This window comes from Streptomyces sp. NBC_00057 (genome assembly GCF_045041165.1).
Lineage (GTDB): Bacteria > Actinomycetota > Actinomycetes > Streptomycetales > Streptomycetaceae > Streptomyces.
In genome coordinates this window covers 1-111,980 of sequence record NZ_CP108257.1, presented here as the reverse complement: position 1 = coordinate 111,980, position 111,980 = coordinate 1, and the positions used below count along the sequence as shown (strand labels likewise).

The window sequence follows — 111,980 nt, the reverse complement described above, 5'->3', positions numbered from 1 at the left end:
ACCGACGACGGACGCTTCCGACGCCTCACCGTCCGTCTCCCCGCGACGTACGCGCAGCGCCTGTTCGACGCCCGCGACGCGGGGGAGAGCGACCAGAAGATGCGTGAAATCATCGCCGAAGGATTTAAGGACGTGTATTTCCAGGACAGTGGTGGCCGCGCTATGGGACTGTCGGAGGTCGAAATCAACAACATCGACTACCTGGATCTCGACTACTGAATTCGGAGCCCTTGTATGGCGAGCATCAATTACCCGTGAGCCGAAGCACGATAGTTGTCACTGAGGCAGGAGGTCTGTCACCTGTGGTCGGGTAGCCGGAGACCATTGCTGATCTCCGGCCCCCTCAGAACCGGACGTGCGACGTTAACCGCATCCGGCTCAAGCAAGCCACGAGGGCTTCGCAGGTCAGCAGGGTTACGTGGTCCGTTTGCCGTCGCCAGCGTGGTGCTGGCGACGGCATTCGGAGTGCACGAGACGAAGGTTGCTCCGCTCGTCCCCGCCGCCGTCTCGCCGGTAGGTGAAGTGATGCTTGTGGAGCATCTTCTTCGAGGCCGCGAACCAGTTGATCCACTCGCGTGGGCTGTCCGGTTCGTACTCGGCTCCGGCGATCAGCGCCTGTTTGCAGAGAGGACAAAGTCCCTGCTGCCGGACCGCCAGGAGAAGACTCGTCTTGTCCATCGGCGGTGGCGCTTTCTTTCGGCGGCGGTTCCGCCAGTACTCGGTCAGAGCGGGGTTGTCCGGGGACGCTCCGCCCTTGACGAGCTGGTGGCGGACGATGCCGGTCCAGGCGAATTTGATGAGGAAGGCGCCACTGTCGCGGTCGCCGAACACCCACCGGTCTCGCCGGGACGGGTGGAACCTGCCGAAGTACCGGTCCACGACCCAGTGCCTCGACTTGTTGCGGTGGCGACGTCTGGCCCATTTGAAGGTCAGCCGCCACATGTAGTGATCCAGCGACGAGAACGTCGTCGTGGATGCCACCCCCCGGTAGTAGGCCGCCCAACCTTGAACGATCGGAATCAGCCTGCGCAACACGGCCTCGGCATTGGCCCCGTGGAGGGCCTTCACCTCGGTCCGTAGTCGCGCCCGGAGCCTCGCGCAAGCCGCTGCGCTTGGTTTAATGATCAGCTTTCCGCCCGTGCGGCGGACGGTGAAGCCGAGGAAGTCGAACCCCTCATCCAGGTGGACGACCTGGGTCTTCTCCTCGTTGAAGCGAAGCCCCCTCGGCTCCAGCCAGTCCTCCAACCGGGCCCTGACCTGGTTCATCTGGGCTTCGTCGTGACAGAGCACGACTGTCCTGTCTCAGATGAGTCCGGGTAGTGCAGGCTCCTGACCTGGGGCGCCCGGATTTATCTGATACGTCTGGGGTGCGATTGTCTCGGACGAGTCCGGGTATTTCGGCGCGAGGCGCCGCCTGGGTTGGGGCCAGGGTCAGTCCCACCAGAGCACGACGAGCAGGTGGCGCTTTGCCGCGTCGAGGTAGAAGTCACGCAGGGCGTTGAAGTGCTTCCGCAGGTACTCGCGCGGGCCGTCGATGATGTGTTCGGCCCCGTGGCTAGGTATCCGGCTTCGCGGTCGTCGGTGGGCAGGGCAGCCAGGAGGGAGGGCATATCGATCTGGTCGAGCAACTCGGAGACACGCACCACTTGAGTGCTGGACAGAGCCGTAGGGGCAGGCCCGAACGGGCCGATGGCGTGCGGGTGCGTATTGAGGAAGCCGAGGTCGAGAGCGGTGTCGCCATCGATGGCCCGACGGAGAGCGTCGAGGCGAACCTCATCGAGTCTGGACACCTCGCCCAGGTGCGCAAGCATGACCGGCGCCCAGTCCAAGTCCAGCATGTCCGATACCGGCGGATCCCAGCGAGGATCACCGTCCGGTGACGCGCTGGCTGACTGGCGGCAGGCGGCAGGCGGCAGGCGGCAGGCGGCAGGCGGCAGGCGGCAGGCGGCAGGCGGCAGGCGGCAGGCGGCAGGCGGCAGGCGGCAGGCGGCAGGCGGCAAGATACTCCGCCGGAATGCGGGCGAGCTGCTGGGTGACGGCCATGATGGCAGTATCTCGGCGATGTCCACCGGATTCTCTGTCGCTCGCTTGGGGCCAAGCACGATCAGCGGGACCACCCACGGTCACCGCCCCCACGGGGATCTGTGACTGCCAGGGTGGGGAATTCGTGACCGTCGACAGCACCTTCGCCGCGTGGAAGGAGCAAGGTGCTCAGTCCTCGCCGACTTGCAGGAGTGCGACAACGAATCCGCCTCCCCGGCCGACGACTACGCCGTCGAAGGTGTGCCTGGTGACCGGATTCCAAGCACGTCCGTCCGCCCAGGGGCCGTCGATGTTGGAGAACCATTCCGACCCCGGCCCCAGAATCGACATCGCCTTCGTCGCAGCCCGCCTTGCGTGGGCGAGGTCGCGCCGCGGGTGTCCGGGGAATACCAGGCTGTCGGTGGAGAGGTTGACCATCAACTCGGTTGCTGTGGCACACGTGACCGGACGGAGTGCCGCCTCGATCTCCTTGATCGTGGTCGGTCCGGTGGCGCCCCTTACCGCCTCGTGAACCCAGTCGGCTTCAGCGGCCTTCGCGAGGTCGTGGACATGGTGCGCGAGGTCACCTCCCGAACTCCAGCACCAGCGCGAGTAGACAGTCTCCTCGCTGGCCAGGGAGGAGACGAGCGCTTCGAGGAGGTCTGCATCGTCCATGGCTGCATCCTCGCAGGACCGGTTCGAGTGAGAGCTTGCGGATGCCCCACGTCAACTTCTGCGGGATCCCCGGGTTCAAGGACGGCGACTCATGGCTGCTTCGATGTCTCGTGCGGTCTCGCCCAGTTCCTTGAAGAACCACGGTTTGCTGGTCCTGCGGAGGATCTTCTCCTGGGGCAGCCGTCGGATGAACTCCGCCCTGAACTCCAAGTACTCGCTGCCTTCGGAGAGCGCGAGGCGGCGCCAGTGAGGGGAGGCGTAGAGCGATATGGCTTCCACGACCTCGGGGTAGACAGCGACGTATCGGCGGGGGTCCCAGACCTGAGCGTAGGAGTCGGCGCCCATGGTTTCGAGTCGTCGGTGCCGGTCGCTGAGGCGGTAGCCGCGTGCGAGGACAGCCGCCCAGAGTGCGGAGCAGTGCTCGTAGCAGGCGTCGAGCACGACGTGTCCATGTCTGCGTAGGAGCCGGTAGTGGCGGCGTTGGGCGTGGACCACGTCGGTGAGTCCGGAGAGATCGATTTGTTGGTGGTAGTAGTCGACGGCTTTGCCGATCCAGAGTTTGTGGCGGAGACAGACGTGATCGTGGAGGTGGGACTTCCAGGGGCACTGTCACGTTGGCTGGCCGGGTGGGATGGTCTTCTGGTTGGTCGTGCCGGGGAGGGATTCGTTCGTGTCGTCCGCGTCGCCGTCGTACAAGGGCCACCGGTACCCGGTGGAGGTTCGCGCACGCGGTATGGCTGTACTTCCGCTTCCCGCTGTCCTTCCGCGAGGTCGAGGAGCTGATGCTCGAGCGCGGCGTCATCGTCTCCTACGAGACCATCCGCCGCTGGTCCGCCAAGTTCGGCCAGGCCTACGCGGACGGACTGCGCCGCCGTCGGCCACGGCCCGGGGACAAGTGGCACCTGGACGAGGTCTTCGTGAAGATCAACGGAGAGCAGAAGTACCTGTGGCGGGCCGTCGACCAGGACGGCAACGTGCTCGACATCCTCCTGCAGAGCCGCCGGGACAAGGCCGCGGCAGGACGCTTCTTCCGCCGCCTGATGAAGAAGACCCGTACGGTGCCGCGGGTGGTCGTCACCGACAAGCTCCGCTCCTACGGCGCGGCGCACCGCGAGGTCATGCCCTCGGTGGAACACCGCTCCCACAAGGGCCTGAACAACCGGGCCGAGAACAGTCATCAGCCCACCCGGCAGCGCGAACGCGCCATGAAGGGATTCCGCTCCGTCGGCGGGGCCCAGCGGTTCCTGTCCGCGTTCAGCGGCATCTCACCCCACTTCCGCCCTCACCGCCACCTGATGAAAGCCTCCGACCACCGAGCCGAGATGACCGTCCGCTTCGCGATCCGGGACCAGATCACCGGCACTGCCGGCCGGCCCACCACGGCCTGACCACAGGCCCGGACCGCAGGCCCCACCAGGCCACGACGCACCGTCAGGCACCTGCAACCCAACAACGTGACAGCACCCTGCGTCGGTCACGGTGACTGTCCAGCGAGTCCACCCGCCGCAGCATGCCCTCGTGCCGGCGTCCACTGTGGGGCACCGGGACAGCACGTGGTCCCGGTCCCCTCGCGGAGACGGGCGCCGTCCCTGGGACGGCCAGCAGACATAGGTCTCTTCGGCCGGCCGGGATCCGGACGAGGATAGCTGCGTCAAGACGGCACTATCTCGTTTCTGCGCTTCCCCTGCGAACGGGGGGTCTTCTCCCCCACCCGTCGCGGCTCGATCGTCCGCGGGTCGACCGCCTCGCCCGGGGCGCCCTCCTTGTAGAGGCCCTCGGGCTCGTTCGGCCTGTCGTGGGGCAGCAGGAAGAACGTGCGGCGCTGGAAGAGGCCGCTGTCGGGGTTGGCCTCGGCGTCCTTGTCGAGCTCCGCGTAGCCGACCATGCGTCCGTCACGGGCGTAGCGGGGCTTCCCGCCGCGGCGGGCGCTCTTGTCGAGCGCCTGACGGACGTAGTCGAGTTCGTCGAGGTCCTCCAGCCACACCACGTTCGCTTCGTGTGCGAGCTGGCTTTTATGCAGCAGCGAGCTCATGGACGCAGCTCCTTGTCGGTGATGTGGTGGTGCTTGCGGATACTCGGTACGTACCGGGCAGTGCGGTGATCTGGAACGTTCCCATAGTAAGACGATGCCCGGATCCTGGGCAGAAAGCCGTAGCGCCTCATGAGCGCCCACCTGCCGGGCCGTCAGGACGGACGATGTCGTCCTTCAGCAACGCCAGGGCGGGGTAGTATTTCTTGCCGCTGGATTTCAGCATCTCGGCGGGGGACGCGAGGCCGACCTCCTGCCGGATGCGGCCGGCGAAGGCCCGGGCGGTGTCGGCCCGGATCCCCTCCGAGCTGCACCAGCCGGTGTACGTCCCGTAGAGAAGACCCTGTTCGACGCGCAGGTCCCCGGTGTCCGGTCCCTGGCGCAGGCAGCACTCCCCCAGAAAGCGTCCGATGTGGTCCTCGGTGGTCTCGTACGCGGCCGTGGCCAGACGTACGGAGGACGGACCGCTCAGCGGATCGCGGGTGGTGAGGTAGCGGATCGCGCCCTGGATGAGCCAGTGCAGGATGCCCGGGCCTTCTTCCTGGACGAGTTCGCCGGCCAGGTTGTCGATCTTCCGGTCGGCTGCGACGACGCGTTCGAAGGGGATGAGTCGGATACGGCGCCAGAACGCGTGCCCGCCCGTTCCGACCTCGGGCTGGTGGTTGCCCAGCAACCAGAGCTTGTGGGTCGGGGTGAAACTGAAGTAGTCCTGCCGCATGCGGCGGGCCTTGATCTTGTCGCCGCCGGTAAGGAGCTTGACCCGGGCCTCGTCGAACTTGTCGTTGGGCTTGAGCTCGCTGCAGACGAAGATGCGGCGACCGTGCAGCTCCGTCAGTTCCGTCGAGTGCTCGGCGAAGTTGCCCTTGTCCATCAGGAAGCCGGGCGGGGCCGCGTCGGCGTAGTCCCCCATGACCTGGATCATGACGTCCAGAAGGACGGACTTGCCGTTGGCGCCCTTGCCCCAGAGGAAAGGCAGGACCTGCGCGCCGACATCGCCGGTGATGGAGTACCCGAGCAGCAGGTGCAGGAAGTCGATCATCTCCTGGCCCTTGGCGTCGTCGCCGAAGGTGTCGTCCAGGAAGGCGTGCCAGCGCGGGGTCGGCATCGCCTGGGGGGCAACCTGCGTAGCTCGCGAGTGGAGGTCCCGCATCGGATCGGGCTTGCGCAGGCGGCCGTTACGCAGATCGACGACACCCGCGGGCGTACACAGGGAATAGGCGTCGCCGTCGAGGACATCGGGGTCGAGGCTGAGTACGGGCGCGGCCTTCGCCTGGTGGAGCAGCGCCTTCATACCGCTCGTGGACATGGTCCGCCGCCGGTGCTGGGCGATCTCACGGTCGCTGAAGATGTTTCGGGGGTCGGTGGGCGACATCTGCTCGGCCATGTCGCCCGCGGCCCACAGTGCGGCCTTCTCCCCGCCCACCCGCTTCCACCGGAACTGATCCCAGCAGTACCAGCCAAGGCCTTCGACATGACGGAACTGGTCGCTGTAGAGCTGGGCGAAGAGCTTCGCGTTACCGCGGTCGGTGAGCATGGGCGGCAGCAGAGCCGGAGGCTCGGTCGCGGCAGGCGCCTGCGCCTGCTGGGGAGGAACCCATGCGGGGACTGCGCCCTCGAGGTCGAGCATCTGCTGAGCGGCGGCAGCTGCATCGAAGCGGCTGCTCTCGGCGCTACTCATGCGAGTCCTTTGGGGTGGAACGGGCGGCTGGCGCCTGCGGAAAGGGCTGCGTCGATGATCGTCTCATTACGGCGGTTCTGGTGGGGACGAGCATAGTGAGCGGCTTCTGCCAGCTCTTGGCGGGCTTCGGCCTGATTCAGGTGTCCTGCTGCGGCTAGCCCTCCCGCCGTGAACGCCGCTCGGTTGAGTTTCTCCGTGAAGCCGGTTCCCTCGGCGTGGGCCGCACATTCACGAACGGTCTCGATGAGCGGCTGCAAGAGCGCCTGAGCGCCGCCGGTTCGAGGGCCCCGGGCATATCCGCGCGACCGCGGAACGGGAACTGGGGATTCCTGTGTGGCATGCCCTGCGACATGCCCCGTACGCGTCAGTTCGGCAGTCAGCCATGCAGGCAGGGGGGCAGGGTCCCGTACTGCCCCCACAGGCGTGTAGACGCCCGCAGAGGTACGGGTGGTGGGGGCCACGATGTATCCACCGTGGGCTCGTACGTCGACCTGCCACGCGAGCGCGGTCCTGGGGCTGGAACCAGTGGACGAGCGGAAGCGGACATCGGGTTCCGGATTGACGTACCAGATGTGCAACCCCCCGGACGGGGTGCGGACGCGCAGAGTGCTCTCGTCCTCAGCCGGGTTCGGTTCCTGACGGTAGGCGGCGAGAAGGGCCAGAGTATCGAAGCCTGAGGCCAGCCCAGCCAGATTGACCTGTTCCGGGATCCGGATGCCCGGCAGGAGCCGGTTGCGGTCAGGGACCTGCGCAGCATGGGCGTCGACGTCCAGGACGACAAGATGAGCCGGCCCACATGACACACCCACGCCGGCACGGGGCTCCCGGCTCCACCAGACATCGATCAGGGCGAGGTCGGTTGTTGCGCTGTGGAAGCCGTGACACCACCGGCCTTGTTCATGGCAGGGACAGCGCGAGGGTTCGTGACTGCGGACACGGCACTGCTGGCAGTTGGCGGCCGGCGTCTTGCGTCCTGGCGCGAGCGGGTGAACAGGCCACTGATGGCCTGCCAGCCACCGGGCCACCTCCACGGGTCCCGGCTGCGGCGCGACTCCGAACGAGGCGCTGTCGGCGGGGCGCTGCACTGTTCGTCGGTCCGTTCCTCTTGTGTGGCCAGGATTGGGTTCCTCAGCTGAGCCTCGGGCGTTTTCCCTGGTCAGGGATGACCGCTCGAGGGACTGAGGGACTGAAGGGACTGACTTTCCCTTATAGCGGGCCGAGCCTAGCGCACCGGCCCGTCCCCCGTGGGAGGCATGAGCACTTATTGCAGAATCGGTCCCTTCGGTCCCTCGCATCAAGATTCCGGATCGGGTGCGGAAGTGACCTGCCCGTCGGACGGAAGCTGAGGGACTGAAAGCCTGCGAGGCGCGAGGGACTCATCGGCCCCTATTCAGTCCCCATGATGTTTCCGCAGGTCAGAGCACCTACCTGCCGGAAAGGAGGGACTGAAGGGACTCATTTCTCTAGTTATGAGCTCACCAGGATATGTAAGGGTCAGTCTTACGTACGCGCGCATACACGCGCCTGCACGCAGGTGGAACAGGGAGTTTCGGTCCCTTCAGTCCCTTCGGTCCCGAGCAGATCGCTCTGACCTGGTCTTTTAGGGAGGGACTGAAGGAGAGAGGGACTGAAAAAGCCCGGTCCCCGCTGGAACTTCACAGCGCAGAGCACGCGTTGCGAGGGGAAACGAGCCGGATAACTGCTCCCCGGCAGGTTCCTGCGTATCCACTGTCGCTAGTCTGCCCGGATGCGTGATGGGGGAAGCAAGGACGACAGCCAGGGCTCGCGCGCTGACGAAGACGGCGGCCCGGCGCCCGGAGGCAGGCTACGCAGTTTGAGGGAGCACCGGCTGGCCGTCTCCGCGGTGGCATTCGTGGTCCTGGGGGGCGGGGTGACGATTCCCCTTGTCCTGACCGGTTCGGATGGCCCCGAGCAGGCCTGCCACCGCCTGGCGGCCTCGACCCGCGCTCTGGTGGATGACCCCCGGGCAGCGACCGAGGCTCTTGACCCTGGGGACGATCTCGCCCGCATCGGATCGGCACGGAAGCTCCTGGCACACAACAGTGTGTGCGGTGACGGTGCACAGGTCCTCGGGCGCATCGTGGACGGTGCCACAGGCTCCCCAGCCCCCGGCAGGCCGCACACCGTGGCCCAAGCGCGGGCAGCCTATGCGGTGGTTGCCGCCGTGCACGACGTCGAGCTCCCCGAGGGCCTAGCGCCGGGTCTGGCCCGCATGGTGGCGGAGTACGTGGTGGACGCGGGAGAGAACAGAGGATGGGGCGGAGACGAGCTCCCCGGGCCGGCCATCCCGCCCGAGAAGGCGCGGCCCGATGCCGAGGGCTGGTCGAAGTTCGGCCGTTTCCTTGCCCCTGATGAGGCGCACTCCGTCTTCGGTTACGCCGACAGCAGCCGTGACGCGGATGCGGACATTGAGTCCCTGGTCGCAGAGCTCAGCAAGGATCCGGAGGCGTTCGCGATTCTCTACGACGCCGAGCGGGCCAATTTCGCGCACTACCTCGAGCGGCTCACCGACGACGGCGCCGACCCGGACTTCCGTCCCCCGTCGCGCCCGGACAGCCTCTCCACCACGACGGCCGGGCCCGACAACGACCTTCAAGACGTCGCCGGCCGCATAGGCACGCTCATGAAACACCGTGCCGGATACGCAAGGGACGGGACCATCCCCGATCTCGCCGCGTTCGACAAAGCCGTACGTCGGCACACCCGCGGCGCTTTTCGTCCCGACGAGAAGCGGCTGGATTCGCGCCCGGTCATGGGCGACATAGCGGACCGTCCGGTGTCAGGGGCGGTGGACGGCGATCTCATGGACGGCCGGCACCAGCTGATCACTGTGCTGGACGCCTGGGCGAAGGACCGCGGTGTGCCTGCGCGGCGGGCCGCCGCGATGAAGCAGTTGATGGATGAGTCCTATGTCCGCGGACTGTGGCTGCGGTTCTGAGTCCGTCCCAGTCCACTTTCAGGCCGATGGCCCGTCAGAAGTGGAATCGGAGGCCGGTGCAGCCTCGCCGGTGCACCTCGTCCTGAGCGAACAGCTTCAGCATCCGCTGTCTGGCCGCGACATCGACCCCTGGAATGCTCTGTGTCCCCACGAGCGCGTAGTTGGCGGCCTCGCCCTCACACTGCGCGGTGGCGGTCATCGACCGGGGCGTACCGTGGTTCTCGTTGGCTGTCAGGCGGTTGCTCCAGTCGCCGTACCAGGAGGCGAAGGCGAGCCTGGAGGGATCCTGCGTGTTCTCTCCGTCCCCGGCGGAGATCAGGTCGCAACGGCCGCTGGGTGCTGCATCGTTGGCCCCCACGGAGACCTGCCAGTTACCGCCGGCAGGCAGTCCCGCTCCGGTCACCCACCCGCAGGGCGTCCCCTCGGCCTGCGCCATCGGCACCCTCTTCGGATCGTCCAACGGGGTGGCCAGCGGCGCTCTCCGCTCCGGAGCCTTCAGGGGCTCCGCGCCGCAGCCGAGCTTGTCCGAAGCCATGCCGGTGAGGGCCACCGCCATCCGATGGGCGGCTCCGGGGACTCCAGTGAGGGTGTTCCGACCCATGTGGATGTCGACTAGGAGCTTGCGCTTCCTGCCGTCGTCGTCCGCAGTCAGGTCCGGGCAGGGCACGAGCAGACGAATGGCTCCGTACTGGTCCACGAACCCGGGCAGCCCGTCCGGCAGCGGGCTCTGCTGGTCGAATCCGTTCTCGGTGAAGACGGACATCAACTCCCGGTCCTGATCATCACGCCGGGTGTACGCGGCCACCGAGACGAACCGCTTTCCGTCCGCGTCCCCGCCCGCGAGGGTGACCTCACAGGTGTAGGAGCCGAGCCCTTCCGTGGTCCTGGACTCCTGGGAGTCCAGGAGGGAATCCTCCGGCGTCAACTGCTTCACGGCGTCCCGGGGAAGCCCTTCGCCGCAGGCGTTCCGGATCAACGCCCACTCCTTCACGTAGGGCTGCGCCACATAGCCGCCCACGCCCAGGACGACAGCTGCCGCCACAGATACCTTCACCCAGCGCCGCATCGTCCCCGCCCCCGTCGCACCGACCACGCTTCGGCCCCCACTGGGGCCGTAGGTACCCTACTGGCCGAGAGGCCGCGCCCTGTCCCCGGGACGGGGAAAGGGCGCGAGCCCCCTTTTATAGGCAACACTCTGGGCGGCGTTGTCACGTTGTCGGGGGGCGGTGCGTCAGGGCGTGGTCGAGGCGGCTGTCGGCTGTCGGTCAGGCCGTGGCGCGCAGGCCGGCGGCGCTGGTGGCGAGTGGTTCTCGCCGGGCACCGTCGAGGAACTGCTGCCCGACCCGCACCTACGCGCCCGCTTCTGCGCAGAGCTTCCCAACGTTCCCCTGGCCTACTTCGAGGAGCGCGCCCCGACACATCCAGGCCCCTCCCCCTCCCGGAGTGCCTACCTGCAGTTGAGCGATGCCTACGAGGCCGAAGCTCTCCAGGCCAAGCGGGAAGGCTGGCGCGTCAATCATCGAACCGCACACCATCTGACCATGCTCACCGAACCGCAGGAGATCAGCACAGCGCTGGAGGAACTGATCGACGGTCTTGTGCACTGACGGGGTCCGGATGCCGGATGCGCGGGCGTACCGGCATCTCGCGGATGGCCCCGGAGCTGCTGGCCAGGACCTCGCGCAGCGCGCAGAGTGCCGCCCGTGAAAAGCCCTCGGCGACGTCGAGTTGGCCACAGCCGAGTGAGTCGACTGGTACAACCACACCCGACTCCACGGTGAGATAGGCCACGTCCCGCCCGCCGAATACGAAGCCGTCCACTACCAGCAGCAGCAAAATCCGCAGGTCACAGCCACAATCTAGAGTCTCCATCAAACCCGGAACGATTCAGTCTTGGCACGGGTGCCATTGCGTGAGTTGCCGCCGTTCTTCCCGGCGGGATCGTGCTTGCCATAGCCGAGGTGATCGGTGATCTCGCCCTCGAGGGCCGACTCCAGGAGCCGCTTGGTCAGCTGCTGGAGCAGCCCGCCCTCGCCGGTCAGCTGAAGGCCCTCGGCCTGAGCCCGGCCCACCAGCTCGTCAATCAGCCGGTCGTCCACAGACTTCGCCGACACCGCCTCAGACGGCTCGACGGTCTCGACCTCGGTCACGTTATTGCTGGTCATCGATGCATCTTCCATGATCGGGAGTTACACCGAACGTAACGTTTTACAGTCCCTATGACGGTCGGCGTCCTTCGCGGCAGGATCGTTCTCTGGGAAGCGCATAACGTGTGTTTAGAGTCCGGTCGCGAAACGGGCCGATCCTTAGGATCGTTCCTGACGAAGAATCGAACGCCTCGAACACGTGCTGGCGCCGGAGGGGCGTCGCGCCTGGTCCACGACAAGCTCACTTCTGAGTCGCCAAGAGGTCAGTTGAGCTCGTCCGACCTGGCCACCGAACTGCGCGGTACGTGCTCGTGCGGCTGGCGCGGCAGCACCCGCTACCCGCTCGACTGGGACACCCACATCACCGAAGTACAGGCCCGCACCGGGTGCTGTCACGTTGTTGGGTTGGAGGTGCCTGACGGTGCGTCGTGGCCTGGTGGGGCCCGCGGTCCGGGCCTGTGGTCAGGCCGTGGTGGGCCGGCCGGCAGCGCCGGTGATCTGGTCCCAGATCGCGAAGCGGACGGTCATCTCGGCTCGGTGGTCGGAGGCTGTCATCAGGTGGCGGTGAGGGCGGAAGTGGGGTGAGATGCCGCTGAACGCGGACAGGAACCGCTGGGCCCCGCCGACGGAGCGGAATCCCTTCATGGCGCGTTCGCGCTGCCGGGTGGGCTGATGACTGTTCTCGGCCCGGTTGTTCAGGCCCTTGTGGGAACGGTGTTCCACCGAGGGCATGACCTCGCGGTGCGCCGCGCCGTAGGAACGGATCTTGTCGGTGACGACCACCCGCGGCACCGTACGGGTCTTCTTCATCAGGCGGCGGAAGAAGCGTCCTGCCGCGGCCTTGTCCCGGCGGCTCTGCAGGAGGATGTCGAACACGTTGCCGTCCTGGTCGACGGCCCGCCACAGGTACTTCTGCTCTCCGTTGATCTCCACGAAGACCTCGTCCAGGTGCCACTTGTCCCCGGGCCGTGGCCGACGGCGGCGCAGTCCGTCCGCGTAGGCCTGGCCGAACTTGGCGGACCAGCGGCGGATGGTCTCGTAGGAGACGATGACACCGCGCTCGAGCATCAGCTCCTCGACCTCGCGGAAGGACAGCGGGAAGCGGAAGTACAGCCATACCGCGTGCGCGATCACCTCCACCGGGTACCGGTGGCCCTTGTACGACGGCGACGCGGACGACACGAACGAATCCCTCCCCGGCACGACCAACCAGAAGATCATCCCACCCGGCCAGCCAACGTGACAGTGCCCCAGGTAGTACTCGGTGCGGGGTTCCTCCTGGGCGCGGGCGACCGCGCCGTCGACCATGGCGACGGCTTCGGCCCGGGAGCGGCTGTCGAAGCTCAGCCAGCTGGTGACCTTGTCGTCGCCGATGATGCTCAGGACGTCGTCTACGTCCGTCGGAGCGAACTCCCGGAGCGCGACCTGTTCGCCAGCGATACGGATCGGGTACGTCAACGGAGGGCTCCTAGCGGGGCAGCGACTTGAGCTGGGTACGGGTGAACGCCTCGATCTGCTCCTGCAGGCTCGACGCGTCCTCGGCGAGCGGGGAGTCGCGCAGAGCGCGGTGCACGCGCTGGGTCGCGTTCACGATCCCGTTGATGCGCTGCTCGGGAGCGAGGTCGAGGACCGGCGCCACGGCCTCGGTGGCGCGGACCAGGAGCCCGGCGTCGAGCAGCCCCGCGACGGTGGCCGCGGTCGGTTCCTCGGGATCGGTGGAGACGGAGCCCTCGTAGGACGCCTGGAACAGCACCGCCGCATCCTGACTGGTGACACCAGCGCCTCAATGATCAAGGAATAGGCGTCAGTCGATTACGCGAGGTCGCCAGTTCTGAACCCCTATATGTCACGTGGGGTTGCAATCAGTAGGGAAAGTTGCGACATGCCACAGCGGTTCGGCGGGGCGGGCATAGGATGAATTCGGGTCCGAGCGGGTCGGCCACGACTCCCCCGCGAGGCCTGGAACGTGCCGAATGGTCGGGGGCGTGGAGCGGGGGCTGCGAAGTGGATGCACAGGTGCGTCTGGTTGACGGTGACGCGGCGGACGTCGCCGCGTTGTGGCAGTGGCTCAACGACGAGCGGGACCTGCGCGGCCGGGTGGTTCGGGCACCTGCCCCGGTCGGCGCGACCGAACTCGGCGGGGTCGCCGATCTTCTCACGGTTGCGGTCGGCGCCGGAGGCGGCGGCACGGTGTTGGCGGCATCGTTGATCGCCTGGGTCCGTACGCGTCGCACGACCGCGACCATGACTGTCGAGGCCCACGGCAGACGCGTCACCCTCAACATCGCGACCGTCGGCGACGTCTCGCCGCTTCTACACGAAATCCTCGCCCAGACCACCGACAACGCCGGTGCCCCCGATGGGAATTGAGTCCACTGCGGGAGTCGACAGTCATGCGATCCTGATCGGTGTCTCTGAGTATTCCGACACCCAGTTTCCCCGAATCCCCGCCGCGCGCAACAACCTCGACGCGATCCTGCACATCCTGACGAATCCGCTGTTGTGCGCCTGGCCCGGACGCATCACCACAATCCCCGACCCCACGTCACGCGACGCGCTGTCCATGACAATCGCCGAAATCGCCGAACGCACCACCGGTGTTCTCCTCGTGTACTACGCCGGCCACGGCGCACTCTCCCCCCGCGGCGACCTGTGCCTCACCGTCGGCACCACCCACTTCGACCGACCCGCCCTCACCGGCGTGCCGTGGGACGACGTCGCCGGGGCTCTGCGCACCAGCCCCGCCCGCACCCGGATCGCGATCCTCGACTGCTGCTTTGCCGGGCAGGCCATTGAGGCCCTGGCCACGACGCGAACGGACACCACCGTCGCCGACATCGCGCATGTCGAGGGCGTCTACACCCTCACCGCCACAACCCGAAACCACACCGCGCACGTCCCACCCCTCGAACAACAGGCCCACGCCCGCACGTCCTTCACCGGTCAACTCGTCGACCTCATCACCGAGGGCATCCCCCACGGCCCCGAAACACTCACCCTCGGCGCCATCTACCCGGTCCTGCGCCACCGCCTGGCCACGAAGGCGCTACCCCTTCCCAACCAACGCGGAACCGACCTCGCAGACCGCTTCGTCCTCACCCGCAACGCCTGGTGTCGGGGTACGGGTTTATCCACCCCACCGCGTGTCGAAGCCGGGCGGCCAGACACGGGGCCCGGTACGGACCGGGCCCAATCCGCCCGGCGCCGTCGTCCACGACGCAAGGTTCTCGTGGCCGCCGCCACCGTCGTCGCGGTACTCGCGGGCGGAATCGCGGCGATCCGGTACATGCCGTCGCCGCCCACGTCGAAAGCGGAGGACGGAGTACACGGTGACTGCTTTCCTAAGGAAGACCCCGTCATGTGTGTCTACACCTCCCACGTCGGCCGGTACGTCAAGGACATCACCGTCAGGAGCAAGGACGAGCTCAAGGGGGACATGCACAGCTGGTGGGGGGACTACGACTCAGACAAGGACAGCCCCCGGAAAGAAGCCGCTGGCAGCGTGAGATGGACGCTGAACCGCGAGCAGACCGGCCCAGACGCCCGGTTGGTGTGCGGTTCTATGCAGCGCGAGGGCGCGGACGTCGCCAGCGGGTGCGTCGATCTCGACAACCCGCCGACGTGAAGGCTGATCATGTCCGGGAAGAGTTCCGCGTACAGGTCGCGGGCGGGCGGCAGGGTCGCCGGCCTTGCCGGTCCGGTACGCGTGTGGCCCTATTCACCATGGTCGGGGCGGGTCTGTGTGCGCTCATGGTCGCCGTGAGCATCGGCACCGCCGTATTCCGGGCCGAACCCGTCGGCCAGTCGGGGTGGCTCTGGTTCGCGACGGCCGGAACACTGCTCGCGTTCGCCTTTCTCGCCATGGCAACGCGTCTGTGGGTCGCGGCGAACAACGAACGCGTCCGCGCGATGTACGCCGACGGCCAGGAGTCCGTGGGCACCGTCATCAAGGTCGTCGAGGACGACGATCGCGACCCGGACACCGGGCCCTACCACGACATCACGATCACCGCCGCGGTGGCCGGGACCGGGAGCATCCGGCGCGTCATTTGCCAGGCCGCAGCGCCACGGATCGGGCAGCCCCTCCGCTTCCGTCACCACACGCTCGATCCCGAGGACCTGGAGGATGCTGTGGGGCTCGTAAAGTCATCGCTGCAGGTGAGCAGCGGTGTCCGTGGTTGTCGGTGGTGGCTGGGACGCTGTCCGGATGATCGTGTCGCTGTTGTACCGTGCTGCTCGCACGATGCTGTCCGTACCGGCTGTCCTGCTGCGCCGGGACACTGCCAAGGACGCCGAGTTGTTGGTGCTGAGGCATGAGAACACTGTCCTGCGCCGTCAGCTCAAGGGCCCGGTCCGCTACGAGTCGGCCGACCGGTTCTGGTTCTCCGCGCTGTCCTCGCTGATACCGCGGCGCCGCTGGGCCGGCGTCTTCCCCGTCACCCCCGGCACCGTGCTGGCCTGGCACCGCAAGCTGATCGCCAAGAAGTGGGACTACTCCGCCCGCCGCAGCCGTACCGGCCGACCCCCGACTGTGGCCGCGCTCAGGAAGCTGGTGCTGCGCCTGGCCGGCGAGAATCCCCGGTGGGGGCACCGAAGGATCCAGGGCGAACTGGCCCGGCTGGGCCATCCGATCGCACCGTCCACGGTCTGGGGGATCCTGAACGCCGCGGGCATCGACCCGGCTCCACGCCGGTCCGGCCCCAGCTGGCGCGAGTTCCTGACCACCCAAGCCCAAGGGATCATCGCGGCCGACTTCTTCCACGTGGACACCATGCTCGGAAAGCGCCTGTACGCCATGGCGTTCCTGGAACACGGCACCCGCCAACTGCACATCACCGGCGTCACCGCCCGCCCCACCCGGGCCTGGGCGACGCAGCAGGCCCGCAATCTCGCCGACCAACTCGACACGCGCATGGAGTCCCTGCGCTTCGTGCTGCGCGACCGCGACGCCAAGTACGACCAGTCCTTCGACGCCGTCTTCGAAGCCGAGGACATGGAGGTGCTGCTCAGCGCGCCACGGGCGCCTCGGATGAACGCGCACTGCGAGCGGGTGCTCGGCACCGTCCGCCGCGAGGCGCTCGACCACCTCTTGCTCATGAATGAGGCCCACGCCCGGCAAGTCCTTGCCGACTTCGAACGGCACTACAACACGCATCGACCTCACCGGGCCCGAGATCAACGGCCCCCTCACGCCTCCGGGCAGCCAGCCACCGTCCACGGCCTCGACGGCCGCAGACTCCTGCGCACCCGCATCCTCGGCGGTGCTATCAACGAGTACCGGTACGCCGCTTGACCTGCGCCGATGACTTTTCGAGCCCCACAGGCTCCGGCCTCTACACCCCGTCCCGCAACCACGGACCGAAGTGGGGGCCCACCACCGTGCTCATCGCGCAGGAACTGTCCGCGCTGACCGTGTGCCGGCCCGGAGTCGAGTACCTCGCCCGGAAGCTGAAGTGCTCGGCCCGCACGGTCAAGTACCACCTCGATATGCTCCGCGAAGCCGGACTCCTCGTGTACCGCACCAAGGGCACCCGCATCACCGGCAGCATCCGCCAGGCGTCCGTGTACGAGCGGGTTATCCCCGTTGAGTTCGACGAGGCCCTCGGCATCCGCACGGTGCAGCGCGACGAGACTGCCCCCGCGTACACCCGTGTCCCGGTCGGCATCGCCGAAGAGGGCCGGAAGCTGATCGGGAAGCTCGCGAAGAAGGCCGCCCGGAAGGTACGCCGCCGCCGATCCCGCACCGCTGTTTCGGGTAGGTCGCGTTGCACCCCAATGGAGGGTGGTACCTCAGCGTCTTCTACTGCCGGTACTTCCACATCTCCCTCTGAGACAAAGCTCGCTAGCGGGAGCCGCAGTCACCCCACCCAAAAGAAGGCCACCCGCGGACCGCAGAAGCTGAACAAGGTCGGCCGCCGCTACCAGCTCGGCCAGGAACTCGTGACGAACGTGCCGTGGCTGCAGCAGGCATCCACCCCCCGTATCTCGTGGATTGCCCGGCACTGCGCCGATGCCGGATGGACCTGGCGGGAAGTCCAGGCCGCTGCCGAGGAACACAGCCCGATCGACGCGGTTCAAGCCCGCCGCCCGTCCGGTCTCCTCGCACACCGCATCAAGGGCGCCCACCTGCTGTATGCCGACCCCACCAGCCGCCGACTGATGGTCACCGCGTGGGAAGACTCCCGCGCCCAGGAGCACTTCCGGCACACCGGATACGACCAGCCCACCCAGGCCGCTGCCAGCCGGACTGCCGACCAAGCCATGGCCGAGATCCGGGCCGTCCTCCAGCAGCCCGCATCCGTGGCCGACTGCACCGAGCACGAGGCGGGCGACCTCGACATCACCACGCTCACCCGCGACGAAGTCCTGGAACACCGGGCGTACGCCGCAGACCCCGAGTACGTCCGGGCCATGCTCGTGTCCCTCGGTGACCGCGACACCCGCCGCCTCCTGACCAACCGCATCGTCGACCAGGCACTCGTCCTCGCCCGCCACGACGACTACGCCCTCACCCCGGCCTTCTGAGGAGGACCCGATGCCCGACGCCGCACCCCAGCAGCCGGCATTCGGCCGGGACCTCGCCCGCCTTGCCCTCGCCCAGTACAAGGCCAGCACCAAGACCACCAAGGCCGCAGGCCCGGCTCGCCGACTTCGTCCTGCCGCACGCGTAGGCAGCCGCCGCGACCCCGCAGGGCTCGGCAGCGTCCTCGCCGACATGACCGGCGAACTCGGCTGGCAGCCCGGCTGCGAAGGCGGAGACATCCTCGCGAGGTGGCCGGAGCTATGCCCGCAGTACGTCGGGAAGGTCGAGCCAGTCCACTACGACCCCGAACGCCGCGTCCTCGAACTCCACCCCTGCTCCCCCGCCTACGCCGCCCAGCTGCGGCTCCTCGGCGGGCAGCTCGCCAAGCAGATCAACGACAAAGTCGGCTCCGAAGTCGTCCGCGCGATCCGGCCCCTGGCCGTGGGCCAGATCAGCGCCGCCGCCACGGACCGGCCAGCCACCGCTCCGCGACCTGCCGCCGCGGCGCCGGTGAAGACCCGTGACACCGCCTCCCCCAGCTACCAGACCGCGCTCTCCGCAATCTGGCCGAAGATCCCAAGCAGTGTCGACGCCCGAGTCGTTGAGGCGATGCAGCGGCAAGCCCAAGCCATGCTCCGTGAACCCGAGACCGCGTTCACCGACGCCGCCGTGGCCCGCCAGGAACTCGAGGAGGCAGCTGCCACCGACAACCCCGACTCGCTGCTGGCGAGCATTCAGGCCGCGACGGCCTACAAGCACCGCGGGGCGGACCAGCCTGTCCGCCGCGTCTTCGACGTCGCATGACCACCGCAACCTGAACGGAGACACACCATGCCCGAACTCCCCCAGCCCACCAGCAGGGCCAGCGCGATCCCCCAACAGCGCCCTCCGAAGCCGCCCTACGCAGGTCTGTTCCAGGAGCCAGCGCTCCCCGACCATGCCTTCGAAGACGACTTCGTCAACGCGGACCAGCCCGAGTTCAAAACCGGGTTTTGAACCACCCGATTCAGCGACCCGCCGAAGCCCACCCGCATCTCCTCCATGCCGCGCATGCCATGCTGTCCCGGTCCGCCAGTACCGGCCATCAGGCCGGGAAGCACACGGAATCTATGGAGCACCACACATGGCACGCATCACTGCGTTGATCAATCGCAAGGGCGGCGTCGGCAAGTCGACGCTGACCGTCAACACCGCCGCCATCACGGCGAACGTCCTCGGCCCCTCGCCCGATGGTGAACCCGACTACGTAGCCGCGGTATCCGCAGACCCCCAGGGGTCCGCCACCTGGTGGTCCGAGCGCGTCGGCGACGATCTGCCCTTCTCGTTCATCCAGACTAAGTCCCGCGCCGACCTCGAGTTCTTCCCCGAACTGAAGAAGTCCCGCAAGGTGAAGCACGCCTTCATCGACACCCCCGGATGGATGGACCTCCCCGAAGACGAGAAGCAGACCGCCGGCGACCCCTTCGGTATCAGTGCCGCAGCCGACGCCATGCGCGCGGTCCTGAGCAACGCCGACGACATCATCGTCCCCGTCGAACCCGAGCCCCTCGGCTTCATGCCCACCCGGGACACCATCGAGGAAGTCGTCAAGCCGCTGGGCCTGCCCTACCTGGTGGTCATCAACAACTGGGACCCGCGAGACGGCGAAGCCGACCTCGAGCAGACGAAGGGCTTCGTCCGATCACAGGGCTGGAAGCTCGCCAACACCGTCATCCGGCACTACAAGGTCCACACCCGCGCAGCACTCGAGGGCACGGTCGTCACCCAGTACAAGAAGAACCGAGTGGCCATGGAAGCCCGCGAGGACTTCTACCAGCTCGCCCTCGAGATTGGTGCCGGCAAGAAGGGCCAGCGCTGATGGCCGCCAAGAAGCCGGGGTGGGCCGCACTCCTCGGGACCGAGACAAGCGCGGGTGCTGACACCACCGCCGCGGAGGGCGGGCAGGAGGAACCCCCTGTCATCGTTCTGATGCACACCATCGTCGGCAACCCCGAGAACCCTCGAGATGAAAGCGACTACTCCGACGCAGACCCGGAGTTCGCCGAGCTAAAAAGCTCGATGAAGGAGATCGGGCAGCTCCAACCCCTCGCCGTCGTCTCGCGCGGCGTCTACGAGCGGACCAAGCCCGGTCACGGCAAAGCGCTGCGCGATGCGGAGTGGGTCGTCGTCACCGGCAACCGCCGCCTGGCAGCCGCCCGCCAGCTTGGGTGGACCCGCATCGACGTGAAGGTGCAGGACCGTCTCGGGGACGGAGACGGCAGCATGATCGACGAAGCCGTCATCATCGAGAACATCCACCGGAAGAACATTGCCCCCATCAGAGAGGCCGAGTTCCTCCAGCGGATGGTCGAGCGGCTGGGCTCGCAGGACAAGGCCGCGGCCCGGATCGGCAAGTCCCAGATGTACGTGTCTCACCGCCTGGCGCTCCTGCAGCTGGCGCCGGACGTTCAGCACGACGTCGACACGGGTGCAGTGAAGCTCAAGGACGTGCGGACCATCACCCGCAAGCCGCACGAGGAACAGCGCGCGGCAGTAGCAGAACTCAAGAAGAAAGCAGCCGTTCCGAAGGCGCCCAGGAAGGCTGCTGCGAAGCCCGTTCAAAACCCGGTTTTGAAGCCTGCTCCTGCACCGGTGGTCGTGCCTGTATCCCAGGGGGTTCAAAACCCGGTTTTGAACGAACCGAAGGTCACGGAGTCTGAGCCGGCGCCCCAAGCTCAACCGGACTCTGCTGAGGTACCCGAGCAACGCGCCGAAGGTGTCGTTGTTCGACTGCCCTCACAGGACCCGGACACGTTGTCGGGTCTGATCATCGCCGAGCTCGATGTGCCGACCAGGCGGAGGCTGACCGAGCTGCTGGTGGACTACAAGATCGAAGAGACGAAGAGGATGCGGGCTGCCGAGGCCGCAGCGTCCGGGCAGAAGTAACTCCCACATGCGGCCCCGTTCTTTCACCCGGTGGTGGGGGAGCGGGGCCGTTGTCGTGTGCGGTCAGTTCCGGTCGAAAAGTCTCGCTGTGCCAGGGTTTTTCAGTCACACGACCGAGTGATAACCGGTCCCAGCCCTTCCGGATGCACAGACCACCGACTTGGTTAGAAGAGCCGCCTCCCCGCACGGGCACCGGCCGCAGGGGCGGAGGTCTCCCCTCGCCGGGATCGCAGCGCCTCCGCCCCCGCACCCCCACCCACCACCGCGTTCACGCAACGTCCCCCACCACCCACACGCCCCGGACTACAATCACCGTCATCTGGCGGGTATGCCCGTGAGGTCTCAAGCCCCCGAGGCTCGGTGGGTCGTTGTCGGCAAAACTCCGCCCCCCGAACCGCGGGGGCTTCCTCATGGCACGCCGCAGCCCACGTACACCGCGTGGCAGAAGCAGCCCCGGTCCTCCGCACCGTGCGCAGTCCGGTGGATCGGCGAGCCGTAGAACGATTCCGCCGTCCTCATCTCTCACGCCACGCCCTTTCTCTCACGCCACGCCCTGCCAGGCATCAGGGCCAAAGGTGCCCTTGATGTCGGAGGCGATCGAGGTCGGGTCCACCAGGAAGCCCAACTCGTACAGGACAGTCTTCGCGGGCGTCTGAACTCGCATCCGTACCGGGCTCTCGCCCTTGTGCGCGGCGAGGATGCGCTTCAGCTCGGAAACCGTCGGCTCGTTGATCTTGTGAGCAGGGAAGGACAGCGTGACCGGCGGCCGGCCGCCGCTCTCTGCTGAGGACACGTCCAGTACCTGGATCTCCTGCCCGTAGATACTGACCGCGCCGTCACGGTCGTTGAGGCGTCCTTGGACGGAGACGACGGTGTCGGCGATCAGAGCATGCTGACCAGGTTGTAGGTGGCCGGGAAGAGAAGGATCTCCATCTCGCCGTCACGGTCCGCGAGGTTGATGATCGCCCAGGCATTGCCCTGTTTGGTCATCCGGCGGTCCACGCTGGTATTGAGGCCGGAGAGCTGGACGGTGCCTTCCGTGCGGCCTGAGCCGAGGAGGTCGCTGATCGTGGTGTCCCGGTTGCGGGACAGGATGTGCTCGGTGCCGTCCAGCGGGTGCGCGGAGACGTACAGGCCGAGCATGTCGCGCTCTGCGGCCAGCAACTGCTTGCGGGGCCACTCGCCGTCGTCGATGGGGAAGTCCAGGCCGAAGGCCGGCTCGTCGCTGTCGCTGCCAAAGTCGCCGAACAGATCGTCGGTGTGGGCATCTGGCCCGGTGATGATCTTCGGGCCCGCTTCGCCTGTGGGCCGCTGTCACGGTGGTGGGGTGTGAGAGCGGGGTTCTGTTCGCTGTCGCGAGCGGGGGATGTGCGGCTACGTGTGGATGTGAAGGCGAGGACTGCAGGTGTGGGGTTGGAAAAGGGTGGTGGTCCGGGGTGGGCTGGCTGATGATCTTTGGCTATGGATATGGCTTGGGCACGTGTGCGTGTGGTGGTTCCCGTTGCTCTGGTGGCGGGGGCTGTTCTGGGGGCTTTGGGCCCTGTGTTGACGCGGCAGAGGTCGGATGGCGGGAGGGAGGCTGTCGGCGGAGCGGCGGGGCATGTTGTGCACTTGGTGGCGAGCGCGGGGTGGTCCTGGGCGGCTTTCGCGTTCGCGATCGGGTTGGTGTGCCGGTCATGGAAGCGGGCGGTGTGGTTGGCACCGGCCTCGCTGGTGGTGGCGGTGGCTGCGTACTACCTGGTGAAGATGGGGCAGGGCGAGTTCCGGGTCTTCGACATGGCGGCAGGGAGCCAGCAGATGGAGTCGTTGCCCATCGACTGGGCCGGCTTCATCGGGAACGCGATGGCGTGGTGGGTGGCGGCCTGCATCTTCGGCCCGCTGCTGGGGTGGGCCGGAACCCTCGCGCGCCAGCCGCATCTGCGCGGACTCGCTTTCCGTCTGATGGTTCCGTTGATCGCGATCGTCGACATGAACCTGCGCCTGCCCGGGAACCCCGAACTCGACGGAGCCGTCGCCACCGGCACCTGGACCGCCGTACGGATCGCGGCCGTCGTCGCCTGTGTACTCCTGACGGCCTGGGCTCTCCACACCAGCATCCGCGCGCGCCGGATCACCCGCCCCTGAACGGGCAGTTCGTATGCACGCGGCCGCAGAACTTGCGATGACAGCGGGCTCCCGGGCCGGCCAGCCGTGCGGGCCAGAGACAGTCCCGGGGTGCTGTCCTCACCATCAACCTGACCGACAAGCTGCTGAACCCGCCAGACGACCCGACCCTCACCGACATCGTCGCCCACCAGACCGGACAGGACGCGGGCGTACGCGACTACGTGCTCAACACCCCCGGCGCGGTCCGTATCGTCACCGACGCCGTACACGAACTCACCGCGCTGCGCACCGCTGCGCACGGCCGCCCGGTCCAACTCCTGGTTAATTGCTGGTACGGACGTCATCGCGCACCCGCCATCGCCGACGCCATCGGTCACCGGGTGCGGGAGGCCGGCGCCGTCCAGGTCACCCACCACCACATCGACCGGCCGCCGGTCCCCCGCCAGCACCCGCGACCCGACTGCCCGTTCTGCCGGATCATCCACGACGGCGCACCCGCCGCCATCGTCCACGAGTGGCACGACGCCCCCGGCGTGCCGCAGCGGCCAATACACCGGGCCGAAGCTGACCGGCACGCCATCGGATCGGCGGGTTCTTCGTGCTGCCCTCACAGGATCACGACCGGTGGCACCACAACCGTGTCGCCTGTCACATCCGCTAGATCCCGTTGGGACTGAAAGCCCCCATCTCGCACCGTTGCCGGAAGATCAAAGTGCCCGTAGGAAGGTTCAGCGCGATAAATCCAACCGTTCAGTCCTGCCGGGGCAACAGCCCAACGGGCAGGGCCAGAAGGGAACCTTTCTTGTTAGGCAAGACTCGAAGAAGAAGCATCCTGTCTCGCATAGCCGTCGGCGCCGCAGCCGTCATGCTGCTGGGCTCCGGCACCATGACGCCCGCAGCAGCGGAGGACGCTCCGAGCGCCACGGATCCGAACTATGCTCCGTCGTCGCGACCCGCTGCGGGACCCGAGCGGAGCATGGGAATCGCGGCGAACACGCAGCGTCCCTCGTCAGGCAAGACGCCGTCGGCCGGACCGAAGTGGAAGCAGGTCGACGGGGGTCTCGGCACGTGGAGCGTGAACACGCGTCACGTCCAGTTGAAGAACTGGGTGTTCGACGAGGACAGTCCGACGGCGAACCTGACGTTCGAGGCGTGGACCACCACTGAGGGCGGCGCTCCTTTGGAGAGGGTGAAGCTGACCGACGCCAACTCGTACGGCGTGATCGTCTCTCCCTATGTGCCGTCCAATACTGCGGTGACCGTGACGGTGGCGCCTGGCCGTCTGAAGCCGAACGTCGACTACGTGTTCCGCACGTCTGCGTATGACGGGTCGCTGTACGAGACGGAGTGGTCGCCTTGGGCGCGGCTGCGTATCGAGCTTCCGGTGGACCTGGCGCTGCCTGCGCCGGACTACGACGCTCAGCGGCCGTCGTTCGTGACGGAGCCGAATAGCGAGCAGACGAGGCCGTTGAGGTCTGGGCCGTCGGCACTGTCCGCGTACGAGCCGCAGAAGCAGTGCGGTGAGGTCGATGCGGACAGCAGCCGGTTGTGCGTGATGAGGACGCCGGACAAGCCGGAGGGCGCGAAGGCGACGGAGTCGGAGAAGTCCGTGGGGATCACGGACGTGGGATGGTGCGGCCCGGGTTCCATGGGCACGTACGCGGACCGGTACAAGGAGTGTGACCAGCGGCCGGTCCGCTACTACCTCGGTCCGGACGACGACCCGACGGCCATCGCCGACTTCGTGTTCACACGTGAGCTGCACCTCGACGGTCCTGCCAGCTTCACGGAGAAGCTGACGATCGAGGGCGTGAGGATTCCGGCCGAGTTCGACGGCGGGATCAGCCTCTCTGCCTTCAACGGGCACATCTGTCAGGGATCATGCACGCCGATCGAGCCGCAGGGCGGCGACTGGACGGCCACGCCACATTGGAAGCCGGGCGAGACGCACTCGGCGTCGCTGACGACGAAGTACACGTGGGACAACTCGGTGGCCAACCAGGCGTACCTGTACAAGCCTGACGTCAAGATCGAGGGCACCGTCCACTCTCCCGGCGTGGGGCAGACGGTCGACTACCAGTGGAGCAAGGACTACCGTCCCGAGCAGGTCTACCTCGACCAGATCCGCTGCGACACGAACACCACGTGGGGCGAGAGCGGCTGTGTGTTCCTCAACTCGGCCCCGACGTATGCGTTCAACGCGAAGAAGTTCCCGCAGGCCGCTGCGCACGCGTGGCTGATCCAGAACGTGCTTCCGCCGACGACGGGTCTGGACAGCGCGGACAAGCCGCTGTACTACATGGGCGACAAGGGTCAGAACGAGACGAACCGTAATCGGATCTGCCCGTCCGGCTGGGCCGCGGCGAACGGTGACGCGAGCGCGCTCGACAGTGCGACGGACGCTCTGAACTGCGACGAGTTCGCCTTCGCGTCCTCCTACAACAGCGGAGGAATGAAGAAGATCGAAGGCGGCCTGAACGAGGCCGTCCCGTCCGGCAGTACCACCGGAGAGCCCGACGGCGCAGCGTGCGTGCAGACCTTCGCGAAGAAGGAGGACGGCCGCGTCCACCTGTACAACATCGACAGCCCGACGGTGCCCGTTCCGACGTTCCAGGAGGTGTGCGGACGCTCCTCGATCTCCGGAATCCACAACCAGGAGACGATGGGCGGCAACTTCACCAGCTTCATGAAGCAGATGCGCATCATGGACAAGGACGCCTACTGGCTCGACACCCGCATGACCGGGCGGTGCGACCACACCGACGCGTTCGGTACGCCGGTCAACCCGGTGATCTGCACAATGACCGCGAAGTAGCCGTCACCGGATAGCAGCCGGCGCGGGCTCCTCCTTGGGAGCCCGCGCCGTTTCGCGTCTCAGAGCTGCGGGACCGGCAGCAGGACGAGCGGAAGCGTTCCGGCTTCCACCGCGGCCCGGTCGATCGTGAGGCCACAGTAGTCGCCTACGCCGGCGAACACGCGGGCCGGGATGTCGCGATGGTGCTCCTCGAAGTACCGCGACGCCTCCTCCTGGGTGTGCACGCCGTCGTAGGCGGTGGGAAAGACGGCCCCGGCAGCATGCAGGGCGGTGTCGAGCTTCGAGTTCCGGCCGGTGCTCTCGGCGAACTCGGCCTGCCAGGTGCGGCCCTCGTCGCCCGGCGCGTGCAGGATCCGGGAGGGGCCCGGTCCGAGATTCAGGGTGAGACAGATGATCTCCTCGCCGACGAGGGGATCCATCTCCGGTACCTCGCGGTAGCCGAGGGACCAGGTGGCGGCCCACGTGTCCTCCAGGACGTACAGCCAGCCGCCGCAGGTGCCGTACATGGCGCGGCTGACGTCCCCCATGTCTGGGGGTATGGCGAGCTCGTGGCGCTCCTTGTACAGGTCCCCGCATTCGAGCTGCTCAGGATCTGCGCCGAGCCGGACGAGGAACTCTTCCGCGTCCACGCCGCGGGCCGTCGTCAGGGAAATGCCGCGGAGCATCCCCGGCATACGGCCTTTCGCGTCCTGGTAGGCGTGCTCGCCGATCCACCGTAGACCTGAACCGTGTTGATCGCTCATACGATCAATGTACAAGCGGTCGCGCACATCAGGTCTTGCGGTGCCGTCCCCGGCCCGGAGCCATCGGCGACCGGCCGGGAACAGGCGGGGAGGCCCTGGAGTTGGCGTTGTCACGTTGTCGGGGGTATAGGCGTCTGGCGGTGCGTCAGGGCGTGGTCGAGGCGGCTGTCGGCTGTCGGTCAGGCCGTGGCGGGCAGGCCGGCGGCGCCGGTGATCTGGTCCCAGATCGTGAAGCGGACGGTCATCTCGAGGCGGTGGTCGGGTGCGGTGCGGTGGTAACGGCCGGGTCGGAAGTGGGGCGAGATGCCGCTGAAGGCGGCCAGGAATCTTGGGGCGCCACCGACGCTGCGGAAGCCCTTCATCGCGCGCTCGCGCTGCCTGGTGGGCTGGTGCGAGTTCTCCGCCCGGTTGTTCAGTCCTTTGTGGGAGCGGTGCTCGACCGAGGGCATCACCTCGCGGTGGGCGGCGCTGTAGGAGCGGAGCTTGTCGGTGACGACCACCCGCGGCACCGTGCCGGTCTCTTTGAGGAGTCTGCGGAAGAAACGCCTGGCCGCGGCCTTGTCGCGGCGGTTCTGGATCAGGATGTCGAGCACGTTGCCGTCGACGTCGACGGCCCGCCACAGGTACTTCACCTCGCCGTTGACCTTGATGAAGACCTCGTCCAGGTGCCATTTATCGCCGGGCCGAGGACGGCGGCGCCGCAGGCTGTTCGTGTAGGCCTGGCCGAACTTCAGGCACCGCCGGCGCACCGTCTCGTAGGACACCATGACGCCGCGCTCGAGCATCAGCTCCTCGACCTCGCGGAAGCTGAGCGGGAACCGGAAGTACAGCCAGACGCAGTGGGAGATGATCTCCACCGGGTACCGGTGCCCCCTATACGACGGCAACGCACTCTCCACAGCAAGACCCTCCCGAGCATGATCACCCAGAAGATCATCCCATGCGGTCAGCCAACGTGACAGCGCCCCGTCCGCTATACCCGCTGCCCACGCCGATCACCGATCCGCACGGGATAACCCGCCTGGACATACGACGACGCGACCGCCTCGGCGGCACTCTCCACGAATACCAACATGCAGCCTGACCTCGGTGGATGAGGTTTTCGGCAGGGGCAGCGCTGGGCATTCGAGCGAGCCGAATATCCCGCGCCTCCTGTCCTATCGCAGTGGGCCAGCGAACAGTGGGGCGCTGCGCCAGTTGGCCGTGTGACGGAGAGCGCAGCAGCGGGCACGCTGTCGACCGCAAAGGTATAGGGGACGTGGGATTCGGTGGATGCTGTGCGAGTCTTCTTATGTGAGGGGCGGCTGGGGCTGCTGGGCAAGGTGGCGTTGCAGCTCGATGTGCCGGAACTGGTAGACAGTTCCGGTCTGCCGCAGCACACCGCGGTGTTCGTGCGCATCCTGGAGAAACGGCATGAGACGCCAGGGAACTTTGCGTCGTATCGCAAGGTGAGTCCTTGATACCGCGAGGTCTACCCAAGCTGTATGGAAAGCACCGAGCATCAGACCAATAACCATCCCCGATCCGACCCAGATTGCCAGTTCGGCCGCTTGCTCACTGAGTCTTTGCTCGGTTTTGATGTGCATGACGATAAGGCCGAGAAGCCCGGAGAAGAGGCCTCCCATCGGCACGAACATAAGGCAGACGCGGCGGTCCCGGGCAAGCAGTGGGGCTGCTCCGACCATGGTGGTCAGGTCGGAAGGCTCAGACCTCACTCCGCGCGAGGTCATGTGTACCAACGCGCTCAGAATGCCGAGGAAGAAGCCGATGACGAACCAAATATTCCCAATATATTGGATATCGTAATCGAAATCGACATTATCCATAAGTGCGTCGATGGCCAAGCCTGTGATAGTCAGGCCAGGTACCCAAAGCAACCCGAGAAGCATTGAGCCGAGATGCCAGCGGACTCGCGCCTTGGGCACCCCCGTACGTACGCGCCTGAAGAATGTCAACAACGCGGCACCAATCCCGAACAATAACCAGCCCATTGCCAATTCCCCCAACTTCTCCTGGGGGAGGGATAGCAAGATACTCAAGAGGAACTGGAGGGCAGCCCAAAGGAGGCTGAACGTGAGGCCGAAGGCAAGCGCGCGGAGCGCCAAGGTCAGGCGTGTGCCTGGGGTGCGCCGTACGGCAGGCAGTAGCAGGGACAGGACGGTGGAGGCGAGTACGAGGGAGACCACTTCTGCCAGGCTGTCGTTCCGCGGCGTACCGTCGAACATGGAAATGAGTGCATCCACGATCCCGAAGAACGCGCCATAGATGATGCGTTGGGTGCGGGCGGAGACAGCGTGGTGCAGTTCCCACCAGGCGAGGTCGGGGGTGCCGTCGCGGTGGTTTTCCAGGTGGTGGGCGAGAAAGGTGAGGGTGTGAAGGGCCTGGGGTGTGGTCCAGGGTGAGGGGTTGGGGTGGTGAGGGCTGTAGGCGGCAGGAATGTAGGCGTTGAGCAGGTGGGTGTCCAGAGCGGTGCGGGTGGGGTAGACGGCGGTGTCGCAGAGTTCGTTCGGGTGTGGGAGGGGTCCCGGTGTGACTTGGGGGCGGGGGTTGTAGATAGTGCGGGCCAGAAACAGTCCGAACGGTGTGCTCAGTGCTTGCCCGGCAGGGGTGTTGGTGCCCAGGTGGGTAATCACCTGGTTCCAGCGGTGGGCGGTGCCGCCTGCGTCGCGACGTAGGTAGTCGGCGGCTGCCTCGGGTGTGAGGGGGAGCAGGTGGATGCCGGCGGCGCCGTTGAGTCGGACCGTGGCGTCGGGCCGGGTCAGGGCTGCGCGGTAGGGGACTGCGCGGCTGGACAGGACCAAGGGCTGTCGGGCGGGCATGGTCCGGTTGAGGGTATCCAGTGCCACGGTGTGCAGGGTGGGGGGTAGTTCGTCGAAGCCGTCGAGCAGCGGGATGATGAGTCCGGTTGCCAGCAGGGCTTGTGCCAGATCGGTCGGGCGGGTGCCTCGTGTGGCGGTGCTGGTGGGTGCTGGGGCACGCAGGTCGGGGTGACTGCGTCGTAGCTGGTCAGTCAGCCAGGCTTCGAGGGAATCGTGGTTGGGGTCCCAGGAGGCGAGGGAGAAGAGGACGGGTACAGGTCCGCCGTCCTGCCGGCGTTCGATCAGGTCCTGGAGCAGCCGGATGAGCAGCACGGTCTTGCCGGAGCCGGGCTCGCCGAGCACGACCAGTCGACGGGTGGGCACACGGTGGGCGAAGACCTCGTGGATCTGCGCGTCGTGTCCCGCCAGTCCGGCCTCGTCCGCAGCCCACCCGGCGGGATCACCAGGCGGGCCACCTGGCCAGCTGCTGGCCAGGCCGGTCAGCCGGGTCCAGGGCTCGGTCAGGGCTGCATCGGCCGTACGCCAAGCGACGGGCATGGGATACGGATCGTTCACGCGCCGGGCCTCGGCCTCTTCGGCCCACTGCCGCTTCACCACCAACGCAAGCTGGTCGGCAACAACACCCAGCTCCACACCGGCATCCTGGCCCGGCCGGGCCAGGATCGTCAGCACAAGAGCCACCAGACCGCTCACCGCGCCGACCACACTGGCCTTCTGATCCGCTTTGTCCCACCCGTCAACGATGACGCTGACGACCAGCCACACCACAGCCGCCGCACACACACCCCACGGCACCACACGCAACCAACGACCCCTGTAGCCCATAACGGACCAGTCTGTCGTGACCACACGTGCCACGGGGCGGGAATGATCAGATTGACTCGATCGAGCCCGTACCTCCGTCAGCCAGCCCTGAGTCAAGTCACGAGAAAGGCTGTCGATGAGACACACGTCATCACTGGTGACGCCGAACCACCCCGGCAGAGATGCACGCTCCGTTCACCCGCCCCTGGTGACTACACGCCCGCCGCAGTGACAACTATCGTGCTTCGGTTCACGGGTAATTGATGCTCGCCATAAAAGGGCTCCGAATTCAGTAGTCGAGATCCAGGTAGTCGATGTCGTTGATTTCGACCTCCGAGAGTCCCATGGCGCGGCCACCGCCGTCCTGGAAATACACGTCCTTAAATCCTTCGGCGATGATTTCACGTGGCTTTGTTCATGAGAACGGACAGCAGATGTTCACGACTTCGGGAGGCACCGCTGTCTGGCACTGTTCGATTGCGGCAGCAGCACTCGCGCTTCAACCTCCGCGGGCGCCGCGCCGGCCATTGCCGCCCTTCCGTGCCATCGAACACGGTTGCGGGAGCTAGGTGCGATCCTGCGTGTATGAACCATCTCGGCGACGCACGCCTGAGCACCTGGACGCTGCGCTTTATGACCCTCCTCGCAGCCGACACCCAGGATCAGCTGGCCTGGCTGGACGAGCGTGAGCTGGAGACGGAGCCCGTCGTTGAAGAGGCGGAGCTCCTCTGCCGCGTCTCCGAAGGACTCGCGGAGCGCGGAGCCTTCGAGCCCAAGGATCTGCGCGATCTTCAGGCCATCGGCCGTCGCCTCGGCGAGATCGATGCCGCCTGCCGTGCCGGCCTCTGGGCCAACGCCCTGGTCACAGATCCGGCGTGGGACGACATACGTCTTCTCGCCCGCCAGTTCCTCCTCACGACGCTGGGCGACTGGCGCCAGCCACTCCCACGCCCCGCGCGCCCGCACACGGGTGACCACTGAGCACGTCCCGCCGCCTGTGCGACTTTGACGCAGTCGGCACCGCACACACGAAAACGCGGGAACGTCGTGGCTACGTTCGGATGGGTGTCGGCAGGTAGGCCGCCGCACACCGCCTGCCAGACCTCGGCAGCCGCCTCTCGGGTCGAAACTCAAGCAGCGTTCGAATTCTCGGTGTGCTCTGGTGCCTCCCGAAGGGCGCTGTCACGTTGGCTGACCGCATGGGATGATCTTCTGGGTGATCATGCTCGGGAGGGTCTTGCTGTGGAGAGTGCGTTGCCGTCGTATAGGGGGCACCGGTACCCGGTGGAGATCATCTCCCACTGCGTCTGGCTGTACTTCCGGTTCCCGCTCAGCTTCCGCGAGGTCGAGGAGCTGATGCTCGAGCGCGGCGTCATGGTGTCCTACGAGACGGTGCGCCGGCTGGTGCCTGAAGTTCGGCCAGGCCTACACGAACAGCCTGCGGCGCCGCCGTCCTCGGCCCGGCGATAAATGGCACCTGGACGAGGTCTTCATCAAGGTCAACGGCGAGGTGAAGTACCTGTGGCGGGCCGTCGACGTCGACGGCAACGTGCTCGACATCCTGATCCAGAACCGCCGCGACAAGGCCGCGGCCAGGCGTTTCTTCCGCAGACTCCTCAAAGAGACCGGCACGGTGCCGCGGGTGGTCGTCACCGACAAGCTCCGCTCCTACAGCGCCGCCCACCGCGAGGTGATGCCCTCGGTCGAGCACCGCTCCCACAAAGGACTGAACAACCGGGCGGAGAACTCGCACCAGCCCACCAGGCAGCGCGAGCGCGCGATGAAGGGCTTCCGCAGCGTCGGTGGCGCCCCAAGATTCCTGGCCGCCTTCAGCGGCATCTCGCCCCACTTCCGACCCGGCCGTTACCACCGCACCGCACCCGACCACCGCCTCGAGATGACCGTCCGCTTCACGATCTGGGACCAGATCACCGGCGCCGCCGGCCTGCCCGCCACGGCCTGACCGACAGCCGACAGCCGCCTCGACCACGCCCTGACGCACCGCCAGACGCCTATACCCCCGACAACGTGACAACGCCGCGTGGATGTCTTCACGCACTCGGTGCTGTGGCGTACTGCGGCGGTCCTCGTTCAGGATCTCGGGTCGGGCCATCAGGTAGTGCCTTTGTCGAGGGCGCGCCACAGGGGGGTGGGGTAGGACTGGGGTGGCTTCACTGTCCCACCACAAGCGACGCAACAGTGGAGCAGCCGAGTCGGACGACCTACGGGGCCGGAGTCTGCGTCGTTGCGCTGGGCAGGAAACGGTAGCCGTGCAGACCACGTGAGCTGCAGGCGATCAGGTCGTGCCCGTTTCCTGTCCAGGCACAGTCAAGTAGGGCGGCCTCCGTGCGGATGAGGGCCAGGATCTCGCTCGATGCGCGCTCCCAGATCTGCAGTGTCCGCGACGCGCTCACGACGGCGATCCAGCTTCCGTCCGGTGAGATAGCCGCTGAAGTCACGCGTCCAGAATGCCCGTTGAGCAAGCCCATATGAGAGCCGGTGGCGCTCTCCCAAATTCTCGTCGTCGCGTCCTCGCTCCCTGTGGCGAGCCATGTGCCGTCCGGTGCGATAGCGATGGCTGTCACCTCGCCGGTGTGGCCGGTCAGTGTGGTCGGACGGCGGGTCGTCATATCCCACAGCCTGACTTTTTTGTCCTGGCCGCCAGTCGCGATCCAGGAACCGTCGGGCGCCGCTGTTGCCGCAGTCACGCGCCCGGTGTGTCCGTGGCGAGTGTGCTCGGCGCCAGGGTTGTCGCCGGGCTCCCAGAACGTCACCGAACCCTTCATATCGCCCATGACCAGCGAGCCATTCGGGGTGACGGCCAGGGCGGTGATGGTGACCTCGTAGCGTGGGAATCGGCCGTGCCTGGTCCCTGCCGCGTCGAAGAGGTCCGCATACGAAGTGGCGTTGGCCAGTGCGGGCCGCCGTCCGTCGTCGCACACGGCGATGAAGGCGCCGTCCGGGGACAGCCCGAGGACGGGCTCGTCGTCGTCGCGGGTGCTGTCACGTTGTTGGGTTGGAGGTGCCTGACGGTGCGTCGTGGCCTGGTGGGGCCCGCGGTCCGGGCCTGTGGTCAGGCCGTGGTGGGCCGGCCGGCAGCGCCGGTGATCTGGTCCCAGATCGCGAAGCGGACGGTCATCTCGGCTCGGTGGTCGGAGGCTGTCATCAGGTGGCGGTGAGGGCGGAAGTGGGGTGAGATGCCGCTGAACGCGGACAGGAACCGCTGGGCCCCGCCGACGGAGCGGAATCCCTTCATGGCGCGTTCGCGCTGCCGGGTGGGCTGATGACTGTTCTCGGCCCGGTTGTTCAGGCCCTTGTGGGAACGGTGTTCCACCGAGGGCATGACCTCGCGGTGCGCCGCGCCGTAGGAACGGATCTTGTCGGTGACGACCACCCGCGGCACCGTACGGGTCTTCTTCACCAGGCGGCGGAAGAAGCGTCCTGCCGCGGCCTTGTCCCGGCGGCTCTGCAGGAGGATGTCGAACACGTTGCCGTCCTGGACGACGGCCCGCCACAGATACTTCAGCTCTCCGTTGATCTCCACGAAGACCTCGTCCAGGTGCCACTTGTCCCCGGGCCGTGGCCGACGGCGGCGCAGTCCGTCCGCGTAGGCCTGGCCGAACTTGGCGGACCAGCGGCGGATGGTCTCGTAGGAGACGATGACACCGCGCTCGAGCATCAGCTCCTCGACCTCGCGGAAGGACAGCGGGAAGCGGAAGTACAGCCATACCGCGTGCGCGATCACCTCCACCGGGTACCGGTGGCCCTTGTACGACGGCGACGCGGACGACACGAACGAATCCCTCCCCGGCACGACCAACCAGAAAATCATCCCACCCGGCCAGTCAACGTGACAGTGCCCTCCGTCGGCCAGCTCTCCCTCACCTACTGGGTGAACCGGCCCCTGCGCCGCCTGTCCGTCCTCACCATCACGTGGCTCGGATAGCCACCCGGTGACAACGCCCTGACCCCGGCATCGCAACTGCCGGGGTCAGGGCGTTTCGCATCGTAGCCACGGCCGTATCCACCGGTTGCCACCCAGGCGACAACGCGTATCAGCGCAATAGTTACCAGGGGACGTGCTGTGCAGGGCGCGGCGGTTGCCGTAATCCAGCAGACGTATGCCCCGCAATCCGGACGGATTGCGGGGCATAGATGAGCAGAAGGCATCCCTACCTCCTCCGGCGTGCTCCCCAACCACACGCAGCAAGGATCGCAACTACGAAGCCAGCCGCTTCGGTCGTCGTAGCTGCACTGGTGACTACGAGCGCAGCTCCTGCCGACAGTACGGCGATCACTGGAATCAACGAGATCAGCTCTCGCTTGAGGGTGTCGTGTTGGGGCATAGCTGTCTTACGCTTGCGTGACAAAGGACTGTTCCTCTCTCGGATATCCCCGAAGGGCACAGCGCCTTGGGCCTCCAGCCGCTCACTGCCAAGTAACGGGCTGGGGGCCCTTTTTGATGGGCGCTCACCAATGAACCCAAATCCTGGCAGCGGATACAACCCCTTGTGGAAAGTTTTTTTGATTCCTTGGTGTCAGGCGTCCCACAGCCGCACTTCCAAGGGCGAGACGGCACCGGAAACCTTCTAGATAAAGAATTTTAGCCCGGCCGACCAACGTAATCGAAAGTCAGCTTGCATTCACGCCTGTGAGTATCGTGCCCAGATGCGGAAACAAGGTGGCCTCTGTCCGTGAAAGAGGCTCCAACGCCTTCGAATGCAAGGTGATCCGGGGTATCAGACACCGACGCCGCGCCCGACGAGGCAACGGCGGCCGTAGTGGGCAGCGGGTGCCGCTGGCTTTCATCCCAGTCGATCCTGTGGGACCAGCGGCAGTAGAGTTCGCATCGCCTGCTCGGGGTCGGGGACGGAGATCGCCAGTCGGCTGAACGGTGCGCTCCGGCGCAGTTCCACACACAGCACCGGCGTGCCGGCCCGTACCAACGTGAAGTCCTGTCCCTCCTGGAGATGCCGGACACCTGCGCACAGCCGTCCGGGAATGCAGGTGCCCCGACCGCGCTCACCGCGCAGCGCACGCCACCAGTCGGGCTCGATATGGAGCCGGCGCAGCGCCGATACCGGAACCCGCACATCGCGGTGGTGTGCCGCCGCCTTCTCCCGCCAGGACAGGTGTACGACAATATCGGTGCCCTCGACTACTACCCGCGCCATGGCCTCTCCCTCATGGCGGTGGAGGCGGAGTGACGTGAAGGCTCGCGATGGTTCGGGCCCGTTCGAGGGCTGCGTCGCGCCATTGGATCTTCCTCAGCGCAACACTCCTGAGCCAGCCATCTCGATTCCTGAAGCGCCCCGGCAGGCAGCCGGGGCGCTTCGTCGGGCTCAGCCATGCACGGCCAGGAGGCAACGATCGGGCATCGAGGCTTTCTCTCCAGCTGCCGACTGCTCCGGGATCGCCGGTCCCACCGCCGTGATGTCCGACGACGGCTCCGATCCCGTCGTCCGCAGGGTCAGCCAGGCCATCAACGCCGGCCACGGCTGCACGGCCCCGTGCGCGAGCGAACCGACCTCAGCCATCACATTCCTGAAAATTCCGCACTGTCGCGCCCTTCCGACGAGGAAACGGGAGACCGCTTTGCCGTGCGCCTGTCCGGGACGGGAGTCTCGCATCGGTAAGGTCAAACGGGCTGGGTACGGTCATTTGTAGCCCGGTGGTCTCCTTGGCCCGGGGATTGACCAGTTCGTGGGCGAGGTGACGTACTCATCGGGCGAGGCCGGCACTCGGACCGGCAGCCCGCAGGATGCTGGGTGTGATGTCCTGCAAGTCCTGCCCCCTACTGCATGCTGCGAGTGCTGTCCCGGGGCGTAGCGGAGTCTGAAGCCTTCGGAGGGCACTGTCACGTTGACTGGCCGGGTGGGATGATCTTCTGGTTGGTCGTGCCGGGGAGGGATTCGTTCGTGTCGTCCGCGTCGCCGTCGTACAAGGGCCACCGGTACCCGGTGGAGGTTCGCGCACGCGGTATGGCTGTACTTCCGCTTCCTGCTGTCCTTCCGCGAGGTTGAGGAGCTGATGCTCGAGCGCGGCGTCATCGTCTCCTACGAGACCATCCGCCGCTGGTCCGCCAAGTTCGGCCAGGCCTACGCGGACGGACTGCGCCGCCGTCGGCCACGGCCCGGGGACAAGTGGCACCTGGACGAGGTCTTCGTGAAGATCAACGGAGAGCTGAAGTATCTGTGGCGGGCCGTCGTCCAGGACGGCAACGTGCTCGACATCCTCCTGCAGAGCCGCCGGGACAAGGCCGCGGCAGGACGCTTCTTCCGCCGCCTGGTGAAGAAGACCCGTACGGTGCCGCGGGTGGTCGTCACCGACAAGCTCCGTTCCTACGGCGCGGCGCACCGCGAGGTCATGCCCTCGGTGGAACACCGCTCCCACAAGGGCCTGAACAACCGGGCCGAGAACAGTCATCAGCCCACCCGGCAGCGCGAACGCGCCATGAAGGGATTCCGCTCCGTCGGCGGGGCCCAGCGGTTCCTGTCCGCGTTCAGCGGCATCTCACCCCACTTCCGCCCTCACCGCCACCTGATGAAAGCCTCCGACCACCGAGCCGAGATGACCGTCCGCTTCGCGATCCGGGACCAGATCACCGGCACTGCCGGCCGGCCCACCACGGCCTGACCACAGGCCCGGACCGCAGGCCCCACCATGCCCCAACGCGCCGTCAGGCACCTGCAACCCAACAACTTGACAGCGCCCTCATGACCACTGCGCCGTCTGCCTTTCCCTCCCGCCTAGCAGCCCACGGCGCTCAGTTACTCAGGTGCGCCAGCAGGGCAGGGTGGTCGGCGAGAGCGTTCTGGAGCAGCTGTTGGGCGAAGGGTGCGTACTGGCCGCTGTCGGCAGCTGTCCAGTCGATCGGGCCGAAGGGCGGCTCGGGGTCGTACTCGATGAACAGCTGGACCATGCGCGCGACCTCGTTGCCGGCGAGGCGGGCGACAAGGTGCAGTGCCATGTCGATGCCGGCCGAGACGCCGGCGGCGGTGATGAAGTGCCCGTCCTCGACCCAGCGCCGGGTGACCGGCGTTGCCCCGAAGCGGGCGAGCAAGTCGCGGTACATCCAGTGCGTGGTGGCCTGGCGGCCCTCCAGGAGCCCTGCCGCCGCGAGCAGTAGCGAGCCGGTGCACACCGATCCGACGATCTGGGACCGCGCCGCGGTCTCGCGTAGGTTCCCCAGCAGATTCTCGTCGGCCATCGCGGCAAGGGTGGGGACGAGGCCGCCGGGCACGATCGTTGCGTGCGGATCCGCTATTTCCTCGAAGGTGTGACTGGGTACCAGGGACAGCGGGGTGTCGCTTCCTATCGGCTCGATCCGCTCGCCGATCACGACGGTGCGGTAGCCGGGAACCAGATCAGCCAGCGCTGCGAAGACCTGCAGCGGGCCGACGATGTCCAGCGGCGTGAGGCCCGGGTACAGCACGAAGGCGATGGTTTTCACCGGGGCCGACGGCGCGGGCGAGGTTTCGGTCATGACAGGACTCCTGAATGTCGGTGGGTGGCCGGTGGCCGGTGGCCGGCCTGACCACCCTCACCCACCGCCGCAACCAGAGACAGGAGCCTCTGGACTCTATGTCCGAATTCCTTGGATACCTGTCCTACAGACGGATTCGGTAGGGTCGTAGGCATGACGACAGCTGTCCGCCACCGTGTGGTGGTCGTGGCCTACGACGACGTGGAACTTGTTGAGGTCGCCTGTGTGACCAGCGCCTTCGACGGGGCGAACCGCCTCGGTGCGAGTCCGCCCTACGACGTCCGCCTGGTCACCCCGGAGGGCCGCCCGGTGCGCTGCTCCTCAGGACTGGTCCTGGGCACGCAGGCGGCGCTGGAGCGTACCCGCGGCCCGGTCGACACGCTGCTGGTCGTCGGCGGGCCGGGCCACGCCGCGGCGGCGCAGAACACCTGGCTGGTCGAGCACGTGCGCCGCCTGGCCGGAATCGGCCGTCGGGTCGCATCGGTGTGCACGGGCGCCAGTGTTTTGGCGGCGACCGGGCTGCTCGACGGCCGGCGCGCCACGACCCACTGGGCGTACGCGCACGACCTCGCGCAGCGTCACCCGGCTGTCCAAGTCGACCCCGCGCCGCTGTACCTCCGCGACGAGCACGTCTGCACGTCGGCCGGGGTCACCGGGGCGCTCGACCTCACCCTCGCGTTCGTCGAGGAGGACCACAACCCGGCCCTCGCCCGGATGCTGGCCCGGATGATGGTGACCTACCTCCAGCGGCCCGGCAACCAGGCCCAGATCAGCATGTTCGTCGACGCACCGGCTCCGGAGCACTGGACCGTGCGACGGACCGTCGAGCACATCACCGGGCACCTCGACGGCGACCTCAGCGCCACCGCGCTCGCCGCGTACGCGGGAGTCAGCGGGCGTCATCTGGCCCGGCTGTTCCTCGACCACCTCGGACAGACACCGGCCCAGTTCGTACGGACCGCCCGAGCCGAGGCGGCCTCACAACTCCTCGTCTCCACAGCACTGCCGCTGGCTTCGATCGCGAGGCGCTGCGGGTTCAGCTCCGCCGAGACAATGAGGCAAGTGTTCCTGGACCACTACGGAACCACACCCAGCCAGCACCGCACAGTCCACAGCGCTCCCCGGGTTGTACCCACCGCGGGGCGGCCGTGATCAATCTCAGCGCTACTTCCTGTACCTCAACTACGACCGACGCCAATTGCATCTATGCGAACTCGCGACGGTATGCGCATCGTCGCCGTCCAGGGCATCGGGCCCGTGCGTCGGGCGGGAACTACCCCTTCCGTCGGCGCCGTGCGTCGCCGGCTGTGGTCTCGTGGTGGTCAGGCGGGCGGAGAAGCTGCTGAAGGGGGTGCCGTGCTCGCGGGCGTGCCGGACATCTCTCACGCGGATCCGTAACGGCGGCCGGGGGTCGGGGCGGCCGTGCGGGTCCTGCGGCGAGCCCGTTACGGCTGGGCGTGCGGATTCTGCGTACTGCGGACCGGCGTGCCGGCAGAAGGCCTACCGCCGCCGGATCGCGGCCCGGACGGCAGCAGACCCGGTCCCGGCGGGGGCAGTCCTTGGTGAAGTAGTGGCCTTCGTCCAGATCGGCGAGCAGGCCGGGGTGGACCGGCTCTCAGCCCAGCAGGTTTCCGGTGTCCGTGGTGGGCACCGGAAAGGTCGAGCGTCATGAAGGGGAAGCCGCAGAAGGGGTCGGCGGCCTGATCGGCCGGAACGCTCACGGCAGGGACGTTCAGGTGACGGCCCGTCGGCCCCGGGAGGGCAGCGCGCTCGCCGAAGCAGTCGGCGGGCCGGCCGTTGCGGCCCCCGCGTATCCCGTCCCGATCAGCGGGTCCTGTGTGCGCCCCCGTTCACGTGCAGCACCTGGCCCGTGATGTGGCGGGCCCCGGGGGAGGCGAGGAAGGCGACCGTGCTCGCGATGTCCGTGGGGGTACCGGCGCGGCCCGTCGCCGTGGCGGCGACGAGGGTGGTGCGGCGGGTGTCCGGGAGGCGGTCGCGGAAGAACTCCGTGTCGGCGATGTAGCCGGGCGAGACGACGTTCGCGGTGATGCCGCGTGGGCCGAGCTCGCGGGCCAGGTCCAGGTTCCAGGTGGCGAGCCCCGCCTTGGCGGCCCCGTAGGAGCCGGCGCCCTGGTCGGCGGCGATCGAGCCGATGTGGACGACCGCGCCGCCGGGGGCGAGCCGGTCGTCCAGCGCCTTCGTGGTCAGTGCGGCACTCACCAGGTTCGCGTCGAGGTTGGCGCGGAAGTCCCGGGCGTATGCGGCCAGGTCCGTGGCTCCGTCGCTGTCGAAGTCGGTGTTCCCGCCCGCGTTGTTCACGAGGACGTCGATCCGGTCCGGCAGCTCCGACAGGAGGGTGGTGAGCGCCCGCGGGTCGGTGTGGTCGCACACCAGCGCGCGTACGCCGGACTCCGCCGCCAGTTCATGGAGCGGACCGGGGCGGCGACCGGTGACGATCACCGTCTCGCCCTGCTCCGCGAAGAGCCGGGCAGTCGCCCGGCCGATGCCCGTTCCGCCACCGGTGACCACGATGGTGCGTGTCATATGCTGACTCCGATACTTTTTCATTGAGGTCTAAATTTAGATCTAAACGTACAGGCGGGAGTGGGACTGTGGCAAAGGAACCCCGGACGGCGAACGGCGAGGACGGTGCGGGGCGCGCTTCCGCGAAGGACATCGCCGCCGCATGGGAACGCGAACGCCCTGGCACTCCGGCCGACTCGATCGGGATCGTCACGCCCATCTGGCAGCTCGCCAAGCTCTTCGGCGACGACCGGCGCCGGGTGCTGGCACGCGCCGGGGTGGACTCCGCGACTCTCGACCTGCTCAGCGTTCTGCGCCGCAGCGGTCCTCCGTACACCCTGAGCACCCGCGAACTTGGGCAGCGTGCCCTGGTCACGGCGGGAGCCATTTCCCAACGGGTGGCCCGCGCCGAGCGGGAGGGGCTGGTGACCCGGCAGCCCGGCACCGGGCGCCCCCGTACTGTCCAGATCGCCCTGACCGCGGCCGGGCACGATCTTGTCGAGGTCACTGTGGACCAAGTGCTCCTGCGCGAGGCCGAGTTGATCGGAGGACTCACCCCCGACCAGCGGAACAGGTTGACGGAACTGCTCCACCTCCTGCTGACGGATGTGCAGCAGCGCATCGGCGACGACCGCATCACCCAGGTGGGCGGCGAGGAGTGACCAGTGCGGGGGCCACGGGGAAAGGCACCCGCACCCGTTCCTCCGTCCAGCCGCACCCGCTGGAGCCTGCCTACGAGGTGCGGAAGAAGACCTTCTTCCGCCGGCTCAGCGGGGTGACCGTTGCCGGCCAACCCGGCAGCGCTCCTGGCCCGGCGAGTGGGACGACCTGTGCGTGCCATGCGTGGATGAGGACGTCCGGGCCGAAGCCGAACGCGTCGCGCGGCGCCACGTTGTGAAGCCACGACGGGATGCCGGGCAGCACGCAAGGGTGGTCGGGGCGCGAAATCATCCGGTGAGAGTCCCAGTCCCACACGTCCACCCCCCCTTCCGGTGGCTTCCACTCCGTAGGCGCTCTCGGACCGCCTTGGTTCGGCCGGTCCGAGCCGCTGGGCGCACGGGCTGAGTATGAGCTCGGGCGGAGATGAGCATCTGGGCCCATGCCGGGGTGTTGTCGGCGCGGTGAGGATCGTTCGTACCGCGCAGGGAAGGAATCCGATGAACCCCAGCACCTACGCCCGCCTGTACGGCCCTCCGCAGCTGGCACCGCGCTCCAGGCGGACCGGCGGTGCTGGCCTGGAGGTGCTGTCACGTTGTTGGGTTGCAGGTGCCTGACGGTGCGTCGTGGCCTGGTGGGGCCCGCGGTCCGGGCCTGTGGTCAGGCCGTGGTGGGCCGGCCGGCAGTGCCGGTGATCTGGTCCCAGATCGCGAAGCGGACGGTCATCTCGGCTCGGTGGTCGGAGGCTTTCATCAGGTGGCGGTGAGGGCGGAAGTGGGGGTGCCGGTAAGAACGCTGTCACCAGCCGCAAACGGCGGTGATCTTGCGGGGATGTCACCCGTGTGGGTGAACGCGGAGCCGTACGGCTGCGGTGGGTGAAGCCTCGCGAGGACGATCGACGATCGTGGCCCGTACTCACCGTCAAGACCTACATCGGTCGGCTGCTGAGCAAGCTGCGTGCACGGGACCGCGCGCAGCTGGTGATCAGCGCCTACGAGTCAGGGCTCGTCAGCGCCGCTCATCAATCGACTGATTGATGAGCAAGATCGATAAGCGGCGGCGCGCGACCGGATCGACGCCGGATCATGCCCATAAAACGGTGTCAGAAAGTCGATGTGCTCAAGAACTTGAGGAGCACCCTTTTCTGTACGATCTGGCAGGTGCAACCACCCCAGGATGACGACGCCGCCGATCTCCTCGCCCCCGTCCCGGCCGTACGGACCGGCGGCCTCGTGGGATACGCACGCGTGTCCACCAAGGGGCAGTTGCTCGACCGGCAGATCCACGCACTCACCGAAGCGGGATGCATCCGGATCTTCGCCGACAAGAAGTCCGGCAAGAACGCCGAACGCGAGGAGCTGTGGAAGGCCCTCGACTTCTTGCGCGAGGGCGACACGCTCGTCGTCCCGTCGCTGGACCGGCTCGGCCGCTCCATCCAGGACCTCATCGCGATCGTGTCCGGCCTGCGTAAACGCGGCATCGGGTTCACCTCGCTGCACGAGGCGCTCGACACGACCACGCCCGGCGGGCGCCTGGTCTTCCACGTGTTCGCGGCCCTGGCGGAGTTCATCCGCGAACTCATTGTGCAGGGCACCAACGAGGGCCTGGATGCCGCCCGCGCCCGCGGCGCCAGGCTCGGCCGCCCGCCGGCGATGACCGAGGAGCAGGTACGTCACGCCCGCGACCTACTCGCCCGCCCGGAGAACACCGTCACCTCGATCGCCAAGCTCCTCGGCGTCTCCCGCAACACCATCTACAACTACGTGCCCGAACTCAAGGGTGGTCGCCTCGCGCTCGCTGAGGCGACCAAGACGGCGGAACTGCCCCGGCCCTCCAGGTCAGAGGACTGACCACCGCCGTTTGCGGCTGGTGACAGCGTTCTTACCGGCACCCCAACAACCAGCAGTTGCTCCGGCTCATGCGTACATCGTTCCCCTCCAGGGGAAACCGCAGGTCAACGGCGCGCGGAACGCCGGGACGGTACCACTAGGGGAACCGTCGTGTTCTGGTTCTCCAGAACAAACGGTGACTATCCCGGCGAGCGCGCACACCGTTCCCCCGGAGGGGAAAACCGCAGGTAGCAGTGCTAGCGAGCAGGACGGGCGCGGCGCTGTATGCAGCAGCTGTGCATGGATGTCGCGCGGGCGGGTCAAGCCTACCCGGTGAAAACCCCCGGATGCGCGTGACGCTCGGGCGGGCCGGGCCCGCGTCGCCGAACTCGGCCGGCGTCGTGCTCCTGGTGGTGCTCGCCGAAGTCGGCCGGTTCACGGTTTTGCCGGTTCGGCGGTTCCGGCGGCGGATCTGGTAGCCGTCACGCGGGCCCGGTGGGCGCGGCTTCGGCAGGCGTGGCGTACTGGCTGTACTCCGAAAAGGAGTGGCGGAAGATGGGCACCGGTCGCACCAACGTCGCGCCCGGCCAGACCGCCCGACCCACTCGAAAGCAGCTCCGCCCCGCGATCGGACCCGCGATCGGACCCGCGCGCGCGTGGTCCCACCACCGCCCACCCGCGCCGAGTGGGACCCGTACACCTGAAGGTGTGAGGTCCCCGCCTCGGATCCGGCGGGCGAAGTTGCCGGCGGAGCGGGTCGCGGCGTTGGACGCGCTCGGCATGCGGTGGACATGACGGCGGGGCAGCCCTGTTCGGCGTGGGCGGGCGCCGCCGCGTGTCGGTGTGTCGGCCTCCTTGTGGCGCGGTGGTCGTCTGGTTCGCCGGCTACCGCCGGGGTCTCATCGGCTCCATGAGGGACGATCCGATCGTTATCGGGTGTCTCCGTTGGCTGGCCGTGGAAGCTTCCACACCCAGACTTTGTGGTCGTCGCCGCCGCTGGCCAGGGCTTCGCCGCCGGGGCTGAACGCCACCGATTCCACCCACTCGGTGCTGGAAAGGGTGACGATGAGTTCCTTGGTCTCGACGTTCCACAACCGGATGGCGTTGTCGCGGCCGCAGCTGGCCAGGGTCTTGCTGTCGCCACTGAACGCCACCGAGTGCACAGGGCTCGAATGGCGTCTGAGGGGGGTGGGATCCTTCTTCAGGTCGGCGACCTCCCACAACAACACATCGTGGTTGCCGCCCGCGGCGGCCAGGTATTTGTTGTCGGGGCTGAACGCCACGCCTTTCAGCCCGTCGTCCTTCTCCCCGGCCTTGGGGCCGCCGGTGAGCTTGACGGGCTGCTTCTTCCGATCGGCGAGGTCCCACAACAGGATGGTGTTGTCGTTGCTGGCGCCGGCCAGGATTCGGCCGTCGCGGTCGAACGCCACCGAAGTCACCGCGTCGGTGTGGCCTTTGAGGGTGTCGATCCGTTTCCGGCTGGCGACGTCCCACAGTTGCACGGTGCGGTCGTAGTCGCCGCTGGCCAGGATTCGGCCGTCGTGGTTGAACGCCACCGACATCACCCAGGTGGTTTCGTCTTTGGCGGGACCCAGTTTGGCGCCGTCCGCTCTCCAGAAATACATGGTTTTGTCCAGGCCGCCGCTGACCAAGGTCTTGCCGTCGCGGCTGAACGCCACGGCATTCACCATTTTGCTGTGGCCTCCTTCGAGGAGGCGGGGATTCTGTCCCCGATCGGCGATGTTCCATAGACGCACGGTTGTATCGACGCTGCCGCTGGCCACGATGCCGTCGCGGCTGAACGCCACCGCCGTCACGTTGTCCGCATGTCCGGCCAGGGAATAGTCATCGGCGTCGGCGCTGCCACCGGTGCCGGGGCTGCCGGTGCCGGGGCTGCGACCGGCGTCGGAGCTGTCATCGGTGAGGCGCAGGGCGACGAGTGCGCTGGCCGCCGCGGCCAGGGTGGCGCCGCCGCCGAGCAGGACGGTGCGGCGGCTCGGTCCACCCGAGGTGGTCGACGTTTCCCCGGTCCCGGCTCCGATATGGATCGGTGTGGGGTGAGGGGCGAGACCGGGCCGCGGTAACGCGCCCGGGGGCTGTCCGGGGAGGTGTTCATCGGGGGGAGTGGGGTGGTGCCGGGGATCCCACAGGCGCCGGGCCTGCTCGAGGCCTTGCTCGTCGACGAGCTGAATGATGTTGATGTTGTGCTGGTCACGGCCGACGGTGGTCTGCTGGAGATTCCCGCCGACGGTGTTGTCGGCCGCGTCCTGCGCGGTCTCGGGGCGCCGCGCGGGGCGCCGACGGAACAGGCGTCGGGGTTCCTTCCGCGGCTCACCCATCCTGGCGCTGGCCGAAGTCGCCCGTGATGTCGTTCCGGCGCGCTTCCTGCTCCGCGGGCCCGGTGGACGTCTGGGTAAACGAGCCGCCGACCGTGTTGTCCTCGGCCGACTGGCTCCGACGCTGCGCGGGTGCCGCCGGGAGCCACCACTGCACCGCGACCCCCACCACGAGCAACACCGCCGCGGAGACCCACCACCGCGTCGACCGGTGATCGGTGAGGAACCCGGTGGCCACGTTCACCACCGCGGCGACCACCACCGCCCCCACCGCGCCCACGAAACGCTGCACGACCGGACTCATCCACGCCCCCCGGAAAGACCGAACACCCCGCCACGAACGTCGCGTCGGGAACCGACCCACGGGCGCGGGCCGACATCACGGGACCCCGGCATCCACCGGCCGCCGACACCGTTCTCGCACGGAAAGACTTCCGCCCACACGGGCCCCGTACCCACCGATCGTAGAACCGCAGCAGGACGAACGCCCGGGTGATCGGACATCCGACACCGGACGACCCGGCCTCCCCTCACCACGATCGGCCGGCCGGAGCGGCGGCGCAACGGCCCTGTCGGTGGGCGCGGTGGTCGAGGGGTATCCGGTCGGGCGGTGGCTGGAGAAGCGGCTGGCGCAGGCCCGCGCGGGCACCCCGCCGGCGGCGCACCTCCGCGTCGATTGCAACGCTTTCGCCTTCAAGTACCCGAGAACCTCACAATTTCGGCGGTGGGTCGGTCCGGCTGGCACGTGATCGGGCGGGCCGAGCCGCCCATTCGACCCGGCTTCGGAGTCGCCCGGTCAGCCGTCGACCGCGCGCCAGTCGCCCGTGATCGCGTACCGGCGCTGCGCCGGCAGTCGGTCGAGGCTTTCGCCGATGTCCTCGGCCGGGACGGCTGGCGGTACCGCGGCGACGTCGTCGGACTCGTAGGCCGGGGCGATCTCCAGGGCTGGCCGTCCCAGCTTCGGCCCTGCTGACACCGCGGGGCAGCAGGCGCCGGCTGGAGGCAGCGCGGCCCGAGCAGCGTGCAGCAGCTGGCCGTGCTGCACCGGCCGGGGCCGGCCTGCTACCCGTGCAGCACCCGTGTGCCGCCTGGCCCAGGCAAATGCTGCGCTGCCTTCACGACACCCACCTGCTGCACTCCGGAGGGTGCTGTCACGTTGTTGGGTTGCAGGTGCCTGACGGTGCGTCGTGGCCTGGTGGGGCCCGCGGTCCGGGCCTGTGGTCAGGCCGTGGTGGGCCGGCCGGCAGCGCCGGTGATCTGGTCCCGGATCGCGAAGCGGACGGTCATCTCGGCTCGGTGGTCGGAGGCTGTCATCAGGTGGCGGTGAGGGCGGAAGTGGGGTGAGATGCCGCTGAACGCGGACAGGAACCGCTGGGCCCCGCCGACGGAGCGGAATCCCTTCATGGCGCGTTCGCGCTGCCGGGTGGGCTGATGACTGTTCTCGGCCCGGTTGTTCAGGCCCTTGTGGGAACGGTGTTCCACCGAGGGCATGACCTCGCGGTGCGCCGCGCCGTAGGAGCGGAGCTTGTCGGTGACGACCACCCGCGGCACCGTACGGGTCTTCTTCATCAGGCGGCGGAAGAAGCGTCCTGCCGCGGCCTTGTCCCGGCGGCTCTGCAGGAGGATGTCGAGCACGTTGCCGTCCTGGTCGACGGCCCGCCACAGGTACTTCTGCTCTCCGTTGATCTTCACGAAGACCTCGTCCAGGTGCCACTTGTCCCCGGGCCGTGGCCGACGGCGGCGCAGTCCGTCCGCGTAGGCCTGGCCGAACTTGGCGGACCAGCGGCGGATGGTCTCGTAGGAGACGATGACACCGCGCTCGAGCATCAGCTCCTCGACCTCGCGGAAGGACAGCGGGAAGCGGAAGTACAGCCATACCGCGTGCGCGAACCTCCACCGGGTACCGGTGGCCCTTGTACGACGGCGACGCGGACGACACGAACGAATCCCTCCCCGGCACGACCAACCAGAAGACCATCCCACCCGGCCAGTCAACGTGACAGTGCCCCCCAAAGGCGTCCCGCTCCTGCGCATCACCCGCACCACCACCGGCCCCGACGGCACCGTGCTCGAGATCAACGACACCCGCATGTCAGCCGACACTTTCGACATCGGCTACACCCTCACCCGGCACCCCAGCGCCCAACACCCATGATGGTGGGCTTGCCCAGGTCAGGTCCGCCGGCGCCACAGGCCGCGGCGGGGCTTGCCCGGCTCCTGGTCGCGGTACTCCGGCTCGGGCTCCGGGGGAACGGAAGCCGGGAGCCTGGATCCGCAGAGCTGCATTCGAGGGAGTGCGGCTCTGCGGATCCAGGTTCAGCGGTCGCCGGTGGCCCGGCAGCCGGCGCACGAACGGGCAGGTCTCATTCGCCGGTCGGCTGGCGTCAGCCTCCGCCCTGGAAGCCCCACAACACGAAGGCCGCCGCGTAGAGCATGAAAGTTGTCAGGTGCGCGCAGACCAGGGCTGCGACGGCGCCGCCCGCTCCCAGGACCAGGCCGCGGACCCGCGTGTCCGGGCGGGACGACGACCGCCAGGAGGCCGCCACCAGGGCCAGCGGAAGGGCGAACGGCATGGCCAGCCATGCCGACCCGTGGACGATCGGAGAGGATCGATAGCCCCACGCACCGCCCAGTACCGCCGCAACGGTGAACAGGGCCGGGGCCAGCCACCACGGCCGAGCCAAGGCCCGGGAGACCGGAGATGTCAGGGAAGGAGTTGCGTTCACGACCCCATTGCACCGCCCGAACTGCAGCGTCCGCATGAGCGCACGTACTCAGACCGCCCGATCCGCCTACCCAGTGCAGTGCCTGTACGGGGCACTGTCACGTTGACTGGCCGGGTGGGTGCTGTCACGTTGTTGGGTTGCAGGTGCCTGACGGCGCGTCGTGGCCTGGTGGGGCCCGCGGTCCGGGCCTGTGGTCAGGCCGTGGTGGGCCTGCCGGCAGCGCCGGTGATCTGGTCCCGGATCGCGAAGCGGACGGTCATCTCGGCTCGGTGGTCGGAGGCTGTCATCAGGTGGCGGTGAGGGCGGAAGTGGGGTGAGATGCCGCTGAACGCGGACAGGAACCGCTGGGCCCCGCCGACGGAACGGAATCCCTTCATCGCGCGTTCACGCTGCCGCGTGGGCTGATGACTGTTCTCGGCCCGGTTGTTCAGGCCCTTGTGAGAACGGTGTTCCACCGAGGGCATGACCTCGCGGTGCGCCGCGCCGTAGGAACGGAGCTTGTCGGTGACGACCACCCGCGGCACCGTACGGGTCTTCTTCACCAGGCGGCGGAAGAAGCGTCCTGCCGCGGCCTTGTCCCGGCGGCTCTGCAGGAGGATGTCGAGCACGTTGCCGTCCTGGTCGACGGCCCGCCACAGGTACTTCTGCTCTCCGTTGATCTCCACGAAGACCTCGTCCAGGTGCCACTTGTCCCCGGGCCGTGGCCGACGGCGGCGCAGTCCGTCCGCGTAGGCCTGGCCGAACTTGGCGGACCAGCGGCGGATGGTCTCGTAGGAGACGATGACACCGCGCTCGAGCATCAGCTCCTCGACCTCGCGGAAGGACAGCGGGAAGCGGAAGTACAGCCATACCGCGTGCGCGATCACCTCCACCGGGTACCGGTGGCCCTTGTACGACGGCGACGCGGACGACACGAACGAATCCCTCCCCGGCACGACCAACCAGAAGATCATCCCACCCGGCCAGCCAACGTGACAGTGCCCTACCACTGCCTCCAGCAGGACCAGCGATTTGACGAGGCACTTGCCTTTCCAGCTCCGCCCGACGAGGTGGGCACAGCGGCCGCCTAACCAGAGGCCGCATCTCGCTGGCAGCGATCAGCAGCATGCCTAGCGGTCAGGCGGCCCGACACAGCACGGAACCTCTCCCGCCCTGCCGCGACGCTCGCGTCCCACAGACCTGAGGCGTCACCACGCAGCGAGAGGGACTGGAGCCGTTGTTCCTCGGCGAGAAAGCTGGCACCTGCCACGTTCTGGTCGAGCATTCCCATCGCGGTGAGCGCCGCATGGCCGCAGGACACCGCGTCGTCAGCGTTTCCCGAGCCGTGAGCCAGCAGGGCATACCGCAGGCAGAGGACAGCGAAGAAGGCATAGGTGTCGGCGACATCTGTGATCCCCTCCTCGTCCGGCTGAAGCTCCGGGAACCGCTCCAGCAGGCGTACGCGCTCGGCGGTGTCGGCGAGCGGCCGGTCGGCATACCAAAGATCGCGTACGGACTCCACATAGAAGTCCAGGTCGGCTTCCCGCCCCGGCGTGCCCGCCCGCAGGCCCACGAACAGTGGCGCCATACGTTCGGCGCAGGCGGCGACATACAGGCGGATCGCCTCGCCGCCCCCGTCACGAAGTGCCTCCGCTACGGCCCCCTCCACCAGCGTCTCCATGCCCCACCCTCATCCCGTTCGAACAGATCGACAGGCTACACAGCGGGCTGAGGGCCGCAGCTTGACGAGTTAGGACCCTGAGGTGTCTGACGGGCACCTGAGAAGAAAGTCGGGCCGCTGCTCCCGCCTGGCGGGACGTACCGCTGATCGGCCTTTTCTTGCAGGTCAGTTCCCCTGTTCCCTTCGGGTACGCCTTGCGGGCGTGAAAACATGGCTTCGGCGCCTGCCCGCCGATGCCGGTAGCTCGTTGGGACGTTGAGCCCGTAGGTCAGTCTGGTGCCGGGGCCGCAGAGGGGCCACGCACTGTTGCCATCGAGCACGACGGTCAGATTCTCGCTCCCCCCGCGGCCCCCTGGGCAGGCGTCATCCCGTACGGATCGAGACCTGGGAGTGGCGCATGACGGACACCGGCGACAGCGGTGGCGTCGAGGAGATCGAGCAGGCCGAAGAGCTCGTGGCGCGGGTCGCCGCGATCGACATCGCCAAGGCGTCCGGGATGGTCTGCGTGCGGGTGCCGCACGAGGACCAGCCCGGCAAGCGCGTGCAGCGGGTCTTCAACACCGTCGCGACCAGCGGCGCGATCCTGGACCTGGCCGACCACCTGATCTGCCAGGGCGTCACCCGTGTGGTGATGGAAGCCACCTCGACGTACTGGAAGCCGTACTTCATCCTGCTCGAATCACGCGGCCTGGAGCGCTGGCTGGTCAACGCCCGGGACGTCAAGAACGTCCCCGGCCGGCCCAAGACCGACCGCCTGGACGCGGTCTGGCTGGCCAAACTCACCGAACGCGGCATGCTCCGGCCCTCCTTCGTGCCCCCGAAACCGGTCCGTGAACTGCGTGACCTGACCCGGGCCCGGGCGGTCATGACGCACGAGCGCACCCGCCACAAGCAGCGCACCGAAAAGCTCCTGGAGGACGCCCAGATCAAGCTGTCCACCGTGATCTCCGACATCTTCGGCGTCTCAGGGCGCGCCATGCTCGAAGCGCTGATCGCCGGTGAGCGCAGCCCGAAAGCCCTCGCGGATCTGGCCCACGGCACGATCAAGGCCAGCCACGCCACCCTGGCCGAATCGTTGACCGGCCGTTTCGAGGAGCATCACGGGTTCATGTGCCGGATGCTGCTGGACACCGTCGACTACCTCACCGTGCAGATCGACAAGCTCACCGCCCGTATCACCGTGCGCCTGGCCGAGCTGTCCACCACCGAGGACGACCAGGGCCCCGGGCAGGGCACCCTGATACCAATCACCGACACCGAACGCCTCGACGAGATCCCCGGCGTAGGCCCGAACACCGCACAGGTGATCCTCGCCGAGATCGGCCTGGACATGACGGTGTTCCCCCACCGCCGGACTCGTCTCGTGGGCGAAGCTCTCCCCGCGCACCCTGCAGTCCGGCAACATGAACACCTCCGGGCCCACCGGCAAGGGCAACCCCTGGCTCCGCGGCGCGCTCGGTGAGGCGGCGATCTCCGCCGCCCGCACCGACACCTTCCTCGGCGCCCGCTACCGCCGGATCGTCAAACGCCGCGGCCACATGAAAGCCCTGGTCGCCGTAGCCCGCTCGATCCTGGTGTCCGTCTGGCACCTCATGAACGACCCGACCGCCCGCTACCGCGACCTCGGAGCCGATTTCCACACCCGCAACCTCGACCCCCACCAAAAGAGCCGCGACCTCGTCCGCCAGCTCAAGGCCCTCGGCCACGACGTCACCCTCACCCCGGCAACCGCCTGACCCCGCCCGCACCGCACCACGAGAGCCCCCCGGCCGTCACCGCCGAAGGGCTATCTCGCCGTACCCATCTGACCGTTGAGTTTTCCGGTCAGGAGCGGTGCCTGATGCGGTCTAGGTCTGCGCCGAAACGTCCTGGTGGACCGGGACGACGGCGGCCGCGCTCAGGCGCGGCGGGCCCGCCAGAGCCATACTGCCGTGCCGACCATCAGGGCGAGGCTTCCCAGGTTGCCCAGGAGGGCCGGGACTTCGCCCGCCGCCCAGCCGCTGATCAGGTTCCAGGTGACGATGACGGTGGTCGGCACGATGACGGTGAGCAGCACGCCGGTGGTCTTCTGGACGGCGGTCCAGTGCACTGAGGTGCAGAGAAGTACCGCGCCGGTGACACGGAACAGGAAGCCGAACACCGGGCCGGGGTCGAACGCCGCGTCGGGGCCGATGGAGAAGATCATCGTGAAAGGCAGCGAGAGGGTGAGCATCAGGAGCGGGACCAGGGGGTGCACCTTGCCGCGCCGGGCGGGTGCGGCCACGTCGCTCCGGGCCGGGGTGCCGGTGGTCCCGTTCCCCGCCTCGGCCAGTGCCATCGCCGCGATCGTGCGGGGGTCCCCCAGCTCCGCGAGTATCTCGCCGATCGCGGCGTCGGGACGCTCGGTGCGCGTCACCTCGATGTGTTCGGCGAGGTCGGCGAGGAGTTCCTGGCGACGGTCGGCGGGGAGTGCGGAGCTCTCGCGTTCGACGGCGGAGAGGTAGTCGCGTACGGGGTCGGCAGAGGTCTTCATGCGGGGTCTCCGGTGGAGGGGTGCGGGGTGGTGAGGAAGGCGTCGACGGCGTTGCGGAAGCCGGGCCAGACGCGGGTGAACTCGTCGAGTGCGGCCCGGCCGCTGTCGGTGAGCGCGTAGTAGCGACGGGGTGGTCCGGAGGCGGACTCCTGCCAGGTGGTGGTGACCAGGTCGTCGCGGCGGAGCCGGGAGAGCAGCGGGTAGACCGTGCCCTGGCTGGTGGCCAGGGCGCCGGAGTCCTCCAGGGCGTGGAGGAGTTCCACGCCGTAGCGGGGGCGGTCCCGCATCAGGGCGAGTACGCAGTACTCCAGGACGCCCTTGCGCAGCTGGGCGGCTGCCCGGGCCTGCTTGGTCGAATCACCTGGTTCCATGCGATGCAAGATACCTGGTGGGGCAAGCGGACAGGAAGGGGGGGTCCCCTTCCAGAGCTACGCGGTGGAGTACGGCAAACGGCGCTGTCACGTTGTTGGGTGTGTGAGTGCCTGATGGTGTGTCGGGTGTGGTGGGGCCGGGTTCCGGCTTCGTGCTCAGGCCGCGGCGGGCAGGTCGGCGATGCCGGTGACCTGGTCCCAGATGGCGAAGCGGGTGGTCATCTCGGTGCGGTATTCGGGGGCGGTCATCAGGTGGCGGCGTGGTCGGAAGTGGGGTGAGATGCCGCTGAACGCGGACAGGAACTGCTGGGCTCCGCCGACGCTACGGAAGCCTTTCATGGCGCGTTCGCGCTGCCGGGTGGGCTGGTGGCTGTTCTCTGCCCGGTTGTTGAGGCCCTTGTGGGAGCGGTGCTCGACGGAGGGCACGACCTCGCGGTGGGCCGCTCCGTAGGAGCGGAGCTTGTCGGTGACGATCACCCTCGGCACCGAGCAGGTTCTCTTGAGCAGTTTGCGGAAGAAGCGCCGGGCCGCGGCCTTGTCCCGGCGGGACTGGACCAGGATGTCGAGCACGTTGCCGTCGGCGTCGACGGCCCGCCACAGGTACTTCTGCTCTCCGTTGATCTTCACGAAGACCTCGTCCAGGTGCCACTTGTCGCCGGGCCGGGGCCGCCTCCGGCGCAGGCCGTTGGCGTAGGCCTGCCCGAACTTCGCACACCAGCGGCGGACCGTCTCGTGGGAGACGACCACGCCGCGCTCGAGCATCAGCTCCTCCACCTCGCGGAACGACAGCGGGAAGCGGTGGTACAGCCACACACAGTGGGCAATGACCTCGACCGGGTACCGGTGCCCCTTGTACGACGGCGATGCGCTGTCCACGGACGACCCCTCCCAGCATGACCAACCAGAAGATCATCCCACCCGGTCAGTCAACGTGACAGTGCCTTCACGCCCGCTACCTGAGCGCCATGGACCAGGCCGATCAGAACGAGGACCCCACCGGTGTAGCTGCCGTCCTCGCCTACGGTGCGCTCCAGACGGTGGAGCAGGCTGTGCCGGAGTTCCGCCACAGCGCCCTGAACCGGCTGGGCCGGACCGACGAGGCTGACGCGGAAGCCCGGCGGGGCCTACAAGACCGAGCGGGGGCGGCGCTGGTTCCGGCACAACCCGAACGGTGCGGACGCCGTCGCCGCTGCGACGAAGGCCGCCGACACCGCCAGGGAGCGCGCTGCCGAGTACCAACTGCGACGCGACTGAAGCAGCTGCGCGAGCAGGCCGCCGCCCGGACCGAGCAGGCCGCAGCCGCGCCGTGGACGGACTGGCTGCCCGAGCTCGCCGCCCGCCGACTGGGCGGCGACGCCGGGGCGGTGATCGCATGACCACCGAGTCGGAGCTGAGCGGCGTCGACCTCGCGCGCCAGGCCCTGCTCGCGGCCCGGGAGGCGGCGAAGAGGAACGGCGCCACCAGCAAGAAGCCGAAGCGGCGCACCACCACCGTCGTACGACGCGACGGCCGTGAGCCGCTGGGACTGGGCAGCGCGATCGGCCGCATGATGACGGAGCGCGGCATGGTCGCCCCGGCCGCCGGCGGAAGCGTCCTCGCCGACTTCGACGCCATCCTCGCTGCGGCCGTGCCCGAACTTGCCAGCCGTGTTCGAGCCGTGGCGTTCGACGCGGAGACCGGCCGTCTGGACGTCGTCCCCGATGCCCCGGCGGTCGGCACGAAGCTGCGCTGGAGCGCGCCGAAGCTGATCGCTGCGGCCAACGAGCGAGTGTCCGGTGCGAACGTCCGCGCCCTGCACGTTCTGGCGCCTGCACCCGTGAAGGCCAGCCCCGCCACGGCGGCCGCCGCCCCTGCCCCGCAGCCGACCGAATCCGTGGCGCCGGTGGAGCGCCGGACTCCGCCGGAGGGCTACCGCCGCGCGATCGAGGCGCACCGCCAGGCCGCAGTGCCGTCCCGGGTCGACCCGGGCATCGCGCAGGCGGTGGAGCGGCAGAATCGGGCGATGCGGGAGCTCAGCCACCGGGCGTTCCCCGAGCCGACTGCGGTGCCGGATGGCGCGCCGGCCCCGATCGACCGGGCCCGTGTCCAGCGTCGCCGCCAAGCTGCGGCGACCGAGGCCGCTGCGCTGCGCCGGGCCCGTGCCGAGCGCACCCAGTTGACTGGATCGAAGGCGACAATGCGCTGTGCCCGCACTGACGTGGTCGGCGAGAAGGAGGCATCCTGATGGGCGACAGTGAGATTCAGCAGCCCGACCTGGCCAGCCCCGATGGTTCGGTGACGTAGCGGCCTGGTGGGTTCCTGCGCTTCGTTCCAAAGGCTTCGCCGCACGAGTGGAGCCGCTGGGCGTCGATGCTCAGATGCGGCTGCACGTGCTGTGCGAAAGCCCGGCGTGGCGCACCCAGCTGCAGTTGATCGGGAAGCCTGTGCTGACGCGGATCAACGAGATCGTGCCAGAGGCGCGGCTGACCGGCCTGCTCGCCCACATGCGTCCCAGGATCCTGGTCCTGGTCGTCGCCACCGACAACTTCGCGGACGAGCAGCTGGTTTCTGACGTTCTGCTGGAGACCTGCTACGACGTCATCGAGGCGTTCGGTCCGGAGCACCAGGTCGCCCTGAAGGTGCTAGGTGAGTCCGCGTTCGACCACCACGTTGGGCGCTGGGCCGCTGCGCATACGTCCGCCACCGCCGGGGTCAGCGCCCCGCTGTACGGCATGGTCCATCTTCCCGACCATGCTGAACACGGCGAAGGCGCCACATGGGTCCGAGACCGATCGGTGATTGCGGAGGGCCCTCAGCTATGCCTCGCCTTCTGCGCTCCGGGTGCGCCCTTGCCCGCAATCACACAGCTGGCTACTGGCGCCGGGATCCCCGTCCGAAGGCTGCGACGAGAAGGACCCGTTGCTGAGCTGAGCCCGGTAAGAACGACGGAGACGGCGGGCGAGGCTGGGACGGTGGCCGATGTCCGGCAGCGCATCGCCCCGCGCTGAAGCCGCGGCCGGCCGGCGCAGTCCCAGCCGGAGTCGCCGATCGGCGCCAAGGGATAGCCGGGCGAGGCCGGCTATCCCTTGGCGGGCGAGCTCCTTGAGGGGTACCGCGAGGCCCACGACCCTCGAAAAGCAGTTCGCCAGTCCGTCCGATGCTGTGGTGGCTCTGCGCGAAGACAGACTGTGCGAACGCGACGATCGCCTGCGTCATGGACCGGATCGAGAAAGGCAAGCCACCCGTCGAGGTTCCGCAGCCCGGGGCCAGCGGCCCGCCGGGCTACGCTCCGGTCGTGGCACCTACTTCCGGCTGGTTTCAGCGGGAGCGCCAGTCGGTGAAGACCTGTTCGGTGTCGGCTTCGACGACGTCCCGCAGGTCTTCGTCGTCGTCCGGGGCGTCCAGGCCGAGTGCGTTGAGGACGTGCCGGTAGTACTGGTAGGCGAAGTGCGGGTCGCCCGCTGCCAGCAGGGACGACAGGAGCGGCTCGTCGCCGGCCGTGGACCGGTCGGCCTCAACCAGCACCTGGACGCGTTCATTGCTGCTGAGGGAAGGGAGCGCGGAGCCGAGCTGGTGCTCCAGCCGGTTCCAGCTGGTCGTCGTCCGTTCCCGGGCCGCCTTCTTCAGGGCTCCACGGACAGCCGCCGCAGCGGGCACGAGATGCGCCGGCAGCTCGGCAGGGTCCGTGAGCGTGGCCGGCTGCGGTTGCGCGGCCGGGGACGTGCTCTTGGGTGTGTCCGGTTCTTCTGCGGGGGCCGCGATCCTTTCCACCCACTCGTTCACCTTGTGCTGCTCAGCTGCGGACAGATGGTCCCCGGCTTCCTTCGCCGCAAGCACTAGCTCCTCAACGAGCTGCTTCTGCTGTTCGGTGGACAGTTCTTCACGGCGTAGACGGCCGGTGATGCTCTGGACCTGCCCTCGCGCTCTGTTGCGCGCTTTGCGTCCCTGGGCCTGAGTCACGAGCTGCGCGTGCCGTTCCTGAGCCTCTGCCTCGCGACGCTCGGCCGCTGCCGCATGGCACTCTTCCCGTTCCCGGGCCGCTGCCGCACGGCGTTCGTCCGCTGCCCGCCGTTTCTGGGCAGCATGACGACGCGCTTCTTCAAGTAGCGTGTCGGCCGCCTGGAGAATGCCCGCCTCCTGCGGCGTGGCCGCCACGTCGCGCAGAAATAACTTTCTGACCTGCGGAGTCAGCGACGAGACATTGAAGATGTGACCGTGCCGGACCGCTTCGTCGAGTTCGGCGAAGAACCGCCGGCGGACCCGGTTCTGCTGGTGGATCCAGTCGTTCGCGTGGTCGATCGCGCGTTGCAGGTGCTCGAGCGCCTGTCCCTCGCAGCGAGGTACCTGGAGCTGTGCCGTGTCCCGCAGCTGACGAACGGCGGCGGTCTCCTTCTTCTGCACGGCGTTGTTGATGAGCCGGGTCAGGGCGCCGATCTGCACCGGGCCTTCTGCCTTCTTGCTGCGCGGCTGTGGCACCGGGGCCTGGCCTCTGGCGGCGCGTGCGGCCTCAAAGCATGTGACGACGGGAGTGATGAGCCGGCCTTGCTCGTCGACGGTGCATTCCGCCAGCTCGAAGTCCCAGTCGGTGCCCACATGCGGGAGCTCGGTGCCGAGCATCATGACTCGCTGGTTGCCGCTGCTGACAAACTTGACGCGGTTGACGTAGCCCCGGCGCACCAGGGTGTGGTGATCGATATGGACGCCGGGACCGAGGATGATGTCGCCTGCCTCTGTGGCGTCCCCGTCGGGCGGCGTGGTGGGGTCCATGTGCAGCAGCAGCGTGTGCCCGTCCAGTTCGATCTCCACGAGGGAGCCGACCGGGGCGTCGTCCTGGTCGATGTAGCGGTAGCGCGGAGTGTGCCCCTGGCCGCGCAGCCACGCCTGGGTGGCCGTCCGTACGTACAGGTGGTCCGCGCTCGCGACGTCTCGGGAGCGGCGCCCGCATTCGGGCAGCAGCCCGTCGGGGTCGGGGAAGTGAGCGAAGTGGCTGACACGGACGTTGCCCCGCCGCGTCAGGAGCTGGCCGCCGCACCCGCCCAGCAGGACCCCGCACCAGAACGTCGTCCCGGAGAACTCCTCGCGGAACTCGTCGAGCTCGTCGGCATCCGTCGGGCAGACCACCGGATCATCGGACTCGGGATCCTCCAGAACGGCCGTCTGGATCTGCCGGTTGTCAACGCCCATCGCCAGCCCCTTCGCCAGCACAGCCCGCCTCTCCCGCCCGCACGAGAGCGTCCTGCGGACGCGAGAAGAGGTAGATCGCTATCAGCTGTTCAGCCTATCGAGCGTCACGGAGAGTCGCGCCGAAATGCGGGAAACGTAGTCAACGCGACGGACCGCCTCCGCCGTTCGCCCTGGCCGCCGGCGTCTGCGCTGCTCAGCTCCTCCCTGGTTGTGGGCGGAATCAGTTGGCGGGCCGGAAGAATGAGCTCAGCCTGGCAGCTGGCCCGAGCTCCTGGTTCAGGCCGTGATGGTGGGGTTGTGAACTGCTGTCGTTCTTGTGTGTATGAGTGCGTTGTAGCGCCTGGAAGTGAGTCCGGTGGTCTGAGGGGTGAGGGTGGGAATGAATGTTTCGGGGTCGAATGGGTGACCTGGGTAGTGGTGGCTCGTTGTGCCGGGTGACGGGCTGGACCGGTGCTGGGGGCGGGGGCATGGTGGTGGGCGGTGTGCGGGAGTTGGCGGCGCCGTTCGTGGCCCCGGGCCCTTCGGGGGTGGCGGTCCGGGACCGCCTCAAGCACCTCGCCCCGCAGGACGAGCACGTGTTGCGGGCCGTTGGTGCCCATCAAGGGGCGCTGGCCTCCCGGGATCTGAAGATCCGGTGTGCGGACGGCCCGAACCACAACGCTGAATCCTGGGCCGCGCGGAAGCGGGAGCTGACGAAGGAGTCGTCATCCAGGATCGCCGGGGCGATCACGAAGGCGACTCATGATCAGTGGGCGCTCGCCCGGCGTTGCCTGGCCGCGCACATCCGGTCTCTCGATGCGGGGATCAAGACGCTCCGGCACCGCCTGTCCCTCCCCGTCGGGGCGAAGGGCACCAAACGTGCCCCGGGTGGCTGCCGGTCCAGGAGTGAGTGGTTCCACAAGTCCCGCCGCCTCAAGGCTCTGGAAGCCCGGCACGCTGCCGCAGTGGCGGACTGGCAGGCCGGTCGGGTACGGGTCGTGCGGGGCGGGAAACGGCTGTTCAACACCCGCCACCACCTCGCAGAGGCCCAGCTCACCGAGGGTGAGTGGCGTCAGCGGTGGGAGGCGGAGCGCTGGTTCCTGGCGGCGGACGGTGAGTCGGGGAAGCGGTACGGGAACGAGACGATCCGCGTCACCCCGGACGGCAAGGTCAGCATCAAGCTGCCCGCCCCGCTCGCCCACCTCGCCAACACCAAACACGGCCGCTACACCCTCACCCCCACCACCGTGGCGTTTGCGCACCGGGGTGTGGAGTGGGCCGACCGTGTTGAAGCGAACCGGGCCGTCGCCTACCGCATCCACTACGACACCACCCGGGGCCGCTGGTACCTGACCGCATCCTGGCAACGCCCCACCGTCCAGACCATTCCTCTGGAAACCGCCCGGGCCAAGGGTGTGATCGGTGTCGACACGAACGCCGACCACTTCGCCGCCTACCACCTCGACCCGCACGGCAACCCGGTAGGCGAACCCCACCGCTTCGCCTACGACCTGACCGGCACCGCAACCCACCGCGACGCCCAACTCCGCCACGCCCTCACCCGCCTCCTGCACTGGGCCACACAGACTGGCGCGGGTGCGATTGCCATCGAAGACCTCGACTTCAGTGCGGAGAAGACGCGGGAGAAGCACGGCCGCAGGAAACGGTTCCGGCAGCTCATCTCCGGCATCCCCACCGGCAAACTCAAAGCCCGGCTCGTCTCCATGGCCGCCGAACACGGTTTGGCGATCATCGCGGTCGATCCGGCCTACACCTCGATGTGGGGCAGTCAGCACTGGCAGAAACCACTGACCACCCCGCACCGGAAGATGTCCCGTCACGATGCCGCCGGTATCGCGATCGGACGACGCGCCCTCGGACACCCGATCCGGCGACGGACGGTACCGCCCCGTGCACACCAGAGCGATGCGCACGGGCATCGGACCGCCCAGGCCGACCGGCATGCCCCTGGGCGTGAGGGACCCCGCCCCCGCATCCCCGGACCACGGACACGATCCGTGCCACCGGACGCGGCGAGAACGCGGGCGACCAGGACACCCAAAACCGTTCGGGATGTCCGCAGCGACCAGGCATGGGTCCAAGACTCACTCCTGCTCACTGAATAGGAACGGTTCGCGCCATCCTTCGTCAAGATCCAGCGGGCCCGTGCGTCTGTCGCAATACTCGTTTCGCCCGCCTCCGGAAAGCAGGGGAGGGCTCGGAGCGAGGGGGGCCGGTGGGCGAAGCGCTGACGGAACACGAGGTGCACCAGGAGCACCAGGAGCTGGTACGTGCTCTGGCCGATCAGCACGCTCTTACCGACGTCCAGGACCACGACGAGGGTGTCCGGGACGAGGCGTTCGACATCCTGATGGAGCGCGCGCAGGCGCTGATGGCGTACGAGAAGCAGATGCCGGCCCTTCTGGCCGAACCACAACGCCTGCGCAGCCAGAAGGTCATCTTCTGGTCCTGGCGGGCCCAGAGTGCGGTGGCGATCGCTCTGATCCTCGTCTTCCGCCTGCTGGGGTACTCGGACTGGTGGTACGCCCTGGTCGTGCCGCACCTGGTGGGCACCTTCTGCGGCTGGCGGCTCGAAGCGACCGTGAAAAACCATCTCGCCCGCCGCACCGCGTCCATCGCTCTGCACGCGGTGGGGGCGCTGCTCGTCCTGGTCGTCCTGGGCGTCCTGTCGCCCTGGTTCATCGTCGCCTTCCTGATCGGCTGGGCCGTCGTGGGCACAGCGGTCGCGGACGGACAGGAGGCGGGGAAGTGAGCGACGCTCTGGACTCCCAGTTCCGGGACACCGACCGGCGGGTCCGCGATACCGACCGGCGAGTAAGCGATCTCGACAGCCGGCTGGACGATCTGGAGGGCAAGCACGAGCGGTTGAAGTCCCGGTTCGGCTACACCGAGGACCTGGACCACGAGCTGCGTTCCCTTCGCGACGACATCTCCGGCCTGGAGACCACGACCGAGGAAGTCGACGGCCGGGTCGACGAGCTCGATGACCGCGTCAAAGCCACGGAGCGGACGGTGAAAAGGATCACCCAGCACGTACGGCTGCTGGAAGGCCAGATCATGGCCGCCGGGAACATCCCTCCCGCGGACCTGGACACCTTCACCAAGGACCAGCGCACCCTGGCCGCCACGATGGAGTCCGGGTGGGACGCCGCCGACGTCCTCCTCACCAGCACCCTCCGCACCCACCACCAGAACCGGGTACAACGCTTCCACGACGCCCAGGCCCGGCACCAGGCGACCCGGGAGGAAGCAGTCGCCCTGGTCGGCACGCTGCTCTCCACCCCCTACAACACCCAGCCCCATGCCAAGGCCGCCACCAAGCTGCGCTCCGTCATCGCGCGCGAGGCGACCGAGCACCAGGGCCTTGCCCGGCAGGCTTCCGAGGCACGCACGTCCACCGCGGCCCTCGCCGCGGACCGGGCGGCCACCGCCGACAAACAGCCGGCCATCGCCGCCGGCCAGCGCGCGGAGCAACGGCTGACCCTGGCGCTACGCAGCAATCTGGCCGACGCCGTCAGCAACCGCCTGCTCCTGCCCGCGTGGTTCGCCACCGTCCTCGGCCCGGCCCCACCAGCACGAGACACCGAACGCTGGCTGGAGTGCGCGACCCGCGTCCTGCTCTACCGCCTCACCTACCACGTCGACGACCAGGTCCTCGCCCTCGGTCCCTGCCCCGACCCCGAAGACGAACACCAACATCAGTGGTGGGAGGAACTGACCACCGAGCTCCGCCCCTGGTAACCGCACTTCCAGCAGACGCCTGCGCCGGGCCGGACGTACCCTGCGAGCCATGACAACTACCTCGATGCGATGCGACCGTATGAGCCAGCCCCTGCACGGCCGACAGGGAGATCCTGGATGGGGTGTGGCAGCTGGCTGACATGCCGAGATCGACGTGCGGGACCCCGCCGCAACGTGGCGCCCACGCCGGGCGCTAGCCGGAGGTGTCAGGCCGCACCGCTCCGGGCCCGGCCCTGCTGGGCGTCTTCGACGTGGCGTCCGAGGAAGAGGGCCGCGTACTCGATCTCCTGCTCGGTGGTGGTGGAGTAGTCGATGCGGCCGGTGCGGTGGCCGGGCTCCCGGTACAGGCAGCGGGCCAAGCCCCGGCACACGAGATGACGACGTCGGTTGGGGGTACTGGTGCCCGCCGGAACGACGATCGCCGTGCCGCCGCCAGGCCGGCTCTCCAGCGCCCCGTTGATGATGCTGCCGTTCTCCGTGGCCACCACGGTGATGGAGTAGCCCAGGCGCTGCTCGAACACGGCGACCAGGTTCCCGAGCGGGTCCGTACGGTCCAGGGGCGGGATCCGGAGATCCCGGACCGTCGCCTGCACCCGCTTCACGAGCCTTCGCCGTGTGTTCCACCGCACCGCCGCCACCTCATCCCGTCTTGTCCACCTTCAGCCCAGGGCGGCGGATCCGGCGACCGGAGCCCGCGGGCGTCAACCCGGGCCATGCAGCGCCACCCGTTCCGGTGATCTCCGGCCCGGTACCCGCCATGGCGGCGCAGCCGTCGCCACACTCACGATCGTGACCGACCTGAACATCCCCGGCGCCGCCCCCGAGGGCTCTCCCGCCGGGGTAGGCCGGACGACAGCCGGCACCGGCCGCGTCCGCTTCTCGCTCGCCCGGTGGGTGCTCGCCCCGCGCACGACCTGGCAGGCACACCGCCTAGCCGCCGACTTCGGCGAAGGTATGGACGCCCGGACCGCGTGGGTGATGGCCCGCCTGGCCCGTCATCCTGATGAACGCGGCTACGCCATGGGCCACCTGGACGACGATCGTCAGGCCGCGGACTGAGCAGAGCTCAGGCGCCGGCCTTCGGCTCACGCAGAGCGGTGCCCTCGCCGGACACGGCCTCACCGGTCTCGTCATCGGTGGACCACAGGGCGCGCGCGAGGAAGTACAGGGCGACCATCCCGGCGTAGATGAACATCCCCCAACCGAAGATCAGCATGAAGACGTTCGCGTCGCCGCGCGGGGCACTGTAGGCGACTTCCTGCATGGGCCGCCGAGACCGTGGGCAGGGATTCGCGCGGCTACGACACAGGCAAGAAAATCAACGGCCGCAAACGGCACTTGGTGGTCGACACCCGCGGCCTGCCCCTGCTGGTCATGGTCACCCCGGCCTCGCTCACCGACCGCGACGCAGCCAAGGAACTCCTCTTCCGCCTCCGCCTGATGCATCCCGAGATCACCATCGTCTGGGCGGACTCCGCCTATGCCGGAAAGCTCGTGACCTGGGCAAAGAAGTATCTCAGCCTCACGATCAAGACTGTGAGCCGTCCCAAGGACGCCTCCGGGTTCATCGTGCTGCCCCGCCGCTGGGTCGTCGAACGGACATGGGCCTGGATGATGCACGCCCGCCGGCACGCGCGGGACTACGAACGGCTCGTCCAGCATTCCGAGACCTTGATCACTTGGGCGGCCATCACCCTCATGACCAGGCGTCTCACCCGAAGCGGACGGACGAGGAAGCAAGGGCCCTGACCAGCCGAACTGTCAGCCCGTCTCCCGGCGAGGGAAGAAGCGCCTCCGCAGTCGATCACCGACTTCACCTACGACAATCACCAGCACAGCACTCGCCGCACACCCCGCGAGGTCCGTCGGCTGGTCGAGAACCTTGGCCAAGAACCAAAAGGCCGCGGTAATAGCCGCCCACCACATAACCCACAAGCTGATCGCGGACCACCAGCGCCGTCTCTTCACGCCATCAAGATACGTCCCTCACGCTCTGATCTGAGCGGCCCGGGGTCAGAATCAGGTGCTCGCCTTCAACAGCACCATCATCGAGACCGGCACCGATTCCTACCGCCTCGCCAGCCCCCGAGCCCAAGCCGACGAAGCTTCCAAGGCGGGCTGAAAGCACATCGGCATTGACCAGAAACCGAGGAACGGGAGGGAGTGCAAGCCGCCCCTTTCGATCCTCGACCTCTCAAGATCCGTCCCAGACCCCCAGACGCTTGAGCCGACGCTGCCGGAGCCGCTCTCCAGCCGCTGTTAGACCGAAGAGGAGTCCCATAACCAGCCCGCCCAGCGCTGCTAGCACGGGACCGTCAGGTTCGTCCTCAGACGACACCATCAGGAAGAAGAGCGCAAAGGGCATGGCCAGGCAAAGGCCGGTGCCGACCGGGTGCCGGGCCACCCATTTCTGGATCCGAGTCGGGCGCCTCTGTCCACCAAGGGCCCGATCCAGGGCCCACAACGCATTACCCAGAGACCGCCACCAGCTCGTCACGGCTGAAGGATACGGCAGCCGGTCGGGCCTACTGGCAGAAGGCTCAGGGCCGAGCAGGTTGAGAAACAGGTACTCAGCTTGGCGTTTAATCTCGCTGCGCTTTGTGTTCCTTGATCGACTCAGCGCGTTTGAGGGTTTTGCCGACGTCGTGGTGCTTGGCGCGGTGTTTGTTCTTCGAGCTGGGCGGTCGTCCGGGGCCTGGGCGGGATGGTTTTGGCGCGGCTGCCGGGCGGGCTGTGGTCGCGCGGACGTTGCGAAACCCCCTCCGCACCCGGGCGGGGGTGAGGCGTCGGGGTGGCGTGGGCCGTTCCCAGGGGCGGCGGAGGTCCTCGGCGAGGGGGCGGGCGAGGCGGAGCTGGGTGTGGGCGGCGATGATCAGCCAGGTCCACACATCAGCGGTGTCGGCGTGGCGGACCTTCGGGCGGGTCCAGCCGAGTGTCTGCTTCATCAGCCGGAAGGTGTGCTCCAGGTCGAAGCGGCGGAGGAACGCCTGCCACCAGCGGTCGACGTCCGTGCCGGTGGCGCCGATGGCCGAGCACCACAGCCACAGGGGTTTCGGGTCGCGGTCGCCCGGCAGGTGCTCGACTTTCAGGCGGAGCAACGTGCCGTGCAGGACAGGCAGTTCTTCCTTCGTGTGTTCCAGCCAGGGGCCGCGGTGGGTGAGCCGGGGGTGCATGCGGTCCCAGGCCATTGCCTCGGCGGTGCCGTAGCGGGTGGTGTCCGTGAACGTGGTCACCTCGGGGGTGTGCCAGGTCTCGGGCCGGGCCAGGGCGAGAACGCCGCCGTGCCGGCGCGGACGCCCGCCCCTGGGCCCGGAACGGGTCGGACCCGGGTCACGGAGCATGACACGGTCCGAACGCAGACGCCCGAGCAGCACGAGCGGCAGGTCCGCCAGGGCGTGGGAGAGGTAGGCGACGTCGTGGCCGGAGTCCATGACGATCAGCGTCTTCGGATCTCCTGGCTTCCACTGCCCTGCGAGGATCAACCGCTCTGCAACGCCGCGGAGTTGGGCTGCCGTGACGGCGGTCGCGTCGTCGGCGGGCCCCAGACGCACAGCGTCTAGCAGCGCGACCCAGGAGGTGCGGCCCGTTTCCAGGGCGGCGACGAAGGAGTACGGCCAGCCCGGCACGAACTGGTCCTTGCTGCGGGCACCGCGTCCGTAGACGTGGCAGAACAGCCGGTCGTCGCTGGTCGGAGCATCAGGGCGGAGCCAGTTGCTCACGTCCACAGCCAGCACGATCCGCCCGTCGGCCGCCTTCGGCAACGGCAGGCCGGCCAGCGTGCGCCGCAACCGCGCCGGCTCTGCCCAGCCCCGGTCCAACGCTGCGTACAGAGCACCATGCCCACGCCGGTGCTCGAGGGCCAGCGACAGCTCCACCAGCGTCTTCACCGGCCCGTCCACGCACAGCACCGCGTCCGTGAGCTCGAAGAGCGCATCCGCCCCGGCGTAAAGGCACTCGTAGAACTCGACCCGAAAGCGGGACAAGACATCCAACGCCTCGCCTGCGGGCCCTGGGAGAGGGAGACTCATACGCAGCGGCCGTTCTCTCGTGCTTCGTGACTCGACATCTCGAAGCGTGGAGAACGGCCGCCTCCGCTGTCCCGGGAAGAACCGCAGATCAGCAGGTTGGGTGACAGGCGAGGATAAACGTCAAGCTCAGTCCTCCCACGATTCGTACTGCGGCGCGTTGACCTCCCGCAGGGCCTGGCGCCGGTCCGTGATCCGGACGTGCGGGCCGCCGTCCGTCATGTGGTGGGCCAGTGCCTCGCGTACCGCGTGCGGGATCTCTTCGAAGGCGGGTTGCCCGTACAGGGCGAGGAGCTCGTCGACGGCGTCACCGCCGCGCTCGGCCGGCGCGTCCCGGCAAGCCTGCAGCGCGGATACCGAATCACGACGCCAGCCGAAGCACGGGAGTGGGGCGCAGCCCGGCCGCATGGGGGCTCGGACTATCGGTTGTGGAAGGTGTGCCGCCCAGAAGTGTCTACGGTCTCGTGGCGCGTGTTCAGGCGCCGGTTTCCGTCTCGCTGATGGCGGCGTTGAGGTTGGGACGGTGGTCTCGCGTGGACCGGCAGGTGGGCCGACGCGCTACGCGGTCGCGGTCAGGTTGAGTTCGTGTCAGCGAGATGACCGGCTTCGACCTGGTCCGGGTGGCGCAGCGGATGGGGTTGGAGAGGTGGGCGCGAAGGTGCGAATCCATCACCCGTTCGAGTTAACAGGGTGCGTGGGGCGGTGGATTCGTTGACAAGTTTGTGGATCTTCGAGGGTTCCGGTGGTGGGTGAGTGACGGGTGCGCGGGGGTGGCGTTGGTTGGCACGGGTGCACTCGGGACTTGGTGAATTCGAAGCCTTCGCGGCTGTTGCCCGATTTCGTTGACCGGCATTGATCAATTAACCACCCTTTTCGTTCGGGTGATTGGTTGATTGATCACCAACAGGTTGGTGGGCACCCACGCCCACGGCGCTACTTTCTGGCACAGCGCGGGTGCGGAAGGTAGTACTGTCCGATTCCCGGTCTTCGCCGGGCAGGCAAAGACCCCGGCTGCTGGTTGGTCGCCTCGCCGGGGTCTCTTGTCGCTCTTCAACATCAGTTCGAAACTCCGAAAGAAGGGATCTCTCGTGTTTCTTCAACGACGTCGAACTCGTCTCCCTGCCTGCGCTTCTTCGATTGCAAGGAAACTGAGCCGCGAACGTATCATCCCTGCCCGGCGGAAGGTTCAAACGTCTCGGTGGGATGTCTTGGCTGTCACGGTGCGCGGAAGCCTGCTCATCATCGTCCTTTCGCTGCCTCTTCTCACCATCCCGGGCTCTTTCGCGTCCCGGGTGCTGCCGTTCCTGGCGCTGTTTCTGACGGCATCTCATGGGTCATCGCTGGTCTACCGGCGAATCCGCAGTCGCTGACCTGACGGGCCGTGTGGCGGGGTGCACTCATCCCGCCGCACGGCCCGGCTCAGAATCTGCACCGCGCCAACCGGCCGGGCGGGCATAGATACCCGCCCCAGCACCCCGAAAGAGTTCACCCGTGTCCATCCGTTCGCACTCCGGTCCCGAGTGGCCGTCCCGGTCCGGACCCGCCGTCGACGCCGGCCGGGCCATCCGCTGCACCGAATCCGTTCGTGACATCGCCGAAGACTTCACCGTGCTCGCCGAAGCACTCATGCACAAGACCTATGGAATCGCCGCGACGACCACCGAACTGCTCGGCATCGTCACGGCGCTCGACCAACTCGCGCACGACGCGATTGGGGCCCTCGTCGTACGCCAGCGGTCCCAGGGCGAACCGCTCAGCGACCTCACCCCTCTGCTGAACCTCACGGAGAACCGGCTGCGCAAGAAGTACGATCCGGAGACCGTCGACCAGTCCCTGGCATCCCGCCGCCGGCCGATGCGCGCGGCCCCCAGCACCCGGCCGACCGATGACGTCCCCAACCCGAAGAATCTGCTGCGCGAGCCCCGCCAGCGCCTGGCCTGCGCGCTCACCCGAATGTGGACCCTGTCCCGCGTCTCCCAGCGTGCACTCGCCGAATGCATGACCGTCGACCCGTCCTACGTCTCACGCCTGCTCTCCGGCGAACGGGACGTCTCTTGGCAGCACGTGAAGATCATCACCGAGACCTGTGGCGGCAACGCCGACCTGATGAGACCCCTGTGGGAAACAGCTGCCGGCGTACATCCCAGTAGCACCGACCCAGCCCGCCACCTACGCACCTACCTGCAGGCCCTCCACTACGCCGCAGGATCCCCTACCGACGCCAGGATCCTCGCCTCCGCCCAGTACACCTTCATCGCCGCCGAGCTGCACCAGGCGTTCGAAGGCCCCGGGGTCCCAGTGTGGCCGGTCGTCGCACAGCTCGTCACCGCTCTTCAGAGCCTGCCCGACATCGCCCGCCCGCTGTGGCGCCAGGCCCACTCCAAAGCCGAAACCAGCACCTTCCCCGCCGAAGCCTTCTGACCACGAACGGCAGGAAAAGGACCATGAAACCCGCCCCGGCCACCGTGCTCACGAACGCCTTCTACGCCTTCTACGACCTGCACCGCCCCGCCTACCACGCCTACGCGGAAGCCCATCTCCCGGCGGAAGAGGCACAGATAGCCGTCTCGCACCTCTTCAACCTCGTGGCTGACAACTGGACCACCGTTATCTCCGAGCGACACCCCTCCGAATGGGCCTGGAAAAGGCACACCCGCACGGTCGCCCGCCGCAGCGGCCGCACACACACCGCCGCCGAGGACGCCTCCTTACTCCACGACCAGCTGCTACTCAACATCGACCAGATTGCCACCGTGACGGGCAGCGAACCCGCGACCGTCACCGCGCTCCTGGCCGCCGCCCACCGGGAAGCCCGAACCGGAACAGCATGCCCGCGGCCCTGGGCGACCATGGCCAGACCCACGACGCCGACAGGACCACGATGGCGCAGCACGCACTGTCTCCGGACAGCAGCAGTCTGACCTGCCAGCTGCTGGCCTGATCGGACCGCGCGGGGTGGTCGAGCGGCAGACCAGGGCGATGCGCCAGCTCAGCCGGAGGGCGTTTCCGGAGCTGGAGGTTGCTGCCGACCCCGATCGCGCCGGCTGCGTCCAGCGTCGTCGTGAAGCCTCCTCCACCGAGGCAGCTGCCTTTCGGCCGGCCCGCGCGGCACATGCCACTCGGCAGGCAGGAACGGCTGCCCGCAAGTCGCCACCGCAAGATTCCTGGGCCACCGCCGTCCTCTGACCGCTACGGTGTCGTCGGCTGGGTTCGGTTCACCACCCGGTGATCAGTTCTTCACCCCAGCCCCCTGTACCCCGGATCAGCGCTCTGGCCCGGGGTACGGCCGTGTCATCACCAGGACTGTCAGCCCGGTCCTGCATCCTGTGCCCATGGCCGACACCTTTGACCACGCCCCACAGGCATGGAACGCCGCGCAGCTCCGCGAAGCGATCAAAGACCTGCCCGATGACGCTCCCATTCGCATCGGTGTCGCCGACGACCCCGGCAACTTCGACTGCTACGCCACCTACGTGCTCGTAGATGCCGAACACGTCGAGAACTGGTGGCCGGCCACCTCCAATACGCCCGAACGCACCGAAACCGAGAAGGCGCTCACCCTGTTCGCTGACTGGACGGCCGACAGGTACGAGCTGCTCGACTAGGGCAATATTTGGATCACTCCCGCTGGCCAAGGTTGTCGTTGATGATGTCCGTGTGACTAACCGCATCAGCGCTCTGATCTCAGCCTTCGCCGTCCTTGCCAGCACGTTGCTGCTCGTCCTTGCCGTTCGCGAGTACCGCTCTGGGGCATCGGCCCTCTGGATTGGGGCTGGAGCTGTGATCTTCCTCAGCGCTTTGCACACACTCATGCGGGACGTACGGCGACTCCACACGGGGGCGACGGCCTGACAAGCGGCGCCGGTTCCGACCGGCCCGGGGTTCCTTGTCGGGTCATACCGCAGCCTGAGTGGTCGCAGGAGAAGGCGAAGTCGGGTACGGGTACGTACCCGTACCCTTGAGGGATGGGAAGGAGTACGACGATGTCCGATGCCAATGTCCGTATCCCCGAAGAGGCCAAGGACCGGCTGGCCGCGATCGCAGCCGCTGAGGGTCTGTCGCTGCGCGCGTATCTGGCGCGCCTGGCCGAGACGATGCTGACCCCGGCCGAGCGTGCCGAGCGTGCCGAGAAGGCCCGGGCCGCGCTGAAGGCGTGGAACGGCTACGCACCCACCCCGGCCGAGCAGGACGACCTGGACAGTGAGCTGGACCGGCGCCTGGCACAGGTGACGAGCCGGTGACCGACGCCATGCACATCGTTCTGGACGACACGGCAATGGCCGCGGCCGGCCAGGGCAACGTCCTCGCCTCCCGCCTCATCCACCGGGCCCACGCCGAATCCGGCTGGTTCCTGTACGCCCCGGCGTGCGCGCTCGTCGAAGCCGACCGCGCCCGGCCCGGCACGGCCGAGCACCTGGCCGCAATGCCGGGCATCACCGTCCTGGACCTGGACCTGGCCGCCGCGCTGGCCATCGCCCGGCAGGAGACCTGGGCGGCGGCCCACAGCCAGTACGCGGCGCAGCCCACCCCCGACCGCCCCGACGGAGCGATCATCGCCACCACCGCTCCGAAGCGGTGGGAGGGCGAGCCGGTCCGCGTACTGGACCTCAACGCCTGAGCAGCGGCCCCCGACGGCCGCCGACCCTGTTCCGGACAGGGTCGGCGGCCTCATCGTGTTGTGCGGAGCTGCCCGCAGGGCCCGGGGGGGGGCTTGGGCCGGGGCGACGGGCATGCACGTCAATTCCTGCTGTGAAGGCCGCTGTTCACCTGCCCGGCAAACGGCCTAGCCCCTACGGTAGGCAATGTGTCCCACACACCTGTACCCGCGCCTGGCGGGCCCGCGTCGCCCCAGCGGCGTCGCCCGGGCGGCGGGCCCCCGCCTCCAGGGCGACGGCAGCAGCTGCGGGCACGCTGGGCCGACCGGCACGCCCTGCCCCGGTTCGGCTTCTGGCTGCTCAGCCGAGGCGCCGTTGTACTCGCGGTGTGCGGTGCCTTGTACGTGCTCAACGGTTTCCTGATCGGCTGGGCAAACGCCTACAACGTTCTGACCGGCATCACCTCGCCCGCAGACGTCCGCCCTCACGGCAGAGCCACTGACGTTCAGTGGCAGAACCCGCTGACATCCTGATGGCAGACGACACCTCTCGCAGCGATTCCTAATGCCGTTTATCAAGCCGCGAGAGGTCACATCCCGGCATGCCGTTGACGTCATCCTCCACCCCCGGGACAACATTCGATCGGGATAAAGGGGTAAATGCAGGGCTAAAGGCTGCCTAGTCAAGGACTGATCCGGTTGACGCCGCTGGCCAGAGGGCTGGTGTCTGTGTCTGTGTGCCCTAGTCGGTCTCAGCAGGCGGGGTGGCGGTTGTCCCAGTCGGCCAGTACGGCACGGACGGTGGCGGCGAGCTCGTGGCGCATTCCACGCCCGGTGGCGACGTTGCGGAGGTACGGCTCGGCACCCTGCAGCAGTGCCGCCTCTGGGCAGCTCAGCACCATCGCGCGGTGGGTTCCCTGGCGGCCGACGTGGCTCCATGCGTCGAAGCAGTTTCCCCTGGCCGTGGGGATGTGTCCGTCGACGTACGTTCTCGTGCCGGGTTTCTGGCAACTCCAGGGGGTGCGGAGCGCGCAGCGTGCGCAGGCGAGGTTCCCCACCATGTCGGGGAATCGGCGCTGCCATTCGAAGTCGAGCTCGTGCACGTCCTGGGCGCGAGGGATGAGACGGAGGCACAAGCAGCAGCTCAGGCGCAACGGGGCTGGCATAGCGGGGCTTCTCCTGTTGTGTGGTGGTGAGTTTCGTCGGCGGTGCGCCCCATCGGCCGCAGTGATGGGGCGATGAAGTAACCGGGCGGACTGCGGGTCGCGTGCGCTCCCCGGCGCAGCCTGCCGTGGTTCAGGAGCGCGGGATCAGCTCGGGCATGGAGGAGGCCGCGGTTCTCGGCCATGTCACAGCGTCGGGGACTCGGTCGTGGCCTGCGTGACCGTGCTCTGCCCTGTGTGCCGCGCGGATGCGGTCCAGGAGGGCGGTGAGAGCTGGAGGCTCAAACGTCGCCCGCGTCTTGTCGGTGAGTTCATGGAGGAGTGCGCTCAGGCCGGCGCATCCGAAGGTGCGGTGGGCGTAGTCGATCGCCGCCAGCACCAGGGCTCTGGCACGCGGTCATGCTGGCGGCGGCGACGGTGCTCAGGGCGTTCCGGGTGAGGTCGTCGCCGTCCAGTACGAGTCGGCCGCAATCGCAGAACTCCAGGCGCGCTTGACCAGGGCGATGGACATCTCCTCGGGGAGGAAGTCCGCAATGGCGTCGACAGCGACGAAGCCGAAGTCGACCGCGAGCTGGAACGCCTGATGACAGGTGGCCGGGTGGGCGGCGAACTCGCCGGTCAGCGGGGCATGGGGGCGGGTGACGACCGGCGGCCGCACAGGGCGGCGGCGAGGACGGCGAGAGGACGGCATGCAGCCATCAACAGCTCCATGCGCGGGCCGGTAACCGCCGTATCGCCCACTTGCAGTACTGCAAAGATCTGCGCCTTTCGTTGAACAGCTTTGGACGGGCCGCCTCCGGCCCGGGAAAGGGGGCTTTGACGTGGCCGTGGGCTGTACCAGGAAAAAGAAGAAGAACCGGAGCTGGCCTGCGCCTGTGTGGGAAGGCAGGTCGGTGGTCGCCGTGGGGAGGGAGGGGGCTGCTGTCGGGGGTCCTTCGCGCAGAAGCCTGGAGGTGGGGCAGCGGGCTGCCGAGGTGGATCGGGTGTGGTTCGACAGGCATCCGGGCGCCTCGGTGCGGGTGCGCGAGGCGCTGCCTGGTGAGCATGACCCCCAAGCGTTCTGGCGGGACGAGCTCGCCCCAGACGAGAAAGGCGTCGTGGTTGTGGTGCAGGCCGCTCCTGGGCGTCGTGCGCGGCTCCCGTTCAAGGTCGTGACCACCTCGGCACCCGGCGCGCGACTCTCCCCGCAGCAGTTGGAGGAGGTCAGGGCCGAGTGGGAGAGCGGCGACCGGACAGCGCTCGTCACCGGCATGGACGGCCGCGGCGTCGACACACTGGCCATGTTCCGACGCGTTGTGACCCGCGAGGCCATGTCCGAGAGCTGACCCACCGGTCCAGTGCCGCTTCGCGGATCAGGGAGGTCGGGGCGGACAGCGTGGTCGGTCGCCGCGCGGGTGCGGGCCGCGACCTTGCGATCCGGGCCGCGCTGGGCCCGGGTCAGCAGGTCTTCCACGGCGGCGGCAATACGAATGCCTGGCGTCGCTTCCCGATCTGTGCGAGGGGGAGGCGTCCTGGCTGGCCAGGTCGTGGATCACTCCGACGTCGGTGATCCGTACCGGGTAGGGGTGCGCGCGTGGTGGTACACGGGGCGGATTCGCCGTCCCCTGGCGTGCCGGTCGATCCGCCCTCTGCGCGCTCGTCCATTCAGGTGGCTACCCGTCAAGGCTCTTGTGTCGTATTTCATTTGTATGGGTCACTTGGGTAATCGAACCGGTGGGCCGCCCATCCCTCTCCGGGGGAGCGCGGAACCGTTCTGTTCGCCGACCGTCCATGCGTGACGGACCTCGGCATCATTTGCTTCGGATGGCCGCGATGGGCGCCCCTGTAGAGGACTTGGATCCAGCCAGTCGCCCCTGCCAGGTAGCGGCAGGGGCTGGTGTGGCAGCCCCCGGCCTCTGCAAGGGAGCGGTGCGCGAGTCATCCGCGCACAAATGAGTACCTCGTCGTCGAGGCCACGAGCGTGGCCTCCCACTCTGCGACCCGCGTGCGGTCATTGCCGCTGTGAGCGAGCCGACACCAGCCATGTGCACACCTCGGCCTTATGCCGAGGGCAGCGCGATGGCTAGCAGCTCTCCATCGCGAGGGCGGCACCGGCTCGTACGGAGCGGCGCCCGCTGCGGGGCGGCAAAGGCGTCCCGGGCCGAACGGCCCGCGACCGACACGGCTCATCACGGCTTCGAGCACCCGGCGCGGCTACGGCCGCTGACGGGCCCGGCAGCGGCCCGGTGGTCCAAGTCATGGCCCTGGGGCCTGACCTGGACCCGGCTCTGAGTCAACTCCAGCGTTCGAAGGTTCAGTTCACACACGGAGGACGACCATGCCAATCAGTCCGAACCAGGGCTCCACCGGTGGCGGTACCACCGTCACCATCACGGGCACCAACCTCACGGGCACCACCGCTGTGCTCTTCGGCACCAAGCCGGCGACCGGCGTCACCAACGTCTCGCCCACCCAGGTCACCGCTGTCTCGCCGTCCGGTGCCGGCGAGGTCGGCGTGACGGTGACCACCCCGGGCGGAACCAGCAACCCGGTCCCGTTCTTCTATGTCGGCGCCCCGTTCAAGTCCGGTCTGAGCGTGAGCTCGGGCCCCACCGCGGGCGGCAACACCATCACCATCAGCGGCACCGGCCTGTCCACCGCCACGGGGGTGTCCTTCGGCGCCAACACCGTGGTGCCGACGGTGGTGTCGGACAGCCAGATCAGTGTCGTCGTGCCCGCGGGTGCGGCAGCCGGGCCGGTGGGCGTCAGTGTGACGACCGCCGGAGGCACCAACAACGGTCTGTCGTACACGTACATCGACGTCCCGACCGTCACCGGGGTCACTCCGGCTTCCGGGCCGACGTCCGGCGGAACGGCGGTGACCATCACGGGCACCAACCTGACCTCGACGAGCCAGGTCACGTTCGCCGGCGTGCCGGCACCGTTCTCGGTCATCAACGCGACGACGGTGTCCGCCGTCACCCCGCCCGGCACCGTCGGCGCGGTCGACGTCACTCTCTCCAACCCTGCGGGCACAGCCACGGACGTCGGCGCCTTCACGTATGTGACAGGCCCCGGCATCTGATCCGCCACGGGGTGCGGCACCGACTGCCGACGCGGAACAGCGCCCGGCGCCGGTACCGCCTCCAGATGCATGATGCCCGCCCGGTCCGGGACATTTTGCGCCCGGCAGGGCGGGCAACCCGCTCGATGCCACTCGCTCATCGCCGCCCGGCCAGGAGGTCCGGGCGGCGCCCCGACCACCACACTCCGAACTCCGCATCCAGTCCACAACGCCCTCATCACATCACCCGACAGGAGAACGGCTGTGGAGAGCTCCGACAGCTCAATCTCTCTCATCAGGCAACCGGCGGTGGCCGCGGCGGCCCCCGCGATCAGCTCCGTCGTCCCAAACCAGGGGCCGGTCGCGGGCGGGAACACGGTCACGCTGACCGGAACCGACTTCACCGGCGCCACCTCGGTCAGTTTCGGTACCGTGGCCGCCGCGTTCATCGCCGTCTCCGCGACGCAGGCCACCGCCATCGCCCCCGCCGCGCCCGCCGGCACCGTCAACGTCACGATCACCACCCCGGGCGGCACCAGCGCCGGGATCCCCTATACGTATGTCGCCGCTCCGGTTCTGAGCAGTGTGGCTCCGGCCCAGGGGCCACTCGCGGGCGGGAACACCGTCACCCTGTCCGGGACCGGCTTCACCGGAACGACCTCCGTTCACTTCGGCGCGAACGCGGCGAGTTCGTTCACCGTCGTCTCGGCGACCCAACTGACTGCGGTCGTCCCCACCACCGGCAGCCCGGGTCCGGTTGCCGTCACGGTCACCACGCCCGGAGGGACCAGCACCCAAGCCGTCTTCTACTACTACCTCGCCGCACCGGTTCTCAGCGACGTCACCCCCGGAGCAGGGCAGGTGGCCGGTGGCAACTCCGTGACGCTGACCGGTGCGAATTTCCTCCAGGCCACCGCGGTTCGCTTCGGCGCGACGGCGGCGGCCACCTACACCATTGTCTCGGCCACGGAGATCGCTGCATTGGCGCCGCCGGGAGTCGCCGGCACGGTCCCGGTCACCGTCACCACGCCAGGCGGCACGAGCAACAGCGTGGCCTACGTCTATCTGGGTACCCCGGTCATCACTGGTCTGGTACCCGGCCAGGGGCCATCGGCAGGCGGAAACACGGTGACCCTCACCGGCGTCGGACTGACGTATGCCACCGCAGCACTGTTCGGTGCCGTGCCCGCCGGCTTCACCGTGGTCTCCGACACCCAGCTGACAACCACGGCACCGCCCGGCGTGGCGGGCGGCGTCACCATCAGAGTCGTCACCCCCGGTGGCACGAGTATCGGCGTTCCTTACACCCGACTCGGCCCACCCAACATCTGAGCGGTCCGGCACGTGGGACTCGCCACTCTTGTCCTCGATTGCCTGCGCCCGACCATGCCCCGGACTCCGACAACGCCACCGCTGCGACCTGTACTCCCTCGGATGCGTGCTCTACGAGATGGTCACCGGCCGCCGGCCTTTCACCGGTACGTCCTGGCACCTGGTCAACCAGCACCTCAACGAACAGCCCGCCGCGCTGCGCACCCTGCGCCCCGAGTCCCCCGTGGAGCTGGAGCGGTTGGTCGGCCGACTCCTGGCCAAGGACCCGGCCCAGCGGCCGGACAGCGCCGAAGAGATCTGCTTGCCCCCGTCGCTGTTCGAGGTCGATTACCTCACGGTCGAACACGCGAAAATCTATGACGGCCGGAGTAGACATTAGGCGGTGGTGTGGTTATGGTTTCTCCCGTAGCCCAGAGAGACAGCAGGGCCCGGCAGAGACGAACTGCCGGGCAGCAGTAACCGCAGTTGCAGTTCGCAGGACGGTGCGGTGGTGGAGTTCCGAAGCCAGGGTTGTTGCAGGACGGCGACGGGACTGACGACCGGACCGGGTGGCCCGCAGTGATCAGGGGCCGCCGCGAGCAGGACCGAAGTTAACGCAGTGGAATTACCCGTAAGTGCAGTTCGCAGTACCCAGCAGTGAAGTCAGTGAGCAGCACCTCGGTGAAGGCGTCGGCTGCGGACGCGCGCACCGGGAAGTTCGGCAGTGGGGTTCTAAGCCAGAGCAGACGCAGGACGGGCGACGGGGCTGGCTGCCGAAGAGTGACGCTTACTCAGGTCACCAGCAGTTCGCATCACCTAGTAGTACAAGCAGTGCGCAGTACCAGCAGTACGCAGTCCCCGTTGGTAAGTGTTGACCAAGAGGGAAGAACGGAGGAGCCGAGCGCCATCAGGATCGCCCGGGCGGAATTCGCTGAGCCCGGGTACCGCAGGACATCGATAGTGAGGTGGTCTCCGGTCAAGCAACCGCGATCCCCGCGTCCCCGACAGCATCTCGGTCGGGTCTGCGGAAACAGAAGGCCGGCGCAGTACCAGGGCCGGCAGATGGTGTAGCAGTTCCTTCGGGGCCCTGGTGCCATATGGCACCAGGGCCCCTCCACGCGTTCCACAGAGAGGTGCAATGACAGCAGACGACTCGTTCGGCCGTCTCGATGACGACGACTACCCCGCCTACACCATGGGCCGGGCCGCCGAAATGCTCGGCACCACCCAGGGCTTCCTCCGCGCCCTCGGCGAAGCCCGCCTCATCACCCCGCTGCGCTCCGCAGGCGGACACCGCCGCTACTCCCGCTACCAGCTGCGCATCGCCGCCCGCGCCCGGGAACTCGTCGACCAGGGCACCCCCATCGAGGCCGCCTGCCGCATCGTCATCCTCGAAGACCAGCTCGAAGAAGCCCAGCGCATCAACGCCGAATACCGCCGCGCCGCCAAATCAGCGGACCCGACGACCGCGGCCTGAGACGGCTGAGACCTGCGACTCCCCCAGGAGCTTCGCGGCTGCCGCCCGCGCATGCTGCCCGGGACGCACAAAGTTCCGGGCAACTTCGTCTTCTATGGCCTCACGTCGGGCCCCCACCGGGGGCATGGTGTGCAGCAGTTCCAGTCGGCGCTGGACGGCTTCGACCGCCCCGGAGCGCCGGCCAGGAACGTGGCGGCGCAATGAGACCAGGGGCGGGCCGAGTTCCCGGGCCTGCTGCGGGTCGCGAAGTTCCTGCCACTGGTGGTGGGCGCGGTCTACGGCGCCTTCTACAGCGGGGTCGTCCGGGGGCTGTTGCCGGGCAAGGCGGGCGTCGGCGGCAGCCATCCACAACTCGCAGCTGCGCGCCGGATCGGCGTCATCGTGGTCATGCAGGTCTCACGCCGCACGGCCGGGCGGGTTACCCGCGGCTGTCTCGGCGGGCGGCCAGGGCCGTATGGGCCTGGCCGATCTCGATGAGGTAGGGGGCGACAAAGCCGTGATAGTCCGCTTTGCGTTGGTCCGGTAGATCCCGCCAGCCGGTGATACGGCCACGGCAGCGGCGCGAGCCGCACCGGCAGCGGGCGGCGAAGTAGTCGACCGAGTAGTTCCGCATCGCATAGTCAAAAGTGATCTCGTCGCCTGCGGCGATAGGTGCGCGGGCGACGAAGTCGTGAGCACCACTGGCATTGAGGCGGATCCCGCAGTTCGGTTCACACGAGTGGTTCACCTTCGAGACGAGCCCGCCGTGCAACACGAAACGTTCCGCACTGACCTGGGAGGCGTGGGAGTGATTGCGGTCCAGTTCACGATCGATGACACCAACCATCACCGTCTCGTCGATCTGGAAAGGCCGGGTGGCGAAAACGCCTTCTCCTTTTTCGTGAGTTCCCCGGAGTTCGAAGCCGTTATCCATCGTCGCCTGCTCTCTGCGGGATCAGCACGCCCGAGGGTGATCAAGCTGCGGGCACGACAAAATCGATGCGCCGCCGAGGGGCTCCTCGACCACGATCTGTTGATCCTTGCATCACACCCGATCGGCCATGGCCGTTTCAAGACTGTCCCGTCTCAAACGGTCTGGCCCCGGCTCAGACCTGTGACTTGCGGCGACCAGATCGGTTGAGACGTGGGGACGCTGGGAATCCCGGTTGATCTGGTCCTGGGCGAGAGGATGCCGGATGCTGTCTCTGTTGATCTGGTCCGGTTCATCGGAAGCTATCTCAACGACTCTTCACTGACGTGATTTCCGAGGCTGATTCTCGACAGTGCCCACCTGTGGGTCCTTGATCACAGGGGCGAGTGTCGGCAGACCGATCGTTTCCGACACTCACGCCGCCGCAGGCGCGTTCTCAGCCGCGCGACGGCGCTTCCAGGGCGGATTCAACCGGTCGTTGCAACACCTCGTCCTCGGAGATGTTGATGGGCAGGCCAGCAGGGTGGATGGCAGCGTTGACCGGGCGTTCGCCGATGAAGTCACCAGGTGCGCCGGCGCTACGGCGGGAAGCGGAACGTCAGTTCTGGCGGGAGATCGCGAAGGGACTGCTCCCGGAGGAGGCGGCAGCTTCGGTCGGCGTATCCCAAGCGGCGGGGGGAAGATGGTTCCGCCACGGTGGCGGCATGCCACCAATGGATCTTGCTCCGCAGTCCGGCCGGTACCTGTCCTTTCACGAGCGGGAAGAGATCGCGATCCTGAAAGCGCAGGGCATCGGGGTCCGGGAGACCGCGCGACGTCTTGGCCGTGATCCTTCGACGGTGTCCCGGGAACTGAGGCGCAACGCCGCGACTCGTGGCGGCTGGCTGGACTACAGGGCTTCGGTCGCCCAGTGGAAGGCCGATCTGGTGGCCCGGCGCCCGAAAACCGCGAAACTGGCGGCCAACGACCGGTTGCGCGACTACGTACAGGAAAGGCTTTCCGGCCAGGTCAGCCGCCCCGACGGGACGATGATGGGGCCAGAGGGGCCGCGGTGGAAGGGAAGGAACAAGCCGCACCGCGGCGACCGCCGGTGGGTCATGGCGTGGAGTCCGGAGCAGATCGCGAACCGGCTGAAGGTCGACTTTCCCGATGATGAGTCCATGCGTATCAGCCACGAGGCGATCTATCAGGCCCTGTTCATCGAAGGCCGGGGAACGCTCAAGCGCGAGCTCGTCGCCTGCCTGCGCACCGGCAGGGCCCTGCGGGTGCCCCGAGCTCGGTCCAAGCGGACGTCGTGGGCCCACGTCACGCCCGAGGTGTTGATCAGTGAACGGTCGGCCGAAGCCGACGACCGGGCCGTTCCGGGACACTGGGAGGGCGATCTTCTGATCGGACTGGAGAGGTCGGCGATCGGCACGCTGGTCGAGCGCACCACCCGGTTCACGGTGCTCGTCCACCTTCCCCGCGAGGACGGCTACGGCACGGTTCCCCGCACCAAGAACGGGCCGCCGCTGGCCGGCTACGGAGCGGTGACGATGAAGAACGCGCTGGCAGCAACGGTCGGCACCCTGCCCGGGCAACTATGGCGGTCGCTGACCTGGGACCGCGGCAAGGAGCTGTCGGCACACGCCCAGTTCACGATCGAGACCGGCATCCCGGTCTACTTCGCCGACCCGCACAGCCCCTGGCAGCGCGGCACCAACGAGAACACGAACGGCCTGTTGCGCCAATACTTCCCGAAGGGAACTGACCTTTCTCGATGGGCGGCTGAGGATATCGAGGCGGTCGCTGCCACGCTCAACAGCCGGCCCCGGAAGAGCCTCGGTTGGAAGACGCCCGCCGAGGCCCTCAACGACCATCTACTATCGATGAAATAAGCCGGTGTTGCATCCACTGGTTGAACCTGGTCAGTACGCGACGGTCAGCATGGCCAGCAACGGGCCCCACAAGCTCAGCGGTGCATAGCAGAAGTAGTACCAGGCAGCCTCCCAGCCGGTGGCCAGGGTCGGGGAGCCGGCCGGTAGGTCGTCGCCTTGGATCGTGGTGCCCCTGATCTCGGAGACGCTGAACAGGAGGGTGAACACGAGCATGAGGATCGTGGCCCCGATGGCGGCCGGTACGGCGGAGCATCTGGCCGCGCTGCCGGGAATCACCGTTCTGGACCTGGACCTGGCCGCCGCCTTGGCTCTCGCCCGGCAGGAGACATGGGCGGCGGCCCACAGCCAGTACGTGGCGCAGCCCACACCCGACCGCCCGGACGGAGCGATCATCGCCACCACTGCCCCGAAGCGGTGGGAGGGTGAGCCGGTCCGCGTACTGGACCTCGCGCCCTGATCGCAGCAGGAGACCGGCTGTGGTCCCGCCTGATCCGGCGGGACCACAGTGCGTCACGGGGCGGCCCGCAGGTGATCACTCCGGACGGTGGCCAGGCCTCGTCACCGCTGACGGGCCGTCGTGGCGGTTCCGGGGCCCTGGGCGAGCGGCTGAGCGGCTGGCAGCAGGACCGGGTCGAGGCGGCGGCGAAGGCGGAGCTGCCCCGGCTGGCGGGCCTGTTGGTGCGGCCGGAGGCGGCGTCGCAGCTGCTGGCCGACCGGCTCACCGTGCGCCCGGAGTCGGCGGCCTGGGCGACGGAGGTCCATGCCGGCACCAGCGGCCCCGGCTTCCGCGCGGAGGTCGAGAGCGAGCTGTAGGCGTACACCCGAACATGCACCGGTCGGTACGAATCAAAGTGCACAACCTTGATCTGACGCCTGTCCGTCCGCAAGGGCAGGTGCCCTCGCGGTACCTTCGCCCATCAGGCACGACCCGCGCCGTCCGTTCCGTCTTCAGTGCGTGGCCTGGTCTGCTGTTTCTCGGGTGATGTCGGCGTAGAGGCGGAAGAGAGTCGGGCGGGCTTCGCCCTGGTCACGTTCGTGCAGGGCCGCCCAGCACTGGGCGATGAGCTCCCGGGCCTGGGTGCCGGGCCAGGGCCGGGGCAGGAGCTGAGGCGGCAGCAACGGGTCGGGCTCTATGGCGCGGGTGAGTTCGGCGGCCAGCTCGACAGCGATGGTGAGGAGTGCGGATGAGGAGAGTTCGGCAGGGCCGGTGAGCCGGGCGAGGCGGGGCTGGGCGAGGCGGGGCTGGGCGATGCGGCTGAGGCGGTGGTAGCGGTCGGCGATCTCCTGCAGGGGCCATAGACGTCGGGCGAGTTCGGCAGGCTCTTGGGTGTCGCCCCTGCGCAGGTCCGTCGTGGTGAGGAGGGTGAGCGCGCCGTGGGTGCCGAGGCGGTGGGCGGCTTCTTCGACGTACGGTTCCCATGTGTTGGCGCAGACGTACAATCCGCCCTGGAGCGGGGCGCCACCGAGGTGGACGAGCGTCTCGCGCAGGGCGTCCCGGGCGGTGCGCGCCGATTCGGGCACCGCGAAGGCGGCCAGGTGCCAGACGCCGTCCCAGGGCGCGAGCCCGGCGTCCTGTTGGAATGCGTGCCGCAGGAAGTCCGCGTTGGGGGCGAGGGCACGCTTGGTGTCCGTGGTCGTATGCAGCTCCGCCTTGCGGCCTCGGCCCTCGTGGGTGAATCGGCCTTCGGACACGAGGCGTTTGATGCACAGCCGTACCTGCTGGTCGCTCATGCCCAGGGTGTTGGCGACGGTGTACAGCTCGTCCGCGTCGACGGTGCCGTCCTCGCGGATCAGCGCGTGGACGAGCATGCGGGTTGGGACCTCGACGTGGTCGGTCTCGGCGCTCACAGTTCTCTCACTCCTTTTGTTCCGACCGGGCGGTGCATGGTGGTCACCGCGCCGAATCCGAGCAGCCCGCGCAGGTAGGGCGTGTGCTCGGTCCGTACGGCCGTGAAGCCGCGCCGCTCGTACAGGGCCCTGGCGCGCGGGTTGGTGTCGATCACGTCCAGTCTGATCTCCCGGCAGTCCTGCTCCGCCGCGACGGCGGCCACTTCCTCGATGAGCAGGCTCCCGACGCCCCGGCCGCGCATGGCCGGGTCCACGGCGATGCCGTCCATGACGAGCTGTCCGGGGGCCGGGTGACGTTCGAACAGGGCGAGGAGCAGGAGTCGGTGCAGTCCTCGCAGGTGTCCGTACGCGCGCAGTACGGCGCAAGCCGATCCTCCGGTGAGGGCCCGCCCGTCGTGCTGGTAGCCGGCGAGGCCGACGAGCTGCCCGTCCAGGAGTGCGCAGACCGCGCGATCGGCGTTCAGGTGGGCGGCGATAAAGGGCACCGCCTTGCCCGGCGGGTTCAGGGCGGGACCGAGTTTGCGGCCGAAGGCGTCCCAGTACAGCTCGGCCGCCCGCCGCTCAGCTCCGGCCGGAACACCCCGTCGTACTGTCACCGGTCCGGCCCCAGGACCTGTCGCGTCCAGTCCCATGCTGTGCTCCCTTTCTCCCTGAAACCTCGACCCGAATCTATCAAACTCTCAGTGATCGTTCTGTCAATGATAGTTTAGGTGTCCACTCAAACCCGAACAGAGGCAGCCATCCCATGTGTCCAAAGACCCAGCCCCGACGGCACGGGCTCCGCGTCGCCGTGTGGTCACTCGTCACGGTCCTGGTCGTGGCCGCCGGTCTCGTCGGTGTGGTGCTGTGGCAGAACTCCTACGACATGGACGAGCAGCGGGTCTCGATCCGCCACGGCGGCCACACCCTCAACGGCGTATTGGCCATCCCCAGGGACGGCCGCAAGCACCACGGCCTGGTCGTGTACGTCCACGGCGACGGCCCCGTCGACGCCACCCACGACGACGGTTACAAGCCCATGTGGGAGGCGAACGCCAAGGCCGGGTACGCCTCCCTGTCCTGGGACAAGCCCGGCGTCGCGGGCGCACCCGGCAACTGGCTCGACCAGTCCATGGACGACCGGGCCGATGAGGCAGCCGCCGCGATCGCCTGGGCCCGCGCCCGCCCGGACATCGACGGCGACCGGATCGGGCTCTGGGGCGCCAGCCAGGCGGGCTGGGTCCTGCCGAAGATCGCCGCCAAGACGCCCGTGAGCTTCGTCATCGCCGTCTCGCCCGCGATCAACTGGCTCCAGCAGGGCCGCTACAACCTCCTCGCCGAGCTGCGCGCCGACGGCGCATCAGCAGCCCGCACCAAGGCGGAGGTCGCCAAGAGCGACACCACCCTCCGGCTGCTGGAACGCCACGCGACCTTCGAGGAGTACGTCAGGGCGACGGGCGGCGACGCGGACGGCATGACCGCCGATCGCTGGGGCTTCATCTCCAAGAACTACACCGCGGACGCCACACAAGACCTCCGCGCCCTGCGCGGCGTACCGGTGCTGCTGACCCTCGCAGGCCATGACATCAACGTGGACACCGCCGACACGGAGCGCACCTACCATAAGGTGCTGGACGCAGGCGGCGCATTGACGGTCAAGCATTACCCGGACGCGACCCATTCACTGCTCAAGCAGTCCATTGAGCAGTCGGACCTCAAGATCGCGCTCACCGCGCTCTTCTCCCCCCACTCGCTCTTCGCGGACGGATTCCTGGACAGCCAACGACAGTTCCTCAAGGAACTCAGCCGAGGCAACCATGCCACTCCCGCAAGCTCGGCCCGCGTGGTGCACGTTCACGTGTACCGCCCGGTGCACTTTGAAGCGAACGTCGGCACTCTTCCCGAAGAATCCGGGGCGATCGGGGTGGCTCAGTGTCGTTGTTCTGGATGAGTCACATCAGGAGGAGACCGATGCCGAAGAAGCGTAAGAAGAACCGGAAGGCGGCCCGAGCGACATCCGCTCCAGTGGTGCCGCAGGTCAAGCGGAGTGTCCCGGTCGTGGAGGCACACGACTGGGATGACGATGACAGCGGCTGGGATGACGACGAGGGTTTCCCCATGACTGCCTTCCGGGAGCAGTTCGCCAGGCCGGCCGACGCTGTAGCGACTGTACGAGCAGGAGGGCAGTGGGAATGGACCGGCTGCATCGACGGCTCACGTATGCGTCACCGCGTACTTCTGTTTGATGACGGGACTGCGGCTGTCGAGCAGGCTGTCTTTCTCGGCCCCATCCAGGAGAGCGCGATCCTCTGTGCCTGGCACGAAACCCCCGAAGAGGAACGACCCGCCCTGGAGAAGAGCATCCTCAGCGCTCTGGCCAGCCTGCATGCAGCGGTACGCCCTCACCTGGAGGCTGAGATCCGCCAAGCCCGTCCCGACAACTACACCGCCCCCGTCCCGGAGGCATTCAGCCATACTCCCGAACCTCACGGACCGGGTCTTCCGCTCTTCGGATGGCGCCTTATGCACCAGGTGAGCCCCGAGTCCGTCTGGGACGACACGCTGGACGTCGCCCTCTGGAACAGTTCCATGGCCATCGGGGACTGGTCGGGCATGTACGACCACATCGACGAGGTTCGGCAAGGCGGCTTCACTGATCTGCTGCGCCGCCACGGCGTACCGGCCGTGCTGTGCGCCAAGTGCGAGAAGCCCATCACCTCCCGCCACCCGCGCTGGCCCGGAATCTGGACCACCCCCAGCGACGATGGCGGCGGCCCTGCGTGTGAGGGGACAGGGACAGGGCCGTTTCCTCCAGCGCCTCGAATCGGCTGGTACACCGACAGCGAATTCGGGGAACCCCATCAACCTCAATAGTTGATGACGCCGACGATTTCGTACAGCTTCCTGCCTCAGCCGCGTGACGGAGGAAGCCGACCGCCGCGCCCGAGCGGAGCGCATGGTGAGGTGTTTTCGGCCTCCGTTGAGGATCCGCCCCAGCCTCCTGGCCGGTTGTCTCACCATCTGGTTGTGAAGGAACCTCCTCGCCCAGATCACTGCGGAGTGCGTCCAGCTGCGCCGCCAGTGGTAGGGCGGGGGTCCGGAAGTGCGGATGGCTGCCGACGTGGGCTGCCACGAATTCCCAGGTGTCCCGGTGGCAAACCAGGGTGGGGTGGCCGATGCGACCTTCCCGGCCCTCACGACCGCCCAGATCCTTCCCTTCCCGGTGAGCGGAGACGGCTCTTCCACCGATTCGCTGGAGCCCTGCTCGCTGGCCTCCAGCGCCGCGCGGGGAACGTCGTGTTCCCTCTCTTCGCAGCCATCAAGACGCCTATAGGTGCCACCCTCAGGGCGATCCGTGACGGTGTGCAATCGGGCCACCGCAGACAGCTTTCGGCCATCCCCTCAAATACGTTGGAACGGTGTGATCACGTGGCATAGCGTTCCGTATGGCTGCTGCGGCACCCCGGGCAGGGGGCCCGGTTTCGGTGACCGCCGCAGCGAAGGGGGAGGACATCTCATGCGACTTCCTGCAACGAAGCAGACCGTGGCCGCCGGAGCGGCGGTGATCGCCCTGGCAGGCACCCTGGCGGGCACTGCCCAGGCAGCGCCTTCGGGTGACCGGCTCGAAGTGACGATCACACCCGTCGCGGCAAATGCCCGAGCTGCTGCCGGTGAACTCAAGTGTCCGGTTCCGTCAGGCAACATCAGCGTGTGGAGCCGCACGCACTCCTGTCAGACCGTCAACGCCACGGTCAACGTGCTGCGCAACGGCAAGCCGGTCGGAGCAGCTTACTTCACGGTCCAGCACGTGATGAGTCTCGACATCAACAAGACCACCTGGTCCGAGACCATCCAGGTGACCAAGGCCAAACTCGTCAACAACGCCTCGGGCATCCGGGCCGCCTTCAGCGTGAACTGCGGGTCGGGCTGCACGGCCACGTCCACGCTGAAGCCGTTCACGCTCGGGTCTGCGGCTTCCGGCCGGGTCGACTACAAGAACCCGGTCAAGCGGTACACCCAGCGCAAGAACATGTCGGCATACCGGTTCTCCTTCACCAAGGCCGGGTACACGCCGGGCAGCCTCGGCTACAACTCGCCTCTCTACCGGTGCGATGACAAGTTCTACAACAAGAAGCCGCAGTTCTCGAAGCCTGCCGGCTGCACTTTCCCGTCTCACCCCGGCGTCGAGACGAATCAGCGGCTCCTGCCCTACATCAGCAAGAACATCGCCAACGTGCAGTCGAAGGGCATCCACCTGGGCTCGCCGAACTACGGCAGGCCGCTGCACCGCATCACCGACGGCAAGAAGATCCTGGACAACCGGGAACAGGTCTGCCCCTCGCGCGCCAAGCCGCCGGCCCACCTGCCCTTCCCCGGTAAGGCGCAGTGCGACGAGTACCCGTTCGCGTCCACGCGCGAGGGCGGGAAGAGCCAGAGCCTGCCCAACCGCGGCACCATGTGGGTTCCCGAGAAGGAGAACCAGCGGCAGGGCGGGTTCCTCGGCACGTTCTACCGTGAGAGCCGGATTCTCGACGGCGACCCGTACTTCGTGTATGTCGGAGTGTAATTCCGCCTGAACCCGCAGTCTGAGTAAATGGGGTGGTCCGAGCGCATCGCGCGGACCACCCCGCTGGCGTATGAGAGCGAAAAAAGGGGGGGCACTCCGTGTCCGTCATCAGCAGCAGTACGCGCCGTTTCCTGGTAGAGACCGGCTACTGGATGGCCTCCGGCGGCGACGAGGACTTCGACCGCTTCGTGGGCGACGCATTCGCCGGTACGGACAGCGCTCTGATCGACGTGTCCAAGGGCGGAGGGCTGATGGCCGTGGCCACCAGCACGCAGTGGAGCGACATCGAGGTCACCGCCACCGTCCACGACTCCGAGCCACCGCGCGAGGCCGAACCATGGGACGCGGTCAGCGACGTCACCATCGTCGTCGACCCGCCCGGCCCCGAGGACGACGAGTCCTGCATCGGCATCATGGCCGGCCCCGTGCCCGAGGAAGAGCCCGACCCGATCTTCCTCCCCTGCCCCAGCGGCCGGCCCGCCCGGTGGCACCTGCGCATCCACGCACGCGTTCCCGACAGCGGCACAGAAGAACATCTGCTCGTGCTCTGGCCCGCACCGGCAAACGCAGACACGGCCGCCCTGCGATGATCACCGTGACCCTCCGCCGCACGGCGTGTACGGCGTTCGGGGCGGCGGCTGCATCGAGCGGGTGAAATCCTTGGAAGCAACCGGGCAGGGCCCCGTTTGGCGACAGGCAGGACGCGGCCTGATCCGACCGCCCGCGTCCACGGGGGTTGACGGCGGGCTGTCCCGACCGGTTCGGCGGTGGGAGACTGCGGGCCGTGTCTGGGTTCGCGAGAGATCCTGCACCTGCGTATCGCGACCGGCACCTGGTCCGGCTTCGATCTCGCGGCCGACGACCCGCAGACCAAGCTGTTCGTCACGATGCTCGCCGGGGTCCGGGAGTTCCAGCGCGACATGATCTCGGAGAACACGAAGGAGGGCGTCGCCGCCGAGGCCGCGGGCAGGACGCTGGGGCGGCCGCCGCGCTCGACGGGGACAAGGCGGCCGACATCGTCGACGCGTACAGGAAGACGTGACGGCCAGTCACGATCCCGGTAGCGCCGTGGTCTCCGTGACCGCCACCCGCAAGATCGGAGGCATCACTGACACCCGGCCCTGGCCGCCGCCAAACCCCTTCTCCTGCTCAACACCCGACCGGTGCGCGGGCCGCTGACCGTACCCCCTGTGTCCACCGTCAAGCCGGTGGCGCGCCGACGGAATACCGAGCACGTCCTTTCGGTGGCGGACAGGGTGCTGAATGCCTACGCCCCCCGTCATCGTTGATGGGGGGCGTAGGCGGACTTGGGAGTGCGCGGGATCAGCCGAGTCGGAAGTGCTGGTTGTGGCCCTCTACACAGTCGTACTGGATCAGCGTGGCGCCATTCCGGGTGCTTGCGTTCGTGACGGACAGGCACTTGCCACTGTGTCGGGCTTCGATGGAGAAGTAGCCGCTGTCCTTCTGGACGAGCCGCCATTCCTGGTTGGTGCCGCCCTGGCATTCGAACTGGACCGCCTTGGCACCGTTCTGGATGCTTGCGCCCTCAACGGACAGGCACTTGTCGCTGTTCACGGCGCTGACCGTGTAGTAGCCGGCGCTGGTGGCTACCAACTTCCACTGCTGGTTGGTTCCGTCCACACAGTCGTACTGGATCACCCTGGCGTTGTTCTGGGTGCTCGCATTCTCGACCGAGGCGCACTTCTGGCTGTGGCGGGCCACAATCTCTGCGGTGAACGTTGCAGCGGAGGCGGTGGGGGTCTGCACACTGACGAGCAGTGCGGCAGACGCCAGGGTGGTGAGACCAGCGGCCCAGCGGCGGTGCTTCATGAAGTCTCCAGGGGAGTAGTGCGGACTCAGGCCACAGGCACTAACTGCGATAAACGCGACAAGTTAGGCACTTATTGATTAAAAAACCCAAATAGGTGAATAGGTGGGCAGAGGGGTGGTGGTTTCAGCCTGCGCCAGGACCCGGGTGCGGCAGGTCGTTTTCGTTGCACTCTGGCCTCATGCGCTCAGCCCGGTCGCCGTGTCGGCCGTCGCCGTCCGGGGTCGACGGGTCACCGCGTACGGCAGGCACGCTGCGAGGGCCGTGGTCCGCGAAACTCGCCGCCCACGGCGCTTGACGACAGGCGTTCACGGTCGGCGTACACCGGCCGCCGGCGAGCCGGTTGCGTTCACGCGCCGGTCTTGGACCCGCGCTGCGCGAGCTTCGGCAGCAAGGCCGGACAGTCGCTCGTGAGTGGCGACTGCGGCGTGCGGTTCAGGGATGCGTCTCGGCCGTCGGCCGTCGACGCTGGAAGCATGAGGGCTACATGGTCCGGCGTCATCCAGGTTGGGATGGTCGCGCTGCCCGTCCAGCTGTTCGCCGCCACCGAAGAGCACCCGGTGCGGCTCCACGAGATTCATACCGCCGATTCCAGCCGGGTCGAGCACCGGCGCTTCTGCCGGGTCGAGGGCCGGGAAATCCCGTACGAGGAAGTCGGGCGGGGCTTCGCGATGCCCGATGGCAATGTGGTGCCGCTGACGGATGAGGATCTGGCCCACCTTCCGCTGCCGACCAAGCGTGTCATCGAGGTACTCGGCTTCGTCCCGGGCCAGGACATTGACCCCATCAGCTACGGCAAGCCGTACTTCGCGGGGCCCAACGGTCCTGGGGCCGACCGACCGTACGTCCTGCTCGTCGAAGCCCTCGCCCGAACCGGATTCGTGGGCGTTTCCAAGATCGCCATCAGGAGCCGGGAGCGCCTGGCGCTGCTGCGTCCACGGCATGGAGTGCTCGTTGTCCAGACCCTGCTCTGGGCCGACGAGCTGCGTGACCCCGGTGATCTCGCTCCGTCCTCGCCCGTCACAGACCGGGAGCTCGAACTCGCTGAGACGTTGATCGGATCACTGCCCGGCATCGAGGAGAGCGAGCTGCAGAATGGGTACGGGCACGCCCTGGAGCAGCTGGTCACGGCGAAACTCAGCGGCGGCGAGCTGGTCGAGCCCGTGGGGCCGGCGGCGCCGGTGGATCTGTTGGCGGCGCTGGAGGAGAGCGTCCGGGCGGCCCGTGCGGGGCGAGGGGATTGAGCACGTAGCGGCCCGGGAGTCAGTCCGGCGCCGCAGCGCCCTCGGACCCAACGCGGCGGATATCTGCATACAGCCTCGCCGTCACCCCAGGCTCGCCAGGGACACGGCGAACCCGGCCACCACCCGACGTTGCCCAGCGCCGACCGAGCCCGGTCTGGCTGGAGATCAACACCCTGCCCGGCCTCTCCCACACCGGGAACCTCGCCACCATGGCCGCCGCGGCGGGCATCGACTACGACCAGCTCATCCGCATGATCCTCGCCACCGCCACGACCAACGGGGGGTACCGGCCGTGACCGAGCTGACCGCCCGCGACGTCGAGGACGCCGCCGCCAACCTCCAACCGCCGCCCGCACCCCGGCCCTCTCCGCGCTCTCCCTCGACCAGGCCGCGGGCTGGCCGGTCGTGTGCAAGGCCGAGAGCCTCCAGCGCACCGGCTCCTTCAAGTTCCGCGGCGCCTACCACCACGCCTCATCCCTCCCCACGACGGAACGCGCCCGCGGTCTGATCGGAGCCTCCTCCGGGAACCACGCCCAGGCCCTTGCCCTGACCGGCAGGCTCCTCGAAGTGCCGGCCACCGTCGTCATCCCCGCTGACGCCCCGACCCCGAAGGTCGAAGGCATCCGCGCGCTGGGCGGCAGGGTCGTCACCTACCGCCGGGACTCCGAGAACCGGGACACCCTCGTGGCCCAGATCGCCGCCCGTGACGGCCTGGCCGTCGTCCCCTCGGCGAACTCCCGGCACATCATGGCCGGAGCCGGGACCGCCGCCCTGGAACTCCTCACCGACCACCCCGAAATCGAGACCCTCGTCGTCCCCGTCGGCGGCGGCGGCCTCGCCGCCGGGACCGCCACGATCGCCAAGCACCTCCACCCCGGCATCAAGGTCATCGGCGTCGAACCGCAAGAGGGCGCCGACACCCTGCTGTCCCTGCGCTGCGGCCAGCGCATCGCCCTGCCCGAGGTCCCCGCCACCATCGCCGACGGCCTGGGACACACCAGCCCTTCGCCGCTGACCTGGGCCGTCAACTCCAAGCTCCTCGACGCCATCGTGACCGTGACCGACCAGGACATCACCACCGCCATGGCGTTCGCCTTCCGACACCTGAAGGTCGTCGCCGAACCCAGTGGCGCCTGCGCCCTGGCCGCTGTCCTCAGCGGCTGTATCCCCCACGAGTCGGGGATGATCGGGATAGTGATCTCTGGCGGCGGCGTGGACTGGGTCAATCCCCTTTCGCCTACCTATTGGACACTGGCCGCGTGAGCGCCCGTCCGGGCATAGTCCAGGATGGCGCTCGAAGAATCGACGGATACCCGGGTGAGGATGGTAAAGACATGGGCGGCAGGCCGCTGCTGAACCGCAGGCTGGACGGGCTCGGGACGACGATCTTCGCGGAGATGTCGGCACTGGCGACAGCGACGGGCGCGATCAACCTGGGCCAGGGCTTCCCGGACACGGACGGCCCGGAGTCAGTACGCGAGGCCGCCGTACGAGCGCTGCGCGACGGCCGCGGCAACCAGTACCCGCCGGGCCCGGGCATCCCGGAGCTGCGTCAGGCGATCGCCGACCACCAGCGCCGCTTCTACGACCTGAGCTTCGACCCGGACACGGAGGTCCTGGTCACCGCAGGGGCGACGGAGGCGATCGCCGCGACCATGCTCGCCCTCCTCGAACCAGGAGACGAGGTCATCGCCTTCGAGCCCTTCTACGACTCCTACGCTGCCTGCATCGCCATGGCGGGAGCGAAGCGCGTACCGCTCACCCTGCGCGCCCGTCCTTCCGCCCGGACCTGGACGAGCTGCGGTCCAAGATCACCCCGCAGACCCGCCTCCTTCTCCTCAACACGCCTCACAACCCGACCGGGATGGTCCTCACCGCCGAAGAGCAGAGCGCCATCGCCGCGCTCTCCATCGAGCACGACCTGCTGGTCGTCACCGACGAGGTGTACGAGCACCTTGTCTATGAGGGCACGCACCGCCCCATCGCGGCCCTGCCCGGCATGCGTGAGCGCACCGTCTCCATTTCGTCCGCCGGCAAGACCTTCTCGTTCACCGGATGGAAGGTTGGCTGGGTCACGGCGAACGGCCCGCTCGTCTCAGCGGTCCGGACGGCCAAGCAGTACCTGACGTACGTCAGCGCGGGCCCCTTCCAGTACGCGATCGCCGAAGCGCTGCGCCTGCCGGACTCGTACTTTGACAGCTTCCGCACCAACCTCCGTCGCAAGCGCAATCTGCTCGGCGACGGCCTGCGCGCGGCCGGGTTCGAGGTCTACCAACCCCAGGGCACTTACTTCATCACCACCGACATCACCTCCTTCGGTGAGAAGGACGCCTACGCCTTCTGCCGCGCTCTCCCCGAACGCTGCGGCGTCGTCGCCATCCCCAACTCCGTTTTCTACGACGACCTCGACGCCGGCCGCAGCCAGGTCCGCTTCACCTTCTGCAAGAGGGACGACGTCCTCCAGGAGGCAGCCAGTCGGCTGCGGCGCCTGGCGTCTTGAACCCGCGTCTCCTTCATCCCGAATGAAGTACGGACCCCAGCCTGACCAGGGGCTTTACGTGTATCCCGGCCCGGCGCGGTCCCGAGCCGCCTGCGCCATTCGACACCGGTCCCCACGAGAGGAGGGACCGGTGGCGAATGGCGCGGCGTCGTTTTCCGGACGCGCCGGGGCGGGCGGCGCGGAGGAGTCCGGGGGCGAAGGGCCGGGTGCCGGGGAGCTGTTGACCATGGCGATCAGGACGACGATCCCGGCGATGGTGAGGACACAGCCCGCGATGATCAGGGTGCGCTGAGTAGGCCGAGCTCCTCCGCAGTAATGTCTCCGCGTCGGCGAGGCCACGCTGCGCGAGCTGTTGGACGCCTGACCGACCGAACGCCCGGCCCGGCGCGTATGCCGTACCCGGCTCCTACACCGGTCACAGGCCGAGCGGACTCTCCCCTCCACTGCCCCGGACAAGGCGTCGCCGCATATCCCGGCGCACCGGCGCACATCCAGGGGCGGACAGGCCCGCTGTCTCACAGGCCTGTCACAACTTAACGGCACACCGAACCACTTCCGGATCGGACGCGTAATCACCAGTGACACATTTATGCCGCACCTCCTGAGGAAATTCATGACGCGCAGATGGCCGCTCATCACCACGATCACCGTATTGACCATCGCGCTGACCTTCGTCGTCGTCCAACTGGTGCGCGGCCAGGACTCCGGGAAGGAACAGGCCGGGGCGAAACCGGGTGGGGCGAAACCGGCCGCGTCGAGCCCCGGCGTGCCGGGAGGGCTGGAATCCGCGTCGTCGACGCCCAAGAAGCACGCCGACAAGGGCAAGAGCCAGGCGCCCTCCGGGGTTCTCCCCAGCCCGGGGACCACTTTCCCCAGCACGGGGACCACGAGGCACACCTCACCGACGGGGCAGACGACCGCCCAGGCCAAGATCCCGGAACACGCCGCGGACAAAACCCGTACGACGACTCCGGCGCCCGTCGTCATCAAGCCGGTCGCGAAGCTGCACGCCGCCACGTCCTGGAAGTCCGACCGGCTGCAGCTGGGCATGCAGGCCGACGGCAACCTCGTGCTCTACGACCGGCAGGAAAAGCGGGTTCTCTGGGCTGCCGGCACCTCCGGCGAGGGCAACATGGCGGCCTTCCAGGATGACGGCAATCTCGTCATCTACACCGCAGCCGGTCGAGCGATATGGGCCTCGAACCCCGCCGGCTTCACCAACGCCACCCTGGTCATCCAGCCCGACGGCAACGTCGTCATCATGGCCGGTGGGAAGCAGGTGTGGGCCACGAACACGCACATCTGACGCCGACAGCAGGCCCGTCCCGGGCGCCCCGCAGCCGCCACCACGCCTCTTCTTCCCCAACGCAGGGAACGTGACGCCATGTCCGACAACGGTCGGATCGACTTTGCCGCGCCGGCTCACCAGGCCCGCCGTACGGAGGGCGAGATGGCGGGCGTCCAGGAGGACCTGACGAAAGTCCAGGCCACCGGCTACGGCACGACGGTCTGGTCGCGGCGACGGTCTCCGGCGACGGCCGGATAGTCGCGCTGCGCATCGATCCCTCGGTGATCGACCCTGACGATCCGGAGATCCTCGCCGACTTGATCACCGTGGCGGTCGACAGCGCGAACCAGGCCGTGCAGGAGCAGCGGGCGGCAAGTCTGGCCGTCGTCACCGACAGCTTCAACGGCCTCCTCTCGGGACTGCGTCCGACGGGACCGGGACATCCCGGACCTCGCACCCCGGGCGGGGGCGGCTTCGCCGCGAACTGATCCGCCGACCCCGCGCGCCCCGGCCGTACTCCCTGAACGGGATCTGCCGGTCGCGGTGCGCGGGCTCGTGTCCTGACGGAAGCCCCTGTGTCCGCCCCGGCGCCAAGGTCACAGCACAGATGAAGAGCCTCGATGTCCCGCATCATCTTCCATCGCCCCCCCCAGGGTCGTCCCGCCACAGCTCCCGACGGAACCGGTGGTGCTCTCGGCGCCGCCGTAGCCGGTCGGCAAGGACTCGGGCGCGAACTGGATCTACATGCTCATGCCCCTGCTGTCCAGCATCAGCATGGCTGATGTCCGGCGGCAGAAAGCTACTGATTCTGCTGGGCATCGCCTTCGTGGTGCTGTCGATCGGCGTCACCGTTGCCGTCCGGATGCAGATGCGTGGCCAGGCACGTAAGAAGAAGATGCGAGCCCGGGACCTCTACCTGGAGCATCTGGTCGAAGTGCGGGGCGTCGCCCGGCAGGTCGCCGAGAACCAGCGACTGGTCGCGGCGTGGTCCTTCCTGGTGAACGGCCGGAGAAGGACGGCGGACGCCGGCGACCGCGTCGTGAACACTCGGGAACGGTTGGCGGACGATGCGCCCGCGCCGCCGGAACGTCGCAACTCCCCATGTTCCACTGCCCCGGACAAGGCGTCGCCGCATATCCCGGCGCACCGGCGCACATCCAGGGGCGGACAGGTCCGCTGTCTCACAGGCCTGTCACAACTTAACGGCACACCGAACCACTTCCGGATCGGACGCGTAATCACCAGTGACACATGCCGCACCTCCTGAGGAAATTCATGCCGCGCAGATGGCCGCTCATCACCACGATCACCGTATTGACCATCGCGCTGGCCTTCGTCGTCGTCCAACTGGTGCGCGGCCAGGACTCCGGGAAGGAACAGGCCGGGGCGAAACCGGGTGGCGACGCCGAGTCGCTGCAGGGCCTCGGCTGGTGGCCCCTGCACCAGTCCGGCACCGCGAAGGCCGGCGAGCACGACGCCGTGGTCAGGGGCGGCACGCAGTGGACCGACGGCCCCGAGGGCGGCGCCGTGCAACCAGCGGATACGCGGACTCCAACACCCGGCTCGACACCGTGGGCAAGGACTACTCGGTCGCCGCGCGGGTGCGCCTCAACCCCCAGGGCATGACCGGCATCCACACCGCCCTGTCCCGGATCAGCACGTTCTTCCTCCAGTACTCCGGCCCGGACGGGAACTTCGCCTTCAGTTTCAGCGGTGCCCGTACGGTCGCGAAGACGCCCGAGAAGCCGCAGCCCGGCCGCTGGTACCACCTGACCGGCACGTACAGTCAGAAGGACCACCGGATGCAGGTCTACGTGGACGGCCGGCTCGCGGGAACCAGGGTGGCCTCCAGCAGCGTGAAACCCACTGGCACTGTGGTGATCGGACGCGGCAAGTTCGATGGGAAGGCGGCCGACTACTGGAACGGTGACATCGCCGACGTACATGCCTGCAACCGGGAGTTGACGTCCCGTGAGGTGGGCTCGCTTTCCTCTCGCGAACCGGGCTGACCGGCGCTGACGGGGCGAGTTCACCGCCGCCGCAGGCTGACGGGCGCCGCACGGGCGCACGGCGGCTCGCGGCGGCGCCTGCCGGTTGTCCCGCAGCCGGCGGAGCCCGTCTTCCCCACAGACGACCGGAGAGGAAGGGCGCTTGTCGAACAGCGCTTCGACCGAAGACCTCATACCTGGCCCCCGCGCCGCGGAACCCCACCCCGACGAGTTCCTCAGAGCGCTCTACCACTTCCACGGCAGCGCGTTGCTGCAGTTCGCCGCACGGCGGCTGGAGGGCGACTGGCACCGCGCCGAGGACGTCCTCCAGGAAGTCGCGATACGCGCCTGGCGGCACGCCGAGGAACTCGACCCGACCACGGATTCGGTGCGGCCCTGGCTGTTCACCGCGCTGCGCAATCTGGTCATCGACGGCCACCGGGCCCGCCAGGCCAGACCACCGGAGACCGGCGACCCCGAACTCGCCCACCTGCCGGTGTCCGACGGCGTGGACCACATGCTCACCTCCCAGGTGCTCACCGACGCGTTGCGGGACCTGCGGCCGGCACAGCGCGAGGTCCTGCTGCACGTGCACTACCTGGGACTCAGCGTCAACCAGACGGCCGAGGTCCTCGGTGTGCCGCCGGGCACGGTCAAGTCCCGGACGTTCTACGCCGCCCGCGCCCTGCGCGAGGCGCTGCACAGCCGCGGGCTGTACGCGGGCGGCCTGGACCGCGAGGCCGGATGACACTTATGCCAGACGTCCCGCGTGCCGGTTGATCTCCAGGCCGAGCGGCCCGGTGTCGAGCGATCCGTCCGCACCGGCACGCCAGCGCCACCCCGTGGGTGCCTCGCCGACCACCAGCAGCGCGTCCCCACGCCGCAGACCAGCCAGTGCCCCCTCCCGTCGCGGGAGCTGCGAGGCGTCCACGACGAACAAGTGCGGCGCCTCGCCCTGGACGGCGATCCGGCTGCTGCCCTCGATCAGCCGGAAGATCTGGGTGACGTCGGGCGAGCCGGGCTCCGGCGCTCCCGTGCCCGCCGACGCCGCCACCGTGGCGAACGCCTCCTCCAGACTGGCCGCGTCGTGCAGACGCGAGGTCCGCAGCTCGTCGCCGGAAAGGAACCGGCCGTCGGCCAGGGATCCCACCAGGGTGACCTCGGCGAGCGCCCCCACCGGGCCGGCGAGCGCCTCGGTGACGATGGCCCGCACCAGGCTGCGCACCTCCTTGTCCGGACCCGTCACCGAGACGGGCCCCGCCGCCCGGGAGAGGTCGACCAGCACGCGGTCGGGTCCGTCCAGGCCCACCGTCACCGTCAGCGCGTACGGCAGGGCCGGTTCGCCCTCCGGGCCGGGGCGGTGCAGATTGTCGGGCGAGATCGTCCAGCGCTCGCCGTCCGCCTCGACGCTCCAGGGCGCGGGGGCGGCCTCCTCGGCCCCGGCCAGCAGCAGTGCGAGCCGCTCCTCGGAGTAGACGACGGCGTACAGGTCGGGCAGCGACCGGCCGGAGCGCAGGCATTCGCCCGTCAGCCGGCGCAGGCCCGCGTTGACCACGTCCAGCGCCTCCCGGCCCACGACGGCCGCCGAGGCGGCGACGGGCTTCGGCGGGCGGGGGCGTCGCCCGGGCTTCGGCGGGCGGGGCCGTCGCTCGGTGACGATCAGCGCGGCCACCGCCCCGATCAGCGCCAGCCCCAGCACCACGGCCAGGACGTACCAGATCATCTTCTGACTCCTTGTCGGGACGCCCCGGCGACGGAGCCGGGAGGGTCGAGAACGGGGGCGGCACAGTCGCTGCGCCGTGCCCCCGATGGCCACTACGGCGCCCGTCGGCGGATGGTTCACCGGTGCGCCGGGTGAACCATCCGCCGACGGGCGCCGTAGGTCCCGTCAGTGGCACGGCAGCCGCCGAGTGCGGCTGCCGAGGCCCCCACACCGTGCCGGGGAGGCGCTGGCGAGAGCGAGTCCGGCCAGGGAGTGGGCGATGTCGGTGTAGTACGCGTAGTCGCCGCTCCGGGTGAGTTCGTCAAGCCGGGCGATGTCATTTCGGACTGCGGCAGCGTCCCCGCGCACGGTGTGGTGCAGGGCGAGGGCGAGTTCCAGCAGCAGTGCGGCCGCGGTGATTCCGGCGGTGGTGATCTCTGTCCGCAGCAGGGCGGCGCGGTCGTCGACGGCCGGACCCGGTGCGCCGGCATCGCGGGCGAGGGCGGCGATCTGGGCGGTCAGGGTGGTGGCGCGCTGGTCGAGTCCGGCCAGGAGCTGCTCGGCGAGGGTGATCTCCCGGTCCGCGCGGTCGGGGTTGGCGAAGGCGTACGTGAGAGCGAGGTGGGCCTGGGCGATGGCCTGCTCGCCGATGTTGCCGTGCTGCTCGGCTTCGGTGCGGGCGGTGGCGTAGGCGGTGGCGGCCTGGGTCATGTCGCCGTGGGCGAAGTGGATGTCGCCGAGGACCCGCTGGCCGCGGCCCGGCCAGCCGAGGGGTGGCAGCTCACCCAGCGCGGCTTCGGCCCCTGGGCGCGGATCTACCGCAAGGCCCAGGGCCGCGAGCGGCAGTGCGTGCAGCTGGCGATCCTGTCGTGGGACGCCCTCGACGAGCGGTCCTGGCCCGGCGTCTCCGAGATGGAGCCGGCCGACATCGCCCGCGTCCTCGGTGTCTACGCCCAGCGGGTCATCACCCCGCGCGGCTCCACCGCCGTCTCCGGCCTCGAGCTGATGACCGCCCTGCGCCCGCCGACGAAGGCCGTGCAGGACCCAGAGACCGGGAACTGGGTCTCCGGCTACAACGCAGGCTCGCTCGGCACCGAGCCGATGGACCCGGCACCGCCGGAGGCCACCCCGGAACACCCCGTCGTCGTCAACAGCGGCTGGACCGGCGGATTCCTGAACGAAGAGGCATACCAGTGGGTGCGGGCGGTGGAGACGCTGTCCGATGAGGAGTGCACCCTGCCCTTCGCGGTCGGCCTGGACCTCAACACCGCGTTCCTCGCCGCCGCGGCCCGCCTGGTCGTCGGCCTCAGCGCCCCGGACCACTTCCACGCCCCGAAGTTCAACCCGAAGATCCCCGGGAGCTGGCTGGCGGACCTGTCCCACATCGAGCTGGACCCGCGCCTGCCCAGCCCGTTCACTCCGGACGGCACCCGTCCGACCGGCCCGGCCTGGTACCAGACGCACACCCTGGCCTACGCCCAGGAGCTCGGCCACGACGTGCACCCGATCGAGGCGTACCTGCGCCGCGAGACCGGCGCGTACCTGGACCCGTGGCACGACCGCCTCAAGAACGCCTACGTCGACACCCTCGCCGACCTCGGCGTCACCCGGGACCTGGACGACCGCCAGTTCCTCGCCGCGATGGAGCAGCACAAGCAGATCGATTCGGCCCTGGCCGCCGTCCTGTCCGCCATCAAAGCCACCGTCAAGGGCGGTGTCGGCAAGCTCCGCGAGCGCCCCCAGGGCAAGCACTACAAGGAGGGCGAGACGTGGCCGGCCCTCCAGCGGCCGACCTGGCGCCCGGACATCCGGGCCGCCGTCATCAGCAAGGCCCGGGTCAACATGCACCGCAAGCTCAACAACATGGTCAAGATGACGGGCCTGTACCCGCTCGCCGTGCTGTCCGACTGCGTCGTCTACCCCTCGCCGGGTGAGAGCCCGCTCGACTTCCTCCCGTACGCCGCGTCCGGCAAGCCGCAGCCCGGCGCCTTCCGCCTCGGGCCCACGCCCGGCCTGGCGAAGCTGGAGGGCGTCCAGTCGATGCTGTGGGCGGTCGACCTCATGGAGAAGGGCCTCAACCCGGCCCGCCACATCAAGGGCGGCGACGTGTAGGTTCTCAAATCCCGTGTCATTTTCTCAGCCGCCGTGTCATCTGGATGGCATTTATGACATCTCCGTGAGACAGCGCAGGTCAGAGATGTCCTGTCGCATTCAAGCTGGCCGATTCTTACTCGATCTCATTCGGGTTGGCGGATTCTTGCCGCCCGGGCCCTGAGCGACGGATCCGCGCGACGCCCTCGTCCAGGTCAACGCCAAGTGGCGTCCCCTCTCCGATCCGGACGTTCTTGCGGAACCTCTCCTGCTCCATCGCTTGCTTCACCGCCTGCGCGGCTGGAGAGAACCCCTCTACCAGCGCAGAAGTACGCCCCTTCGTCTTGCGGTAATAGATCCACCCACGGCGCTCTGCCCACAGCAAAGCGCGATCCACCAAAATCAGGCAGACACCGGCGGCGACGCCGACTGTCACCACAATCACAGTGCTTCTCATACCGCTGAAACACAGCAACCCCCTACCGCGTTCCAAGCTCCAGCAGTACGGCGAACGCAACTTCCGTGAAAGCCACGTCGTTTGAGAATGCCGAGGGCCATCGCTCTCAAGCGACGTGGCAACCCGGCAGGTCAGCAGCTCGCCGTCTGTCAGATGCACCGCGACAGGACAAGAGACTCGCCGCTTCGGGCGGATCCGCCCGAAGCGGCGAGGAAATGACACGGAGCTGAGACTCCAGCGGATGACACGGCGTGAGACGCCCGAGGAACACCCAGGTCAGAGGCCCGGCAGATGACACGGGCCGCGAGAACCTACACGACGCCGTCCTCGACGAAGGCGAATAGGCCGTACCCCGACACGCCCACACCGGAAAAATCACCGAAGGAGCCGCACCCGTTGAACACCAATGACACCGCCACCGCCGTTCCGCAGTGGCCGGTCCCCTCTACCCCGCCCGTCCACGACCCGGCTCTCTTCGCGCAGGCAATGCGGGACATGCGCCTGACCTGGCGTGCCCGCGGTGTCCTCGCCGAACTCGCCACCGGCTACCTCCCTGGACAGGAACCCACGATCAGCGAGCTGGTCTCCCTCACCCGCAATGAGCGCGGGGCCGCCGAGGGCCGCGACGCCTACCACAAGGCGGTCGGCGAGCTGCGCACTGTCGGCTACCTCACGCCCGACGCCACTACAGCCTCGGGTGTAGGCGAGCGCCTGGTCGTGGACCTCGCCCCGGCCACCGGCGCCCAGCTGATCCGCAACCGCTACGGCCACAGCGCGCTCACGGACGGGAGCTGACCGGTGGGGGAGATCGAGGACGCGATTGAGCGGGCCGACCGGGAGGCATTCACCCGGGAGCCGCCCAAGACCCTCTAGGGCCGCATCAACTTCCTGATGAAGCAGCTCAAGACGACCAAGGCCGTCGCGGCGGAGCTCGGGGTCAGCCAGCGGTCGGTGGAGCGTTACCGCAAGGGCGAGCGCAAACACCCGCCGAAGGACATCGCAGCGAAGATCGACGGCGCCGTCCGGTCCCGCTGGCAGCCGCAGGTCCGCAAGCGCCAGCGGAAACAGGCCGCCGCCACCGGCGGGATCACGGTGGAGACGAGGGCCCGGTTCGGCTACACCGCGCCGGTCGGCACGACCGACGACGGCCGCTTCCGCCGCCTCACTGTCCACCTCCCCGCGACGTACGCGCAGCGCCTGTTCGACGCCCGCGACACGGGTGCCAGCGACCAGCAGATGCGCGACATCATCGCCGAAGGATTCAAAGACGTGTATTTCCAGGACGGCGGAGGCCGCGCCATGGGAATCTCAGACGTCGCCATTAACGACATCGACTATTTGGACCTGGATTGGGGAAATGCATGACCACGGAATTTCCTGCAATCGACCTGTGACTGAGCGCTTCACCTGGCGAGTGAGTGCTTGAGTTGGCGGGGCTGAGCGCGGAGGTGGCGGGCCGGGTCGCTGGCCATGCGTTTCGCGCGGCCTGTCAGGAGATCCACGTTAGGTGAGGCTGACGATCCCGTAGGGGTTCAATCTCGCAGGCACGCCCTTCCCGACCTGAGACGATCAGCAGGACCGAACGAATGAACGCAGAGGTGGGGAACATGATCGTTCTGGTACTGCTCGGCGTCTTGGCGCTTACTGTCGGCGGGTGCGTATGTGTGGTGTGGGCGGAGCGTGGCGGGCCCCGCTGGGTCCGTGCCGTGGCGGCCATGACGCTCGCCGCAGGCGAGGTGGTGCGCCGCTCTGAGAGGAACCGGCGCCCGGGCCTGAACGGGACCACCAGCGACGACGGCTAGGAGCGAACGACCCGCACGAGCGGCTGAGCACGAGCCATGGCACTGAAGCATGATCCGCCAACTCCGACGCTCGACCCCGCCACAGCTCTACCAGGCCGCCGCGCCCCGTCCCGGCCTTGGCGGTTGGGGACGGCTCGGGGGAGGCTGGAGAGGGGGCAGGAGGCCGTTATGCGCGTCCAGGACATCCGGATCGGCGAGACCTACCAGGTCAAGGTCCCCCAGCGACTGCCGCCGGCCCTCCGCCACCGTATCCCCCGCACCCATGCCGATTTCGCCGCCGACATGCGACTGAACCTGCGCCGCGGCGACCGCTTCGACCTCACCGTCACCGGTACCGATCCCGAGGGCGCCACCGTCGACGGCTACGAGGCCACCACCACCAACCGGGTCACCCTGCGTCTCACCGCCGACCAGATCGAACTTCTGGACCTCCCCGCCGGCCCCGAGTACGAGATCGACGGCTTCGTCACCGACACCGACGGCAACGAGGTCACCCTCCCCGCCGCCATCACCTACACCGTCCTGCCCGCCGTCTGGCTGCATCCCCTCGAAGAACCCGTCCCCCTCGCCCCCAGCACCGCCCGGTTCTACCGCGCCCGGGTACAGGCACAGGCCACCGGGATGACGGTCCAGGACGTTGCTCGCGCCGCTGAGGACGCGCAGGAATACCAGCGCGACATCGCCGGGCAGGCACTGGACAGCTACCGAGCCGAGGAATGGCTCCGCACCGCCGAAGTGGAACACCAGGAATGGCTCCGGATCTCAGCACTCATGACAGACGAGGCAATGAAGACGTACGCCCCGCAGAGCGACCCGCAAGGAATGACACCCCACTCCTGAGAAGCACGCTCCCGTGCCCCTGACCGTCGCGGCTGAGATCGCTTCGCGCGCCAGTGCGGCAGGTCAGATGCGCGGCCGCGTCCAGTGAGACAGACAGGAATCGTAGGTGTGCGCCGGCCGCCCCCGCGCGCTTTGAAATCTGTGAGTCTCACAGCCCATTTCCCCAGGTATTGCGTCCTGAACGCGCAAAGGAGTTGCTGGTCGTCGCGGATCAGGAACAGCCGGCCCTGGAAGAAGTCGGTGGAGCCCCGGTGGGTCTCCAGGGCGCAGGCGTCCAGGAACTCCCTGTTGACACGGGGGCTCGTACGGGCCACCGGCGATCAGGTTGTACGGAGCGTTCCTCGCCCCCTGCCGGAGGAACCACACCGCTTGCCGGGGTGAGCGGGCGGGCCGCCGTGCCGGGGCTGGGCGCTTTGCGGCGGGGCTCGGGAGGCTGTCTGACTTGCTTTTCAGACGGACGGGTTGTCCTGGTAGGTGAAGGAGTTCCAGGAGGTGCTGCCGCCGGCGGTGGTGACCGAGATGGTGATGTTCTGGCCTGGGGATTGTTGTGGGGCGACGGCGGTGATCTGGGTGTCGGAGATGACGGAGAAGTCGGCGGGGACGTTCTCGAAGGTGACTTGTTGCGTGGTGGCGAGGTCGGTGCCCGTGAGAGTGACGGGGGTACCGCCGCTGGTCGACGCGGTGTTGGGGGTGACGTTGGTGATGGTCGGCTGGGGCCAGTAGGTGTAATCGGGGCCGGCGGCGGTTCCGCCGGGGGTGGTCACGGTGACCGGGACGGTGCCCGGGTTCTGGACGGGGTCGACGGTGACGGTGAGCTGGGTGTCCGTGGCGGACTGGATGGTGGCGGGGTTGGGGCCGAAGGAGGCGGAGATCGCGCCGGCGAGGTTGAAGCCGGTGATGACGGCGGTGTTGCCGCTGTCGGAGGGGCCTTCGGTGGGGCTGACGTCGTTGATCTGGGGGGCTGGGAAGTAGATGAAGTCTCCCAGGAAGCCGGTGCCGCCGGGGGTGGTGACCGTCCCGGGGACCGCCCCGGACCCGGCTGGGTTGACGACGGTGATCGAGGTCGCGGTGTTGGTGAGGATGGTGGCGCTGGCGGTGCCGAAGTGGACGGCGGTGGCGTTGGCGAGGTTGTGGCCGTTGATGGTCACGATGGTGCCGCCCGCGGTGCTTCCCTCGTTGGGGATCAGGGTCAGGGGGATGACGCTGAGTGTGCCCGCGTCGGTGTTGGTCACGTAGAGGCGGGAGTCGTCCGGGGTGACGGCGACGCCGGTGGGGCCTGCCCCGACGCGCAGGTTCCCGGCGAGCGTGTTGGTGGCGGTGGCGATCACACTGACGGTGTTGGAGCCGTAGTTCGCCACGTAGACATGGGCACCGTTCTGGCTGATGGTCACAAAACGCGGCTGGTCGCCCACCACGATGCTGCCAGTAATGGCGTTTGTCGCGAGGTCGACCACGGTGACGGTGTCGCTGCCGTTGTTGCTGACGTAGCCGTGGGCGCCGTCCGGGGTGATCCCCACAACAGCGGGTCCGTTGAGCCCGCTGATGGTGGTGGTGACGGTGTTGGTGGCGGTGTCGATCACGCTGATGGTGTTGCTGGCGAGGTTGCCCACGTAGACGTGGGCTCCGTCCGGAGTGACCGTCACACCGGTCGGCCCATTTCCCACCGCGATGGTCGCGATGACGGTGTTGGTGGCGGTGTCGATCACACTGACCGTGCTCGCGTTCTGGTTCGCCACATAGACGCGGGCCCCGTCCGGGGTGACCGACACGCCCGTGGCTCCCGCCCCCACTGCGACGCTTGCGGTGACGGTGTTCGTCGCGGTGTCGATCACGCTGAGCAGCGCAGCGTCGGCCACGCTCACGTAGACGTGGGCCCCGTCAGGTGCGATCGCCACGAGCGTGGGCCCCGCGCCTGTGGGGATGGTTGCGGTAACGGTGTTGGTGGCGGTGTCGATCACGCTGACCGTGTTCGACGACCTGTTGGCCACATAGGCGCGTGTCCCGCCGGGCGTGAGAGCCACCCCCAGGGGATTGCCGCCAACCGGAATCGCGGTGGCGAAGAAAGCGGTCAGCGAGAAACGCGTCTCACTGTGCGGAATTGAGCGGACATCGGTCAGGACGGACATGGCATACCCCTTGTTCGCGTAGCGGGATGCCGCCCATGTCTCGTGCAGGCGCGAGCCGCATCGCCGCGTGAATCGGACGATAGAGACCAACTCGCCTTTGGGCCGGAGACGATGAGTCAATTCAGAATTACCCTGATAGCCAAGGATTTCAACACATACTCCCAAAGTGTGATGATCGGTCAAATGGTTCGGGAGTCATCAGCCATCAGGTGCACATGCAGGCGCCTGAGGCGGTGGTGGTGTCGTCAGGGACGAGTGGATCACGCGGTTGGCCAGGACCCGGTCGTAGACATCGCTGCCGCAGGCGCTGTGGCTGCGCGTGCTGCTCACCACTGTGAGCCTGTGAGGTGCAGCGTGACAACGCGTATCCACCGCCGTATCCACGCACGTATCCGGCGATAGCCAAGGGCCCGGATCACACGATCCGGTGAACCACTGAACTGCGGATACCGCTGGCTACTCCCTGCGGGCGACACGGTGTCAGTCCCGGTTCCTACCATCCGTTCCGTGACCACTTCACCGCGTCGCCTCCAACGGCGCGCCTGCCGAAGGGCGGCCCCTGTATGAGTCTCAAGAGCGGAGTCGACAACCCCCGCAGCCCGCTGCGCCGGTTCCTGGACCGCGAACTGTCCGCCGGTGCCAAGCCGCTGCGGGAGTCCTTCCGGTCCCAGCACCGCGCCGATCGCGTCCTGCTGCCCTTACCCGGTGTCGGCACCGAGGTCGGCACCGCCGGGACAGCGATCGACACCCGGCTGCGCCTCGCCTTCACCACGGCCGCACCCGTGGACCTGGCCGCCGCCCTCGGCATCGAACAGACCGGCCGCGACTACCAAAGCACGGGCCTGCGGATGCACGCCGTCGGCAACGAGCTCGCCGCCCGGCTGACGCACACCGTCCACGCCCTGGACCTCGCCAACCGCGCCACCCCCATCGACCGCACCCACGATGAGGAAGAGGACTTGGCCCGCCTCCTCATCGCTGCGGCCTGGTACCAGGTCCTAACCCGCAATCCCGTCGGGTTCGAACACACCCCGCTGTATCTTGCCGCGCGCGAGAACCCCGGCTCCTTCACCCTCGACCGTCTCCTCCAGCTCCCGCACCGCGACCTGGTGGCCGACGTCGTAGCCCAGCTCCACCAGGCCGCGGACGGCCCCCTGGTCTCCCTGCGCGCCCGCACCCGGCCCGAGGGCTGCACGCCCGGCCCCACGTTCCCCAGCACGCGGATCACCGCCGACGCCGACCTCGTGGTCGACGGACTCCTCATCGACTTCAAGAGCGACAAGGACTCGCGCCGCTTCCCCAAAGCGAGCGCCTGGCAGCTGCTCGGCTACCTGCTGCTCGACACCGCCGACCGCTACCGGATCGACACCGTCGGCTTGTACCTCTCCCGCTCCGCCGTCCTGGCCACCTGGCCGGTGGAGGAGTACCTCGACCTGCTCGGCACCTGCCGCCGCGACCTGCCCACGCTGCGCTCCGTCTTCGCCGAACTTCTCGCCGGATACCGTGCCGACGCAGAGCCGTACACCCCGGAAGACGAAGACCGCGTCCGGCGACTGCTCCAGAAGCTGGGCCCGGTCATCGAGGCCGGCCACTGCCCCACCTGCGCCCAGCCGCTGCCCGAGTCCACCCGTCGTCCACGCAAGTTCTGCACCGCCCGGTGCCGCGGCCGCGACCAGGCCATGCGCCGCAGGGGTCTCCTTCCCGGCGGCCCCATCCCAACGTTGCCGCGTCCGCGAAGAAAGGAGCGCCTGGAGCCCGGTGAGGGCTGGCAGGTTGTGAGCCTCACACCCCGTTTGCGCAGGTAGACGCGGTGAGCTACGAGGGTGTGAGGTTGTGAGGCGGGGCTCGCGGCCGTGCTTCCGTTGTCCCGTGACGGGTGATCTTGACCGTTTGCCAGGAGATATTGACCGGTGGACTTATCGGTACGGTCAGCTTCATGGAAGACCTGCCCGAGAGCGTGGACCGCGACATCCTGGATCACCGGATCATTCTTGCGATCAAGGCGATCCGGGACGCATCCGGCTGCACGGTTCACGAAGCGCTCGACGTCTTCGCGCGGCGGTATGAGGAGCTCCGCTGTGATCGGCCGGGTGACTTCCAGCTGAGCCGCGAGGAGTACGGCCGAGACATTTACACCTGACCCGCCAACCCCCTCCCGACCGGTCAAACTTGCCTGGCAAACGGTCAAGATCACTTGTCAGAGGACATCCGTACGCCCTGGCCCGGTCTCCCGGCCCGGAGGACGATGGGGTCATGGGCGAGCACGACCAGGACCAGGACGACGTCGCCGAACCGGCGCGGCCACTCCTGACGACCGTGCAGGCCCGCGAGGTGACGACCGCGCTGCGCGAGGCGATGGACGACGTCCGGCGCTCCGTGGCGGTGCTCGCCGCCCGGGTCCGGGACGCGCACGCCGCCCGCGTCTGGATACCGCTCGGCTACCCGAGCTGGGAGGCGTACTGCGACGCGGAGTTCGGCATCAGCCGCGCGCAGGCGTACCGGCTGCTCGACGTCGCCCGCGCCCTGGGCGCCATCCACGGCGCCGTCACCGCCGCCACCGATCCGTCTCGCACGCGAGACAGCGACCCGGCCGCCGCGGCCGCCGCGGCCGCACTCGACTACGGCCTGTCCCAGCGCGCCCTGATCGCCGTCTCCGGCCGTACGGGCGACGTCGCGGAGCTGATCACCCACCGACTCGCCACGCTCGCCCACAGCGGCCTCCAGGCCCTCGATGGGCCGACAGTGCGCGCGGTGGTCCGCCAGGCCGTCCGCGACGTCCGCACCGCACCGCCCCCACCGCCCGCTGATCCGCCGGCGGATCCCACGCTCGCCGCGCTGCGCCGGACCGTCGACGACCTCGCTGCCAGCACGCACGCGATCGGCGAGCTGATGCTCGAAGTCGCCCCGGCCTACCTGTCCGACACCGAGGCCGCCGACGTCCTGGCGCCGCTGTGCGAAGAGATCGGCGAACCACTGGACCACGGCCTGGCGGCCCGCCGCTACGCCCTGTCCGGTGACCGCCGCGCCCTGCACGGCACCGTCCTGTGACCACTGCCGCCAGCCGTCGCTGAGACGGGCCTGCTGCGGGCAACGAGGCCGCAGTCACCCCCAGCCGACCGTAGGGTCAGGGCAGTTGATGGGGAGGAAGCACCGGATGATCCATGATCTCAACGAACTGGGCCGCACCGGTCGTGTGCTGAACGAGGCTCTTGCACTGCTTGAGAGCGAGCGGAAGCGCCTGGAGCAACAGCACGGGGGACCGTCACCGAGCGGGGACGGCACCGCCGGCAGTCCCATGCAGACGCTGTACGGGACCGTGCTGCTGGCCGCGAGCACACGCAAGCACCTCAAGTGGGTCGCTCTGGCCGCCGGATACACCTCGCTCGGTCTGGGCGAACGGGCCGACCACGCGATGGAAATGGCGTGCCTCAAACCGGTGGACATCCCATCCGCGGCAAACCGCATGGCGCGTCCGCTCGGTGAAGCCACCGTGCGGGCGCTGGAGATGCTCCGCGATCTCAACGACTTCTTCGGCTGGGACATCAAACTCGCGATTGACGCGGCCCTCGCCGCTCCGCACGCTACGTTTCCGCCGCCACGCGACTAGGGCGTGTTCCAGGTTCGGATCATGTGGGGCGGAGACTCCGGAGCCAGATGATCGATCCGCGTAGGTGGAGTCCGGCGAGGTAGCTGGTAGGAGTCTTGTCGTAGCGGGTGGCCAGCCCTCGCCATTCCTTGATCTTGTTGATGCCGCGCTCGACGGTGTTCCTCTCCTTGTAGAGCTCGGCGTCGTGGGAGAGGGGGCGGCCGCCTTTCGAGCCTCGCTTCTTGCGGTGGGCGGCCTGGTCCTTCTTCTCCGGGATCACCGCCTGGATCCGGCGTTTACGCAGGTAGGAGCGGTTCGCGCGGGAGGAGTACGCCTTGTCGGCGGCGACGGCCCCGGGGCGGGTGCGGGGCCGACCGACCGGCCCACGGATCCTGACTCGGTCGAGGACCGCGGCGAAACGCGGACTGTCGGCCGCCTGTCCCGGCGTCACCACGAACGACAGCGGGCGGCACCGCCGGTCGGTGGCCAGGTGCGTCTTGACCGTCAGCCCGCCCCGCGAGCGCCCCAACGCGGCAGCTTTCAGGCGGGCCTTGTGGCGGCGGCGTATCCGTCGTCGTTCGGCACGTAACGCTTCCTCGACCGGGTCGCCTTCGACCGTCACCTGGGCGGATTGTCCCTTTGCTGGAGCCCCTTTTCCTCCTCGGCGGCTTTCACCAGTTCCTCCAGGAGCTCGGGGTCGACGGCCATGCCGGCCGCGTGGTGATGCGCGCGTGCGACGGTGGAATCGACGCTGACCAGGTCCAGATCGGCCTGTCCTCGCTGGGCCGCCTCGGCGATCATCCGCTCCATCAGTGTCTCGAAGGTGCCCGCAAGGGCCCACTTCTGGAAGCGGCCGTAGACGGTGGACCAGGACCCGTAGCGTTCGGGGATGTCGCGCCACGGGCTCCCGGTCCGGAGCCTCCACATCACCGCGTTCAACTGTTTACGCAGGTCAGGGATCGGTCCGCTCACGCCGAGCGGCAGGTGCGGCTCGAACAACTCCCACTCTGCATCCGTCAGATCGCCTCGCGTCACCCCGGATGTCTACCGTCCCGAGCCACTCCGGCGGAGCGATTTGACCCAACAGTGATCTGAACCTGGAACACGCCCTAGATGGGAGTCTTTGCTTCCGTGTCCGGGATGGTTCTCGGTTGGGTGTCCGGTCTTGGGTGCTGTGGGCCGGACCGATTCGGTTTTTTCTATGGGGTGTTGAGCGGTCATGGCTGGGCGTTGGTGTTGGACAAGCAGTGAGGATTGGCGGGTCACTGGGTGAGGATCACCTGGTCAGGGGGGTGAGGGCTCCAAGAGAGTAGGGTCTTTCGAAGCCGGACAACAACGGCATCCTCGCCCGGCTCCGCGCCCGCGCCGTGACCGGTGGGCGCCCAACCGAGCTGCGCCGGATGGCCCGAGATGAGTATGGCGATGCCCGCGCCGGACATGGTTTGTGTGGGCATCGCCATTGTTCAGTCAGGCAGCCCACTCCAGCCCGAGGTTGGCGAGGGCGGTGAGCTGGTCTTCGGTGAGGCGGTCGCGGCGGGTTTTCTGGTTGCTGAGAAATACGCCGAGGCGTACGGATGTCCCGTCGGGCATCTTTTCGACGTGCTGCCGCCCGACGACGGTCTTCCCCTCTCGCGCGATGTACTGCCGAAGGGCCGTGATGCCGCGCGTGAAGGCGTCGGAGCCCTTCGCTGCCCCTGTCTTCGCACTGGTTCGCGCTGGGGCCTTCTGGGGCCGTGCAGCCGGTTTCACGTCGAGTTCGTTCAGGCGGTGTTGCTGTTCGGTGTTGAGGCGTGCCCAGTCGCGGGCTTGCCGGGCGGTCCAGCGTCCGATGTCGTCGCCTCGGTAGGTGACGCCGGGCGTGATTTCTTCCAGCATTCCGCCGGCCGTGAGGAGGGTGGTGAGCCCGGCCCAGTGGCGTTGCCAGTCGACGGTCCACCCCAACTGTCCGGGGTTCCAGTCCGGGTCGATCGCGGCGAGTTGCTCGGCACGCCGCGCTGCGCGTTCGGGGTCCTTCCCCAGTCCTCCGGGCCGGCGGAGGTTGGTGAGCCATTGCCCGACGGGTTTGTCCAGGGCGGTCGCGTGGCGGGGCGCGGCCAATGTGCCCGCTTCGGCGTAGTAGGCGCGGGCGGCGGCGAGGTTCTCGGCGAACTGTGTGTCGGCGGTGTCCCAGATCATGCCGAGCTCGTCCAGCTCATCTGCCCGGGTGCTGGACATGGTCCCGGCCCGGTAGGCCCTTCTCTGGTCGGACAGCCACCTGCCCAACGGGTAGGTGCCCTCGGCGTGTTCGTAGGGCACGTCCAGCGAGCCCTCCCGCTCGAAGTACCGCCGGGCGGCGTCGTACCCGCGGGCCCAGTCCTGACGCTCGGTGTCGAGGACCTGGAACTTGACCCACTTCGCGATCATCACCGGATCCCTGGGGGCCGCGAACCGGAGCAGCAGCCGCGACTCCTCCTCACCGTCTTCCGGCTCCGGACCGATACTCTGCGACGGATCAACGACCTGCTTCTGGGGCTCCTGCGGAGTAGCAAGCATTTCCACCGCACGCTCATCATGCGCCCGAAGCCCCTCAAGAACCTTCACCAAAGGGCGATACGAAGAGGAAGTGAACATGTCTTCCGGATGCTCACCCCGCGCCAAAAACACCGGCACGATCAGCGTCGCGATCTTGCCCTGACCGGGTTTCTGACGCAGTGCCCGGCCAATGGCCTGCACGATATCCACCGCTGACCCTTTCGGGTCCAACAGTGCCACGGAATCCACCGCCCGGATATCAACTCCCTCGCCCAGCACACGGCAGTTCGAGAGCACCGCACGCCCCGCCCTGCGCCCGAAGTCCCCCAGTACCTGGCGCCGGTGGTCCGCCTCATGCTCACCGCACAACCAGTCCGCCCACACACGCTCCGGGTACCGCTCCGGGTCGGACGCGTGCAGCCGCTGCGCGACCCTGGGCAGCCCCTTCGCGAACGCCGCCGCCTCTATCGTCCGATGGTGGAACGTGATCGTGGTCTGCAGCTGGTGCACCGCCATCGTCTCCAGCAACGCGGCCTGCAACGCCCCCATCCGCTCACCCCGCAGCTGCTCCTCGCGTTTCTCCTGGCCGGCCAGGCGGGCGGGGGTGACCACCGGGTCGGTCAGTTCCACCACCACGATCTGATACCGCGCCAAAAGCCCGCGGGACACCGCGGACGCCAGCGACAGCTCGTACACGACAGGCCCGTAGATTTTGGGATCGTCCATGGAACAGGCCAGTTCCTGCGGTAGCGGGTTCCGCGCGTTCTCGAAGCCGGCCTGGCGCTCCGCCCAACGGGGCCGGGGCGGCCGCTCCTTCCAGATCCTGGGGGTGGCGGTCATGTAGAGCCGGCGCATCGCGGGGATGACGTCCTGGTCGTGGATGGCCGCCCACGCCTTCCCCATCGCCCCGCTGGTTCGGTGCGCTTCGTCCACGACCACGAGGTCGAAGACGTCCATGGGAAGTCCGTACGCGCCCTCATGGGCCTCTGCGAGCACTGGCAGGGAGGCGTAGGTGGCGTAGACCGTCACGGGTCCTCGGCCGTGCCACAGCGCCAGCTGCGGAGGACTGGTCGTGGACCGCATATCGAGATTCCACAAGTGCGGGTCGTCATCCAGTGAACACACCGCCACAGCCGGGCCCGTATGCCCGGCCAAGCGCCACTCTCGCACCGTCTGGGTCAGCAGATCCAAAGTCGGCAGCAGCACGAGAACCCGCCCGTTGCGCGCGAGCCGCAACGCGGAATGCGCGGCAATGAACGTCTTTCCCGTACCGCACGCCGCCACCACCGTGGCCCGTAGCCCATTACGCGGAATTCGCTTTCCTGGCGGAATATCAAGACCACGCACCACGGCATCCACCGCTTCAATCTGATGAGGACGCAGAGGGATTTGCTTCGTATTCGGCATATCCGTACTCCAGAATTCACGAGAGCGGCCAGTCATACCTGACAGAGGGGGTAGCGGTTCCCTCGGGATGCTACACACTGCATCCTGTGATGCATCATCGTGGTGATGCGCGGACTCACTCTAGCGCAACAAGGTCTGTCGGGAGGCTTTTTCGGGTAGATTCGTCTGTGTACTGATCGTTTTTCAGGAAGTGATGGGCTGTTACGGGCAGGATCGGGCGAAGCGGTGTCTGGTTTCGTTCCGTCAGGTGGGGTCGGCCTCTCGTCTGAGGGGTGATGTGGTGTCACCAGGCTGGGGGTGTGCTGTTGTTCGGGATGCTACACAGGCCAGCAGTGATGCACCCGTATCCTGTAGCCAGCCGTTCCGGCGCAGCCGGAACAAGGGCGTGGGAGCGAAGCGGACATGCCTGCTTTTCGAATTGGAGCGCAGCGGAAATTCGCAATTCCCGTGCAGCGGGAATTGACGGCCCGCAACGCGGGCCGTTTCACTGGCTGTTGAAGCGAAGCGGAAACAGCCCGATCCGCAACGCGGATCGTTTCGCTTTCATATCGCGCAGCGATATGGTAC

Annotated in this window: 115 protein-coding genes and 13 pseudogenes (1 of these 128 running past the window's edge); 73 read left to right on the top strand and 55 right to left on the bottom strand. The window is 68.1% G+C overall.

What is annotated here, in order from left to right:
* Positions 1-219: the final stretch of a telomere-protecting terminal protein Tpg gene (gene tpg, locus OG953_RS43910; protein WP_331735825.1), read on the top strand. 336 nt of this gene lie to the left of the window's left edge; 219 of the gene's 555 nt are visible here — the last part of the coding sequence; the start codon falls outside the window, past its left edge; its stop codon occupies positions 217-219.
* Between the two features lie 195 nt (positions 220-414).
* Here the strand turns inward: tpg (OG953_RS43910) and OG953_RS43905 are convergent, their stop codons facing one another.
* The 4 genes from OG953_RS43905 to OG953_RS43890 all read right to left on the bottom strand — a co-directional run bounded on the left by OG953_RS43905 (position 415) and on the right by OG953_RS43890 (position 3,192).
* Positions 415-1,266: a group II intron maturase-specific domain-containing protein gene (locus OG953_RS43905; protein WP_405692626.1), complete on the bottom strand. Its 852-nt coding sequence runs from the start codon at positions 1,264-1,266 to the stop codon at positions 415-417.
* A gap of 600 nt (positions 1,267-1,866) precedes the next feature.
* Complete coding sequence (locus tag OG953_RS43900; protein ID WP_331735820.1) at positions 1,867-2,043, bottom strand: hypothetical protein; 177 nt, start codon at positions 2,041-2,043, stop codon at positions 1,867-1,869.
* A gap of 168 nt (positions 2,044-2,211) precedes the next feature.
* A complete protein-coding gene (locus OG953_RS43895; RefSeq protein WP_331735817.1) occupies positions 2,212-2,697 on the bottom strand; it encodes a hypothetical protein in 486 nt (161 codons plus the stop codon).
* Between the two features lie 75 nt (positions 2,698-2,772).
* Positions 2,773-3,192 carry a hypothetical protein gene (locus tag OG953_RS43890; RefSeq protein ID WP_331735815.1) on the bottom strand — a complete coding sequence of 140 codons (420 nt, stop codon included), beginning with the start codon at positions 3,190-3,192 and terminating at the stop codon, positions 2,773-2,775.
* Positions 3,193-3,328: 136 nt separating this feature from the next.
* On the opposite strand from OG953_RS43890, the pseudogene OG953_RS43885 reads away from it, so the two are divergent.
* Positions 3,329-4,085: pseudogene (locus tag OG953_RS43885) on the top strand (IS6 family transposase).
* A 263-nt stretch (positions 4,086-4,348) separates the two neighbouring features.
* Here the strand turns inward: OG953_RS43885 and OG953_RS43880 are convergent.
* The 3 genes from OG953_RS43880 to OG953_RS43870 all read right to left on the bottom strand — a co-directional run bounded on the left by OG953_RS43880 (position 4,349) and on the right by OG953_RS43870 (position 7,429).
* The gene (locus OG953_RS43880) at positions 4,349-4,729 is read right to left on the bottom strand and encodes a DUF6009 family protein (protein ID WP_331735812.1); all 381 of its coding nucleotides are present in this window, start codon (positions 4,727-4,729) and stop codon (positions 4,349-4,351) included.
* Positions 4,730-4,856: 127 nt separating this feature from the next.
* Complete coding sequence (locus OG953_RS43875; protein ID WP_331735809.1) at positions 4,857-6,404, bottom strand: phage/plasmid primase, P4 family; 1,548 nt, start codon at positions 6,402-6,404, stop codon at positions 4,857-4,859.
* The gene (locus OG953_RS43870) at positions 6,401-7,429 is read right to left on the bottom strand and encodes a bifunctional DNA primase/polymerase (protein ID WP_331736168.1); all 1,029 of its coding nucleotides are present in this window, start codon (positions 7,427-7,429) and stop codon (positions 6,401-6,403) included. The genes OG953_RS43875 and OG953_RS43870 overlap by 4 nt, the downstream gene beginning before the upstream one ends.
* Before the next feature lie 809 nt (positions 7,430-8,238).
* Here OG953_RS43870 and OG953_RS43865 point away from each other — a divergent pair.
* Positions 8,239-9,363 carry a hypothetical protein gene (locus OG953_RS43865; protein ID WP_405692622.1) on the top strand — a complete coding sequence of 375 codons (1,125 nt, stop codon included), beginning with the start codon at positions 8,239-8,241 and terminating at the stop codon, positions 9,361-9,363.
* A 34-nt stretch (positions 9,364-9,397) separates the two neighbouring features.
* On the opposite strand, the gene OG953_RS43860 is transcribed toward OG953_RS43865, so the two are convergent.
* Complete coding sequence (locus tag OG953_RS43860; protein WP_405692620.1) at positions 9,398-10,417, bottom strand: hypothetical protein; 1,020 nt, start codon at positions 10,415-10,417, stop codon at positions 9,398-9,400.
* A gap of 184 nt (positions 10,418-10,601) precedes the next feature.
* On the opposite strand from OG953_RS43860, the gene OG953_RS43855 reads away from it, so the two are divergent.
* Entirely contained in the window at positions 10,602-10,970 is a 369-nt protein-coding gene (locus OG953_RS43855; RefSeq protein ID WP_405692619.1) for a hypothetical protein, read from the top strand.
* A 282-nt stretch (positions 10,971-11,252) separates the two neighbouring features.
* On the opposite strand, the pseudogene OG953_RS43850 reads toward OG953_RS43855, so the two are convergent.
* The 3 genes and pseudogenes from OG953_RS43850 to OG953_RS43840 form a co-directional block, all read right to left on the bottom strand.
* A pseudogene (locus tag OG953_RS43850) lies at positions 11,253-11,528 on the bottom strand (transposase); the annotation flags it as partial.
* A gap of 444 nt (positions 11,529-11,972) precedes the next feature.
* A complete protein-coding gene (locus OG953_RS43845; RefSeq protein ID WP_331736166.1) occupies positions 11,973-12,731 on the bottom strand; it encodes an IS6 family transposase in 759 nt (252 codons plus the stop codon).
* A 247-nt stretch (positions 12,732-12,978) separates the two neighbouring features.
* Positions 12,979-13,263, bottom strand: coding sequence for a hypothetical protein (locus OG953_RS43840; protein ID WP_331735797.1), 285 nt, complete (start codon positions 13,261-13,263; stop codon positions 12,979-12,981).
* A gap of 263 nt (positions 13,264-13,526) precedes the next feature.
* On the opposite strand from OG953_RS43840, the gene OG953_RS43835 reads away from it, so the two are divergent.
* Positions 13,527-13,880, top strand: coding sequence for a hypothetical protein (locus tag OG953_RS43835; protein WP_405692616.1), 354 nt, complete (start codon positions 13,527-13,529; stop codon positions 13,878-13,880).
* On the top strand, positions 13,870-15,135 hold the full coding sequence (locus OG953_RS43830) for a caspase, EACC1-associated type (RefSeq protein WP_331735791.1): 1,266 nt from the start codon (positions 13,870-13,872) through the stop codon (positions 15,133-15,135). Before OG953_RS43835 ends, OG953_RS43830 begins: the two co-directional genes overlap by 11 nt.
* An 89-nt stretch (positions 15,136-15,224) precedes the next feature.
* On the opposite strand, the gene OG953_RS43825 is transcribed toward OG953_RS43830, so the two are convergent.
* Positions 15,225-15,611: a hypothetical protein gene (locus tag OG953_RS43825; RefSeq protein ID WP_405692614.1), complete on the bottom strand. Its 387-nt coding sequence runs from the start codon at positions 15,609-15,611 to the stop codon at positions 15,225-15,227.
* Between the two features lie 106 nt (positions 15,612-15,717).
* On the opposite strand from OG953_RS43825, the gene OG953_RS43820 reads away from it, so the two are divergent.
* The 6 genes from OG953_RS43820 (at position 15,718) to OG953_RS43795 (ending at position 20,958) form a co-directional block, all read left to right on the top strand.
* A complete protein-coding gene (locus tag OG953_RS43820; protein ID WP_331736164.1) occupies positions 15,718-16,803 on the top strand; it encodes an integrase core domain-containing protein in 1,086 nt (361 codons plus the stop codon).
* The gene (locus OG953_RS43815; RefSeq protein WP_331735785.1) at positions 16,800-18,035 is read left to right on the top strand and encodes a helix-turn-helix domain-containing protein; all 1,236 of its coding nucleotides are present in this window, start codon (positions 16,800-16,802) and stop codon (positions 18,033-18,035) included. Before OG953_RS43820 ends, OG953_RS43815 begins: the two co-directional genes overlap by 4 nt.
* Before the next feature lie 10 nt (positions 18,036-18,045).
* Positions 18,046-18,837: a DciA family protein gene (locus tag OG953_RS43810; RefSeq protein WP_331735782.1), complete on the top strand. Its 792-nt coding sequence runs from the start codon at positions 18,046-18,048 to the stop codon at positions 18,835-18,837.
* A gap of 27 nt (positions 18,838-18,864) precedes the next feature.
* Positions 18,865-19,029, top strand: a complete 165-nt coding sequence (locus OG953_RS43805; RefSeq protein ID WP_331735779.1) for a hypothetical protein — start codon at positions 18,865-18,867, stop codon at positions 19,027-19,029.
* 127 nt (positions 19,030-19,156) lie between these two features.
* Positions 19,157-19,891, top strand: a complete 735-nt coding sequence (locus tag OG953_RS43800) for a ParA family protein (RefSeq protein WP_331735777.1) — start codon at positions 19,157-19,159, stop codon at positions 19,889-19,891.
* Complete coding sequence (locus OG953_RS43795) at positions 19,891-20,958, top strand: ParB/RepB/Spo0J family partition protein (RefSeq protein ID WP_331735775.1); 1,068 nt, start codon at positions 19,891-19,893, stop codon at positions 20,956-20,958. Before OG953_RS43800 ends, OG953_RS43795 begins: the two co-directional genes overlap by 1 nt.
* Positions 20,959-21,499: 541 nt before the next feature.
* Here the strand turns inward: OG953_RS43795 and OG953_RS43790 are convergent.
* Positions 21,500-21,751 carry a hypothetical protein gene (locus OG953_RS43790; RefSeq protein WP_331735773.1) on the bottom strand — a complete coding sequence of 84 codons (252 nt, stop codon included), beginning with the start codon at positions 21,749-21,751 and terminating at the stop codon, positions 21,500-21,502.
* A gap of 89 nt (positions 21,752-21,840) precedes the next feature.
* Positions 21,841-22,122, bottom strand: coding sequence for a hypothetical protein (locus tag OG953_RS43785; RefSeq protein ID WP_331735772.1), 282 nt, complete (start codon positions 22,120-22,122; stop codon positions 21,841-21,843).
* Between the two features lie 525 nt (positions 22,123-22,647).
* Between OG953_RS43785 and OG953_RS43780 the strand changes: the two genes are divergently transcribed.
* The 3 genes from OG953_RS43780 (at position 22,648) to OG953_RS43770 (ending at position 25,879) form a co-directional block, all read left to right on the top strand.
* Positions 22,648-23,082 (top strand): hypothetical protein, encoded by a 435-nt coding sequence (locus tag OG953_RS43780; RefSeq protein WP_376549976.1) that lies wholly within the window; start codon positions 22,648-22,650, stop codon positions 23,080-23,082.
* 104 nt (positions 23,083-23,186) lie between these two features.
* Positions 23,187-23,741, top strand: coding sequence for a hypothetical protein (locus OG953_RS43775; protein ID WP_405692689.1), 555 nt, complete (start codon positions 23,187-23,189; stop codon positions 23,739-23,741).
* Positions 23,742-24,040: 299 nt separating this feature from the next.
* On the top strand, positions 24,041-25,879 hold the full coding sequence (locus OG953_RS43770; protein WP_405692608.1) for a hypothetical protein: 1,839 nt from the start codon (positions 24,041-24,043) through the stop codon (positions 25,877-25,879).
* A 59-nt stretch (positions 25,880-25,938) separates the two neighbouring features.
* On the opposite strand, the gene OG953_RS43765 is transcribed toward OG953_RS43770, so the two are convergent.
* The 4 genes and pseudogenes from OG953_RS43765 to OG953_RS43750 form a co-directional block, all read right to left on the bottom strand.
* Positions 25,939-26,622, bottom strand: a complete 684-nt coding sequence (locus tag OG953_RS43765) for a hypothetical protein (RefSeq protein WP_331735765.1) — start codon at positions 26,620-26,622, stop codon at positions 25,939-25,941.
* 179 nt (positions 26,623-26,801) lie between these two features.
* Positions 26,802-27,521: an IS6 family transposase gene (locus OG953_RS43760; RefSeq protein ID WP_331735764.1), complete on the bottom strand. Its 720-nt coding sequence runs from the start codon at positions 27,519-27,521 to the stop codon at positions 26,802-26,804.
* A gap of 390 nt (positions 27,522-27,911) precedes the next feature.
* The gene (locus OG953_RS43755) at positions 27,912-30,209 is read right to left on the bottom strand and encodes an NACHT domain-containing protein (protein WP_405692605.1); all 2,298 of its coding nucleotides are present in this window, start codon (positions 30,207-30,209) and stop codon (positions 27,912-27,914) included.
* A 325-nt stretch (positions 30,210-30,534) separates the two neighbouring features.
* Positions 30,535-30,651: pseudogene (locus OG953_RS43750) on the bottom strand (XRE family transcriptional regulator); the annotation flags it as partial.
* 179 nt (positions 30,652-30,830) lie between these two features.
* Here OG953_RS43750 and OG953_RS43745 point away from each other — a divergent pair.
* Both OG953_RS43745 and OG953_RS43740 read left to right on the top strand, forming a co-directional pair.
* Positions 30,831-31,226, top strand: a complete 396-nt coding sequence (locus tag OG953_RS43745; protein ID WP_331735759.1) for a hypothetical protein — start codon at positions 30,831-30,833, stop codon at positions 31,224-31,226.
* A 261-nt stretch (positions 31,227-31,487) separates the two neighbouring features.
* Positions 31,488-32,208: pseudogene (locus OG953_RS43740) on the top strand (IS6 family transposase).
* A 259-nt stretch (positions 32,209-32,467) separates the two neighbouring features.
* Here the strand turns inward: OG953_RS43740 and OG953_RS43735 are convergent.
* The 4 genes from OG953_RS43735 to OG953_RS43720 form a co-directional block, all read right to left on the bottom strand.
* A complete protein-coding gene (locus tag OG953_RS43735) occupies positions 32,468-33,187 on the bottom strand; it encodes a hypothetical protein (protein ID WP_331735757.1) in 720 nt (239 codons plus the stop codon).
* Between the two features lie 131 nt (positions 33,188-33,318).
* Positions 33,319-34,077: an IS6 family transposase gene (locus OG953_RS43730; protein WP_331735755.1), complete on the bottom strand. Its 759-nt coding sequence runs from the start codon at positions 34,075-34,077 to the stop codon at positions 33,319-33,321.
* A gap of 973 nt (positions 34,078-35,050) precedes the next feature.
* Positions 35,051-35,419, bottom strand: a complete 369-nt coding sequence (locus OG953_RS43725; RefSeq protein WP_331735753.1) for a hypothetical protein — start codon at positions 35,417-35,419, stop codon at positions 35,051-35,053.
* A 168-nt stretch (positions 35,420-35,587) separates the two neighbouring features.
* Positions 35,588-35,782 carry a hypothetical protein gene (locus tag OG953_RS43720; RefSeq protein ID WP_331735751.1) on the bottom strand — a complete coding sequence of 65 codons (195 nt, stop codon included), beginning with the start codon at positions 35,780-35,782 and terminating at the stop codon, positions 35,588-35,590.
* Positions 35,783-36,124: 342 nt separating this feature from the next.
* Here OG953_RS43720 and OG953_RS43715 point away from each other — a divergent pair.
* A pseudogene (locus OG953_RS43715) lies at positions 36,125-36,881 on the top strand (IS6 family transposase).
* A gap of 130 nt (positions 36,882-37,011) precedes the next feature.
* Here the strand turns inward: OG953_RS43715 and OG953_RS43710 are convergent.
* Complete coding sequence (locus OG953_RS43710; protein WP_331735749.1) at positions 37,012-37,731, bottom strand: DJ-1/PfpI family protein; 720 nt, start codon at positions 37,729-37,731, stop codon at positions 37,012-37,014.
* 153 nt (positions 37,732-37,884) lie between these two features.
* Here OG953_RS43710 and OG953_RS43705 point away from each other — a divergent pair, with 153 nt between their 5' ends.
* Positions 37,885-38,883, top strand: coding sequence for a DJ-1/PfpI family protein (locus OG953_RS43705; protein WP_331735747.1), 999 nt, complete (start codon positions 37,885-37,887; stop codon positions 38,881-38,883).
* 672 nt (positions 38,884-39,555) lie between these two features.
* On the opposite strand, the gene OG953_RS43700 is transcribed toward OG953_RS43705, so the two are convergent.
* Entirely contained in the window at positions 39,556-40,275 is a 720-nt protein-coding gene (locus OG953_RS43700) for an SDR family oxidoreductase (protein WP_331735745.1), read from the bottom strand.
* 68 nt (positions 40,276-40,343) lie between these two features.
* Here OG953_RS43700 and OG953_RS43695 point away from each other — a divergent pair, with 68 nt between their 5' ends.
* On the top strand, positions 40,344-40,916 hold the full coding sequence (locus tag OG953_RS43695; RefSeq protein WP_331735744.1) for a MarR family transcriptional regulator: 573 nt from the start codon (positions 40,344-40,346) through the stop codon (positions 40,914-40,916).
* Positions 40,917-40,986: 70 nt separating this feature from the next.
* Here OG953_RS43695 and OG953_RS43690 read toward each other — a convergent pair whose 3' ends face one another.
* Both OG953_RS43690 and OG953_RS43685 read right to left on the bottom strand, forming a co-directional pair.
* Entirely contained in the window at positions 40,987-41,205 is a 219-nt protein-coding gene (locus tag OG953_RS43690) for a hypothetical protein (protein WP_405692602.1), read from the bottom strand.
* 366 nt (positions 41,206-41,571) lie between these two features.
* Positions 41,572-41,691: pseudogene (locus OG953_RS43685) on the bottom strand (IS6 family transposase); the annotation flags it as partial.
* A 62-nt stretch (positions 41,692-41,753) separates the two neighbouring features.
* Here OG953_RS43685 and OG953_RS43680 point away from each other — a divergent pair.
* Together OG953_RS43680 and OG953_RS43675 are read left to right on the top strand one after the other, a co-directional pair.
* Positions 41,754-41,948 carry a hypothetical protein gene (locus OG953_RS43680; RefSeq protein WP_405692694.1) on the top strand — a complete coding sequence of 65 codons (195 nt, stop codon included), beginning with the start codon at positions 41,754-41,756 and terminating at the stop codon, positions 41,946-41,948.
* Between the two features lie 123 nt (positions 41,949-42,071).
* Positions 42,072-42,761: a recombinase family protein gene (locus OG953_RS43675; protein WP_405692600.1), complete on the top strand. Its 690-nt coding sequence runs from the start codon at positions 42,072-42,074 to the stop codon at positions 42,759-42,761.
* A gap of 908 nt (positions 42,762-43,669) precedes the next feature.
* Here the strand turns inward: OG953_RS43675 and OG953_RS43670 are convergent.
* The 4 genes and pseudogenes from OG953_RS43670 to OG953_RS43655 all read right to left on the bottom strand — a co-directional run bounded on the left by OG953_RS43670 (position 43,670) and on the right by OG953_RS43655 (position 47,054).
* Entirely contained in the window at positions 43,670-45,079 is a 1,410-nt protein-coding gene (locus OG953_RS43670) for a WD40 repeat domain-containing protein (protein WP_331735741.1), read from the bottom strand.
* Entirely contained in the window at positions 45,072-45,368 is a 297-nt protein-coding gene (locus tag OG953_RS43665) for a hypothetical protein (protein WP_405692598.1), read from the bottom strand. The genes OG953_RS43670 and OG953_RS43665 overlap by 8 nt, the downstream gene beginning before the upstream one ends.
* A gap of 504 nt (positions 45,369-45,872) precedes the next feature.
* On the bottom strand, positions 45,873-46,052 hold the full coding sequence (locus OG953_RS43660) for a hypothetical protein (RefSeq protein WP_331735737.1): 180 nt from the start codon (positions 46,050-46,052) through the stop codon (positions 45,873-45,875).
* A 245-nt stretch (positions 46,053-46,297) separates the two neighbouring features.
* Positions 46,298-47,054, bottom strand: a pseudogene (locus OG953_RS43655) (IS6 family transposase).
* An 18-nt stretch (positions 47,055-47,072) separates the two neighbouring features.
* Between OG953_RS43655 and OG953_RS43650 the strand changes: the two are divergent.
* On the top strand, positions 47,073-47,231 hold the full coding sequence (locus OG953_RS43650) for a hypothetical protein (protein WP_331735735.1): 159 nt from the start codon (positions 47,073-47,075) through the stop codon (positions 47,229-47,231).
* Positions 47,232-47,460: 229 nt separating this feature from the next.
* Here the strand turns inward: OG953_RS43650 and OG953_RS43645 are convergent, their stop codons facing one another.
* From OG953_RS43645 to OG953_RS43635, 3 genes are all read right to left on the bottom strand, one after another.
* Positions 47,461-47,802 carry a hypothetical protein gene (locus tag OG953_RS43645; protein WP_405692595.1) on the bottom strand — a complete coding sequence of 114 codons (342 nt, stop codon included), beginning with the start codon at positions 47,800-47,802 and terminating at the stop codon, positions 47,461-47,463.
* A gap of 194 nt (positions 47,803-47,996) precedes the next feature.
* Positions 47,997-48,755, bottom strand: a complete 759-nt coding sequence (locus OG953_RS43640; RefSeq protein WP_331735731.1) for an IS6 family transposase — start codon at positions 48,753-48,755, stop codon at positions 47,997-47,999.
* Positions 48,756-48,868: 113 nt separating this feature from the next.
* Positions 48,869-49,462, bottom strand: coding sequence for a hypothetical protein (locus tag OG953_RS43635; protein WP_331735729.1), 594 nt, complete (start codon positions 49,460-49,462; stop codon positions 48,869-48,871).
* A 397-nt stretch (positions 49,463-49,859) separates the two neighbouring features.
* On the opposite strand from OG953_RS43635, the gene OG953_RS43630 reads away from it, so the two are divergent.
* The gene (locus OG953_RS43630) at positions 49,860-50,924 is read left to right on the top strand and encodes an IS110 family transposase (protein WP_331735728.1); all 1,065 of its coding nucleotides are present in this window, start codon (positions 49,860-49,862) and stop codon (positions 50,922-50,924) included.
* Positions 50,866-51,198, top strand: coding sequence for a hypothetical protein (locus OG953_RS43625; RefSeq protein ID WP_331735726.1), 333 nt, complete (start codon positions 50,866-50,868; stop codon positions 51,196-51,198). Before OG953_RS43630 ends, OG953_RS43625 begins: the two co-directional genes overlap by 59 nt.
* 161 nt (positions 51,199-51,359) lie before the next feature.
* On the opposite strand, the gene OG953_RS43620 is transcribed toward OG953_RS43625, so the two are convergent.
* From OG953_RS43620 to OG953_RS43610, 3 genes are all read right to left on the bottom strand, one after another.
* The gene (locus tag OG953_RS43620; RefSeq protein WP_331735724.1) at positions 51,360-51,974 is read right to left on the bottom strand and encodes an HAAS signaling domain-containing protein; all 615 of its coding nucleotides are present in this window, start codon (positions 51,972-51,974) and stop codon (positions 51,360-51,362) included.
* Complete coding sequence (locus OG953_RS43615) at positions 51,971-52,345, bottom strand: PadR family transcriptional regulator (RefSeq protein ID WP_266360896.1); 375 nt, start codon at positions 52,343-52,345, stop codon at positions 51,971-51,973. Before OG953_RS43615 ends, OG953_RS43620 begins: the two co-directional genes overlap by 4 nt.
* 156 nt (positions 52,346-52,501) lie before the next feature.
* The gene (locus OG953_RS43610; RefSeq protein WP_331735722.1) at positions 52,502-53,221 is read right to left on the bottom strand and encodes an IS6 family transposase; all 720 of its coding nucleotides are present in this window, start codon (positions 53,219-53,221) and stop codon (positions 52,502-52,504) included.
* Between the two features lie 89 nt (positions 53,222-53,310).
* Here OG953_RS43610 and OG953_RS43605 point away from each other — a divergent pair, with 89 nt between their 5' ends.
* The 3 genes from OG953_RS43605 (at position 53,311) to OG953_RS43595 (ending at position 55,332) form a co-directional block, all read left to right on the top strand.
* Positions 53,311-53,721: a hypothetical protein gene (locus tag OG953_RS43605; RefSeq protein ID WP_331735720.1), complete on the top strand. Its 411-nt coding sequence runs from the start codon at positions 53,311-53,313 to the stop codon at positions 53,719-53,721.
* Entirely contained in the window at positions 53,718-54,569 is an 852-nt protein-coding gene (locus OG953_RS43600; protein ID WP_331735718.1) for a DciA family protein, read from the top strand. The genes OG953_RS43605 and OG953_RS43600 overlap by 4 nt, the downstream gene beginning before the upstream one ends.
* Positions 54,570-54,675: 106 nt before the next feature.
* Positions 54,676-55,332 (top strand): DciA family protein, encoded by a 657-nt coding sequence (locus OG953_RS43595; RefSeq protein WP_331735716.1) that lies wholly within the window; start codon positions 54,676-54,678, stop codon positions 55,330-55,332.
* Between the two features lie 310 nt (positions 55,333-55,642).
* Here OG953_RS43595 and OG953_RS43590 read toward each other — a convergent pair whose 3' ends face one another.
* Positions 55,643-57,508, bottom strand: coding sequence for a hypothetical protein (locus tag OG953_RS43590; RefSeq protein WP_331735714.1), 1,866 nt, complete (start codon positions 57,506-57,508; stop codon positions 55,643-55,645).
* Positions 57,509-57,975: 467 nt separating this feature from the next.
* Here OG953_RS43590 and OG953_RS43585 point away from each other — a divergent pair, with 467 nt between their 5' ends.
* From OG953_RS43585 to OG953_RS43575, 3 genes are all read left to right on the top strand, one after another.
* Positions 57,976-59,613 carry a transposase gene (locus tag OG953_RS43585; protein ID WP_331736160.1) on the top strand — a complete coding sequence of 546 codons (1,638 nt, stop codon included), beginning with the start codon at positions 57,976-57,978 and terminating at the stop codon, positions 59,611-59,613.
* A gap of 110 nt (positions 59,614-59,723) precedes the next feature.
* On the top strand, positions 59,724-60,260 hold the full coding sequence (locus OG953_RS43580; protein WP_331735713.1) for a hypothetical protein: 537 nt from the start codon (positions 59,724-59,726) through the stop codon (positions 60,258-60,260).
* Positions 60,257-61,249 carry a hypothetical protein gene (locus OG953_RS43575; protein ID WP_331735712.1) on the top strand — a complete coding sequence of 331 codons (993 nt, stop codon included), beginning with the start codon at positions 60,257-60,259 and terminating at the stop codon, positions 61,247-61,249. Before OG953_RS43580 ends, OG953_RS43575 begins: the two co-directional genes overlap by 4 nt.
* A gap of 206 nt (positions 61,250-61,455) precedes the next feature.
* On the opposite strand, the gene OG953_RS43570 is transcribed toward OG953_RS43575, so the two are convergent.
* Complete coding sequence (locus OG953_RS43570; RefSeq protein WP_405692587.1) at positions 61,456-61,878, bottom strand: hypothetical protein; 423 nt, start codon at positions 61,876-61,878, stop codon at positions 61,456-61,458.
* Between the two features lie 160 nt (positions 61,879-62,038).
* Between OG953_RS43570 and OG953_RS43565 the strand changes: the two genes are divergently transcribed.
* On the top strand, positions 62,039-62,308 hold the full coding sequence (locus tag OG953_RS43565; RefSeq protein WP_331735706.1) for a hypothetical protein: 270 nt from the start codon (positions 62,039-62,041) through the stop codon (positions 62,306-62,308).
* A 7-nt stretch (positions 62,309-62,315) separates the two neighbouring features.
* Here the strand turns inward: OG953_RS43565 and OG953_RS43560 are convergent, their stop codons facing one another.
* Positions 62,316-62,513 carry a hypothetical protein gene (locus OG953_RS43560; protein WP_331735704.1) on the bottom strand — a complete coding sequence of 66 codons (198 nt, stop codon included), beginning with the start codon at positions 62,511-62,513 and terminating at the stop codon, positions 62,316-62,318.
* 2 nt (positions 62,514-62,515) lie between these two features.
* Between OG953_RS43560 and OG953_RS43555 the strand changes: the two are divergent.
* Positions 62,516-62,981 (top strand): annotated as a pseudogene (locus tag OG953_RS43555) (transposase); the annotation flags it as partial.
* Positions 62,982-63,831: 850 nt separating this feature from the next.
* On the opposite strand, the gene OG953_RS43550 reads toward OG953_RS43555, so the two are convergent.
* A complete protein-coding gene (locus OG953_RS43550; RefSeq protein WP_331735697.1) occupies positions 63,832-65,277 on the bottom strand; it encodes an NF041680 family putative transposase in 1,446 nt (481 codons plus the stop codon).
* Between the two features lie 126 nt (positions 65,278-65,403).
* A complete protein-coding gene (locus OG953_RS43545; RefSeq protein WP_331735695.1) occupies positions 65,404-65,682 on the bottom strand; it encodes a hypothetical protein in 279 nt (92 codons plus the stop codon).
* A 1,083-nt stretch (positions 65,683-66,765) separates the two neighbouring features.
* On the opposite strand from OG953_RS43545, the gene OG953_RS43540 reads away from it, so the two are divergent.
* The 6 genes from OG953_RS43540 (at position 66,766) to OG953_RS43515 (ending at position 70,402) form a co-directional block, all read left to right on the top strand.
* A complete protein-coding gene (locus OG953_RS43540) occupies positions 66,766-67,695 on the top strand; it encodes a helix-turn-helix transcriptional regulator (protein WP_331735691.1) in 930 nt (309 codons plus the stop codon).
* Between the two features lie 23 nt (positions 67,696-67,718).
* A complete protein-coding gene (locus OG953_RS43535) occupies positions 67,719-68,195 on the top strand; it encodes a hypothetical protein (RefSeq protein WP_331735689.1) in 477 nt (158 codons plus the stop codon).
* A gap of 411 nt (positions 68,196-68,606) precedes the next feature.
* The gene (locus OG953_RS43530) at positions 68,607-68,879 is read left to right on the top strand and encodes a DUF6225 family protein (protein ID WP_331735687.1); all 273 of its coding nucleotides are present in this window, start codon (positions 68,607-68,609) and stop codon (positions 68,877-68,879) included.
* Positions 68,880-69,257: 378 nt separating this feature from the next.
* The gene (locus OG953_RS43525) at positions 69,258-69,515 is read left to right on the top strand and encodes a hypothetical protein (RefSeq protein ID WP_331735685.1); all 258 of its coding nucleotides are present in this window, start codon (positions 69,258-69,260) and stop codon (positions 69,513-69,515) included.
* Positions 69,512-69,892: a hypothetical protein gene (locus OG953_RS43520; RefSeq protein ID WP_331735682.1), complete on the top strand. Its 381-nt coding sequence runs from the start codon at positions 69,512-69,514 to the stop codon at positions 69,890-69,892. Before OG953_RS43525 ends, OG953_RS43520 begins: the two co-directional genes overlap by 4 nt.
* Positions 69,893-70,078: 186 nt before the next feature.
* Positions 70,079-70,402, top strand: coding sequence for a hypothetical protein (locus tag OG953_RS43515; protein ID WP_331735679.1), 324 nt, complete (start codon positions 70,079-70,081; stop codon positions 70,400-70,402).
* A gap of 218 nt (positions 70,403-70,620) precedes the next feature.
* Here OG953_RS43515 and OG953_RS43510 read toward each other — a convergent pair whose 3' ends face one another.
* Complete coding sequence (locus OG953_RS43510; protein WP_405692584.1) at positions 70,621-70,971, bottom strand: hypothetical protein; 351 nt, start codon at positions 70,969-70,971, stop codon at positions 70,621-70,623.
* 481 nt (positions 70,972-71,452) lie between these two features.
* A complete protein-coding gene (locus tag OG953_RS43505) occupies positions 71,453-71,722 on the bottom strand; it encodes a hypothetical protein (protein WP_331735671.1) in 270 nt (89 codons plus the stop codon).
* Between the two features lie 292 nt (positions 71,723-72,014).
* On the opposite strand from OG953_RS43505, the gene OG953_RS43500 reads away from it, so the two are divergent.
* The 5 genes from OG953_RS43500 (at position 72,015) to OG953_RS43480 (ending at position 76,862) form a co-directional block, all read left to right on the top strand.
* Positions 72,015-72,356 (top strand): hypothetical protein, encoded by a 342-nt coding sequence (locus OG953_RS43500; RefSeq protein ID WP_405692582.1) that lies wholly within the window; start codon positions 72,015-72,017, stop codon positions 72,354-72,356.
* 992 nt (positions 72,357-73,348) lie between these two features.
* On the top strand, positions 73,349-74,095 hold the full coding sequence (locus OG953_RS43495; protein WP_331735665.1) for an IPT/TIG domain-containing protein: 747 nt from the start codon (positions 73,349-73,351) through the stop codon (positions 74,093-74,095).
* Between the two features lie 243 nt (positions 74,096-74,338).
* The gene (locus OG953_RS43490) at positions 74,339-75,406 is read left to right on the top strand and encodes an IPT/TIG domain-containing protein (protein WP_331735662.1); all 1,068 of its coding nucleotides are present in this window, start codon (positions 74,339-74,341) and stop codon (positions 75,404-75,406) included.
* On the top strand, positions 75,354-75,785 hold the full coding sequence (locus tag OG953_RS43485; protein ID WP_405692580.1) for a protein kinase domain-containing protein: 432 nt from the start codon (positions 75,354-75,356) through the stop codon (positions 75,783-75,785). The genes OG953_RS43490 and OG953_RS43485 overlap by 53 nt, the downstream gene beginning before the upstream one ends.
* 738 nt (positions 75,786-76,523) lie before the next feature.
* Positions 76,524-76,862, top strand: coding sequence for a MerR family transcriptional regulator (locus OG953_RS43480; protein ID WP_331735658.1), 339 nt, complete (start codon positions 76,524-76,526; stop codon positions 76,860-76,862).
* Positions 76,863-77,280: 418 nt separating this feature from the next.
* Here OG953_RS43480 and OG953_RS43475 read toward each other — a convergent pair whose 3' ends face one another.
* On the bottom strand, positions 77,281-77,775 hold the full coding sequence (locus OG953_RS43475; protein WP_331735654.1) for an SET domain-containing methyltransferase: 495 nt from the start codon (positions 77,773-77,775) through the stop codon (positions 77,281-77,283).
* Between the two features lie 524 nt (positions 77,776-78,299).
* Here OG953_RS43475 and OG953_RS43470 point away from each other — a divergent pair.
* Positions 78,300-79,649 carry an IS30 family transposase gene (locus OG953_RS43470; protein ID WP_331735651.1) on the top strand — a complete coding sequence of 450 codons (1,350 nt, stop codon included), beginning with the start codon at positions 78,300-78,302 and terminating at the stop codon, positions 79,647-79,649.
* 30 nt (positions 79,650-79,679) lie between these two features.
* On the opposite strand, the gene OG953_RS43465 is transcribed toward OG953_RS43470, so the two are convergent.
* Positions 79,680-79,856: a hypothetical protein gene (locus OG953_RS43465; protein WP_405692578.1), complete on the bottom strand. Its 177-nt coding sequence runs from the start codon at positions 79,854-79,856 to the stop codon at positions 79,680-79,682.
* 31 nt (positions 79,857-79,887) lie between these two features.
* On the opposite strand from OG953_RS43465, the pseudogene OG953_RS43460 reads away from it, so the two are divergent.
* Positions 79,888-80,106: pseudogene (locus tag OG953_RS43460) on the top strand (hypothetical protein); the annotation flags it as partial.
* 71 nt (positions 80,107-80,177) lie between these two features.
* Positions 80,178-80,462 carry a hypothetical protein gene (locus OG953_RS43455; protein WP_331735645.1) on the top strand — a complete coding sequence of 95 codons (285 nt, stop codon included), beginning with the start codon at positions 80,178-80,180 and terminating at the stop codon, positions 80,460-80,462.
* 135 nt (positions 80,463-80,597) lie between these two features.
* Here OG953_RS43455 and OG953_RS43450 read toward each other — a convergent pair whose 3' ends face one another.
* Both OG953_RS43450 and OG953_RS43445 read right to left on the bottom strand, forming a co-directional pair.
* A complete protein-coding gene (locus tag OG953_RS43450) occupies positions 80,598-81,458 on the bottom strand; it encodes a PaaX family transcriptional regulator C-terminal domain-containing protein (RefSeq protein ID WP_331736158.1) in 861 nt (286 codons plus the stop codon).
* A 35-nt stretch (positions 81,459-81,493) separates the two neighbouring features.
* The gene (locus tag OG953_RS43445) at positions 81,494-82,129 is read right to left on the bottom strand and encodes a GNAT family N-acetyltransferase (protein ID WP_331735642.1); all 636 of its coding nucleotides are present in this window, start codon (positions 82,127-82,129) and stop codon (positions 81,494-81,496) included.
* Between the two features lie 113 nt (positions 82,130-82,242).
* On the opposite strand from OG953_RS43445, the gene OG953_RS43440 reads away from it, so the two are divergent.
* The 5 genes from OG953_RS43440 (at position 82,243) to OG953_RS43420 (ending at position 87,107) form a co-directional block, all read left to right on the top strand.
* Positions 82,243-83,427, top strand: coding sequence for a serine aminopeptidase domain-containing protein (locus tag OG953_RS43440; RefSeq protein WP_331735639.1), 1,185 nt, complete (start codon positions 82,243-82,245; stop codon positions 83,425-83,427).
* Between the two features lie 20 nt (positions 83,428-83,447).
* The gene (locus OG953_RS43435; RefSeq protein ID WP_331735636.1) at positions 83,448-84,350 is read left to right on the top strand and encodes a hypothetical protein; all 903 of its coding nucleotides are present in this window, start codon (positions 83,448-83,450) and stop codon (positions 84,348-84,350) included.
* A 643-nt stretch (positions 84,351-84,993) separates the two neighbouring features.
* Positions 84,994-86,043, top strand: a complete 1,050-nt coding sequence (locus tag OG953_RS43430) for a NucA/NucB deoxyribonuclease domain-containing protein (protein WP_331735634.1) — start codon at positions 84,994-84,996, stop codon at positions 86,041-86,043.
* Positions 86,044-86,141: 98 nt separating this feature from the next.
* Positions 86,142-86,633: a hypothetical protein gene (locus OG953_RS43425; protein WP_331735631.1), complete on the top strand. Its 492-nt coding sequence runs from the start codon at positions 86,142-86,144 to the stop codon at positions 86,631-86,633.
* A 177-nt stretch (positions 86,634-86,810) separates the two neighbouring features.
* Complete coding sequence (locus tag OG953_RS43420; RefSeq protein ID WP_405692575.1) at positions 86,811-87,107, top strand: recombinase family protein; 297 nt, start codon at positions 86,811-86,813, stop codon at positions 87,105-87,107.
* Between the two features lie 259 nt (positions 87,108-87,366).
* Here the strand turns inward: OG953_RS43420 and OG953_RS43415 are convergent, their stop codons facing one another.
* Positions 87,367-87,873: an RICIN domain-containing protein gene (locus OG953_RS43415; protein WP_331735629.1), complete on the bottom strand. Its 507-nt coding sequence runs from the start codon at positions 87,871-87,873 to the stop codon at positions 87,367-87,369.
* A 474-nt stretch (positions 87,874-88,347) separates the two neighbouring features.
* Between OG953_RS43415 and OG953_RS43410 the strand changes: the two genes are divergently transcribed.
* Positions 88,348-89,115 (top strand): Ku protein, encoded by a 768-nt coding sequence (locus tag OG953_RS43410; protein ID WP_331735627.1) that lies wholly within the window; start codon positions 88,348-88,350, stop codon positions 89,113-89,115.
* Positions 89,116-89,134: 19 nt separating this feature from the next.
* On the opposite strand, the gene OG953_RS43405 is transcribed toward OG953_RS43410, so the two are convergent.
* Positions 89,135-89,326 (bottom strand): DUF6207 family protein, encoded by a 192-nt coding sequence (locus tag OG953_RS43405; RefSeq protein WP_331736156.1) that lies wholly within the window; start codon positions 89,324-89,326, stop codon positions 89,135-89,137.
* Here OG953_RS43405 and OG953_RS43400 point away from each other — a divergent pair.
* From OG953_RS43400 to OG953_RS43350, 11 genes and pseudogenes are all read left to right on the top strand, one after another.
* The gene (locus tag OG953_RS43400; RefSeq protein ID WP_405692687.1) at positions 89,274-89,411 is read left to right on the top strand and encodes a hypothetical protein; all 138 of its coding nucleotides are present in this window, start codon (positions 89,274-89,276) and stop codon (positions 89,409-89,411) included. The two genes, OG953_RS43405 and OG953_RS43400, sit on opposite strands and share 53 nt — an antisense overlap.
* Before the next feature lie 109 nt (positions 89,412-89,520).
* Positions 89,521-90,378 carry a threonine/serine dehydratase gene (locus tag OG953_RS43395; protein ID WP_331735624.1) on the top strand — a complete coding sequence of 286 codons (858 nt, stop codon included), beginning with the start codon at positions 89,521-89,523 and terminating at the stop codon, positions 90,376-90,378.
* 71 nt (positions 90,379-90,449) lie between these two features.
* Positions 90,450-91,615: pseudogene (locus tag OG953_RS43390) on the top strand (pyridoxal phosphate-dependent aminotransferase).
* Between the two features lie 130 nt (positions 91,616-91,745).
* On the top strand, positions 91,746-91,907 hold the full coding sequence (locus tag OG953_RS43385) for a hypothetical protein (RefSeq protein WP_405692573.1): 162 nt from the start codon (positions 91,746-91,748) through the stop codon (positions 91,905-91,907).
* 321 nt (positions 91,908-92,228) lie between these two features.
* A complete protein-coding gene (locus OG953_RS43380; protein ID WP_405692571.1) occupies positions 92,229-92,921 on the top strand; it encodes a hypothetical protein in 693 nt (230 codons plus the stop codon).
* 78 nt (positions 92,922-92,999) lie between these two features.
* Positions 93,000-93,161: a hypothetical protein gene (locus OG953_RS43375; protein ID WP_266747128.1), complete on the top strand. Its 162-nt coding sequence runs from the start codon at positions 93,000-93,002 to the stop codon at positions 93,159-93,161.
* Positions 93,125-93,391, top strand: coding sequence for a YbaB/EbfC family nucleoid-associated protein (locus tag OG953_RS43370; RefSeq protein WP_331736153.1), 267 nt, complete (start codon positions 93,125-93,127; stop codon positions 93,389-93,391). Before OG953_RS43375 ends, OG953_RS43370 begins: the two co-directional genes overlap by 37 nt.
* A gap of 293 nt (positions 93,392-93,684) precedes the next feature.
* Positions 93,685-94,170, top strand: a complete 486-nt coding sequence (locus OG953_RS43365; RefSeq protein WP_331735609.1) for a hypothetical protein — start codon at positions 93,685-93,687, stop codon at positions 94,168-94,170.
* An 8-nt stretch (positions 94,171-94,178) separates the two neighbouring features.
* Positions 94,179-94,529 (top strand): hypothetical protein, encoded by a 351-nt coding sequence (locus OG953_RS43360; RefSeq protein ID WP_405692570.1) that lies wholly within the window; start codon positions 94,179-94,181, stop codon positions 94,527-94,529.
* The gene (locus OG953_RS43355; RefSeq protein ID WP_331735603.1) at positions 94,475-94,912 is read left to right on the top strand and encodes a LamG domain-containing protein; all 438 of its coding nucleotides are present in this window, start codon (positions 94,475-94,477) and stop codon (positions 94,910-94,912) included. The genes OG953_RS43360 and OG953_RS43355 overlap by 55 nt, the downstream gene beginning before the upstream one ends.
* Before the next feature lie 142 nt (positions 94,913-95,054).
* On the top strand, positions 95,055-95,639 hold the full coding sequence (locus OG953_RS43350) for a sigma-70 family RNA polymerase sigma factor (protein ID WP_331735600.1): 585 nt from the start codon (positions 95,055-95,057) through the stop codon (positions 95,637-95,639).
* Between the two features lie 3 nt (positions 95,640-95,642).
* On the opposite strand, the gene OG953_RS43345 is transcribed toward OG953_RS43350, so the two are convergent.
* Complete coding sequence (locus OG953_RS43345) at positions 95,643-96,614, bottom strand: hypothetical protein (RefSeq protein ID WP_331735597.1); 972 nt, start codon at positions 96,612-96,614, stop codon at positions 95,643-95,645.
* 165 nt (positions 96,615-96,779) lie between these two features.
* A complete protein-coding gene (locus OG953_RS43340; protein WP_331735594.1) occupies positions 96,780-97,304 on the bottom strand; it encodes a hypothetical protein in 525 nt (174 codons plus the stop codon).
* Between the two features lie 63 nt (positions 97,305-97,367).
* On the opposite strand from OG953_RS43340, the pseudogene tap reads away from it, so the two are divergent.
* Positions 97,368-98,705, top strand: a pseudogene (gene tap, locus OG953_RS43335) (telomere-associated protein Tap); the annotation flags it as partial.
* Between the two features lie 115 nt (positions 98,706-98,820).
* Here tap and OG953_RS43330 read toward each other — a convergent pair.
* Entirely contained in the window at positions 98,821-99,129 is a 309-nt protein-coding gene (locus tag OG953_RS43330) for a hypothetical protein (RefSeq protein ID WP_405692567.1), read from the bottom strand.
* Positions 99,130-99,537: 408 nt separating this feature from the next.
* Here OG953_RS43330 and OG953_RS43325 point away from each other — a divergent pair, with 408 nt between their 5' ends.
* The 4 genes and pseudogenes from OG953_RS43325 to OG953_RS43310 all read left to right on the top strand — a co-directional run bounded on the left by OG953_RS43325 (position 99,538) and on the right by OG953_RS43310 (position 101,783).
* A complete protein-coding gene (locus OG953_RS43325; RefSeq protein WP_331735588.1) occupies positions 99,538-99,936 on the top strand; it encodes a hypothetical protein in 399 nt (132 codons plus the stop codon).
* 3 nt (positions 99,937-99,939) lie between these two features.
* Positions 99,940-100,506 (top strand): annotated as a pseudogene (gene tpg / locus OG953_RS43320) (telomere-protecting terminal protein Tpg).
* Positions 100,507-100,748: 242 nt separating this feature from the next.
* A complete protein-coding gene (locus tag OG953_RS43315) occupies positions 100,749-100,943 on the top strand; it encodes a hypothetical protein (protein ID WP_405692565.1) in 195 nt (64 codons plus the stop codon).
* Between the two features lie 168 nt (positions 100,944-101,111).
* Positions 101,112-101,783, top strand: coding sequence for a hypothetical protein (locus OG953_RS43310; protein ID WP_331735582.1), 672 nt, complete (start codon positions 101,112-101,114; stop codon positions 101,781-101,783).
* 449 nt (positions 101,784-102,232) lie between these two features.
* Here the strand turns inward: OG953_RS43310 and OG953_RS43305 are convergent, their stop codons facing one another.
* Complete coding sequence (locus OG953_RS43305) at positions 102,233-103,909, bottom strand: IPT/TIG domain-containing protein (protein ID WP_405692562.1); 1,677 nt, start codon at positions 103,907-103,909, stop codon at positions 102,233-102,235.
* 563 nt (positions 103,910-104,472) lie between these two features.
* Here OG953_RS43305 and OG953_RS43300 point away from each other — a divergent pair.
* The 4 genes from OG953_RS43300 to OG953_RS43285 all read left to right on the top strand — a co-directional run bounded on the left by OG953_RS43300 (position 104,473) and on the right by OG953_RS43285 (position 107,516).
* Positions 104,473-105,714, top strand: coding sequence for a hypothetical protein (locus OG953_RS43300; protein ID WP_331735578.1), 1,242 nt, complete (start codon positions 104,473-104,475; stop codon positions 105,712-105,714).
* Positions 105,715-105,845: 131 nt separating this feature from the next.
* The gene (locus OG953_RS43295; RefSeq protein ID WP_405692560.1) at positions 105,846-106,049 is read left to right on the top strand and encodes a hypothetical protein; all 204 of its coding nucleotides are present in this window, start codon (positions 105,846-105,848) and stop codon (positions 106,047-106,049) included.
* 113 nt (positions 106,050-106,162) lie between these two features.
* Complete coding sequence (locus OG953_RS43290) at positions 106,163-106,957, top strand: hypothetical protein (protein ID WP_331735574.1); 795 nt, start codon at positions 106,163-106,165, stop codon at positions 106,955-106,957.
* Positions 106,958-107,063: 106 nt separating this feature from the next.
* The gene (locus OG953_RS43285) at positions 107,064-107,516 is read left to right on the top strand and encodes a hypothetical protein (protein WP_331735571.1); all 453 of its coding nucleotides are present in this window, start codon (positions 107,064-107,066) and stop codon (positions 107,514-107,516) included.
* Between the two features lie 19 nt (positions 107,517-107,535).
* On the opposite strand, the pseudogene OG953_RS43280 reads toward OG953_RS43285, so the two are convergent.
* Positions 107,536-108,530 (bottom strand): annotated as a pseudogene (locus tag OG953_RS43280) (IS5 family transposase).
* 432 nt (positions 108,531-108,962) lie between these two features.
* On the bottom strand, positions 108,963-111,413 hold the full coding sequence (locus tag OG953_RS43275; protein WP_331735568.1) for a Helicase associated domain protein: 2,451 nt from the start codon (positions 111,411-111,413) through the stop codon (positions 108,963-108,965).
* Between the last annotated feature and the right edge of the window lie 567 nt (positions 111,414-111,980).

Excerpts from the sequence above, each read along its gene's own strand:
- OG953_RS43905 (WP_405692626.1), bottom strand. The coding sequence starts at position 1,266 with ATGAACCAGGTCAGGGCCCGGTTGGAGGACTGGCTGGAGCCGAGGGGG.
- OG953_RS43900 (WP_331735820.1), bottom strand. The coding sequence starts at position 2,043 with ATGGCCGTCACCCAGCAGCTCGCCCGCATTCCGGCGGAGTATCTTGCC.
- OG953_RS43895 (WP_331735817.1), bottom strand. The coding sequence starts at position 2,697 with ATGGACGATGCAGACCTCCTCGAAGCGCTCGTCTCCTCCCTGGCCAGC.
- OG953_RS43880 (WP_331735812.1), bottom strand. The coding sequence starts at position 4,729 with ATGAGCTCGCTGCTGCATAAAAGCCAGCTCGCACACGAAGCGAACGTG.
- OG953_RS43875 (WP_331735809.1), bottom strand. The coding sequence starts at position 6,404 with ATGAGTAGCGCCGAGAGCAGCCGCTTCGATGCAGCTGCCGCCGCTCAG.
- OG953_RS43845 (WP_331736166.1), bottom strand. The coding sequence starts at position 12,731 with ATGATCTTCTGGTTGGTCGTGCCGGGGAGGGATTCGTTCGTGTCGTCC.
- OG953_RS43830 (WP_331735791.1), top strand. The coding sequence starts at position 13,870 with ATGGGAATTGAGTCCACTGCGGGAGTCGACAGTCATGCGATCCTGATC.
- OG953_RS43820 (WP_331736164.1), top strand. The coding sequence starts at position 15,718 with ATGATCGTGTCGCTGTTGTACCGTGCTGCTCGCACGATGCTGTCCGTA.
- OG953_RS43810 (WP_331735782.1), top strand. The coding sequence starts at position 18,046 with ATGCCCGACGCCGCACCCCAGCAGCCGGCATTCGGCCGGGACCTCGCC.
- OG953_RS43805 (WP_331735779.1), top strand. The coding sequence starts at position 18,865 with ATGCCCGAACTCCCCCAGCCCACCAGCAGGGCCAGCGCGATCCCCCAA.
- OG953_RS43800 (WP_331735777.1), top strand. The coding sequence starts at position 19,157 with ATGGCACGCATCACTGCGTTGATCAATCGCAAGGGCGGCGTCGGCAAG.
- OG953_RS43795 (WP_331735775.1), top strand. The coding sequence starts at position 19,891 with ATGGCCGCCAAGAAGCCGGGGTGGGCCGCACTCCTCGGGACCGAGACA.
- OG953_RS43770 (WP_405692608.1), top strand. The coding sequence starts at position 24,041 with ATGGGAATCGCGGCGAACACGCAGCGTCCCTCGTCAGGCAAGACGCCG.
- OG953_RS43765 (WP_331735765.1), bottom strand. The coding sequence starts at position 26,622 with ATGAGCGATCAACACGGTTCAGGTCTACGGTGGATCGGCGAGCACGCC.
- OG953_RS43745 (WP_331735759.1), top strand. The coding sequence starts at position 30,831 with ATGAACCATCTCGGCGACGCACGCCTGAGCACCTGGACGCTGCGCTTT.
- OG953_RS43730 (WP_331735755.1), bottom strand. The coding sequence starts at position 34,077 with ATGATTTTCTGGTTGGTCGTGCCGGGGAGGGATTCGTTCGTGTCGTCC.
- OG953_RS43725 (WP_331735753.1), bottom strand. The coding sequence starts at position 35,419 with ATGGCGCGGGTAGTAGTCGAGGGCACCGATATTGTCGTACACCTGTCC.
- OG953_RS43720 (WP_331735751.1), bottom strand. The coding sequence starts at position 35,782 with ATGGCTGAGGTCGGTTCGCTCGCGCACGGGGCCGTGCAGCCGTGGCCG.
- OG953_RS43710 (WP_331735749.1), bottom strand. The coding sequence starts at position 37,731 with ATGACCGAAACCTCGCCCGCGCCGTCGGCCCCGGTGAAAACCATCGCC.
- OG953_RS43705 (WP_331735747.1), top strand. The coding sequence starts at position 37,885 with ATGACGACAGCTGTCCGCCACCGTGTGGTGGTCGTGGCCTACGACGAC.
- OG953_RS43700 (WP_331735745.1), bottom strand. The coding sequence starts at position 40,275 with ATGACACGCACCATCGTGGTCACCGGTGGCGGAACGGGCATCGGCCGG.
- OG953_RS43690 (WP_405692602.1), bottom strand. The coding sequence starts at position 41,205 with ATGATTTCGCGCCCCGACCACCCTTGCGTGCTGCCCGGCATCCCGTCG.
- OG953_RS43670 (WP_331735741.1), bottom strand. The coding sequence starts at position 45,079 with ATGGGTGAGCCGCGGAAGGAACCCCGACGCCTGTTCCGTCGGCGCCCC.
- OG953_RS43640 (WP_331735731.1), bottom strand. The coding sequence starts at position 48,755 with ATGATCTTCTGGTTGGTCGTGCCGGGGAGGGATTCGTTCGTGTCGTCC.
- OG953_RS43635 (WP_331735729.1), bottom strand. The coding sequence starts at position 49,462 with ATGGAGACGCTGGTGGAGGGGGCCGTAGCGGAGGCACTTCGTGACGGG.
- OG953_RS43630 (WP_331735728.1), top strand. The coding sequence starts at position 49,860 with ATGACGGACACCGGCGACAGCGGTGGCGTCGAGGAGATCGAGCAGGCC.
- OG953_RS43625 (WP_331735726.1), top strand. The coding sequence starts at position 50,866 with ATGAACACCTCCGGGCCCACCGGCAAGGGCAACCCCTGGCTCCGCGGC.
- OG953_RS43620 (WP_331735724.1), bottom strand. The coding sequence starts at position 51,974 with ATGAAGACCTCTGCCGACCCCGTACGCGACTACCTCTCCGCCGTCGAA.
- OG953_RS43615 (WP_266360896.1), bottom strand. The coding sequence starts at position 52,345 with ATGGAACCAGGTGATTCGACCAAGCAGGCCCGGGCAGCCGCCCAGCTG.
- OG953_RS43605 (WP_331735720.1), top strand. The coding sequence starts at position 53,311 with ATGGACCAGGCCGATCAGAACGAGGACCCCACCGGTGTAGCTGCCGTC.
- OG953_RS43600 (WP_331735718.1), top strand. The coding sequence starts at position 53,718 with ATGACCACCGAGTCGGAGCTGAGCGGCGTCGACCTCGCGCGCCAGGCC.
- OG953_RS43590 (WP_331735714.1), bottom strand. The coding sequence starts at position 57,508 with ATGGGCGTTGACAACCGGCAGATCCAGACGGCCGTTCTGGAGGATCCC.
- OG953_RS43585 (WP_331736160.1), top strand. The coding sequence starts at position 57,976 with ATGGTGGTGGGCGGTGTGCGGGAGTTGGCGGCGCCGTTCGTGGCCCCG.
- OG953_RS43560 (WP_331735704.1), bottom strand. The coding sequence starts at position 62,513 with ATGCAGGAAGTCGCCTACAGTGCCCCGCGCGGCGACGCGAACGTCTTC.
- OG953_RS43550 (WP_331735697.1), bottom strand. The coding sequence starts at position 65,277 with ATGAGTCTCCCTCTCCCAGGGCCCGCAGGCGAGGCGTTGGATGTCTTG.
- OG953_RS43545 (WP_331735695.1), bottom strand. The coding sequence starts at position 65,682 with ATGCGGCCGGGCTGCGCCCCACTCCCGTGCTTCGGCTGGCGTCGTGAT.
- OG953_RS43535 (WP_331735689.1), top strand. The coding sequence starts at position 67,719 with ATGAAACCCGCCCCGGCCACCGTGCTCACGAACGCCTTCTACGCCTTC.
- OG953_RS43530 (WP_331735687.1), top strand. The coding sequence starts at position 68,607 with ATGGCCGACACCTTTGACCACGCCCCACAGGCATGGAACGCCGCGCAG.
- OG953_RS43525 (WP_331735685.1), top strand. The coding sequence starts at position 69,258 with ATGTCCGATGCCAATGTCCGTATCCCCGAAGAGGCCAAGGACCGGCTG.
- OG953_RS43505 (WP_331735671.1), bottom strand. The coding sequence starts at position 71,722 with ATGCCGTCCTCTCGCCGTCCTCGCCGCCGCCCTGTGCGGCCGCCGGTC.
- OG953_RS43495 (WP_331735665.1), top strand. The coding sequence starts at position 73,349 with ATGCCAATCAGTCCGAACCAGGGCTCCACCGGTGGCGGTACCACCGTC.
- OG953_RS43480 (WP_331735658.1), top strand. The coding sequence starts at position 76,524 with ATGACAGCAGACGACTCGTTCGGCCGTCTCGATGACGACGACTACCCC.
- OG953_RS43475 (WP_331735654.1), bottom strand. The coding sequence starts at position 77,775 with ATGGATAACGGCTTCGAACTCCGGGGAACTCACGAAAAAGGAGAAGGC.
- OG953_RS43470 (WP_331735651.1), top strand. The coding sequence starts at position 78,300 with ATGGCAGCGTTGACCGGGCGTTCGCCGATGAAGTCACCAGGTGCGCCG.
- OG953_RS43450 (WP_331736158.1), bottom strand. The coding sequence starts at position 81,458 with ATGCTCGTCCACGCGCTGATCCGCGAGGACGGCACCGTCGACGCGGAC.
- OG953_RS43445 (WP_331735642.1), bottom strand. The coding sequence starts at position 82,129 with ATGGGACTGGACGCGACAGGTCCTGGGGCCGGACCGGTGACAGTACGA.
- OG953_RS43440 (WP_331735639.1), top strand. The coding sequence starts at position 82,243 with ATGTGTCCAAAGACCCAGCCCCGACGGCACGGGCTCCGCGTCGCCGTG.
- OG953_RS43435 (WP_331735636.1), top strand. The coding sequence starts at position 83,448 with ATGCCGAAGAAGCGTAAGAAGAACCGGAAGGCGGCCCGAGCGACATCC.
- OG953_RS43430 (WP_331735634.1), top strand. The coding sequence starts at position 84,994 with ATGCGACTTCCTGCAACGAAGCAGACCGTGGCCGCCGGAGCGGCGGTG.
- OG953_RS43415 (WP_331735629.1), bottom strand. The coding sequence starts at position 87,873 with ATGAAGCACCGCCGCTGGGCCGCTGGTCTCACCACCCTGGCGTCTGCC.
- OG953_RS43410 (WP_331735627.1), top strand. The coding sequence starts at position 88,348 with ATGAGGGCTACATGGTCCGGCGTCATCCAGGTTGGGATGGTCGCGCTG.
- OG953_RS43405 (WP_331736156.1), bottom strand. The coding sequence starts at position 89,326 with ATGGTGGCGAGGTTCCCGGTGTGGGAGAGGCCGGGCAGGGTGTTGATC.
- OG953_RS43380 (WP_405692571.1), top strand. The coding sequence starts at position 92,229 with ATGACGCGCAGATGGCCGCTCATCACCACGATCACCGTATTGACCATC.
- OG953_RS43375 (WP_266747128.1), top strand. The coding sequence starts at position 93,000 with ATGTCCGACAACGGTCGGATCGACTTTGCCGCGCCGGCTCACCAGGCC.
- OG953_RS43365 (WP_331735609.1), top strand. The coding sequence starts at position 93,685 with ATGTCCGGCGGCAGAAAGCTACTGATTCTGCTGGGCATCGCCTTCGTG.
- OG953_RS43360 (WP_405692570.1), top strand. The coding sequence starts at position 94,179 with ATGCCGCGCAGATGGCCGCTCATCACCACGATCACCGTATTGACCATC.
- OG953_RS43345 (WP_331735597.1), bottom strand. The coding sequence starts at position 96,614 with ATGATCTGGTACGTCCTGGCCGTGGTGCTGGGGCTGGCGCTGATCGGG.
- OG953_RS43340 (WP_331735594.1), bottom strand. The coding sequence starts at position 97,304 with ATGACCCAGGCCGCCACCGCCTACGCCACCGCCCGCACCGAAGCCGAG.
- OG953_RS43315 (WP_405692565.1), top strand. The coding sequence starts at position 100,749 with ATGATCGTTCTGGTACTGCTCGGCGTCTTGGCGCTTACTGTCGGCGGG.
- OG953_RS43310 (WP_331735582.1), top strand. The coding sequence starts at position 101,112 with ATGCGCGTCCAGGACATCCGGATCGGCGAGACCTACCAGGTCAAGGTC.
- OG953_RS43305 (WP_405692562.1), bottom strand. The coding sequence starts at position 103,909 with ATGTCCGTCCTGACCGATGTCCGCTCAATTCCGCACAGTGAGACGCGT.
- OG953_RS43300 (WP_331735578.1), top strand. The coding sequence starts at position 104,473 with ATGAGTCTCAAGAGCGGAGTCGACAACCCCCGCAGCCCGCTGCGCCGG.
- OG953_RS43295 (WP_405692560.1), top strand. The coding sequence starts at position 105,846 with ATGGAAGACCTGCCCGAGAGCGTGGACCGCGACATCCTGGATCACCGG.
- OG953_RS43290 (WP_331735574.1), top strand. The coding sequence starts at position 106,163 with ATGGGCGAGCACGACCAGGACCAGGACGACGTCGCCGAACCGGCGCGG.
- OG953_RS43285 (WP_331735571.1), top strand. The coding sequence starts at position 107,064 with ATGATCCATGATCTCAACGAACTGGGCCGCACCGGTCGTGTGCTGAAC.
- OG953_RS43275 (WP_331735568.1), bottom strand. The coding sequence starts at position 111,413 with ATGCCGAATACGAAGCAAATCCCTCTGCGTCCTCATCAGATTGAAGCG.